This is a genomic window from Streptomyces sp. NPDC053079 (genome assembly GCF_044546695.1).
GTDB lineage: Bacteria > Actinomycetota > Actinomycetes > Streptomycetales > Streptomycetaceae > Streptomyces.
In genome coordinates, this window is sequence record NZ_JBITZJ010000007.1 from 1 (window position 1) to 115,343 (window position 115,343).

Sequence of the window (115,343 nt, forward strand, 5' to 3'; positions counted from 1 at the left end):
CTGGCGTTGACTTTTGGCACGCTGTTGAGTTCTCAAGGAACGGACGCTTCCTTTGTACTCACCCTCTCGGGCTTTCCTCCGGGCGCTTCCCTTCGTTGGTTCCAACCTTACCAGATCCGTTTTCCAGTCCGTTTCCGGTCTGAATTCCGTTTCCGGCCCCCTGTTGGCGGGGCGTTTCGACTTTATCAGAATTTCTTCCGGCCGATTTCCATCGGCTTTCCGATTCCTGAAGGGAGTCGAGGCGCTTCGTTGTGTGATGTTCTCACTGACCGAAGCTGGTCAGATCCTAACCGTTGCAGTGGACTGGGTCCACCTCGTCGCAACCGTTCGAATCTACCTCCCCACGCATCCCGTGTCAACGGTCTTTGTGGGGCGAAGAGAACAGTACCAGGTTCAAGGGGTCCCGAAGGACGACGGCGGGGTCTCCAGGTCCTCGAGCTCCACGCCGGGGGCCGAGAGCACCACGTCGCCGGCGAGGTGCACCGCGTACTGCTCCCCCGTGTCCAGGGCGCTGACCTGGTACTCGTCCACTTCGAGCGGGCCGTTGTCAGTGTCGTGTGCTGTCCTGGCGACCAGGGCCCACGACTGGTCGACCGTAAGGGGGGCGAGGACCGGTGCGGTGAAGTGGACGAGGCGGATTCGTGTCGCTCCCTGGCCGGGGGACAGCCGGAGGAGGCGGGCGATGGCCACGTAGAAGGCGGGGGAAGCGCCGGTGAAGGCGTGGGCGCGGACGTTTCCTTCCGACGCGTGCTCGCCGGTGGGGTCGGTGCGGACCCAGGTGACGCCCTCGAGGGCGGCGCCGCGTACCTGCCAGTCGGCGCTCTGGAGCTGGAGACGGATGGGGCGGCCGAGGTCGTCGATGGCGAGGTCGACCGAGCCGGCGGGGGCGCCGGAGGGGTCGGTGATCTGGGAGACGTAGCGCCAGCCGGAGGGGCCGGGGGCGCAGTGGAAGCGCTCGTCGCCGAGGGGGGAGTGATCGTGGGGGTCGTAAAGGGAGTAGCGGCCGCGGGGCATGGTGGTGACGTCCTTGACGCGAACGGGACAGGCCCCCGCCCTGGGGGCGGGGGCCTGTTCTATCAGGTGCTCAGGCAGCTGCCGTGGATCCGGCTGCTGTCAGTAGCGGTAGTGGTCGGGCTTGTACGGGCCCTCGACCGGCACGCCGATGTACGACGCCTGCTCGGGGCGCAGCGTCGTGAGCTTCACGCCGAGGGCGTCAAGGTGGAGGCGGGCCACCTTCTCGTCCAGGAGCTTGGGCAGGACGTAGACGTCGGTCGGGTAGGACTCGGGCTTCGTGTAGAGCTCGATCTGGGCCAGGGTCTGGTCCGCGAAGGAGTTCGACATGACGAAGGACGGGTGACCGGTGGCGTTGCCCAGGTTGAGCAGGCGGCCCTCGGACAGCACGATGAGCACCTTGCCGTCGGGGAAGGTCCAGGTGTGGACCTGGGGCTTGACCTCGTCCTTGACGATGCCGGGGAGCTTCGCCAGGCCCGCCATGTCGATCTCGTTGTCGAAGTGGCCGATGTTGCCGACGATGGCCTGGTGCTTCATCTTGGCCATGTCGGCGGCCATGATGATGTCCTTGTTGCCCGTGGTGGTGACGAAGATGTCGGCGGTCTCGACGACCTCGTCCAGGGTGGTGACCTGGTAGCCGTCCATGGCCGCCTGGAGGGCGTTGATCGGGTCGATCTCGGTGACGATCACCCGGGCGCCCTGGCCACGGAGCGACTCCGCGCAGCCCTTGCCCACGTCGCCGTAGCCGCAGACGACGGCGACCTTGCCGCCGATCAGGACGTCGGTGGCGCGGTTGATGCCGTCGATGAGGGAGTGGCGGCAGCCGTACTTGTTGTCGAACTTCGACTTCGTCACCGCGTCGTTGACGTTGATCGCGGGGAAGAGCAGCGTGCCGGCCTGCTGCATCTCGTAGAGGCGGTGGACGCCGGTGGTGGTCTCCTCGGTGACACCGCGGATCTCGGACGCCAGCTGGGTCCACTTCTGCGGGTTCTCGGTCAGGGTGCGGTTGAGGAGCGTGAGGATCTGCGCGTACTCCTCGCTGTCCGCCGTCGCCGGGTCGGGGGCGGAGCCCGCCTTCTCGAACTCGACGCCCTTGTGGACCAGGAGGGTGGCGTCACCACCGTCGTCGAGGATCATGTTCGGGCCGCCGGTGGGGGTGTTCGGCCAGGTCAGCGCCTGCTCCGTGCACCACCAGTACTCCTCCAGCGTCTCGCCCTTCCAGGCGAAGACGGGGACGCCCCGCGGGTCCTCGGGGGTGCCCTCCGGGCCGACGGCGATGGCGGCGGCCGCGTGGTCCTGGGTGGAGAAGATGTTGCAGGACGCCCAGCGCACCTGTGCGCCCAGCGCCACGAGGGTCTCGATCAGCACCGCGGTCTGCACGGTCATGTGCAGCGAGCCGGTGATGCGGGCGCCGGCCAGCGGCTGCGTCTCCGCGTACTCCTTGCGGATCGCCATCAGGCCGGGCATCTCGTGCTCGGCGAGGGTGATCTCCTTACGACCGAAGGCCGCCAACGACAGGTCCGCGACCTTGAAATCCCGGCCGGTGGTGGTAGTCATACGGGCTGCTCCTCCTGTGGGGTGAGCGGGCGTTGGGTACGGCTGTGCACGCGGTCAAGCCCAGCGTGCGCGTGTGTCCGCCCACACTGGTCCCCTGGCCGCAGCGCAGTCCGTCGGAGGCCCTCTCTCCCTCGGCCGAGCCGCGTTCGCGGCCCGCCCGACCGCCATCAGCAGCGACGTCTGGCTCTGCCCCGAATCTACACCGGGGCACCGGAGGAGCCCCAGCCCCCTTTCGACAAGTTGAGGACTCGCCCCGGACCTCCTGTCCGTCGGTCTGTCCGTCGGTCCGTCAGGTGTTGCAGGATGCGAGCAGTGATGAGTGGTGAGGAGACCCCGTGACGCCATCAGCCGATCCGCCCGCCCCTGCGGCGGGGAGCGGACGACGGCTCAAATTGCTTGCCGTGACCGCCTGCCCGACGGGCATCGCGCACACCTATATGGCGGCGGAGAAGCTGCAGCAGGCTGCGGAGGCGCTCGGTCACGACATCAAGGTGGAGACCCAGGGCTCGATCGGTGCGGAGAACGTCCTGACCGACAACGATGTCAGTGAGGCCGACGGCGTCATCGTCGCGGCCGACAAGGACGTCGACCTCGGCCGGTTCGCCGGCAAGCGGGTGCTGTCCGTGGGGGTGGCCGAGGGCATCCACCGTCCCGAGCAGTTGATCGAGCGGGTACGGGACGCTCCGGTCCACGAGCCCGGTGGCGGGGCCGGTTCCGGTGCCGGGCCGGCGGTGGCCCGGGGCGGGGTGCCCGGTGGCGGCACGGGGCGCGGCGTCACGTACAAGGCGCTGATGAACGGCGTCTCGTACATGATTCCGTTCGTCGTCGTGGGCGGTCTGCTGATCGCGGTGTCGCTCGCGCTGGGCGGTCATCCCCAGGCGGACGGCGGGCTGGTGATCCCGGAGGGCTCGTTCTGGAAGCACGTCTTCGACATCGGGGACATCGGCTTCAAGCTGATGATCCCGATCCTGTCGGGCTACATCGCCTACGCGATCGCCGACCGTCCCGCGCTCGTACCCGGCATGATCGGGGGCTGGATCGCCAACACGGGCGCGCTGTACGACTCCGAGTCGGGCGCGGGCTTCATCGGGGCGATCGTGACGGGCTTCCTCGCCGGTTACCTCGTCCTGTGGATCAAGAAGGTGGAGGTGCCGAGGTTCGTCCGGCCGATCATGCCGGTCATCGTGATCCCGGTGCTGGCGACCTCGGCCGTCGGCCTGTTCTTCATCTACGTCCTCGGGCGCCCGATCTCCTGGGTCTTCGAGCACCTCACCACCTGGCTCGGCAGTCTGACCGGTACGAGCGCCGCCCTGCTCGGCGTCATTCTGGGCCTCATGATCGCGTTCGACATGGGCGGTCCGGTCAACAAGACGGCGTTCCTGTTCGGCGCGGGGCTGGTCTCCAAGAACCCGGAGGTCATGGGCATGTGTGCGGCGGCCATTCCGGTGCCGCCGCTCGGTCAGGGGCTGGCCACGCTGCTGCGGCGCGGGTTGTTCGACGAGCAGGAGCGGGAGACCGGGCTGGCGGCGCTGTTCATGGGTTTCTTCGGCATCACCGAGGGCGCGATCCCGTTCGCGGCGGCGCGGCCCGCACGGGTGATGCCGGCCAACATGCTGGGCGGCGCGGTGGCGGGTGCCATCGCGGGGCTCGCGGCGGTCACGGACAGCGTGCCGCACGGTGGGCCGATCGTGGCCGTGCTGGGGGCGGTGGGCGGGGTGCCGATGTTCTTGATCGCGGTGGCCGTGGGGACGGTGGTGACCGCGCTGACGACGGTCACCCTCATGGCTGTGGGCGGCTCGTCCACGACTGTGGGCGGCTCGTCCGCCGGGCGGGCGCCTGGGCAGCGGGCGGGTGCGGGTGCGGGTACCGTCGGGCCGGCGGCCGTGCCCCGGGGTACCGGTGGGACCGGGCCGGAGGGTCCGCCCGAGGTGCTCTCGGGTTACCTCACCGGGGCGACCGTGCGGCGGGAACTGGCCGCGCGCGACAAGGTGGCGGCGATCCGGGAGATGGCCGGACTGCTGGCGGCCGGCGGCAAGGTGACGGACGTCGACGCCCTCGTGGACGCGGTCCTGGCCCGCGAGGAGCTGGGGACGACCGGTCTCGGCGAGGAGATCGCGATCCCGCACGCGAAGACGGATGCCGTCACGGCACCGGTCGTGGGCTTCGCCCGGTCTGCCGAGGGCATCGAGTGGGGGGCGCTGGACGGTACGCCGGCGCGGCTCGTATTCATGATCGCGGTGCCGGTGGGGGCGGCGGGGGACGAGCACTTGCGGATTTTGGCGTTGTTGGCGCGGAAGTTGTTGGATGCGGGGTTTCGGGAGCGGTTGTTGGGGGCGGGGGGTGGGGATGCGGTGCTGCGGGTGCTGGCCGAGGTTCGGTAGGGGCGCCCAGCCAGGGGCGGGGCGGGGAGGGCCTTTTCCCCACCCCGCCCCTTCCCGTAACCGGGGCTCCGCCCCGGACCCCGGTCCTCAATCGCCGGACGGGCTGAGTGGTGCCCCCTCAGCGGCCGCCCGGGGTTGCCGTCGGGTCTTCGCCCGCGGCTGCGGCTTCCTCGTTGTAGATGTCCGGTTCCAGGTAGATCACCCTGGCGATCGGGACCGCCTCGCGGATGCGGGCCTCCGCGGCGTCGATCGCGCGGGCCACCTGGACCGCGGTGTCCTCGCCCCGGACTGCGATCTTGGCGGCGACCAGGAGTTCCTCGGGGCCCAGGTGCAGGGTGCGCATGTGGATGACAGCGGTGACCGACTCGCCGTCCACGGCCGCGGCGCGGATCTTGGCGACGTCCGCCGGGCCGGCGGCCTCGCCCAGCAGGAGGGACTTGGTCTCGGCGGCCAGGACCAGTGCGATCAGGACGAGCAGCGCGCCGATGCACAGCGTGCCGATGCCGTCCCAGACGCCGTCACCCGTGGCGAGCGTCAGGCTGACGCCGCCGAGGGCGAGGACGAGGCCGACGAGGGCGCCGAAGTCCTCCAGCAGCACCACGGGCAGTTCGGGCGCCTTGGCCGTACGGACGAAGGAGCTCCACGACTGGGTGCCCCGCAGCTCGTTCGACTCCTTGATGGCGGTCCGGAAGGAGAAGCTCTCCGCGATGACGGCGAAGACGAGCACGCCGACCGGCCAGTACCAGTTCTCCAGCTCGTGCGGATGCTGGATCTTCTCGTAGCCCTCGTAGAGCGCGAAGACGCCACCGATGGTGAAGAGCACGATGGAGACGAGGAAGCCGTAGATGTAGCGCTCACGGCCGTAGCCGAAGGGGTGTTCCTCGCTGGCCTTCTTCTGGGCCTTCTTGCCGCCGAGCAGCAGCAGTGCCTGGTTGCCGGAGTCGGCGACCGAGTGCACGCCCTCGGCGAGCATCGACGACGAGCCGCTGAACGCGAACGCGACGAACTTCGCGACCGCGATGGCCAGGTTGGCCCCCAGCGCGGCGACGATGGCCTTGGTTCCGCCTGATGCACTCATGGGTGCGGGATGTCCCTTCCGCCACAGCGGCTGCTTTGCTTTCCCTTTACGGGGTTACGGCCGGTCATTGTCGCAGCCGCCGCGCCGGAGCGCGCGTCAGGAGGCCACTGTGGCGCGGAAGACCGACCCCTCGCCGTCCAGCTCGGCCCGCTCCCCCGCCCGTACGAAGGCGGACTGGCCGCGCGCCAGGGTCAGTTCGGTGCCGTCCCCGCCCCGCAGCCGGGCGGTGCCGGCGGTGCACAGGAGGATCTGGGCGGTGCGGGCGTCGAGGGGGTGCGGCGGGGAGCCGGCGGCGAGCGCGTAGCGGGAGAGGCGGAACTCCGGGGCGGGCGTCGCGTACACCTCGGAGCCGTCGACGTCGGCCTCCGGGCGCAGGACGGCGGGGGTCGTCGCCTCGAAGCGGACGACGCGCAGCAGCTCGGGGACGTCGACGTGCTTGGGGGTCAGGCCGCAGCGCAGCACGTTGTCGGAGTTGGCCATGATCTCGATGCCCAGGCCCTCGAGGTAGGCGTGCGGGACCCCGGCCCCCAGGTAGAGGGCCTCGCCGGGCTGGAGGCGGATGTGGTTGAGGAGCATGGCGGCGATGACGCCGGGGTCGCCGGGGTAGTGCCGGGCGATGGAGGCATAGGCGGCGTACGCGGCGCGGTGCGGGCCGTCGCGGTCGGCGAGCCGGCCGGCGGCGGCCGCCGCCCGGTCGACCGTCTCGGCCATGGCGGTGCGCTCGGCGCTGAGCACGGCGGTGAGGACCTCGCGCAGGGCGGCGCTCTCGGGGTGGGCGTGCAGGAGGTCGACGTAAGGCTTGAGGGAGTCGACGTCGAGCGCGGCGAGGAGTTCGGCGGTGGCGTCGGGGGCGCGGAAGCCGCACAGTCCGTCGAAGGGCGTCAGGGCGCAGATGAGCTCGGGCTTGTGGCTCGCGTCCTTGTAGTTGCGGTGCGGGGCGTCGAGCCGGATGCCGCGGGCCTCTTCGTCGGCGAAGCCGGCGCGGGCCTGCTCGGGGTCGGGGTGGACCTGGAGGGAGAGCGGGTCGGCGGCGGCGAGGACCTTGAGCAGGAAGGGCAGCCGGGGGCCGAAGCGCCGCACGGCGTCGGCGCCGAGCTCGCCCTCGGGGTCGGCGGCGACGGCCTCGCCGAGCGGGAGCGGACCGGCGCCGCGGTCGATGCGGGAGGGGGCCGCGGGGTGGGCGCCCATCCACAGCTCGGCCTGGGGTTCGCCGGTGGGCGGGGTGCCGAGGAGCTCGGGGATCGCGGTGGTGGAGCCCCAGGCGTAGGGGCGCACGGTGTTGACGAGGCGGTCCATGGGGCGGTTCCTGACTGTTCGGCGCTGTGACGCGGCTCGGCTCGCTGCGTGGGCTCCGGTGTTCGCGGGTGCTTGCGGAGGTGTCTACGGGCTGGAGGCGAGCGCCAGGTAAACGGCGGCGAAGTCCGTGATGGCCAGGAGCTCGGCGGCGGTCTCCAGTGGGCTGCTGCCCTCGCTGGCCTCGAGCTCGCTGACGGGGGTGTCGCGGTGCAGGGCCAGTTCGCGGGCGGCGGGGGCGGGTGAGGTGACGGCCGGTTCGCGTTCGCGGACCAGGACGACCCGGGCGTGCAGGGCCTCGGGCTCCTCGACGCGGTCGCGGAAGAAGTCCTCGGGGTCGGCGCCGGCGGCGAAGGCCCCCGCGAGGAGGGTGCCGTGCGCGGTGAGCGCCTCGGGGAGTTCGGCGACGAGGGCGGGGGCGCCGGCGAGGGCGGCGAGGACCGTCGCGAAGCGGCGGCCGGCCGCGGCGGCGAGCTCGCCCTCGGTCCAGATCAGCGGCAGGGCGTCGGCCAGCTCGGCCGCCAGGGTCTTGGCGGGGTTGCTGTAGGTGGCGATGGCCGGTCCGCAGCGCTCGGCGATGCGGTCGAGGCGGTCGGCCAGCGATTCCAGGGCCGCGGGCGAGGCGCTGAGCATCCCGACGCGGTCGGCGAGGGCGAGCAGCGGGGTGACCAGGGACCAGAGCGTGCCGGGGCCGGTGGGCAGCACGGCGGCCCCGGCCGCCGCGCCCTCGGTCCCCTTGCCGCTCTTCCCCGCCTCGCCGGGCTCGCCGCCGGACATGGCGGCCTCGTACGGCATGGTGGTCAGCGGGATGGCCAGGCCGCGGGCCTGGACGGTGGCCTCGGCGAGCGGGGAGCCGGCCGGGGCGACGCAGACGACGGAGCAGCCGCGCCGGTAGGCCTGTTCCAGGAGCAGGGCGAGGCCCGGTTCCGTACCGTCCGGGCTGGCGACGAGCAGCAGGTCGAGGGGGCCGGTCCAGCCGGGGAGCGTCCAGCGCAGGGCCCCGGGGGCGGGGGCCACGCCTGCCGGGCGGATCAGGGTGACGGGGCAGGTGTCCCCGGCGAGCGCGGCGAGCAGGTCGGCGGTGGAGCCGCTCGCCGGGCCGGGGCCGGCGACCAGGACGGCGCGCGGGCGGCCGTCCGGTTCGAGGGCGCCGACGCCTGCCTCGGCGGCGTTGCGCGCGGCCGTGCGGACCCGGGCACCGGACTCGGCGGCGCCCCGGAGCAGGCCGTGGAGATCGGCGCGGGAGAGGCCGTCGGGGTTGTCGAGAAGGGACTCGTCGAACACCGTTGATCAGTCTCCGATCGCCGTGGGGTGCGGGTTAACCGGCCGGCAGCAGGGCGGGACGGGCGGTTCAGGCGGGGCGGCGGGCCTCGTCCACGAGCAGGACGGGGATGCCGTCGCGGATGGGGTAGGCCAGGCCGCAGCTCTGGCTCTCGCACACCAGCTCGGGGGTCTCCTCGGTGGCGCTCTCCTCGCGGAGGGAGGTGTGGCAGGCCGGGCAGGCGAGGATCTCCAGGAGGCCGGCTTCGAGCGGCATGGGGTTTCCCTTCGGGGATGTGCGGTTCTGTGGGGCCAGCGTAAGCCCTCGGGGGTGTCCGGCGGTTCTTTCCCGGCCCTGCCCCGCTGTCTGTCCTCGGCATGGAGGATCAGGCCGGAGGGTCAGGCCGGGGATCGGGCCCGGACGGGACGACCGGGCCCAAACGGGCGGACGTGGACGATCAGGCGCGGACGATCGCCAGTACCTCGTCGCGCACGCGCGCGACCGTGGCGGCGTCCCGGGCCTCCACGTTCAGGCGCAGCAGCGGCTCGGTGTTGGAGGCGCGCAGGTTGAACCACCAGTCGGCGGTGGTGACGGTCAGGCCGTCGAGGTCGTCCAGCTGGGCGCCCTCGAGGCCCTCGTAGGCGGCCTTGACGGCGGCGGCGCGGCCGATCTGGTCGGCGACGGTGGAGTTGATCTCGCCGGAGGCGGCGTAGCGGTCGTACTGGCGCACCAGCTCGGAGAGCGGTCCGCCCTGGCCGCCGAGCGCCGCGAGGACGTGGAGGGCGGCGAGCATGCCGGTGTCGGCGTTCCAGAAGTCGCGGAAGTAGTAGTGCGCGGAGTGCTCGCCGCCGAAGATCGCGCCGCTGCGGGCCATCTCCTGCTTGATGAAGGAGTGCCCCACGCGGGTGCGGACGGCGGTGCCGCCCTGCTCCTTGACGACCTCGGGCACCGACCACGACGTGATCAGGTTGTGGATGACGGTGGCGCCGGGGGACTTGGCCAGCTCGCGGGCGGCGACCAGCGCGGTGATCGCGGACGGCGGGACGGGCTCGCCGCGCTCGTCCACCACGAAGCAGCGGTCGGCGTCGCCGTCGAAGGCGAGGCCGATGTCCGCGCCGGTCTCGCGGACCTTGGCCTGCAGGTCGACGATGTTCTTGGGGTCGAGCGGGTTGGCCTCGTGGTTGGGGAACGTGCCGTCCAGCTCGAAGTACATGGGGACGAGGTCGAGGGGCAGCCCGTCGAAGACGGTGGGGACGGTGTGGCCGCCCATGCCGTTGCCCGCGTCGACGACGACCTTCAGGGGCCGGATCCGGGTGAGGTCGACCAGGGAGCGCAGGTGCGCGGCGTAGTCCGCGAGGACGTCCTGCTGAGTGATCCGGCCCGGTGCGGCGGCGGGTTCGGGCGCGCCGGCCTCCAGCCACTGCTCCACGAGGGTGCGGATGTCGGCGAGTCCGGTGTCCTGGCCGACCGGGGCGGCGCCCGCGCGGCACAGCTTGATGCCGTTGTACTGCGCGGGGTTGTGGCTGGCCGTGAACATGGCGCCGGGCAGGTCGAGCCGGCCGCTGGCGAAGTAGAGCTGGTCGGTGGAGCACAGACCGATCTCGGTGACGTCCACGCCGCGGGCGGCGGCGCCGCGTGCGAAGGCGCGGGAGAGCTCCGGCGAGGAGGGGCGCATGTCGTGGCCGACCACGATCGCGCTCGCTCCGGTCACCTGGACGAAGGCGGCGCCGAACAGCTCGGCCAGGGCGGCGTCCCACTGGTCGGGCACCACGCCGCGCACGTCGTACGCCTTCACGATCTGCGACAGATCAGCCACAGCCAACCCCTCCTGGAGTCCGGTTCGGGACAACAAACCTACCTGCCGGGAGTGGGGGTCCGGATGCCGCACGGGGTCCGGACGGAGTACGGGCCGTCAGGAGCGGGGGCGTGGAAGGGGTACGGCCCGTCAGGAGTCCGGCGAGCGCAGCACCCTGAGGTGGCCTCGGCGGGCGACCTCCATCGGGTCGGCGCTCCGGCCGGTGGGGGCGATCGTGCCCGGCGCGGTGCCCGGTCCCGCGGCGCGCTCCTGGGGGCGGGCCGCTTCGCGCACGGCGTTGGCGAGGGCTTCGAGGTCGTCACCGCTGGGGCGGGCGGGGCCGCTGTCGACGGCGAGACGGACGACGTCCCAGCCGCGCGGTGCGGTCAGGCGCTCGGAGTGCTCGGCGCACAGGTCGTAGCAGTGGGGTTCGGCGTAGGTGGCGAGCGGGCCGAGGACGGCGGTCGAATCGGCGTAGACGTACGTCAGCGTCGCGACGGCCGGGCGGCCGCACGCGGTGCGCGAACAGCGACGTACAGGGCTCACGAGGTGGGACGGTACCGCACTCTTGAGCGGGCCGCGACGACTCACCCCCGGCTCACTCCTCCGTGTCGTCCCGGTTCGTCCGGTGGACACCATTTGTCGAACGGCCTGGTCGACCTGGCCGGGCCCCGGCGGGCAAGGCCTCCGACGGCAAAGAAAACTGTCACCACCAGGCACTCATAGTGTCATTCGGCAGGAGAACGCCGGTCGGGGAGCTGACTGTAATTGATCGCATAGCTGGCCGGAACGCTCATCATGCGACATGCCCTGAGATGGGCCGCTACCGCGTGCGTACGGCCGGGCGGCGGATACCCTCGGGGGTGATGGACAGCCCCGTACCTCCCCATTCCGACGCCGGGGGTGCCTCCGGCCCGACCGGGCCGCGACCGCGCCACCGCGACCGCCACGGACGCGGCATGCGCGGCCCCATCGCGCCCCCTCAGGTGCCGCTGTCGGTCACCCGGGCCGAGGCCTTCGTCGACCTGGTCCAGGACTCGGCGGAGCGGCTGGAGCGGCGCTGGCCGCAGCTGGCGGCCGTCGACTTCGCGGTCCGCGAGGTGCCGCTCCCCGACGCCGGGACGGGGACGGTCGACCCCCTGGACGCCCTGCTCGACGGCGAGAGCGTGCCGCTCGGCCGGTACGTGGCCGCGCACGGCGACGAGCCGGACCGGATCGTCGTCTACCGCCGTCCGGTGGAGATCCGGACCAAGACCCGCGACGAGCGGGCCCTGCTGGTCCACGAGGTCGTGGTGGAGCAGGTCGCCGAGCTGCTGGGGCTCGCGCCCGAATCGGTGGACCCGCGCTACGGGCAGGACTGAGCCGGCCGACCGTCAGTCGTTCAGCATCGACAGGTCCTGCTCCGTCTCCGGCACCGCCACCGTCGAACGGTCGTCCGGAACGGGCTGGATTGTGAACATCGGGACGCCGTCCTTGGGCAGCGCGAGCATCCGCGAGGCGTGGACCGGCCCGCCGGAGATCTTCTCCACCGTCAGCGCGTACGAGCCCTTGCCGCCGCCCGGCTGGGGCGGCTCCACGGCCAGCGTGGTGCCGGCCTTGACGGTGTAGGTCCGGCTGACCGCGGTGCCGCCCTCGCTGCCCGCCGACGCGACCACCTTCACCTGGGCGTCCTTGCCGGGGGCGACCAGGGACAGCGTGCTGCCCTTGGCGCGGTTGTCGGCGACCGTGCCGCGCTCGAGGACGGGGGCCGTGGCGGGGATGAACGCCGTCTCCTGCTTGTCGTCCTTGCCGCGCGTCACGCGCAGCGCCGCCACGACCGGCGCGCTGCCGCGCTCCGCGGTCAGCAGCAGCGAACCCGCCTCGCCCTTGGTGATGTCCCCCAGGTCGACCGCCGCGGTCGTCCCGCTCCTGATGTGCAGCGATTCATGGCCGGCCGGGGTGATGGAACCGCCCGGCCCCGCGAGCCGCAGCTTCACGTCCGCGTCGTCCGTGCCCGGTGCGAAGGCGACGAGCCGTACGGACGTGGCGTCGGCCGGAATGCCGGGCAGCACGACGTTCGGTGACACGTCGGCGGACGCCGGCAGCCAGTCGCCGCCGAGCTTCTCGTCGGACGCCTGCACCGCGGCCCCCACCCGGCCGGAGCGGGCCGCCACGTGCAGGGTGAGGTTCTCGTCCGCCACGTCCGTGAGGGTGGACAACAGAACGGGGACGGTGGAGCGCGGCGGGATGTTGACGCCGTCCCCCGTGGGGGACTTGATCCTGCCGTCCTTGCCGTACAGCTCGAGGTCGACGACGGCCGCCGCGCCGTCGGGGTTGGTCAGGTGGACGTAGTCCTGGCGGCCCTTGGCGGTGCTCGCGCCGGGGAACCAGAAGGACGTGTCGGGGGCCGCGCACACCACACCGTGCAGCCCGCGCCCGCTGCCCGCGGCGACGGTCGTGGTCTGCTGCGCGGTCCAGCCCGGGGCGAGCGGCCCGTCGGCGGTGCCGATGAGGGCGGGGGCGTCGGAGCGGCTCGTGGAGGCGGTGACGGGCTTGCCGGGCTCCTTGAGGGAGAGGACGGGCTTGTCCGGATCGTCCTTCTTGGCGTCGGCCGCTTCGGCCTTCTTGCCGTCCTTCCCGCCGTCCTTCTTGGGCTCGTCCTTCCGGGCGGCCGCCCGTGCCGGGCCCGCCGCGGGCAGCAGGTCCGCCGCGGAGGCGCGGGCCGCGGCCGCCTTGCCCGGCGGGGTGAAGGCGGTGTACGCCGTGTCGCCCACCTCCGAGGAGGTGGGCGCCGGGCACAGCAGCGTGGAGCGCTGGACGGGCATCCGGGCGGCGGTCGTCTTCGCGCCGCTCCGGTCGTCGTCCGAGGGCGGGTTGAGCGCGGCGACGCCGGTGACGACGGCGAGCGACGCCGTGACGGCGAACAGGGACAGGGTGGTGCGCTTCACTGCTGGTCGCTCCCGCCGCGGTAGGGCTGCTGCTGTCCATAGCCGTACGGGTCGTACGCGCCGTCCGCGTAGGGGTCCGCCGGGTGGTGACCGGGCAGGCCGGGGTAGGAGGCCTGCTGGGGGTACGAGCCGTCGTGGCCGGCGCCGTAGCCGGCCTCGCCGCCCTCTTGATACGGCTGTTGCTCTCCGTAGCCGCCGTAGCCCTGGTCCCACTCGGCGTACTGCTGCTGGTGCGGCACGGCGGCGTAGGGGTCGGCGTCGGCTGCGGCCGGTTGCTCGTACGGGACGTACGGGTCGGCGGGAGCGGGCTCCGGCGCGGACTGCTGCGGCACCACGGCCGCTGTGCCCGCTGCGCCCGCTGTGCCCGCGCCCTCCGCGGCCGCGCGCAGCCTGCGCGCCCGGCGGCCCTCCGTGGGCCCGGCCTGCGCCGGCACGGGGGCCGCCGCCGCCACCTCGGCGCCGGACTCCGGCAGGTCGTCGTCGACCTTCCGGCGGCGGCCCGGCAGCGCGAGGACCACCAGGACGACGGCGAGCAGCCCCTGCGTCCACAGCCACGCGGTACGGGCGCCGGAGGTCTCGTAGGTCAGGGAGAGCTTGCCGCCCCCGGCCGGCAGCCGGAAGCCCTGGGCCCAGCCGTCGACGGTGACGCGTTCGAGGGCACGCCCGTCGAGCGTGGCGTGCCAGCCGGGCGCGGCCTTGTCGGCGATCCGCAGCACGCGGTCGCCGGAGCCGGCCGGAAGAGTGGTGTGCGCCGTGACGCGGCCGGCGGCCACGGGTACGGGCGCGGCCCGCCGGCTGCCGTCCGCCTGAGGCTTCCCGCTGACGATCGTGACGCGGGCGACCTGCCGGTCCACCCGCCACAGCGCGCTGTGGTCCTCCTGGCTGAGCCGCGTCAGGCCGGGGGTCGCGTCCAGGACGCGGGCCGTTTGGCCGGGCGCGCTGTCGCGGACGAGCACATAGCCGACGGCGTAGTCGGCGAGGCGGCCCGCCTGGTCGGCGCCGGAGCCCGCGACGAGGTGGGCGACCACGGCGCCGAGCCTCTCGTCGCGCCCGGCGGCGGCCGCCGGTTCGGCGTCGCCCAGGCGCGCGCCCGAGCCGCGTACGAGCGTGTACGTCACGCGGCCGTCGGCGCCGCCCAGCATCAGGGTGCGGGCCTGGTCGCGGGTGCTCGCCTCCTCGGCGACGAACGCCGGGACCTGCACGGGGTCGCGCCGCTCCAGCGGGCCGGCCGCGCCGCCGGCCATCCAGACGACGGCGGCGACGAGCGGGGCGGCGCCGGCGGTGAGGGCGATGAGGCCGGCGACGGGCTGCCGCCAGCCGAAGCTCTGCGCCGCGACGCGCTCGCGGGCGCCCTCGGCCCCGACGACGGCCGCCGCGATCAGGGCGAGGCCGTAGAGGAGGGTGGCGGGCCCCGCCCAGGCGGAGCCGCCCGCCACCGCCGCGCACAGCAGCGCGGCCAGCGCGGTGGCCCAGGCGGTCCGGACGGCGAGCACGCGGTCGGCGCGCAGCAGGGCGGCCAGCGCGGCCAGGACCACTCCGGCCAGCAGCAGGGCGCCGGAGGTCTTGGGGCCGCCGGGGTCGGCCACCAGCAGCTGCAGCGCGGAGGCGTCCGGGTGCCCGTACTCCAGCCCGGCCTCGGTCAGGAAGCGGGCGGGGTCGGTGAACAGCCCCAGCGACCAGGGCGCGAGGACCAGCACCGGGGTGGCGGCCATCGCGAGCAGGCGCGGGCCGTGCAGGGTCGCCTGGGCCGCGCCGCCGCGCACGCAGTGCAGGACGAGCGCGCCGAGCCCCAGCAGCAGCGCGAGGGGCCATACCACCGGCGTGAACGCGGTCGTGACGGTCAGCAGCAGCGCACAGGCCCAGGCGGCCCGCCAGGTGGGCCGGGCGCCGGGGACGCGCAGGCCCGTCGCCGCGACAGCCGTGCGGGCCAGGAGCGGCAGCAGCACCGCCAGGACGGCGGTGCCCAGCCGGCCCGTGGCCAGCGCGCCGGTGGCGGCCGGCAGGAAGGCGTAGGCGACGGCCGCCCACGCCCGCAGCAGCCGGGAGTGGATCAACGGGCGGGAGGCGAAGTAGGCGGTCAGGCCGGCCAGCGGAACGGAGCAGACCAGCAGCAGCGTGAGCGTGAAGCCGGTGGACCCCAGGAAGAGCGTCGTGAGCCCCGCGAGGACGGCCAGGTACGGGGGCGCGCCGTCGGTGCTGCCCGCGCCGACCGGGTGCCAGCCGTCGGTGTAGGCCGCCCACAGGGCCGAGGCCTGGTCGGGTACGGGCAGCAGGGCGCCGCCGGAGAGCGCGCCGCCGCCGAGCAGACCGCGGCAGGCGACGGCGGAGACGAGCAGCAGCAGGGCGAAGAGGACGGGCGCGGGTTTGCGGGCGACGCGTCTGAGGCGGGCGAACTGCTCGACCTCCAGATAGTCCGCGTCGTCCCCGCCGGGGCCGGACTCGACGGCGCCGTGGCGTCCGGCGGCCGGGAGCCCGTCGTCGCCGCGGCCGCCGAAATCGCTCGCGAGCTGCTCGACGGTGGCGCGGACGGTCGCGCCGGGCGGCGGGAAGAGCGGGCGCAGGTCGCCCGGCGCGGTACGGGGCTCGCCGCGCCGCTTGCGCGCCGCGCGGATGCGCCCGGGGCGCAGCAGCACTCCGGCGAACCCGGCGAGTTCGTCGAGCGCCTGGCCGGGTGCCTTGCCCACGAGGTAGCCGAGGGTGCGCAGCAGGGTGCTCAGGACGAGCCGGAGCATGACGTACGGCAGGAGCGCGCCGCGCGTGTTGGCCAGGAGGGTGTAGACGGCTCCGGCCTTGTCGACGCGGTGCGGGTTGACGGCGTGGCGGCCGACGCAGTCGACGGGGCGGCGCTCGCGGGCGGCGGCCTCGGCGTGGCGCAGGACGGCCTCGGGGGCGACGAGCACGCGGTGGCCGGCGGCGTGGGCGCGCCAGCACAGGTCGACGTCGTCGCGCATGAGGGGCAGGCGGGCGTCGAAGCCGCCGAGCTCGTCCCACACGTCGCGGCGGATGAGCATGCCGGCGGTGGAGACGGCCAGCACGGTCCGTACCTGGTCGTGCTGGCCCTGGTCCTGTTCGCGGCGCTCCAGGCCGGTCCAGCGGCGGCCGCTGCGGGCGATGGAGACGCCGGTCTCCAGCAGCTGTCTGCGGTCGTACCAGCTGCGGAGCTTGGGTCCGATGACGGCGGCGTCCGGCTCGGCGTCGGCCACGCGCAGCAGTTCGTGCAGGGCGCCCGGCTCGGGTGCGCAGTCGTCGTGGAGCAGCCACAGCCACTGCACGGGTTCGAGGTCGGCGCCGTGGGCGTCCTCGGTCCAGGTGCGCCCGACCGGGTCCCAGCCGCTGGAGCGCCGCAGGTACGGCAGCTCGTCGGCGCCCTGTACGGGGGCCGTGCGCACCGCCTCGGCGACGGCCGCGCCGAAGCCGGAGCGGCGGGCGAGGTGCAGGACGTGGCCGGCGCCGAGGGCGTCGGCCAGCAGTCGCCGGGAGTCGTCGGCGCTGCCGGTGTCGGCGGCGACGGCGTGCTGGACGGGCCGTTCCTGGCCGAGCAGGCCGGAGAGGGCGTCGGGCAGCCAGCGGGCGCCGTCGTGGGCGACGAGCACGGCGGTGACGACGTGACGGGGGAACGCCGGGGGAATGGTGGGGTCGAACATGGCAGGTGCGGGCCCCGGTTCAGTGGAGACTGCAGTGGACGTGTGAGCGCCCGCGCGGGGCGTCGGTACGTCTCGGACGGGCCCCCACACTAGTGGCTGCGAACACAGCGGTCCGCCTCTCGCTTGCGGGGTGCGAGAGGCGGACCGTGCGGTATGAATCGTGCTGCGGGAGTGGCTGGAGCCGACGGCCCCTCAGTCCCCTGGACCGGTCCTCGACAAGACATCTCGTCAGATCATGACGCCGGTCTCAGACCGCGGCCTTCTTGAGGCGGCGGCGTTCACGCTCGGACAAACCGCCCCAGATCCCGAAGCGTTCGTCGTTTGCAAGGGCATATTCCAGGCATTCGGAACGAACTTCACAGGCGAGGCAGACCTTCTTCGCCTCACGTGTGGATCCACCCTTTTCGGGAAAGAAGGACTCGGGGTCGGTCTGAGCGCACAACGCGCGCTCCTGCCAGCCGAGCTCCTCGTCCGCCTCCTCGACCAGCAGTTGCTGGAACAGCTCGGTCATGTGCGCCCCTCGTCTGTCATTGCGTCCCCGTGTGCTGCCGCGCGTCAGATGCGGCAGAACGACACGAGTGAAATTACAAGTGCGCCGATCCGGGGCAGTCAAGCCGGGATCTGCTATTGGGCCCCTTATTCACTCTGCGGAACCAAGGCTGAGCGGAAAGTTGCCAAACCGCCACAAGAGTGGACACTTCTCCCACTCGCCACAAGCGCCTCGCCCTTCCCGCTCACAGGAGAGGACGCGACGTACGGCGGAGCCGTTGCAGTGGGCTGGATCATCCCCGCCCACACAGGGACAGAACGATGTTTACGACTCCACTCGCCGCCCCACTGTCCGCACACTCCGTAACGCAAACCTTTTGTCCCACTCAGTAACCGGACGAGTGAGAATTTGCCACCAAAAGGGACACTCGGTTGACACAGGCCCATCGAGCCGGTCTTCTTGTTCGCATGCCAGCGACCTCGCTTCCCCTGGCCTCTGCCATGGGGACTCTCAGCCTGACCCGTGCCTACGGGTCCCGCTGTGCTGTCCAGGCGCGCTGTCGCTGTTCCAGCTGTTGATGCCGCGACGCTTCCGCTCCAGCTGATCCCTCCGCCCCTCCGGGGCCGCTTCCGGTTCTGCCGATACCGCCGGGCCCGTGCCCGCTCCGGTACGGACGTACCCCTTTCCGCTCGCGCTCCCGCTCGTCACGGCTCCCGCCCGCCCCGTGCCGCCGCCCGCATACCGCCGAGGAACCCACTCACATGAACAGCGACGTCCAGATCGCCGGCGACCCGCTCGCCGTCCCGCACCTGATGCCGCCGCCCGCCGCCCACCCCGCCACCGTCGCCGAGTTCGCCGGCCTGGCCCGCTCCCTGGCCGCCGACACCGCCTCCTGGGCCCCGCTCGTGCGCTACGACGCCGCCAGCCGCTGGTACCACCGGCTACGCACCGGCCCCGGCTACGAGGTCTGGCTGCTGAGCTGGGTGCCCGGGCAGGGCAGCGGGCTGCACGACCACGGCCGCTCCTCCGGCGTGCTGACCGTGCTGCGCGGCGAGCTGACCGAGCACTCCGGCGACGACCGGCGCGCACGCCGCGCCCTGGGCGCCGGCGCACAGCGCGTCTTCGCGCCGGGCTACGTCCACGAGATCGTCAACGACTCGCTCGAGCCCGCCGTGAGCCTGCACGTCTACTTCCCCGGGCTGACCGAGATGCCCATGCACCGGGCGGACGCGCACTGCGGCGCCCTCGCCAGGACTTCCGCCGGCACCGCCGTCGACAGCTCGCGTTAGCCGGGCCCTTCGCCAGGCCCATCTGCTGATCCGGGGCTCGCTGCTGACAGACTGCAGGCATGCAGCGCATTGTGGTTCTGGCCGGCGGGATCGGGGGCGCCCGCTTCCTCCGTGGCCTCAAGTCAGCAGTCCCCGACGCGGAGATCACCGTCATCGGCAACACCGGTGACGACATCCACCTGTTCGGGCTCAAGGTCTGTCCCGACCTCGACACCGTGATGTACACCCTCGGCGGCGGCATCCACGAGGAGCAGGGCTGGGGGCGGGCCGGCGAGACCTTCGCCGTCAAGGACGAGCTCGCCGCCTACGGCGTGGGGCCCGCGTGGTTCGGGCTCGGCGACCGCGACTTCGCCACGCACATCGTGCGGACCCAGATGCTCGGCGCGGGCTATCCGCTCAGCGCCGTCACCGAGGCGCTGTGCGCGCGGTGGGAGCCGGGGGTGCGGTTGCTGCCCATGAGTGACGATCGCGTCGAGACGCATGTTCTCGTCGATGATCCAGAGGGTACGGACGGTGCGCGCAAGGCCGTGCACTTCCAGGAGTACTGGGTGCGGATGCGGGCCTCGTCGCCCGCCCACGCGATCATTCCGGTCGGGGCCGAGCAGGCCAAGCCGGCGCCGGGCGTGCTCGAGGCCGTCGCCGAGGCCGATGTCATTCTCTTCCCGCCGTCCAATCCCGTCGTCAGCGTCGGCACCATCCTGGGCGTGCCGGGCATCCGGGAGGCCGTCGCGGACGCCGCGGCCCCCGTCGTCGGACTCTCCCCCATCGTCGGCGGCTCGCCGGTGCGGGGCATGGCCGACAAGGTGCTCGCCGCCGTCGGCGTCGAGTCCACGGCCGCCGCCGTCGCACGGCACTACGGCTCCGGGCTGCTCGACGGGTGGCTGGTCGACTCCGTCGACGCGGACGCCGTGGCCGAGGTCGAGGAAGCCGGGATCCGGTGCCGGGCCGTGCCTCTGATGATGACCGACGTCGAGGCGACGGCCGCCATGGCCCGCGAGGCGCTGGCGCTCGCCGAGGAGGTACGGGCGTGAGCGCGGCTCCCGAGTACCGGGTCTGGGCCCTGCCCGGCATCCCCGAGGTGCGCCCCGGGGACGACCTGGTGAAGCTCATCGCCGGTGCCGCCCTGGGCGAGGGGCTGCCCGGGCTCGCCGACGGCGACGTCCTCGTCGTCACCTCGAAGATCCTCAGCAAGGCCGAGGGCCGGATCCTCGCCGCCGAGGACCGCGAGGCCGCGATCGACGCCGAGACCGTACGGCTGGTGGCCCGGCGCGGCACGCTGCGCGTCGTGGAGAACCGGCTGGGGCTCGTGATGGCCGCCGCCGGGGTGGACGCGTCCAACACCCGCGCCGGGACGGTTCTGCTGCTGCCCGAGGATCCCGACGCCTCGGCCCGGCGGATCCGCGACGGTCTGCGGGACACCTTGCGGGTGGACGTGGGCGTCGTCATCACCGACACCGCCGGCCGGCCCTGGCGCAAGGGCGTGACGGACTTCGCGATCGGCGCGGCGGGCGTACGGGTCGCCGACGACCTGCGCGGTGGCGTGGACGCGTACGGCAATCCGCTGGTCGCGACGGTGGTGGCGACGGTCGACGAGCTCGCCGCCGCCGGTGACCTGGTCAAGGGCAAGGCCGGGGGCCTGCCGGTGGCCGTGGTGCGGGGACTGCCGCATGTGGTCACCGAAGCCGGCGAACAGGCCGACGAACAGGGTGCGCGCTGGCTGGTGCGGCCCGCCGTCGACGACATGTTCCGGCTGGGCACCTCGGAGGCCGTGAAGGAGGCGGTGTCGCTGCGGCGCACCGTCCGGGAGTTCACCGACGATCCCGTCGATCCGGGGGCGGTGCGGCGGGCCGTGGCCGCCGCCGTGACGGCGCCGGCGCCGCATCACACGACGCCGTGGCGGTTCGTGCTGCTCGAGACCGAGGCGGCGCGGACGGAGCTGCTGGACGCCATGCGGGACGCGTGGATCGCGGACCTGCGGGCGGACGGGCGCTCGGAGGAGAGCATCGCCAAGCGGGTGCGGCGGGGCGATGTGCTGCGGAAGGCGCCGTATCTGGTGGTGCCGTGCCTGGTGATGGACGGGGCGCACACGTACCCCGACGCGCGGCGGTCGGCGGCGGAGCGGGAGATGTTCGTGGTGGCGGCGGGGGCCGCCGTGCAGAACTTCCTGGTGGCGCTGGCCGGTGAGCGGCTGGGGTCGGCGTGGGTCTCCTCGACGATGTTCTGCCGCTCGGTGGTGCGGAAGGTTCTGGCGCTGCCTGAGGGGTGGGATCCGATGGGTGCCATCGCTGTGGGGCGGCCCGCCGCCCCTGCGCCGGAGCGGGCCCCTCGGGATGCTTCGGGGTTCCTCGTGGTGCGGTAGCCCCCCGCCGTCGTGGGGCGGGGGCGGGGCGGGACGGGTTTACATGTGGCTGAAGTCCCGTACCGAGAAGCGCGGCGCGCGTCGGGGCAGGGTCACCCCACTCAGCAGAATCAGCCGGCACGCCCGATGCCTCTGCCCCTCGTACGGCGCCAACAACTCGAGCATCGCCTCGTCATCCGCCCCGCGGAACCCGGTCAGGGCGTAGCCGACGATCCTCGGCAGATGCAGGTCGCCCACGGTGACCGCGTCCGGAGAGCCGTGGGTGCGCTGCAGGGTCTCCGCCGCCGTCCAGGGGCCGATCCCGGGAATCAGCTGGAGGCGGGCCGACGCCTGGGGCTCGTCCATCGTCGCCGTCTCCTCCAGGCGCGCCGCCGCCCGGGCGGCCCGGACGATCGTCGCCGAGCGCTTGGTGTCCACGCCGGCCTTGTGCCACTCCCAGGAGGGGATCAAGGCCCAGGCCCGGGGGTCCGGCATCACGCGCAGGCCCTCGGGGGCCGGGCCGGGGGCCGGTTCGCCGTGGCGCTGCAGGAGGCGGCGCCAGGCGCGGTACGCCTCGTCGCTGGTGACCTTCTGCTCGAGGATCGAGGGGATCAGCGACTCCAGGACCAGGCCGGTGCGCGCCAGCCGCAGGCCCGGGTTGCGGCGGTGCGCCTCGTGGAGCAGGCGGTGGCGGGGGGTGAAGGCCGCCGGGACGTCCGACGCGCCGAGGAGGGTGGGCAGGTGCTCCAGGAACCAGTCCGCGCCCGGGCCCCACGCCTCGGCGTGGACCTCGCCGTCGCGGGCCGTCAGGCGCAGGGTGCCGGGGCCCTCGGGCGTGCGCGAGGCGCGCCAGAGGGAGCCGTCCGGTGTCGTGCGGTAGGCCGGGTCGCCGGGGCCGCGGGCCAGGACGCACAGGGTGCGGTCCAGGTCGTACGGGCCGCCGCCGGGCGGTACCCAGGTGCGGGTGGCCATCCGGCCAGGGTACGGCGTTCTACTGGTCCGACGAGAAGCGGATCGCGCCCTGCGGGATGCGGGCGTCGCACCAGATGCGGGCGCCCGCGCGCAGTTCGTTGTCGGCGCCGATGTGGGCGTTGTCGCCGATGACCGCGCCGTCCAGGACCGTACGGGCCCCGATGCGGGCGCCGGCGCCGACGAGGGAGTCGCGGACGTGGGCCCCGGCCTCGATCACCGCGCCGTCCAGGACCGTGCTGCCGTCGATGCGCGCGCCCGGCTCGACGCGGGCTCCCGCGCCGATGACCGTGCCGCCCATGAGCTTGGCGTCGGGGGCCACCTCGGCGCCGTCGAGGACCAGCCGGTCGCCGCAGCGGCCCGGGACCGCCGGGGACGGGGCGCGGCCCTGGACCAGGTCGGCGGAGCCGCGCACGAAGGCCTGCGGGGTGCCGAGGTCCAGCCAGTACGTGGAGTCGACCATGCCCTGGAGGTGGGCGCCGGCCGCCAGGAGGCCGGGGAACGTCTCGCGTTCCACGGAGACCGGGCGGTCCGCGGGGATGGTGTCGATCACCGAGCGGTTGAAGACGTACGCGCCCGCGTTGATCTGGTCGGTGACGATCTCCTCGGGCGTCTGGGGCTTCTCCAGGAAGGCCTGCACCTTGCCCGTCGCGTCCGTGGGGACCAGGCCGAAGGCCCTGGGGTCCTCGACCCGGGTCAGGTGGAGGGAGACGTCCGCGTTGCTGGTGCGGTGCGTGTCCACCAGCGCTTCGATGTCCAGGCCCGTGAGGATGTCGCCGTTGAAGATCAGGACCGGGTCGTCCGGGGCGGAGTGCAGGCGCGAGGCCACGTTGCGGATGGCGCCGCCGGTGCCCAGGGGTTCCACCTCGGTCACGTATTCGATGTGCAGGCCGAGCGCCGAGCCGTCGCCGAAGTACGGCTCGAAGACCTCGGCCAGGTAGGACGTGGCGAGCACGATGTGCTCGACCCCGGCGGCGCGGGCGCGCGCGAGCTGGTGGGTGAGGAACGGGACGCCCGCCGCCGGAACCATGGGCTTGGGCGTGTGCACCGTCAGCGGGCGCAGCCGGGTTCCCTTGCCGCCGACCAGGAGGATCGCTTCTGTCACCTGTCGTCTCTGCTTCCTGCTGGGGCCGGGCCGTGATCGGCGGCCAGTGTATGCAGAACGTGAGGCTCCGCTGCGCCCGGTCAGCGGCCCTGGAGCCGGGCCGCCGTGGCGCGGGCGGCGCCGAGCCGGTTGTAGAGGCGGTCACCGGGGCATTCGGTGGCGTAGCCGTCGCGGTGCCCGGAGATGACCTTGAGCCTGACCGAGGTGCCCTTCTTGTAGAGGTTTCCGCCACCGGAGACCAGGCCCGCGGTGCCGAGCGGGTTGACGTCGTAGAGGCCGAGCTTCCATGCGGTCAGGCGGGCCACGGCGTTCACCACGGCGGCCGGCGGGTTGCTCCTCCCGAACGATCCGAGTACGGCGATGCCCATGCTGTTGGTGTTGAAACCGAGAGTATGGGCACCTCTGACGGGTTTCGCCACACCGCCTGCCCGGCCCTCGTACACCGTGCCGCATTTGTCGATGAGGAAGTTGTACCCGATGTCCCGCCAGCCGCTGCTCACCACGTGGTAGCGGTAGATACCGCGAATGACGGAGGCGGACTGCGCACAGCTGTAGCCGTTGCCGGAGGCCGTGTGGTGGACGAAAGCGGCGCGCACGGTCCTGGTGTACGGAAAGCCCCGCTCGCGGATCGATTCGTCGGCGCCCCAGCCGGCCCGCGTGACGATCCGCGGGCGCGGGCCGACGTGGTGGGCGACGGCGGGGTCGGCGTTGTCCGCGAGGGTCTCGCCGGTGTCGGGCGACGTCTCCGGGGAGGCCGCCGGGGTGACCTCGGGCGACGCCTCGGGGGAGGACTCCGTGGTCTCGTTCTCGGCGTCCTCCTCGGGGTCCGTGTCGTCGTGGCCGTCCGCCGCCACCCGGCCGTCGGAGGCGCTCTTGGGGTCCACGCGCGTGGCCTCGACGTCCTTCTCCGACTCCGTCTTGCCCGCCGCCGGGATCTCGAGCGCCCCCAGCGGCGCCAGCGGGTGGTTGACGGCCGAGCTCGCCGTCTCCTCCTCGGAGGGCGCCGGCGCGTGCCGGCGCGCCGGCCGCTTCCGGTCGCGGGGCGAGGGGTCCTTGCCGGGGTCGACCAGCTCGACGCGCAGTCCGGAGGGCAGGGCCTGCTTGTCGGAGGTCCGGCCGGTGGTCGCCTCGGGTCTGACCCGGACCTGGACGGCGTCGGAGGCGCCCACCCACAGGGGGGCGGTGGAGCCGCGCAGGCTGCGGCGGCGGGCCTCGGGCGAGTCGAGGTCGGGGCGGTCGTCGTCGTGCGTCTGGATGTCCTGCCAGCCCGACCAGGCCGTGGTGCCCGCCGCGCGCGTGCGCACCTGCGCCCGGCCGTGCAGCTCGGTGGTGGCGTCGTCCCAGACGATGCCGACCAGCGAGAAGGGCGCGACCTCGCGGGGCGGCAACCCCTGCGCCCCGCCGCGCCGTACGTGCCCGGCCGCGCGACGCGTGGGGCCGAGCGGCAGGAGACGCAGCGAGTCCGTGGCGCCCGGCACGGCGGCCGGGCGCGCCCCGGCGGCGCGCGGGGTGGCGGAAGCGGAAGCTGAGGCTCCGTCGGGACCGCCGGACGAGGCTCCGGAGGGGGCGGCCAGAAACGCCAGGGGCAGCGCGGCGGCGCAGACGGCGACGGTCGAGGAGACAAGAATTCCACGCATGCCTGAAATCCTGGGCATAACCAGACAAATATGTCCATTCACATACTGACGGCGAGTCGGCCCCAGGGGCCCCGGAAGCCCGCCGCGCGGCTGACCGCCGCCGCCCCCGCCGCGTACCCTGACGCCGATGAACGCCACCGATCGCACCCCCGCCGACCTGCTGCGTTCCGCGCTCGCCGCGGACCCGGCCCGCCCGCTCGTGACCTTCTACGACGACGCCACCGGCGAGCGCGTGGAACTGTCCGTGGCCACCTTCGCCAATTGGGTGGCGAAGACCGCCAATCTGCTCCAGGGCGAGCTGGCCGCCGAACCCGGTGACCGGCTCGCGCTGCTGCTGCCCGCGCACTGGCAGACCGCCGTCTGGCTGCTGGCCTGTTCCTCCGTCGGCGTGGTCGCCGAGGTGGGGGGCGATGCGGCCGGTGCCGATCTGGTCGTCAGCGGGCCGGACACCCTGGAGGAGGCTCGGGCCTGTTCCGGAGAGCGCGTGGCGCTGGCGCTGCGCCCCCTGGGCGGGCGCTTCCCCGAGCCGCCGGCCGGCTTCGCCGACTACGCCGTCGAGGTGCCCTCCCAGGGCGACCGCTTCGCCCCGTACGCGCCCGTGGACCCCGACGCGCCCGCGCTCGCCGTGGGCGGCCTGGAGCTGACGGGGGCGCAGCTGGTGGAGAAGGCCCGCACCGATGCCCACCAGCACGGCCTCGGCCCGGGCTCGCGGCTGCTGTCGGGGCTGCCGTACGACAACTGGGAGGGCCTGTCCGCCGGGCTCTTCGCCCCGCTCGCCGCGGGCGGCTCCGTCGTGCTGTGCCGCCACCTCGACCGCCTCTCCGGCGGCGGCCTGGACAAGCGCCGCGAGAGCGAGCGCGTCACCGTGACGGCCCTCTGACGCTGCCGCGGCGCCGCGCCGGGGCGATGATCGGCGGTACGTGCGTACACGCGTCGCAGCACGCACGCCGCCGACCGAGCGCAGGAGGGACGCAGCGCAGCCGTGACCAACCGCCCTGGCAGCCCCGGCCGGCCGGGCGGCCCCTTCGCCGGGGGGCCGCCCGGGCGGACGCCCGCGCCGGGACGACGCCGGGGGCGGCGCCGGCTGTGGCTGCGCCGGCTGGTGGTGGGCCTGGTGGTCCTGCTGCTCACGTCCGCCGGGATCGGCTGGGTGCTCTACGAGCGGCTCGACAGCAACATCACCACCGACACCGAGACCGCCGACGAGCTGCGCCGCTGGGAGAAGGAGCGCCCCAGCGCCCTGGTCAGCGGCGCCCAGAACATCCTGATCATCGGGTCCGACACCCGCGCCGGCGCGGGCAACGGCAAGTACGGCGAGGACAGCGGCGGCCAGCGCTCGGACACCACGATCCTGCTGCACCTGGCGGCCGACCGGAAGAGCGCCACCGCCGTCAGCCTCCCCCGCGACCTGATGGCGAAGATCCCCAGCTGCCGGCGGCCCGACGGCTCGTACACCAATGAGCGGTTCGCGCAGTTCAACTGGGCGTACGAGCTCGCCGGCACCGCCTGCACCATCCGGACCGTGGAGAACATCACCCGGATCCGGATCGACCATCACATCGTGCTGGACTTCATGGGGTTCAAGGCCCTGGTCGACGCCATCGACGGGGTCGAGGTGTGCCTGAAGCGCCCCGTGGACGACCGGGAGGCGAAACTGAAGCTGCCCGCCGGCCGCCAGGTGCTGCACGGCGAGCAGGCGCTGGGCTACGTCCGGGCCCGCTACAGCCTCGGGAACGGCAGCGACACCGAGCGGATGGGGCGTCAGCAGTTGTTCCTGGGCGCCCTGGTGCAGGAGATGCAGAGCGACGGCGTGCTGCTCAACCCGGCGCGGCTCTACCCGGTGCTCGACGCGGCCACCAAGTCCCTGACCACGGACGCCGGGCTCGACTCGCTCAAGAAGATGTACAACCTCGTGCGAACCGTGCGGGACATCCCCACCGAGCGCGTGCAGTTCCTGACGGTGCCGCGCCACCCGTACCCGTACAACAGCGCCCGCGACGAGCTCGTGCAGCCGGACGCGGACCAGCTCTTCCAACAGCTGCGCATGGACCGGCCGGTGTCGGTGAGCGCGCACGTGCGGCCGGCCGACGGCAAGCCGGGGGGCCGCCGGCCCGCCGTCGAGCCCGAACCCGAGGGACGGGAGAGCGCCGAGGGGTCGGAAGGGACCTACGGGTCCGTGGCACCGCCCTCGCCGTCCATGGCGCCCTCGCCGTCGCCCTCCCCCTCGCCGCTGCCCACCACGCCGCCCACCTACGAGGGCACCACCGCCGCGCACGGCGTCTGCGGCTGACCCGCGCGCAAAGAACGCCAATAAAATCGGCAAAAGGTGCAGAAACCTTTTCGTGCCGATGTTCGTTGCAACATCCGTCCCCGCGAAGGGATTGGGCAGATTGCCCAGTTGTAGGCGAGTGCAATTTGTCACCGGTGTCGCTCGACGCTGAACTGGGCGGATAGTGTGAGCGATCCGGTGCGCACGGCCGGCTGACCGCGCACTGCACAGACGACATTCGAGCGCCTCGGGGGGTAGGCGCCGCGTGGCACCGACGGAGGATTCAAGCGACCGTGGACGCGCAAGGCCGTGGGCGAGCGGGCGGCATCGACCCCGCCGACCAGTGGGTGTTCGACCCCGAAACGGGCAGCTACGAGCTGCGTCTTGACCATGACGGGGAACCGGTGGCGACGCCGTCCGGCGGCGCCCCCGCCGCGACGCCTTCCGCTCCCCGGGCCGCCGCCAAGCCTTCGGCGGCGCCCCGGCAGAAGCCGAAGCCCGGCGGCGGGCGCAATGTGCCCGGACAGCGCGGCACCGGGGGCGGACGGCGGGCGGGCGCGGCCAAGGCGACCACGGGCCGCCGCAAGCCGAAGCCCAAGAAGAGCGTCAAGAAGAAGGCGCTGATGTGGACCGGGGGCACGATCGGCGTGGTGCTGGTCGTCACCTCGGTCGGCGGCTATCTGCTCTACCAGCACTTCAACAACAACATCGACAAGGTCGACGTCGGCATCAACAACGACGCCGTCACCAAGGGCCCGGTCAACATCCTGATCATCGGCACCGACAAGCGCTCCGGCAGCGGCAACACCGGGTACGGCGACGACGGCAGCGTCGGGCACGCCGACACCACGCTGCTGTTCCACGTCTCCGAGGACCGTACGAACGCCACCGCGCTGTCCATCCCGCGCGACTTGATCACGGACATCCCGGCCTGCCCCACCAAGAAGGGCGGCACCACCAGGACCATCCCCGGCTCCAAGGGCGTCCGCTTCAACGAGAGCCTGGGCCAGGAGGAGCGCGACCCCGGTTGCACCTGGCGGACCGTCGAGCAGCTGACGGGCCTGAAGGTCACCCACTTCATGATGGCCGACTTCAACGCCGTCAAGAAGCTGTCCTCGGCGGTCGGCGGCGTCGAGGTGTGCCTGGCCAAGGACATCAACGACGCCGACTCGCACCTGAAGCTGGGCAAGGGGCGGCACACGGTCGAGGGCGAGCAGGCCCTGGCGTTCGTACGGACCCGGCACTCGGTGGGCTTCGGCGGCGACCTCAGCCGGATCGAGCTGCAGCAGCAGTTCCTGAGCTCGATGATCCGGAAGATGAAGGCCGGCGACACTCTCACCAACCCCAAGAAGCTCTACGACCTCGCCGACGCCGCGACCAACTCGCTCACCGTCGACACCGGCATAGGCTCCGTGTCCAAGCTGACCGCCCTGGCCAAGGAGCTCAGCAAGGTCAATCTGAAGAACATCACCTTCGCGACCGTGCCCGTCGTCGACAACCCCGCCGAGGGCAAGAAGCACAAGACGGTCGTTCTGGACAAGGCGAAGGCCGAGCCCCTCTTCGCCATGGTCCGGCAGGACGTCTCCCTCACCGAGGTGAAGGAGAAGGAGAAGAAGGCCCAGGAGCAGGCCGACGCCAAGCAGGCGGCACTGCTGGAGGGACCGAAGGCCGAGCCCGCGAACGTACGGGTCAAGGTGTTCAACGGCAGCGGCAAGGTCGGGGCCGCGGGCGAGACCGTCAGCTGGATGCAGAACTCCAAGGGCATGACCCGCACCAGCAACGGCGGCAACGCCTCGGACGGGAAGAAGGACAAGACCACCCTGGAGTTCGCCCCCAACCAGGCCGACCAGGCCCGCCGGCTCGCGGAGGCCATGGGCCTGCCCGCCGACGCCCTGAAGCAGGGCTCGGGCGACGCCGCGCCCACGGCGGAGATGAAGCTCACGCTCGGCGCGGACTTCAAGGGCGCGGGCACCCCGGTCTCGGCTCCGGACAAGGCGCCCGAGGGGATCCAGAAGGTCGAAGCGGACGATAACAACATCTGCGCGAAGTGAACCCCGCTAACGGCCTTTCGCATCTCATTGGCCAGTAATACTCATCAGGTACGACTTCGGTTACATCACGCCTGCCCATCGGGCCGGACGCACCATTCAGGGGAGGCCCGATGCGGCAGAGCAGCGGCGTGCGGGGAGAACGGGCCAACGAGCCCCACGAGGCCAAGCAGTCCGGGGAGTCCAAGGGCTCGAAGGACGCGAAGGCCCCGAAGGTCTCCGGCACGTCGGGCACCTCCGGGACCGGTGGCTCCGACGAGGGCAAGGGCGCCAAGGACGAGAAGGGCGCCAAGGAGTCCGACGGCGCGGGCTCCGGCGGGTCCGGCTCCATATCCGGCGGCGGTCCACGCCGCCGCCGCATCGGGCGCATAGCCCGCTGGACCGCGCTCGGCCTCTCGCTCCTGATCCTCGGGGTGTCGGCCGCGGGGTACTTCTACTACGAGCACCTCAACGGCAACATCAGGAAGAACAAGCTCAACCTCGGTGACAAGCAGCTCGACCGCAGCGTCGCCAACGCCGAGGGCCAGCGCCCGCTGAACATCCTGATCCTGGGCTCCGACAGCCGGGGCAGCAAGGAGAACGTCGCCCTCGGCGGCGCCCGCGACGACGCCGACCGGCCCCCGCTCGCCGACGTCCAGATGCTGGTGCACGTCTCGGCCGACCGCAGCAACATGTCGGTCATCAGCGTCCCGCGCGACACCCGGGTGACCATCCCCAAGTGCACCGACCCCGAGAGCGGCAAGGTCTACAAGGGCACCGACCGGCAGATCATCAACACCAGCCTGGGCAACGGCGGTCCCGGCTGCACGGTCGCCACATGGGAGGAGCTCACCGGCATCCCCATCGACCACTTCATGATGATCGACTTCTCCGGCGTGGTGAACATGGCCGACGCGGTCGGCGGCGTGCCGGTCTGCGTGGACGCCAACGTCTACGACGACAAGTCCGGCCTGCGGCTGACCAAGGGCACGCACACCATCAAGGGCAAGCAGGCCCTGCAGTGGCTGCGCACCCGGCACGGCTTCGAGGACGGCAGCGACATCGGCCGCACCCACGCCCAGCACATGTACATGAACGCGATGGTGCGTCAGCTCAAGTCCGGCACCAAGCTCACCGACCCCGGCCAGCTCACCGGCCTCGCCGAGGCGGCCACCAAGGCGCTCACCGTCGACAAGGACCTCGGCTCGGTCAAGGCCCTCTACGAGCTCGGCAACGACATGAAGCGGGTGCCCTCCGGCCGGATCACCATGACCACCATGCCGTGGGCCACGGACCCGCAGAACCCGGACGCGCACGTGGTCCCCAAGCCGGGCGACGCCGACAAGCTGTTCTCGCTCGTCCGCAACGACATCGCGCTGGACGGCAAGGACAAGAAGAAGGACGACAAGAACCCGCCGCCCACCGCCCCCGTCACCCGCAAGTCGGACATCGCGGTCACGGTGTTCAACGGCACCGGCACCGCCGTGGAGCCCCCGGCCACCGGCCGCGGCTCCGACATCGCCGCCTTCCTGGTCAAGGAGGGCTTCGCCAAGGCCACCTCGGACTCCACGCCCCGGGCCCAGGCGGACACCACGATCACCTATCCGAGGGCCACGCAGCGCGGCGACGCCCTGGCCGTGGCCAAGGCTCTCGGCCTGCCGGAGAGCGCGGTGCGCCACTCCCCCGAGGTCCAGCAGATCACGTTGGTCGTCGGCGGGGACTGGCGCAAGGGCACGGCCTACCCCAGGACCGAGGGCGACGAGCCGGCCGCCGGTCCGTCCGGCACGCCGGGCGAGAAGGACGGCAAGGGGGACAAGGACCCCAAGGACGCTGACGGCAAGAGCGGCCAGAAGAAGGGTGACGGCAAGGGGGACAACAAGGCCCCCGAGAGCTCCGACCCGCTCAACGGCGACGACAGGTCGGCCTGCATGAAGGTCAACACGCTCAACCGCTTCTGAGCGCGGAGCGGCCGCCGCTTCCGAACGTGCAACGGCCGCCCGGGTCTCCCCGGGCGGCCGCCGCGTCTGCCTGACTCTGCCTACTGCTCCGCGCGGACCGCCGGCCGGCGGCTGGCGATGACCTTCTTGGCGAGCGAGCGCGGGCTGGTGAGGAAGCCGAAGCCCCACGACATGTGCATCGTCGCCAGCGCCACCGGGATGCGCAGCCGCGCCCCGGCGGGCAGTCCCTTGCCCGCCGGCACCGAGCCGGCCGTGATGGCCGCCAGGTACCCGGCCGGCACGATCAGGCCCCACGGGGTGACGACCGCACCCACGACCACACCCGCCGCGATGGCGAGGACGGCGGCCGGGGCCGCGAGGTAGCGCAGGTTGATCGAGCCCTGGTGGTAGCGGGCGACGACGTGCCGCCAGCGCCCGTAGTTCTTGTACTGCTTGGCCAGGGCACGGACATTGGGCCGGGGCCGGTAGGAGACCTTCAGCTCCGGCGAGAACCAGATCAGGCCGCCGGCCTCACGGATGCGGAAGTTCAGCTCCCAGTCCTGGGCGCGGATGAACTCCTCGTTGTACCCGCCCTGCCGCTCCAGCACCTCGCGCCGGAAGACGCCCAGGTACACGGTCTCGGCGGGGCCCGCCGCGCCGCCGGTGTGGAACGCCGCGTTGCCCACCCCGATCTTCGAGGTCATGGCGGCCGCGACGGCCCGCTCCCAGTCGTTCTCGCCCTCGGCGTGCATGATGCCGCCCACGTTCTGGGCGCCGGTCTCGTCCATCAGTCGCACGGCCGTGGCGATGTAGTCCGGGGAGAGCATGCCGTGGCCGTCGACCCGTACCACGATCGGGTGACGCGAGGCCTTGATCGCCGCGTTCAGCGCGGCGGGGGTGCGACCCGTGGGATTCGGCACGGTATGGACCCGGGAGTCCTCCCGGACCAGCTCCGCGGCGATCTCGTCGGTGCGGTCGGTGGACGGTCCGAGGGCGATCACCACCTCCAGCTCACCGGCATACTCCTGCTCCAGGATGTGTCGCACGGAGGTGCGCAGATGCCGCTCTTCATTGAGCACCGGCATGATCACGGAAACGGCGGGCAGCTGCTGATCGGGCATGGTTCCTCGGGGGTACGGGGGTCGGGGGAACCCCCCGGCGGTCGGTGGAAACGTCCGTCACGTTACCGCCAATGGGGGACGGGGTCCCGCCCCGCCCGGGTGGCCGGGGCGCTGCGGACGGCGTGGGGCCGCAGACAGTTCATCGTATGGGCCTACGGTGTTCGCACTTTCTGCGCAGATGTCTCCCCCGTGTTCCGACCGCTCGTCGCGGAGGTCTCGAAGTGACCGCACCGGCCCGATCCTCCCGTCAGCGCACGACCCGGTACCGGACCCGCCGTGCGCACTGGGGCAAGCGTCTGGCCACGGGGGCGGCGGTGGCGGTGCTGGGCACGGGCGGCATCGGGCACGCGGTGGTCACCGGGCTGGGGGACGGCATCGGCCGCGTCGACGCCTTCGAGGGGCTCTCGGACCGGCCGGGCGGCGGGCGGGGCATGAACGTGCTGCTCGTCGGCACCGACGGCCGCGACAAGATCACCGAGGAGGAGCGGCAGCGCTACCGCCTCGGCGGCGCCCCCTGCCACTGCACGGACACGGTGATGCTCGTCCACCTCTCCGCCGACCGCGACCGGGCCACCGTGGTCAGCCTGCCGCGCGACACCTACACGGAGATCCCCGAGCGCACGGACGAGACCGGCAGGTTCCGCCCCGCCCACCCCGTCAAGCTCAACGCGGCGTACGCGGAGGGCGGCCCCGGGCTGACCGTGCGCTCGGTGGAGCGCCTGACCGGAGTGCACGTCGACCACTACATGGAGATCGACTTCACCAGCTTCATGAAGACCGTCGACGCCGTGGGCGGCGTCCAGGTGTGCACGGTGCGGCCGCTCAAGGACACCTACACCGGGCTCGACCTGCCGGCCGGCACCAGCAACCTCGACGGCGGCCAGGCCCTGCAGTACGTGCGCTCCCGGCATCTGGACGGGGCCGCCGACCTGGGCCGGATGCAGCGGCAGCAGCGGTTCCTCGCCTCCTTGATGCATAAGGCGGCCAGCGGCGGGGTGCTGCTGAACCCGGTGAAGTTCCAGGACGTCGCCTCCGCCGTCATCGGCTCGGTCCGCGCCGACCGGGGCTTCGGCACCGACGAGCTCATCGGGCTCGGCCAGGCGATGCGGAACCTGACGCCCGCCTCGGCGGAGTTCACCTCCGTGCCGATCGCCGTCGCGAACTTCCCCGTGCCGCACCTCGGCTCGACCGTGAAGTGGGACGAGGCGGGGGCCGACCGGCTCTTCCGGGCCCTGCGCGAGGACCGCCCGGTCAACACCGCCCCGCGCGCCCCGCACCAGGCGGCCGACGCCAAGCCCCCGGCCAGGACGGGCGAGCAGCCCCCCACGGCCGTCGAGGTGGCCCCCGAGCAGGTGCGCGTCCAGGTCATCAACGGCAGTGGCCGCGACGGGCTCGCCCGCACGGCCGACCAGGCGCTGCGCGCCACGGGCTTCGCCACCACGGGCCTGCCCACCGACGCCAGGCACCCCACGGCCCAGCACACGCTGATCACCTACGACCCGCGCTGGGACCGCTCGGTGCGCTCGCTGGCGGCCGCGCTGCCGGGGGCGCGGCTGCGGGCGGTGCCGGGGCAGGGGCCGCTGATGCGGGTGACCCTGGGCCCGGACTTCACGCAGGTGCACCCGGTACGGGCGCAGGACCCGCCGCACCCGCGGAGCGGGGGCGTCGCGGTGGTCACGGGCGACCAGGTGGTCTGCCCGGAGGGCGCATAGGAGGCGGGCGAGGGGTCAGTCCTCGAAGCCCTCGGCGGCGCGCTGCTCGCGCAGCTCCATGATCGCGCGGCGCCGGGCGAGCCGGTGCGTGCGCCGGATCTGCGCCTCTTGATAGCGCCGCCGGTCCTTGTCCGTCTCGGGCAGCACCGGCGGCACGCGCCGGGGCTTGCCGTCCTCGTCGACCGCGGCGAAGACCAGATAGGCGCTGCCGACCTGGACGGCGGGGGTGGACTCGTTCCACCGCTCGGCGAGCACCCGCACGCCGATCTCCATGGAGGACCGGCCGGTCCAGTTGCACTGCGCCTTCACGTGCACGAGGTCGCCCACCCGGACCGGCTCCAGGAAGGCCATCTCGTCCATGGAGGCGGTGACCGCGGGGCCGCCGGAGTGCCGGCCGGCGACCGCGCCGGCGACGTCGTCCACCAGTTTCATGATCACGCCGCCGTGGACGGTACCCAGCAGATTGGTGTCGCTGCCGGTCATGATGTGGGAGAGCGTCGTGCGGGCGGCCGACGTCGGCTTCCCGGATATGTCCGACTCCGGGCTCCGGTCCTCATTGCTCATGCCCTCCACTGTATGCGGGGGCGCCGCATAGGGCCGGATTTGCATCAGCTCTGCAACAGCACCGGCCCTCCCTGTGAGACGGCGCGTCCTGGCAGGCACACTCGGTTGCATGAACGATTGGCCCGAAGGGCGGACCCCCGACCGCCGCGAGCGGTACGGGCGCGGCAGCACCAGCGCCGAGCCGGAGGGCGCCCACGCCCTGCCGCACGTACGGCGCGACGCCCCGCCCCAGCAGTACCGACCGCCCCAGGGCTACGACTCCCACGCCCCGCAGGGCCCCCCGGCGCCCCGGGACCACGACGGCTACAGCACCGGCCAGGTCTACGGGCCCGGGGCCGGCTCCCCCGCGGGTCCCGGCGGTGGCTCCGGGGCAGGCGGCGGGCGCGCCCGCGGCCCGCGCGCCGGTGCGCCGAACTGGCGCAAGCGCATCAAGATCGGTGCGATCGTCTTCGTCACCGCGCTGCTGGCCGTCTCCATCGGCACCTACTTCTGGGCCGACGGCAAGATGCGCCGCGAGGTCGACCTGAGCAAGGTCCAGGACCGCCCGGCGGCGGGCGAGGGCACCAATTACCTGATCGTCGGCTCCGACAGCCGGGAGGGCCTGTCCGACCAGGACAAGAAGGACCTGCACACCGGGTCCGCCGACGGCAAGCGCACCGACTCGATGATGATCCTGCACACGGGCGACAACGGCACCACGATGCTGAGCCTGCCGCGCGACTCCTACGTCACCATCCCCGCCTTCACCGGCAAGCAGTCGGGCAAGAAGTTCCCCGCCGCCACGCACAAGCTCAACCAGGCGTACGCGGACGGCGGCCCGGAGCTGCTGGCGCAGACCATCGAGTTCAACACCGGGCTGCGCATCGACCACTACGCGGAGATCGGCTTCGGCGGCTTCCGCAACCTCGTCGACGCGCTCGGCGGCGTGGAGATGTGCCTGGACAAGCCGCTGAAGGACCGGGACTCGGGCGCGGACTTCAAGGCGGGCTGCCAGGAGCTGAACGGCGCCCAGTCGCTGGCGTTCGTCCGCCAGCGCCACCAGGAGGCCGACCAGGACCTGGGCCGGATGCGCAACCAGCAGAAGTTCCTGAACACCCTCGCCAAGCAGGCGGCCTCCCCGGCCACGATCCTCAACCCGTTCCGCCTCTACCCCGTCATCGGGTCCGGCCTCGACACCCTCATCGTCGACAAGGACATGGGGCTGTGGGACCTGATGGACATGTTCTGGGCGATGAAGGGCGTCACGGGCGGCGACGGGCAGCAGATGACCGTGCCGATCGCCAACCCGAACTTCCCCACCCGCAGCGACGGCGTGGCCGTCAAGTGGGACACGACGAAGGCCAAGCAGCTCTTCGAGCAGCTGAAGAAGGACCAGAGGGTCACCGTCACCGACAAGTGACGCCGGCGGGGCGCCGTGGGGCTACGACTTCATGGGGGTCGGGGTGATGAGGGCGAACACCGCGCCCTGCGGGTCCTGCACCACGGCCATCCGGCCCGCGACCATGTCGAACGGCGGCTTGAGCACCGAGCCGCCGGCCCTGGTCAGGGCGTCGACCGTGCTGTCGACGTCGTCGACGGAGAAGTACGTCAGCCAGTGGGAGGGCGAGCCGGGAGGCGACTTCTCGAGGTCCTGCATGCCGCCGACCGGGCGGTCGGCGGCCTTGAGGGAGAAGTACCCCGGCGCGTCCTTCATGGTGGTGGCCGTCAGCCCCAGGGTGTCCTCGTAGAAGGCGGCCGCCGCCTCCGGGTCGGCGGTGTTCAGCTCGTTCCACACCACCGAGCCGGGCTCGTTGACCACCTGGGCGCCGATGAAGTCCCGGGCCTGCCACAGCCCGAACACCGCGCCCGTGGAGTCCGCCACGACGGCCATCCGGCCCAGGGTGAGGACGTCGGTGGTCTCCATCAGCGGCGTACCGCCGTGCTCGCCGACCTTCGCCACGGCCGCGTCGGCGTCGGTCACGGCCAGGTACGTGGTCCACGCGGGCGGCGGCTTGGACCCGCCCTCCTGGGCCATCGAGGTCATGATCCCCGCCACGGCCTTGCCGTTCAGGGTGCACACCGCGTACCCGCCGGTCTCCGGCGGCCCGGGTTCCCCCTGCCAGCCGAACAGGTCCCGGTAGAAGTCGAGCGCTTCCCGCTGGTCGGGGACCACGAGATCCACCCAGCAGGGCGTGCCGGGAACGTAGGGCTCGGTTACCTCGGGCATGACGCGTCGCCTCCCTGGCAGTACGGACACCCCCGCGACCCACCTTCACCCGCCGTCGGCCGTATCGCCACCGCGAAACGCCGAACGGCCCCCGACAGTGGCTGCCGGGGGCCGTCGCGCGGGGGAACCCGTTACGGGAGGTTGCGCGCCATGACGATGCGCTGGACCTGGTTCGTGCCCTCGTAGATCTGCGTGATCTTGGCGTCGCGCATCATGCGCTCGACCGGGTAGTCACGGGTATAGCCGTAGCCGCCGAGGAGCTGGACGGCGTCCACCGTGACCTCCATGGCCACGTCGGAGGCGAAGCACTTCGCCGCCGCGCCCTGGAAGGTGAGGTCGCTGTCACCGCGCTCGGACTTGGCGGCGGCCGCGTAGGTCAGCTGGCGGGCGGCCTCGATCTTCATGGCCATGTCGGCGAGCATGAACTGGACGCCCTGGAAGTCGCCGATCGGCTTGCCGAACTGCTTGCGCTCCTGGACGTAGCCCTTGGCGTAGTCGAGGGCGCCCTGGGCGATGCCGAGGGCCTGGGCCGCGATGGTGATGCGGGTGTGGTCCAGGGTCTTCATCGCCGTGGCGAAGCCGGTGCCCTCCTCGCCGATCATGCGGTCGGCGGGGATGCGGACGTTGTCGAGGTAGACCTCGCGCGTCGGGGAGCCCTTGATGCCGAGCTTCTTCTCGGGGGCGCCGAAGGAGACGCCCTCGTCCGACTTCTCGACGACGAAGGCGGAGATGCCCTTGCTGCGCTTCTCCGGGTCGGTGACGGCCATGACCGTGTAGTACTCGCTGACGCCGGCGTTGGTGATCCAGCGCTTGACGCCGTTGAGGACCCAGAAGTCGCCGTCGCGGACGGCGCGGGTCTTCATGCCGGCGGCGTCGGAGCCCGCGTCGGGCTCGCTGAGGCAGTACGAGAACATCCCCTCGCCCTTGGCGAGCGGGCCCAGGTACTTCTTCTTCAGCTCGTCGGAGCCGGAGAGGACGACCGGCAGCGAGCCGAGCTTGTTGACGGCCGGGATGAGGGAGGAGGAGGCGCACACGCGCGCGACTTCCTCGATCACGATGACGGTGGCGAGCGCGTCCGCGCCGGCTCCGCCGAACTCCTCCGGGACGTGCACGGCGTGCAGGTCGGAGGCGGTGAGCGCGTCGAGCGCCTCCTGCGGGAAGCGCCCCTCCTCGTCCACCTCGGCGGCGAACGGCCCGATCTTCGCCTCGGCGAGCGAGCGGACGACCTTGCGGAGCTCGTCGTGCTCCTCGGACGGCCGGTACAGGTCGAAGTCCTTGTTTCCCGCCAAGGCGTACTCCCCAGAGAGTTAACTACCGTTTAGTAACCCCGATTCTAGGGGCGCCCCGCACAGGGGGGATACGTGAGCTTGCCGACAGCGACGATCTCCCCTGGATCCTTCCCGACCAGGGCCCGACTATGCTCGGGCAACGCAATCCGGCAGGTGGGCACAGCCAGCACCGCGAGTCAGCACATGGAGTACCGCATGGCCCTCAAGATCACCGTGATCGGCACCGGTTACCTCGGTGCCACCCACGCCGCGGCCATGGCCGAGCTCGGGTTCGAGGTGCTGGGACTGGACGTGGTGCCCGAGAAGATCGAGACGCTCTCGCGCGGCGAGGTCCCGATGTACGAGCCCGGGCTGGAGGACCTGCTGCGCAAGCACGTCGCCGGGCTCGAGGGCTCGACCGGGCGGCTGCGCTTCACGACCTCCTGGGAAGAGGTCGCCGACTTCGGCGACGTGCACTTCGTCTGCGTGAACACCCCGCAGAAGCACGGCGAGTACGCCTGCGACATGTCCTACGTCGAGAGCGCCTTCACCTCCCTGGCCCCGCTGCTGCGCCGCCCCGCGCTGGTGGTCGGCAAGTCGACCGTGCCGGTCGGCAGCGCCGCCCGGCTCGCGGAGCTGCTGGCCGAGCTGGCACCTGCGGGCTCCGACGTGGAACTGGCCTGGAACCCGGAGTTCCTGCGCGAGGGCTTCGCCGTCGAGGACACCCTGCACCCCGACCGCATCGTCGTGGGCGTCGGCGGCGAGCGCGGCGAGAAGCTGCTGCGCGAGGTCTACGCGACGCCGGTGGGCGAGGGCTCGCCGTTCGTCGTCGCCGACTACCCCACCGCCGAGCTGGTCAAGACGGCCGCCAACTCCTTCCTCGCGACGAAGATCTCCTTCATCAACGCCATGGCCGAGGTCTGCGAGGCCGCCGACGGCGACGTGGTGAAGCTGGCCGAGGCGATCGGCCACGACGAGCGCATCGGGAAGAAGTTCCTGCGGGCCGGCGTCGGCTTCGGCGGCGGCTGCCTGCCGAAGGACATCCGCGCCTTCATGGCCCGCGCCGGCGAGCTGGGCGCCGACCAGGCCCTGACGTTCCTCCGCGAGGTCGACTCCATCAACATGCGCCGCCGCGCCCACATGGTCGAGCTGGCCCGCGAGAGCGTGGGCGGCAGCTTCCTCGGGCAGCGCGTCGCGGTGCTCGGCGCGACGTTCAAGCCGGACTCCGACGACGTACGGGACTCGCCCGCGCTCAACGTCGCCGGGCAGATCCACCTGCAGGGCGGCCAGGTGACGGTGTACGACCCCAAGGGCATGGACAACGCCCGCCGCCTCTTCCCCACCCTCGCCTACGCGCCGAGCGCGCTCGAGGCGTGCCGGGGGGCGCACGTGGTGCTGCACCTGACGGAGTGGGCGGAGTTCCGGGAGCTGGACCCGGCCCCGCTGAAGGAGGTCGTGGCGGTGCCCCGCATCCTCGACGGCCGCAACGCGCTCGACCCGGCGGTGTGGCGTGCCGCGGGCTGGTCGTACCGCGCGATGGGGCGCCCGCGGGCGTAGGGCTTTTCAAGCGCCGGACGGGCTGCAATCGCAGCCCGTCCGGCGCTTGAGGACCGGGGTCCGGGGCGGAGCCCCGGTTACCCGTCCAGCTGCTCGATCGTCGCGATCGACGGCCCGCGCACCGTGGCCAGGCTCCGGGCCACGTCCTCCGCGGCCCTCAGGACGCGTACCGCGTTCTGCCACGTGAGCTTCGCGAGGTCCGCGTCGGACCAGCCGCGCCGCAGGAGCTCCGCGATCAGGTTGGGGTAGCCGGCGACGTCCGACAGGCCCTCCGGGGTGAACGCCGTGCCGTCGTAGTCGCCGCCGATGCCGATGTGGTCGACGCCCGCGACCTCGCGCATGTGGTCGAGGTGGTCGGCGACCGTTTCGGCCGTGGCGAGCGGACGGGGGTGCTCCGCCTCGAAGGCGCGGTGGACGGCCATGGCCTCGGCGGTGGTGTCGAGGTGGTGCAGGCCGTGGGCGCGCATGTTCTCGTCCGCCGCCCGCGTCCAGTCGACGGCCTCCGGCAGGATGAACTTCGGCACGAACGTCACCATGGCCACGCCGCCGTTCGCGGCGAGCGAGCCGAGCACGTCGTCGGGGACGTTGCGCGGGTGGTCGCAGACGGCGCGCGCGGAGGAGTGCGAGAAGATCACCGGCGCCTCGCTGACCCGCAGCGCGTCCCGCATCGTGCCGGGCGCGACGTGCGAGAGGTCGACCAGCATGCCGATGCGGTTCATCTCGCGGACGACCTCTTCGCCGAAGCGCGTCAGCCCGCCCACCGCGGGCACGTCGGTCGCCGAGTCCGCCCACGGGATGTTGTCGTTGTGCGTGAGCGTCATATAGCGCACGCCCAGCTGGTGCAGGGCGCGCAGCGTGGCCAGCGAGCAGTTGATGCTGTGGCCGCCCTCGGCGCCCATCAGCGAGGCGATGCGGCCCTCGGCCCGCGCGGCCTCCATGTCGTCGGCGGTCAGCGCCAGGCGCAGGTCGGCCGGGTGGCGGTCGACCAGCTGCCGTACGACGTCGATCTGCTCGAGCGTGGCGCTGACGGCGTCGTCGCCGGCCATGTCGCTGCGGACGTAGACGGACCAGAACTGGGCCCCCACCCCGCCGGCGCGCAGCCGGGGGAGGTCGGTGTGCAGGCCGGTGCCGCTCTGGTCGGCGGCGATGTCGCGCCGGTCGAGGTCGTAGCGGACCTGCTCGCGCAGCGCCCAGGGGAGGTCGTTGTGCCCGTCGACGACGGGGTGCGCGGCGAGGAGCTCCCGGGCGCGGTCGAGGTGGTCCGCGGCGCTCACGGCGCTCACTTCCCGAATCCGAAGCCCGTGCCGCCCTGGACCTTGGCCCGCAGCCGCCTGCCCTTGTCGGTCGCCTGCTCGTTGAGCTCGTCCTGGAAGTGGCGCATGCGGCCGAGGAGCTCGCTGTCGTGCGCGGCGAGCATCCGGACCGCCAGGAGCCCGGCGTTGCGGGCGCCGGCGACGGAGACGGTGGCGACCGGCACCCCGGCGGGCATCTGCACGATGGACAGCAGGGAGTCCATGCCGTCCAGGTACTTCAGCGGTACGGGCACCCCGATCACCGGCAGCGGCGTGACGGAGGCCAGCATGCCGGGGAGGTGGGCCGCGCCGCCCGCCCCCGCGATGATGGCCTTGAGGCCGCGGTCGGCGGCCTGCTCCCCGTAGGTGACCATCTCGCGCGGCATCCGGTGCGCGGAGACGACGTCGACCTCGTAGGGGATCTCGAACTCGTCCAGGGCCTTGGCGGCGGCTTCCATGACGGGCCAGTCGGAGTCCGAGCCCATGACGATGCCGACGACGGGGGAACCAGTCATTCCGTGATCGTTCCTCGCAGGTATCCGGCGGCGTGGCTCGCGCGCTCGCGCACATCCGCCAGGTCGTCGCCGTAGGTGTTGACGTGTCCGACCTTGCGGCCGGGCTTGACGTCCTTGCCATACATATGGATCTTCAGGCCCGGGTCCCGTGCCATGCAATGGAGGTAGGCGGAATACATGTCGGGGTAGTCGCCCCCGAGCACGTTCGCCATGACCGTCCACTTCGCGCGCGGGCGCGGGTCGCCGAGCGGCAGGTCCAGCACGGCCCTGACGTGGTTGGCGAACTGCGAGGTGATCGCGCCGTCCTGGGTCCAGTGGCCGGAGTTGTGCGGGCGCATCGCCAGCTCGTTGACGAGCACCCGCCCGTCGCGGGTCTCGAACAGCTCGACGGCGAGGTGGCCGACGACGCCGAGCTCCTGGGCGACCGTCAGGGCCAGCTGCTGCGCGTGCGCGGAGAGCTCCTCGGACAGGCCCGGGGCGGGGGCGATGACCGTGTCGCAGACCCCGTCGACCTGGACGGACTCCACGACGGGGTAGGAGACGGCCTGGCCGTGCGGGGAGCGGACGACGTTGGCGGCGAGCTCGCGGACGAAGTCGACCTTCTCCTCGGCGAGCACGGGCACCCCGGCGCGGAACGGTTCCCGCGCGCCCTCGGCGTCGCGGACCACCCACACGCCCTTGCCGTCGTAGCCGCCGCGCACGGTCTTGAGGACGACGGGGAATCCGTCACCCTCTTCCGCGAAGCGCACCACGTCGGCCGGATCGGCCACGATCCGGTGCCGTGGACAGGGCACTCCGATCTCCGTGAGCTTCGCCCGCATCACGCCCTTGTCCTGGGCGTGCACCAACGCGTCGGGCCCGGGGCGGACGGGGATGCCGTCCGCCTCCAGGGCCCGTAGGTGCTCGGTCGGAACATGTTCGTGATCGAAGGTGATCACGTCGCATCCTTGTGCGAAAGCACGAAGGGTCTCCAGGTCGCGGTAGTCGCCGATGACGACATCGCTCACCACCTGGGCCGCCGAGTCCTGCGGGGTATCGCTGAGCAGCTTGAATCTGATGCCGAGGGGGATGCCCGCCTCGTGGGTCATACGGGCGAGCTGGCCGCCGCCGACCATGCCGACTACCGGGAACGTCACGCCCCCAGAGTATCCGTACGCACGAACCATCCCTACCGCCCCTGGATGATCCTCCAATTCCGGAGGCTATTACTCCGGTGACCGGAAGGCGCCGCAGCCCCCTTCGATTGCGGTCCGATTAGGACCGGAAAGTGCGCGTTCGCCGGTCATTCACCGACTCTCCGGTCCGCCGTCCGCGACCGCTGGTTAGCATGAAGGACATGACTCGACCGCGCACAGTGCGTTCCCGGCTGGAGCGGCTGGCCCGCGAGATCGCGAAATTCGGCGCCGTAGGCGCGATCGGATTCGTGGTCAACTTCATCGTCTTCAACCTCTGCGTCCACGGCCTCGGTCTGGCCGTGGTGCGTTCCGGCGTCATCGCGACCGCCGTCGCCATCGGCACCAACTACATCGGCAACCGCTACTGGACGTATCGCCACGGCGACAGGAACCGGCGCAGCCGTGAGCTGTCCCTGTTCCTGCTGTTCAGCGGCATCGGCCTCGTCATCGAGAACGGCGTCCTGGCCCTGTCGCACTACGGTCTGGGCCTGACCACCCCGCTCGCGGACAACATCGCGAAGAACGTCGTCGGCCTCGGCCTCGGCACCGTCTTCCGCTTCTGGTCCTACCGCACCTGGGTGTTCCGGGCGCTGCCCGCGCGGGCGGCCGTGGAGACCGCCGAATCGTTCCTGGCGGCGGCGCCCGCGCCGCAGCGCGTGGACGCCGGCAAGTAGCCCGCGGGCGCCGCACCGGCCGGCCGCGCGTCAGTCGTGCTGGTCGGCTTCCCTGCTCAGGAACAGCGCGAACACGGGCGGCTGCTGCTGCAGGAGCTCCAGCCGCCCGCCGTCCGCCTCAGCCAGGTCGCGGGCGACCGCCAGCCCCAGCCCCGTGGAGTTGCGGCCGCTGACGGTCCGCTCGAAGACCCGTGACCCCAGGTCGGCCGGGACGCCCGGCCCCTCGTCGGAGACCTCCACCACCGCCTGGTTGCCGGTGACGCGCGTACGGATCGCCACCGTGCCGTCGCCGTGCATCAGCGAGTTCTCGATCAGCGTCGCCAGCACCTGGGAGACCGCGCCGGGCGTGCCCACCGCCCGCAGCCCCTGCTTGCCCGAGCGCACCAGGGCCCGGCCCGCCGTGCGGGTCGCGGGCCGCCACTCCTCGATCTGCTGCTTGACGACCTCGTCGAGGTCGAAGGTGACGGCGGACCCGGTCTGCGGGTCACGGGAGTTGGTCAGCAGCCGCTGAACGACATCGGTGAGCCGCTCCACCTGGGTGAGGGCGATCGTCGCCTCGTCCTTGACCGTGCCCGGGTCGTCGGTGAGCGTGATCTCCTCCAGCCGCATCGACAGCGCGGTCAGCGGGGTGCGCAGCTGGTGCGAGGCGTCGGCGGCCAGCCGCCGCTCCGCCGTGAGCATGCGGGCGATCCGCTCGGCGCTCGCGTCCAGGACGTCGGCGACCCGGTCCAGCTCCGGAACGCCGTAGCGGCGGTGCCGGGGGCGGGGGTCACCGGAGCCCAGCCGCTCGGCCGTCTCGGCGAGGTCGGTGAGCGGCGCGGTGAGCCGGTTGGCCTGGCGTACGGCCAGGAACACGGCGGCGATGACGGCCAGCAGGGCCACCGCGAGGATCACCAGCAGGGTGCGGCCGACCTCCCGGCTGACCGTGGAGCGGGACTCCTCGACCAGGACCGTCTCGCCCTGCTCGCCCTTCCGCGTCGCCGTGATGACGCCGCCCTCGGGGCGGGTGCCGATCTCGATGGCCTCGCGGCCGGGGATGTCGACCCTGGCGTACCGGTCGAGGGTGATCTGCTCGCGCAGCACCCCCGACTCCACCCGCTCGCCGCCCAGCAGACGGCTGTCGACGATGCTGACCAGGCGCACGGCCTCGGACTGCACGCTCTCCTGGGCACTGCTCTCGATCGTGCGGGTCTCGACGATGACGAGCGAGATGCCGAACACGGCGATCACGACGAGCACGACGGCGAGCGTGGAGTTGATCAGTCGGCGGCGCACGGTGCCTGTCTTTCGGATCTTGCCGGAGTGCGGAGGCTCAGCTCTTCTCGAAGCGGAAGCCGACGCCGCGAACGGTGGCGATGTACCGCGGGTTGGCCGCGTCGTCGCCGAGCTTCTTGCGGAGCCAGGAGATGTGCATGTCCAGGGTCTTGGTGGAGGACCACCACGTGGTGTCCCAGACCTCGCGCATCAGCTGATCGCGCGTGACGACCCGGCCCGCGTCGCGCACCAGGACCCGCAGCAGGTCGAACTCCTTCGCCGTGAGCTGGAGTTCCTCCTCGCCCATCCAGGCGCGGTGCGACTCGACGTCGATGCGCACGCCGTGGGTGGCCGGCGGCTGCTGGTGGCTCTCGACCGCGCCGCGGCGCAGCAGGGCCCGTACGCGCGCGAGCAACTCGGCCAGCCGGAAGGGCTTGGTGACGTAGTCGTCGGCGCCGGCGTCCAGGCCGACGACGGTGTCCACCTCGTCGGCGCGGGCGGTGAGCACCAGCACGGGGAAGCCGTGCCCCTCGGTGCGCAGCCGGCGGCAGACCTCCAGACCGTCCATGCCGGGCAGCCCGAGGTCGAGGACGAGCAGGTCCACCCCTCCCTGAAGGCCGGCGTCCAGCGCCGTCGGACCGTCTTGGCGTACCTCCACCTCGTACCCTTCGCGGCGCAGCGCGCGTGCGAGCGGCTCCGAGATGGAAGCGTCATCCTCGGCGAGCAGTACTCGGGTCATGCACAGATGGTAGTCCGACCGGGCTCACGGCCAAGGTGTAGCGGGCTTCCACCGGGGCAACACTTCCCCGAAAGTGCTATCACCCTCGAATATGTGCGGATGGTTCCTGCTTCGGCTGTGATCCATGTCTCAACTCCTTCCATATGCGGGCGGGGTGTGACGTATGGTGACCAGACGTCTGTAGCACTAACCGGAGGACCTTCGGACAGTTGAACGCGCCGAAGGTCCCTGTTGTGCGCAGGGCTGGTCCCTCCAGTCTTGTCACAGTGATTGACCTGTCGGTCGGGTCCGCCGCGCGATGGTGCGCGGGGGCGTGGATCCCGGCGTACGGCCGTCCTGCCGGCCCCCCGATCCCGGGAGGCCGAACCCCTCGGGCGTGGGGGCGGGCGGTGCCGTAGCCGGTGCCGGCCAACCCCCACCCGGGCGCGCATCTGCTCCACCGCGCGTCCCGAGCACCCAAGGAATGACCATGGCGTCCAGCCTGACGAAGGGCGCGGCCGAGCAGGAGATGACCTCTCCGGGCGGCGGCGGCAAGACCTTCTTCGGCCACCCCCGCGGCCTTGCCCCCCTCTTCCTCACCGAGATGTGGGAGCGCTTCTCCTACTACGGCATGAGGGCACTCCTCGTCGTCTACCTGATCGCCGGCGGCCCCGACGCCAAGCCGGACAGTCAGGGCGGCGGCCTGGCGATGCCCGAGGCCAGCTCGGTGGCCATCTACTCCGCCTACGTGGGAATGGTCTACCTCCTCGCCATGCCCGGCGGCTGGTTCGGTGACCGCGTCTGGGGTCCGCGCAAGACGGTCGCCATCGCGGCGGGCATCATCATGGCCGGTCACCTGGCCCTGGCCGTCCCCGGCAAGCCGACCTTCTTCTTCGGCCTCGCGCTGGTCGCGATCGGCTCGGGTCTGCTGAAGGCCAACATCTCCACGATGGTCGGCCACCTCTACGACGGTCCGCAGGACCCGCGCCGTGACGGCGGCTTCACGATCTTCTACATCGGCGTCAACATCGGCGCCTTCGCCGCGCCGCTCGTGATCGGCACGGTCGGCCAGAAGGTCAACTGGCACCTGGGCTTCTCCATCGCCGCGCTCGGCATGGGTCTCGGCCTGGTCATCTTCCTGCTGGGCACCCGCCACCTCAGCCCCACGAGCAGCGTCGTCCCGAAGCCGCTGACGGCCGCCGAGCGCAAGTCGACGCTCGTCAAGGCCCTGATGTGGTTCGCCGTCGCCGCCGCCTTCTACGGCGTCGTCGCGGGCACCGGCCACTTCTCGCAGAAGTGGGCCACCATCCCGCTCGCCCTGCTCGGCGTGGTCATCCCGATCACGGTGCTGACCCGCATCAAGCGCGACAAGGAACTGTCCGCGAGCGAGCAGACCAAGGTCAGCGGCTACATCTGGTTCTTCGTCGCCGCGGCCGTGTTCTGGATGATCTTCGACCAGGCCGGCTCGACGATGTCGACCTTCGCCGAGAAGAAGACCGCGGACAACGTCTTCGGCATCGACTTCCCGTCGACCTGGTTCCAGTCGGTCAACCCGCTGTGGGTCATGGCCATCGCCCCGGTCTTCGCCTCGATGTGGCTGTGGCTGGCCCGCCGTGACCGCGAGCCCAGCACCACCGTGAAGTTCTCGATGGCCATGGTCGGCATCGGCGCCTCGTTCTTCGTCTTCGCCATCCCGATGGCGATGGCCACCGACGGCACGAAGGTCACCCCGGCCTGGCTGCTGATGATCTACGGCATCCAGACCATGGGTGAGCTGTGCCTCTCCCCGGTCGGTCTGTCGCTCACCACGAAGATGGCGCCGCAGAAGTACGCGAGCCAGATGATGGGTGTCTGGTTCCTCGCGGTGACCGCGGGCGACTGCACGATGACCCTGCTGTCGGAGTCGGGTGTCGACCTGAACGGCATCGGCGTGATCCTCGGACAGGCGGCGGCCGCGACGCTGGCCGGCCTCGCGGTGTGGATGTACCGCAAGAAGATCGAAGCCCTGATGGGCGACGTTCGCTGACGCAGCCCCTTCCCGGGCATCTGGGCCCCCGGCGCGCACCGCGCGCCGGGGGCCCTTCGCGTCATCCGGGGCCGGGATCGCGCGGCGCCGGGGCGCCCGCGCCCCTCGGGTCGGCCTCCGGCGTGAACCAGGGCAGCGCGCCCGCTCCGGGGCCGCCGGGCTCCCGCGTACGGTCCCCGGTGGGCGGCCGGGGCCGTACGCGGTCCACGACGGCCATGCCGGCCCGGAAGAGGGCCAGGGGCACCACCACGCACAGCAGGATCCAGAAGAGCGTCACGCCCCAGGGGCGGCTCACGTCCCACGGCTGCTCGACGAGCACCTTGTCGCCGTAGGCGAGCGAGATCAGATAGTCCCCGTACGCGCCCGCCGCCAGCTCCACGTCCAGGGCGACGCGCTCCTTGCGCCCGGCGGCCACGGTGCCGCGCCAGGGGCGTTCCTCCCAGGACGGGGCGAGCACGCCGTGCGCGGTGCCGAGGCGGAAGACGGGGTCGGCGGCCGGGGTCGAGCCGAGGTTGGCGACGGTCACGACCAGGCGGCGCCCGGGCGGGGCGCCGAACCACGTCAGCAGGGAGCCGGAGCCCTCCAGCCGGGCGTCGAGCACGCTCAGCCGCTCGCCGCCGCTCTGCCGAGGCAGGGGCGCGACCGGGTGGCCCGAGACGGAGAACGGGGCGTCGGCCGCCGCCGCGTCGCCGGTGACGGTCGCGACGTGCACCACGCACGGGCAGGGCTTGGGCGGCGCGGCGACCGGGAGGCCGCGGCGGAACGTACCGTCGGCGGCCGTCGTGACGGTGCGGCCGTCGGCGTTGGCACAGGCGTTGGTGCCGCCGATCATGTTCTGGCCGCACACCAGGAGGGTGAGCAGGGCGCCGGGCCGCCAGCCCGTGCCGCTGACGGTGACGCTCGCGCCCTTGGGGGCTTCGGTGCGGTCCACGGTGGCCGTCGGCTGCGCGGCTGATGTCCGTGGTGCTGCCGCGGCGGGTGGGGCGAGCAGGGTGAGCAGCAGGGCGAGCGCGGCCGCCAGCGCCGCCACGAGCGCCCCGGGCCGGGCCCGTGCCACAGCTCCCCGCCCGCCGGTCACGGCCGGGCTCCGCGCCGCCGTCGTACGAGGCGTACGGCCGCGCCCGCCACGGCGAGGCCGACGAGCGCGGCCAGCGACGGCACGAGCCAGGGCAGGGGCGTGTACGGGCCGGACGCGGAGGCGTGGGTGCCGTCGGGGGCCGTGGCCGTGACGCTGACCCTGACCCGGTCCAGGCGCGGGGCGTCCGGCCACTTCTCCGCCAGCCGCACGCTGCGGCCCGGCGGCAGCTCGGCGGGCACCCCGGTCGCCGGCCGGCGCAGGACCTCGCCGAAGAGCCCCTCGGCCCGGATGGCCAGGCGGGGGGCGAGGGTGGTGTTGCCCCGGTTGACCAGTGAGTAGCGGATGACCGCGGCCCCGCCCGTACCGCTGACCCGCACCCGTTCCACCGAGAGCGCGGAGAGCGCCGCCCCGCTGACCCGTACCGCCAGCGGCACCCGCACCAGCCGGCCCTCCTCCGAGGCGACCACGGCGGCGGCGTGGTCGCCGGGCCCCAGCCCCGCGGGCACGGTCACGGTCAGGGGCACGTCCGCCCGGGTGCGCGGCGGCACGCTCACGCGGGCCGCCGCGAGGGAGATCCACGGGCCGGTGCCGCGCAGGGCGATCGTGCGGGGCCGGTCGCCGGGGTTGACCAGGGACAGCTTGTCCTCGAAGACCGTGCCGGGCGCGCCCTCCAGGTAGAAGGCGGAGCGGTCCTCCGCCGTCGGCCCCTTCCTGCCGCCGGGCGCGGGCACCGCCGTCCACGGCTTCGCGTCGGCGGTCGCGGGGGCCGTGGGGAGGGCGAGCAGCGCCAGGGCGGCACACAGGGCGGCGGTGCGGGTGCGGGACGTCATCGGCGGCTCCCTGGGCGTGGGCGTACGGGGTCAGCCGGTGGCGCGGCTCCTGCGGGTGAGCCAGAGGGTGCCCCCGACGCCGGCGAGGAGCACCGTGCCGCCGAGGGTGCCGAGGGCGACGGCGGAGTCGGAGGGGCCGGTCTGCGGAAGCTGGCCGCCGCCGGTGGCCGCCGAGCCGCCGGATCCGGTGCTGCCCGTGGTGCCGCCCGTACTGCCGGTCGTCCCTCCGGTGGAGCCGCCCGTGGCGGAGCCGCCGGTCGAACCACCGGTCGAACCGCCGGTCGTCGAGGAACCGCCCGTCGTTCCCGCCGTGGACCCGCCGGTCGAGCCGCTGGTGGAGCCGCCGGTCGTCCCGCCCGGGCCCTTGACCTCGAGGGTCAGCGACGGCTTGGGGTTGTTGGTGGGGGTGCAGGTGGTCGTGGTGCCCAGGGCGAGGATGGTGAGGGTCGAGGCCGTGAAGGTGACCTGGCCGCCCTTCTTCGGCGTGTACGTGCCCGAGAGGTCACTGATCTTGATGGGGGTGTTCGGGGGTATCGGCTGGTCGTTGGGGGGGCCGGAGACCGCCACCGTGCCGCTGTCCGCGCCGCCGAGCTTGATGACGGCGCTTGGCTTCATCGCGCCCTTGCCGAGTTCGATGGGGCTGGAGGAGACGCCCTTTTGGAAGGACATGGTGAGTTTGTACGCCTCGCCGCTCGCCACGGCCTTGATGTCGATGGGCGAGACGGCGCTCTTGTCCCCGATCGGGGTCTTGCACTGGTAGTTGACGTCGACGGTCTCGGCCTGCGCGGCCGGTGCGACCAGCAGGATCGTGCCACCGGCCAGAGCCGCCGAGACCACGAGCGCACCGACGCGGCGCACGGGGTGACGTGGAATGTGGGACACCTGGGGTTCCCCTCTCGTCCGGTGCCGCAGCCGAAAATTACTGACGACACATCAGATCGGGCGCCGACAGTACGCCGGGGACGGTGGAGAGGGAAGACACAGAACACGCCGCGCTCGGCGCGCGACATGAGGCGGGCGCGGGGCGCGGCGTGGGCCGGGCAGGCGGTGGGGCGCCAAGGGGCGCCGGGGCATGCGCTATGACGGAGCGGCAAGCTCCGCCCAGACCGTCTTGCCGACGGCGCCGTCGTGCCGCACGACGCCCCAGTCCAGGCAGAGGCGCTGCACGATGAACATGCCGTGCCCGCCGGGCCGCCCCGCACGGTGCGGGGTGCGGGGCGCGGGCGTGCCGGCGCCGAGGTCGGCGACCTCCAGCCGCAGCACCTTGCCCGAGCGGCTGACGCGCAGCTCCTCGGGGCCGTCGGCGTGCAGGCAGGCGTTGGTGACGAGCTCGGAGACGACGAGCAGCACATCCTCGGCCGCGGCCCGGTGGTCGGCCGTGCTCGCCGGCAGCCAGCCCCAGTCATGGAGCGCCTGCCGGGTGAAATCGCGGGAGAGCGGCACGGCGCCGCCGACCCCGACGAGGCGCAGCCTGCGGATCTGCCCGCCCGGCGGCGGTGAGCCGGCAGGGGCGGCGCCGGAGGCGTCCGGACCGGGACCGTCCGGCGGTGGGCACGCCCGGGGGGTGCTCATCAGCGCTTCACCTCACCGATTCACCGAAACGAACACGAACATCTACAACGGATTCAGCTGTCTCCTGCCCGGCGGAATCGTGAGAACACCCACGAATTCGACACGGGGCCTGTGACACAGGCAACGGAGAGGAAGGGGGGACCGACGGGCAGGCTCAGTCGGCGAGCGCCGCGTCGAGCGTGTCGTGCACGGTGAAGACGGCTCCGGCGCCCGTGATCTCGAAGACCCGGGCGACCACGGGGCCCATCGCGGCGAGATGGATGGCGCCTCCGGCGGCCTCGGCCTTCAGCCGGGCGCCCAGGAGCACGTTCAGTCCGGTGGAGTCGCAGAAGTCCAGCTGCGAGCAGTCGACGATCACGCGCGCGTCGCCGTCGCGGACGCAGCCTTCGAGTGGCGCACGCAACAATTCGGCCGTGTGGTGATCGAGCTCACCCGCCGGCGAAACGATCGAGCTCGCCCCGTGCCGCCGGACCTCCACAATCAGCCGACCTCTGCTCGGATTGCCGACCATCCCGCGATCCATGCGCTTCCCTTCGTGCCTTACGTGCCTTCGTGGCGTACCCGCGTGGCGCAGGCAAAACCCTACGCCTTCGATACGCGCCTCCGGAAGCCGAACTTCCGCCATTTCCGACAGAAGGGGGCAAACGGTACTTGCCATATGAAGGTAAAGACCGGTAGGGCTAGTAGAGACACATCCACCACGGACGGCCTCGGAGGCGCCGCAAACCGCAGCAAAAGGGTCACGGCATCGGCAGCCATATGCCGAGAATGATGGAGGAGACCATGTCACCCCGGCTCGACGAAAAGCATTCCGATACCTCGTGCGCGGCCCTGGCGGCCCGCACTCCCGAGGACCGGGAGACCGCCTCGTCGACAACCCCGCCCGAGCACAGCGACCCCGGACTCTCCGGGCTCCCCGAGATCCCCCCGTACGACGAGGTGGGAGCGGTCGACGCACGTGCTCTGTCCAAGACTCTCTTCGCGCGCCTGTCCGCGCTCGAGGAGGGCACACACGAATACGCGTACGTCCGCAACACCCTGGTCGAACTGAACCTGGCACTGGTGAAGTTCGCGGCCTCCCGGTTCCGCACCCGCAGCGAGCCGATGGAGGACATCATCCAGGTCGGCACGATCGGTCTGATCAAGGCCATCGACCGCTTCGAGCTCAGCCGGGGCGTGGAGTTCCCCACGTTCGCGATGCCGACGATCATCGGCGAGATCAAGCGCTTCTTCCGGGACACCAGCTGGTCGGTGCGCGTGCCCCGCCGGCTCCAGGAGCTCAGGCTCGACCTGGCCCGGGCCGGTGACGAACTGGCGCAGCAGCTCGACCGCTCCCCCACCGTGGCCGAACTGGCCGAGCGGCTGGGCATCGCGGAGGACGAGGTCGTCGAGGGCATGGCCGCGAGCAACGCGTACACCGCGAGCTCGCTGGACGCCCAGGCCGAGGACGACGAGCCCGAGGGCTCGCTGTCCGACCGCATCGGCTACGAGGACCACAGCCTCGAGGGCATCGAGTACGTCGAGTCCCTCAAGCCGCTGATCGCCGAACTCCCCTCGCGTGACCGGCGGATACTCTCGCTGCGCTTCGTGGCGAACATGACGCAGTCCGAGATCGGCGACGAGCTGGGCATCTCCCAGATGCACGTCTCACGGCTGCTCTCCCGCACGCTGGTGCGGCTGCGCCGGGGCCTGATGAGCGAGGAGTAAGACCGGGGCCGGGCCTCCCTCGTCACCAGTGCGCCGCACGGACCTCTCCGTGCGGCGCACTGGGCGTCCCCGCCCGCCGCCCCAGCGGCGCCAGCGCGAGGAGGAGCAGCAGCGCGCCCACGGGTATCAGGTCCAGTCCCGCCGCCATGACCGCCACGGCGGCCACGACCACCGCCGGCCGCCAGGCCTCGACGGCGCGCACGACGGCCGACTGCACGATGAGCAGCAGCAGCCCGACGTAGAAGAGCATCGGGCCGACCGTGTAGAAGGCGGGCTTCACCCCCGGCGTGCCCTGGATCCGCTCGAAGAGCTCGTTCATGCTCGCCCGGTCCGCCGAGCTGTAGCCGACGACGAGGTCGATGCCCGCCTGCACCGTCACGGCCGCCACGCCCAGCAGGCCCAGCACCAGGGCGGAGCCGGCGAACCACCGGGCGGCCGGGCCGCGGCCGCGCACCGCCATCCGGCGCAGCCCCGCGAACACCGGGACGAACAGCACGACGCCCGCCAGCAGGGCGAGGTGGCCCAGCGACCAGTCCGGGCCGGGGCCGTGCTCGTCGTCGATCAGCCGGATGAGACCGTACGTCCCCAGGCATGCCGGCCCCGCGGCGAACGCCGCCCGTCCCCACGTGCTTGTCGTCATGCCCCGATCCTCGCGGCCGGGGCACCGCCCCGGCCTCGGGGAACACCCTGACGGGCCCCTGACCGGCCCCTGACGGGCGCTCAGAGCGCCCGGACACCCCGCTGCCAGACGGCGGAGACCAGCGGCACTCCGGGGCGGTAGGCGAGGTGGACGTGCGAGGGGGCGTCGAGGAGGGTGAGGTCGGCGCGGGCGCCCGGGGTCAGGCGGCCGATGTCGGTGCGCCGCAGGGCGGCCGCGCCGCCGGCGGTGGCGGACCAGACGGCCTCGTCGGGGGTCATGCCCATGTCCCGTACGGCCAGGGCGACGCAGAAGGGCATCGAACTGGTGAAGGACGAGCCCGGGTTGCAGTCCGTGGACAGCGCGACCGTGGCGCCGGCGTCCAGGAGCCGGCGGGCGTTCGGCCACTGGGCGCGGGTGGAGAACTCGGCGCCGGGCAGCAGCGTGGCGACGGTGTCGCCGTTCGCCAGGGCGTCGACGTCCGCGTCGGTCAGATGGGTGCAGTGGTCGGCGGAGGCCGCGCCCACCTCCACCGCGAGCTGCACGCCGGGGCCGTGGCCCAGCTGGTTGGCGTGGACGCGCGGGAGGAGACCGTGCCGCTTGCCGGCCTCCAGGACCGCACGGGCCTGGTCGCCGTCGAAGGCGCCCTTCTCGCAGAACACGTCGACCCAGCGGGCGTGCGGGGCGCACGCCTTCAGCATCTCGCCGGTGACGAGGGCGACGTAGCCGTCCGGGTCGTCGGCGAACTCCGGGGCGACGATGTGCGCGCCGAGGTAGGTGACCTCGTCGGTGTGGGCGGCGGCGATGCGCAGGGCACGGGCCTCGTCGTGGGTGGTCAGGCCGTAGCCGGACTTCGTCTCGAAGGTCGTGGTGCCCTGGCGCAGGGCCTCGGAGAGGTAGCGGGTGAGGTTCGCCTCGAGGTCGGCGTCGCTCGCCGCGCGGGTGGCCGCCACCGTGGTGCGGATGCCGCCCGCGCTGTAAGCGCGCCCGGACATCCGGGCGTTGAACTCGGCGGTGCGGTCGCCCGCGAAGACCAGGTGGGAGTGGGAGTCCACGAAGCCGGGCAGGCCCGCGCGGCCTTCGGCGTCGACCGCGTTGTCAGTGGCGGGTGCTTTGCTTCTCTCACCGACCCAGGCGACGCGGTCGCCGTCGATGACGACGGCCGCGTCCTGGATCAGGCCGAGGGGGCCTTCACCGAGGGAGGGGTCGTTGGTGACGAGACTGCTGATGTTGATGATCGCCGTGCTCATGCTGTCTCCGGTCCTCGGCGTCAGCCGCGCAGGGCGGCGATGGAGTCGGCCAGGGCCCGCGGCACGTCCGGTACGAGCTGGTGGACCCCGTCCCGTACGACGTGCCGCCCGCCCACGACCGTATGGGCGATGTCCGCGCTGGTCGCGGCGAATACGGCCGTCTCGGCCCCGTGCCGCGGGGCCGGTCCGGCGGTACGGACCGAGTCCAGCGCGACGGTCGTGAAGTCGGCGAGCGCGCCCGGCTCGATGCGGCCCGCGTCGGCCCAGCCCAGCGAGGCGTGGCCGTCGGCGGTGGCGGCGCGCAGCAGGGCGGACGCCGTCCAGTGGCCGCGGGTGCGGGTGCGCAGCCGCTCGTCGAGCTCCATGGCGCGGGCCTCTTCGAGCAGGTCGATCACGGCGTGGCTGTCGCTGCCCAGGGACAGCGGGCTGCCGGCCTGCTGAAGGCGGACGGCGGGGCCGGTGCCGTCGGCGAGGTCCCGTTCGGTGGTGGGGCACATGCAGATCGTCGTGTTCGAGCCGCCGAGGAGGTTGATGTCCTCGTCGCTCAGGTGCGTGGCGTGCACGGCGGAGGTGCGGGGCCCGAGCACACCGTGGTCGGCGAGCAGCCGCGTGGGGGTACGGCCGTGGGCCGCGAGGCAGGCCTCGTTCTCGGCGGTCTGCTCCGAGAGGTGCACGTGGAGCGGTGCCTGGCGCTCGTCCGCCCAGCCGGCGACGGTCGCCAGCTGGTCGGCGGGCACGGCCCGCACGGAGTGCACGGCGGCGCCGATGCGGGCGTGGCCGGCCGGCTTGAGGCCGGCCGCGCGCTCGGCCCAGGCGTCGGCCGTGCCGTCGGAGAAGCGGAGCTGGTGGTGGTTGGGGGGCTCCCCGAAGCCCGAAGAGAGGTAGGCGGTGTCGAGGAGGGTGATGCGGATGCCGGCTTCGTCGGCGGCCGCGATCAGGGCCTCGCCCATGGCGTTGGGGTCGGCGTAGGGGGTGCCGCCGGGGGCGTGGTGGACGTAGTGGAACTCGCCGACGCAGGTGATGCCGGCCAGCGCCATCTCGGCGTAGGTGGCACGGGCGAGGGCGTGGTAGCTGTCGGGGGTGAGCCGGTCGGCGACGCTGTACATCACCTCGCGCCACGTCCAGAAGGTGCCCGCGCCGACCTGGGTGCGGCCCCGCAGAGCGCGGTGGAAGGCGTGGCTGTGCGCGTTGGCCAGCCCCGGCAGGGTCAGCCCGCGCAGGGCGACCGCGCCCGGCGGCGGGGCCGGGACGTCGGTGCGCACGGCCGTGATCCGCCCGTCGGTGACGTCGACGGCCACGCCCGGCTCGACGGAGGCGCCGAGCCAGGCGTGCTCGGCCCAGTAGGTCACCTGCACGCGAGGCCCTCCAGTACGTCGGCCAGTGCGTTCACTCCGGCGACGCAGTCGTCCTCGGACGCCGTTTCGGCGGGCGAGTGCGAGACGCCGGTGGGGTTGCGCACGAACAGCATGGCGGTGGGAATGACGCCGGAGAGGATACCGGCGTCGTGTCCGGCGCCCGTGGGCAGCACGGGGACGCCGCCCAGCAGCTTGGCGAGCTCGTCGCGAAGGTCGTGGGCGAACTCCACGACGGGCGTGAAGGACTCCCGGGTGACCCGGACGTCGACGCCGTCGCGCTCCCCGCGTTCGAGGGCGGCCTGCTCGATGCCGGCGACGACGGCGGCGAGGGTCTCCTCGTCGGCGGCGCGCGAGTCCAGCCAGCCGCGTACGAGGGAGGCGATGGCGTTGACGCCGTTGGGCTCGACGCTCACCTTTCCGAAGGTGGCCAGGGCGCCGGCGAGGCGGGCCTTCTTGCGGGCGGCGAGCACGGTGTTGGCGTAGGTCAGCATCGGGTCGCGGCGGTCCTCGATGCGGGTGGTGCCGGCGTGGTTGGCCTCGCCGTGGAAGTCGAACCGCCAGCGGCCGTGGGGCCAGATCGCGGAGGCGACGCCGACCGCGTGGTCCGTGTCGGCGAGGGCGCGGCCCTGCTCGACGTGGAGCTCCACGAACGCGCCGATGCGGGCGAGGCGTTCGGGGTCGGCCCCGATGGCCTCCGGGTCGTGGCCGGCGCGCTCCATGGCCTGTGCCAGGGAGATCCCGTCGCCGTCGCGGAGGGCGTGGGCCTTGTCCACGGTCAGCTGCCCGGCGGTCAGCCGGGAGCCGACGCAGGCCAGGCCGAAGCGGGCGCCTTCCTCGTCGCCGAAGTTGACGATGGCGAGGGGGCGGCCCGGCTTCGCGCCGCGCGAGCGCAGCTCGTCCAGCGCGGCGAAGGAGGACACGACGCCGAGCGGCCCGTCGAAGGCGCCGCCGTCCGGGACGGAGTCCAGGTGGGAGCCGGTGACGACGGCGTCACCGGCGGTGGGGTCGCCGAGCCAGGCCCACTGGTTGCCGTTGCGGTCGAGCTCGTAGGTGAGCCCGCGGGTCTCGGCCTGTGCGCGGAACCATGCGCGGCAGTCGGCGTCGGCGCCGGTCCAGGCGAAGCGGCGGTAGCCGCCGCTTTCCTGGTTACGGCCGATGGGGAGGAGGTCCCGCCACATCTCGTGGAAGCTCGCGCCTGCGGCGCGCTGCCCCGGTTGTGGGCAATCGTTCCGCTGGGCGGAACGGGTGGGCACAACCCCACCCGCACCCGGCGGGGTACGGTCAGCCCCACCAGGGGCACCCGCTTCCGGTGCAGGCCGGTGGGCCGGCTGCGCCCACCCGTGCCGCCCTGCGGCACGATTGCCCGCAACGTCGCTCACGAGTCCTCCCGCATCGGGATGCGAACCCCGCGGTCCTCGGCCACCGTCTCCGCGATGTCGTACCCGGCGTCCACGTGCCGGATCACGCCCATCCCCGGGTCGTTCGTCAGGACGCGGCGGATCTTCTCGCCTGCCAGCGCCGTGCCGTCGGCGACCGTGACCTGGCCCGCGTGGATGGAGCGGCCCATGCCGACGCCGCCGCCGTGGTGGAGGGAGACCCACGAGGCGCCCGAGGCCACGTTGACCATGGCGTTGAGCAGCGGCCAGTCCGCGATCGCGTCGGAGCCGTCGAGCATGGCCTCGGTCTCGCGGTAGGGGGAGGCCACCGAGCCGCAGTCGAGGTGGTCACGGCCGATGGCCAGCGGCGCGGCGAGCGTGCCGTCGGCGACCATCTCGTTGAAGCGCTCGCCGGCCTTGTCGCGCTCGCCGTAGCCGAGCCAGCAGATGCGGGCGGGCAGGCCCTGGAAGTGGACGCGCTCCCCGGCCATCTTGATCCAACGGGCGAGGGACTCGTTCTCGGGGAAGAGTTCGAGCATCGCCTTGTCGGTCTTGTGGATGTCGGCCGGGTCGCCCGACAGCGCCGCCCAGCGGAAGGGACCCTTGCCCTCGCAGAAGAGGGGGCGGATGTAGGCGGGGACGAAGCCGGGGAAGTCGAAGGCGCGGGTATAGCCGGCCAGCTGGGCCTCGCCGCGGATGGAGTTGCCGTAGTCGAAGACCTCGGCGCCCGCGTCCTGGAAGCCGACCATGGCCTCGACGTGCTTGGCCATCGATTCGCGCGCCCGCACCGTGAAGTCGGCGGGCTTCTCGGCGGCGTAGGTGGCCATCTCGTCGAAGTCGACGCCGATCGGCAGGTAGGCCAGCGGGTCGTGGGCGGAGGTCTGGTCCGTCACGATGTCGATGGGGGCGTTCATGGCGAGCAGCTGCGGGACGAGCTCGGCCGCGTTGCCCAGGACGCCGATGGAGAGCGGGCGGCGGGCGTCGCGGGCCTCGACGGCCAGCTGGAGGGCGTGGTCGAGGGAGTCGGCCTTGACGTCGAGGTAGCGGTGCTCGATGCGGCGCTCGATGGCGCGCGGGTCGCAGTCGATGCACAGGGCGACGCCGTCGTTCATGGTGACGGCCAGCGGCTGGGCGCCGCCCATGCCGCCGAGGCCGGCGGTGAGGGTGATCGTCCCGGCCAGGGTGCCGCCGAACTTCTTCGCCGCGACGGCGGCGAAGGTCTCGTACGTGCCCTGGAGGATGCCCTGGGTGCCGATGTAGATCCAGGAGCCGGCCGTCATCTGGCCGTACATGGTCAGGCCGAGGTGCTCCAGGCGGCGGAACTCCTCCCAGTTGGCCCAGTCGCCGACGAGGTTGGAGTTGGCGATCAGTACGCGCGGCGCCCACTCGTGGGTCTGCATGACGCCGACCGGCCGGCCGGACTGGACCAGCATGGTCTCGTCCTGCTTGAGGTTCTGCAGGGTGCGGACCATGGCGTCGAAGGAGCGCCAGTCGCGGGCGGCCTTGCCCGTGCCGCCGTAGACGACGAGCTTGTCGGGGTGCTCGGCCACCTCCGGGTCGAGGTTGTTCTGCAGCATCCGCAGTGCGGCTTCCTGCTGCCAACCCCGGGCGCTCAGCTCGGTGCCTCGCGGCGCTCGCACGGGTCGCGGTCCTGACATGGGCCCTGCCTCCCTGGCTCTGAATGGAACATTGCACAGTCTGAGCCGATGAATACCGCTAGTCAACAGCTTCTCGGCGGACACCGGCCTCGGGCAGTGGTGGAGTAGTGCACATGGGCCTCGACGAACGAGCGCGGGAAGGCGCCGCGAGCGCCGCCAGGCGGGACGCGGCCGTGCGGGCCGCCGTGCGGCAGCAGGTGGTGAGCGCCCGGCAGCCCGTCGTGGCGCTGCTGGACGTACAGGGCATCCGTACGGCGGCGGAGGCGCTGCGGGCGGCGTTCGCGGAGGTGGGCGGCGGGACGGAGATCCTGCACACCTTCGCCGTGAAGGCGACCCCGCTGGTGCCCGTGCTGCGGCTGCTGGCCGCCGAAGGGCTGGGCGCCGAGGTCGCGAGCCCCGGCGAGCTGGCGCTGGCCCGGGCGGCGGGCGTACCGGCCGGACGCACCGTGCTGGACTCGCCGGCGAAGACCACCGGCGAGCTGCGCGAGGCGCTCGCCACCGGGATCACCGTCAACGCCGACAGCCGGGAGGAGCTGGCGCGGCTGGACGCCCTCCTCGCCGCCGCGCCCAGCGCCTCGCCGGTCGGCCTGCGGGTGAACCCCCAGGTCGGCGGCGGCAGCATCGGCGCCCTCAGCACGGCCACCGCGACCTCGAAGTTCGGTGTGGCCCTGCGGGACGAGGGGGCGCGCGAGTGGCTGGTGGACGCGTATCTGCGGCGGCCGTGGCTGACCCGGATCCACGCCCACGTCGGGTCGCAGGGCTGCCCGCTGGAGCTGATGGCCGCCGGGGTGCGGGAGGTCGTCGAGCTGGCCGAGGAGGTCAACCGCGCCCACCGGGCCGTCGGCGGCCAGGGGAGCCGGATCGACACCGTCGACATCGGTGGCGGTCTGCCGGTGAACTTCGCCTCCGACGACGTCGCGCCCACCCACCGCGAGTACGCGCGGCTGCTGGCCGCCACCGTCCCGGCCCTGTTCGACGGGCGCTACGGCCTGGTCACCGAGTTCGGCCGGTCGCTGCTGGCCAAGAGCGGGACGATCCTGGCCCGGGTGGAGTACACGAAGTCGGCCGGTGGCCGCCGGATCGCGGTGACCCACGCGGGCGCGCAGGTGGCGGTGCGCACGGTCTTCGCGCCCGAGTCGTGGCCGCTGCGGGTGGCGGTGTTCGACGCCGAGGGGCGGCCCAAGCGGGCCGCCCCTGTGGCGCAGGACGTCGCCGGGCCGTGCTGCTTCGCGGGCGACCTGGCCGCGGTCGACCGCCTCCTGCCCCGCATCGAGGCCGGGGACCACGTCGCCCTGCTCGACACCGGCGCGTACTACTTCTCGCACCACTACGCGTACAACACGCTTCCCCGCCCGGGGGTTTACGGCTTTGCCGCGCACCAACAGGACGTGCGTTTTGCGACCGTACGACCGCCCCAGACCCTCGAGGAGCTCGTCGCCGAGAGCGGCGGCGACCACGCGGCGGACCTCAGCGCGCTGCGCCGACCGTGACCCCGCCCGGCGGCGTCGCGCCGCCCCGGCGCCGGGCGCCTCCCGGCAGGGCGTCGCCCGCGGCGAGCCCCGTGGTGAGGTAGCCGGGCACGGCCTTGGCGGCGGGGCTGCCCTGCGCCCAGTCCGTGCGCACCCACAGCAGCGCCTCGGCGCGGCGCTCCAGGCCGCCCAGCCACAGCGCCTTGGCCCACAGGCCCGTCGCCGTGCCGGCCATGGCCAGCCCGGCCGCGGCCGGCACCGCGAAGCAGGAGCCGACGGCGGCGAGGAAGGCGGCCGCCAGCCACCAGCGCCGCCCGCGCCGCCAGTTGCGCGCGGTCACGGCGCGGTCCTGGAGGAAGACGGACCGGCCCGCGCGCGAGGCGCCGCGCGCGAGGCGCGCGTACCGCCCGCGCCGCGCGGCGAAGGCCGCGGCCCCGGCGAGGATGAACAGCGCCGCCCCGGCCAGCAGGCCGATCCGGCGCCCGGTCAGCCCCGGCACCAGGGCTCCGGTACCCGCGCTCAGCACTCCCAGCCACCACAGCGGACCGGCCGGCGCTCTGACCACCACGGCGACCCGCGCCAGCGCATACGCTCCGCGCCCCACGTCAGACCTCCTCGTTCCTCGGGCTCGCGCCGGGCACGCTAGCCGACGAATCTGAGGACCGGCTGAGAGACGCCCGGGCATCGCCGGTCCACCGGAGGTCATACCCAGGTATCAGGCGCGGGTTGGCTCCCCCGTATGTCGCCCGCGGGCACGGCCGGTCCCTAGGGTCGGCGCATCAGCACAGCGGTGGGAGGAGCCGAGGATGCCGGTGAACGAACAGGGACTGCGCCGACGGGCGTTGGTGGCGGCGGGGGCGCTGGCGCTGACCGGCCTGCTGAGCGCGTTCGCCCCCCACGCGAATGCCGCCGCGGCGGCCCCCGGCGCCGCCCCGGCCCGCGTCGCCCTGCCCGGGCCCACCGGCCCGTACGCCGTGGGCACCACCACCCGGCACCTGGTCGACGCCTCGCGCGAGGACCCCTGGCACCCCGGGCGCGGCCACCGCGAGGTGAGCGTCGGCTTCTGGTACCCGGCGGCCCGCGGCGATCAGGGCACCGCCCACCGCACCGCGCCCCACATGGAGCCCCGTGCGGCCGCCCACTTCGGCTCCGCGACCGGCGCGGGCACCCTCAACCAGGGCGTGCCCACCGGCGCGGCGGACTGGGCCGGCACGCGCACGCACGCACGCGTGGACGCCCCCGCAGCCCGCGGGGCCGCACGCCCGGTCGTGCTGTACTCCGCGGGCCTGGGCGACCCCCGGACGTGGAACACCTCGCTCGTGGAGGACCTGGCCTCACGCGGCTATGTGGTCGTCACGGTCGACCACACCTACGACTCCTCGGAGGTGGCCCTGTCCGGCGGCCGGCTCGCGACGTCCGTTCTGCCGGAGCTCGCCGCGAAACCCGGCACCGACATCGACGCGGTGCTGCGCACGGCCCTGCGGGCGCGGGTCGACGACGCCCGCTTCGTGCTGGACGTCCTCGGCGCCCCCGGGCGCCGCCCGGCCCTGCCGAAGGACCTGGCGGACGCCATGGACCTGCGGCGCGTGGGCATGGTGGGCCACTCGGCGGGCGGCTTCGCGGCCGTGCAGACGATGCACGACGACCGCCGCGTCCGGGCCGCCGTCAACATGGACGGCACGATGGAGTTCCCCGCCCCGGACGGCACCGGAAGCCGCCTGGGCACGGCGCCCCGCGACGGCGTGGACCGGCCGTTCCTGCTGATGGGCACGGACGCGGCGGACTCCGGCCCGTACGAGGGGCAGCCGTCCTGGAAAGCCCTGTGGGAGCACTCGCGCGGCTGGCGCGGCAACGTCACCCTGACCGGCTCGCAGCACGGCGCGTACACGGACGCGGCACCCCTGCTGCCGCAGCTGGCCCGGCAGCAGGCGCTGCCGTGGGAGACGGTCCGCAAGAACGTGGGGACCGTGGATCCGCAGCGGGCGGTGGCGGCGACACGGGCGTACGTGGCGTCGTTCCTCGACCGGTTCCTCGTGGGCCGGGACGACCATCTGCTGGACGGCCCCTCGGAGCGCTTCCCGGAGATGCGGCACGCCCGCTAGGCCGGACGCGGCGCGCCCGCTCACTCCACGAACAGGCCCCGCGCCGCCGCCTTCACGTCGAACTCCTCCAGCCGCGCCTGCGCGTCCGGCAGCGCGTCGCACATCGCCTCCAGCAGCACCCGGCCCAGCAGCATCGGCGCGCACGCCGTGTCGAAGGCCAGGCCCGTGCCGACGGCCGCCGGCAGCAGCAGGTCGCTATGGCGGGCGACGGGGGCGAACGTGGAGTCGGCGACCGTGACGACCGTCAGCCCGACACCGCGGGCGTACTCCAGGGCGTCGACGACCTCGCGCGGGTGGCGCGGCAGCGCGAAGCACAACAGCGCGCTCGCGCCCGCCCGCACGGCGGCGTCGACGCGGTCGACGAGCAGCGTGCCGCCCTCGTTGAGCAGCCGCACGTCGGGGTGGACCTTGCGCGCGAAGTAGGCGAAGCCGCCCGCCTGGGCTGCGGCGGCCCGCAGGCCCAGGACGGGCAGCGGCCGGGAGGCGGCCAGCAGCCGCCCGGCGCGGGCGACGGGCTCGGGGTCGGAGAGCAGCGAGGCGAGGTGGCGGAGGTTGTCGATCTCGGCGTGGACGGCCTGCTGGTACTCGTTGTACGAGCTGTCGGCCGGCGCCTCGACGGCGGGGACCACGTCGCGCAGGTGCCGGCGCAGCGCGGGGTAGCCGTCGAAGCCGAGGGCGACCGCGAAGCGGGTGACGGAGGGCTGGCTGACCCCGGCGAGGTCGGCGAGCTCCACGCTGGAGAGGAAGGGCGCGTCGGCGGCGCGCCGCACCATGCAGTGGGCGATGCGGCGCTGAGTGGGCGTCAGCCGGTGCCCCTCGAAGAGCTTCTGCAGCCGCGCGATGGCCTCCGGCTCGCCCCCGGTCTCGCTCATCGGCCCTCCTTGACCGTTCGCCCTTGATCATTCATTTGATCCGAGCCCTGCATGAAATTATGCAGCGTACGCGACGCGCCGGGCGCTCACAGCGGCGGCAGCAGCTTCTTCTGCGGCTTGCCCATCGCGTTGCGCGGCAGCGCCTCCAGGAAGCGGATGCGCCGCGGGCGCTTGTGCGCGGAGAGGTGGCCGGCCACGAAGTCGATCAGCTCCCGCTCGCCGACGCCGTCGGCCACCACATAGGCGACGACCTCCTGGCCCAAGTCCTCGTGCGCCACGCCGACCACGGCGGCCTCGCTGACCGCCGGGTGGTCCAGCAGCGCGTTCTCCACCTCGCCCGCCCCGATGCGGTACCCCCCGGACTTGATCAGGTCGGTGGAGGCGCGGCCCACGATGCGGTGGGTGCCGTCGGCGTCGAGGGAGGCGATGTCGCCCGTGCGGAACCAGCCGTCGGCCGTGAAGGAGGCCGCCGTCGCCTCGGGCCGGCCCAGGTACCCGGAGAACAGCGTCGGGCCGCACACCTCCAGCTCCCCGATGCCGCCCTCCTCGCCGGTGGCCACCACCCGGGTCCGTACGCCGCGCAGCGGCAGGCCCACCGAGCCCTGGCGGCGGTCGCCGTCGGCCCGGGTGGAGACGGTGATCAGGGTCTCGGTCATGCCGTAGCGCTCGACGGGCCGCTGTCCTGTGAGCGCCTCCAGGTCGCGGAAGACGGGCGCGGGCAGCGCCGCGCTGCCCGACACCAGCAGCCGCGCCCCGCTCAGGGCCCGGGCGGCGGACGGCTCGCGGACCACGCGCGACCACACGGTCGGCACCCCGAAGTAGAGGCTGCCGCCGGCCGCCGCGTACGCCTCGGGGGTGGGACGGCCGGTGTGCACCAGGCGGCAGCCGGTGCGCAGGGCGCCCAGCACGCCCAGGACGAGGCCGTGGACGTGGAAGAGCGGCAGCCCGTGCACGAGCGTGTCCTCTGCCGTCCACTGCCAGGCCTCCGCGAGCCCGTCCAGGCCCGCGGCGACGGCGCCGCGCGGGATGAGCGCGCCCTTGGGCGCCCCGGTCGTGCCGGAGGTGTAGAGCACGAACGCGGTCGTCTTCGCGTCCGGTTCGGGGCCGGACCACGCGCCGCGCTCCCGCAGGTCCACCGGCACGTCCTCGCCCAGCACCAGCTCGGCGCCGGAGTCGCGCAGGATGTGCTCGCGCTCGGCCGTCCCGGCGTCCGGCGGCAGCGGCACGACCGGCACCCCCGCCAGCAGGGCGCCCACCACGGCGACGACGGTCTCGGGCACGGCCTCGGCCCGCACGGCCACGGACGCGGCCCCCGCGATCCGCGCGGCCACCGCCCCCGCGGCGCCCAGGAGTTCCTCCCGCGAGCAGGACCGCCCGGCGACGGTCAGCGCGTCCGGCCGGTCGGCCGCGTCCGGCGCGGCGAGGGCGGACAGCAGGGGTACGGACATGGAGGTGCTCCTTCCACGGGCGCCCCCGGCGAACGGGGGGCACCCCCTCTGCGGATACGGGTGCTGGCCCCACCGACGCGGGGCCCCCGGCGACCGTACCGTCGAAGGCATGATGGCCCGGGACCCCGACCTGAAGAAGGACCTCGACGCGACCGTGCAGGCCCGCAAGGAGCTGGGCGCGGAGTACGAGTCGGAGCTCATCGACTCCTTCCTGGAGAAGGTGGAGCACCGCATCGAGCAGAAGCTGGACGCCTCGGCGGACCGGCAGGTGCGCCGGCATCTGGCCGAGCGCCGGATGGAGGCGGCCCGCGGCGGCGGGCGGGAAGGCGCGGCGGGCACGGGGAGCTTCGGCGAACGCTTCGGCTTCGCCGCGGTGTCGCTGGTGCTCGCCGTCCCGCTGTCGGCGATCGGCGCCGTCAACGCCCACCTGCCGGGCCTGCTGGTGACCTGGGCGGGGATCGTGGGCGTGAACGCCGTCCACGCCGCGGGAGGGCTGCCGTGGGGTGCGGGTGACCGCCGGCGGGGCGGGGAGCGGGACTAGCCCGGCGTCCTGCGTGCCGCGGGACTGCGCCGCCCGCGGGAGGGGGCGAAGGACCGACGCCCCTCGCGCGGGCGGGGAGTTCGGCGGGGGCCGCCGCACCCCGGCCGGAGCCGGGGTCGGGACGGCGGCGGTCCCCGCGACGGACCCGGCCAGCCCCGGGGGTGCCGGGTGCCGGTGCCGCGTCCGGACGGCCGTGGAAGTCCGGGAGCCGCTCCGGATTTTCCTGCCGCCGCACTCGGGATGCCGGCCCGGAGGTGTCCCCCGCACCGGCAACCCTCACTATGCCGGGCCCGTGTTAAGCGGATGCTGCGCGCACGTGACGCCCGCGTGCATCTTTCGACGGGCGGCCGGCCCGCGTGCGGCGGCCGCCGGAAGGGCGGTTACTTGGCCGCGCCGCCGTTGCCGCCCTCGGCCAGGAAGGCCAGCAGGTCCTGACGGCTCACCACACCGGTGGGCTTGCCCTCGACGATCACGATGGCGGCGTCCGCGCTGCCGAGCACGGCCATCAGGTCCGCGACCGGCTCACCGGCGCCGACCACCGGCAGCGGCAGGCTCATGTGCTTCTCCAGCGGGTCCTCGAGCGAGGCGCGCTGGGTGAACAGCGCGTCCAGCAGGTCGCGTTCGACGACCGAGCCGATGACCTCGGCGGCCATGACGTCGGGGTGGCCGGCGCCCGGCTTGACGATCGGCATCTGCGAGACGCCGTACTCGCGCAGCACGTGGATCGCCTCGCCGACGGTCTCCTCGGGGTGCATGTGCACCAGCGAGGGCAGGCCGCCGTCCTTGCGCCGCAGGACGTCGCCGACGCGCGCGGCGTCGCCGGGCTCCTCCAGGAAGCCGTAGTCCGCCATCCACTCGTCGTTGAAGATCTTGCTCAGGTAGCCGCGGCCGCTGTCGGGCAGCAGGACGACGACCACGTCGTCCGGGCCGAGGCCCTCGGCCGCGCGCAGGGCGGAGACGACCGCCATGCCGCAGGAGCCGCCGACGAGCAGGCCCTCCTCCTTGGCGAGGCGGCGCGTCATCTGGAAGGCGTCCTTGTCGGAGACCGCGATGATCTCGTCGATCACCGTGCCGTCGTAGCACTCCGGCCAGAAGTCCTCACCGACGCCCTCGATCAGGTACGGCCGGCCGGAACCGCCGCTGTAGACCGAGCCCTCGGGGTCGGAGCCGATGACCTTGACCCGGCCGTCGCTGATCTCCTTGAGGTAGCGGCCGGTGCCGCTGATGGTGCCGCCGGTGCCGCAGCCCGCCACGAAGTGGGTGATCTTCCCCTCCGTCTGCGCCCACAGCTCGGGACCGGTCGACTCGTAGTGCGAGAGCGGGTTGTTGGGGTTGCTGTACTGGTTCGGCTTCCAGGCGTTCGGCGTCTCGCGCACGAGCCGGTCGGAGACGTTGTAGTACGAGTCCGGGTGCTCGGGGTCGACGGCGGTCGGGCAGACGACGACCTCTGCCCCGTACGCCCGCAGTACGTTGATCTTGTCCTGGGACACCTTGTCAGGGCACACGAAGATGCACTTGTAGCCCTTCTGCTGGGCCACGATGGCCAGGCCCACGCCCGTGTTGCCGGAGGTCGGCTCGACGATGGTGCCGCCCGGCTTGAGCTCGCCCGACTTCTCCGCGGCTTCGATCATCCGCAGAGCGATCCGGTCCTTCACGGAACCGCCGGGGTTGAAGTACTCGACCTTGGCAAGCACGGTGGCCTGGATGCCATCGGTCACGCTGTTGAGCTTGACGAGCGGGGTGTTGCCGACGAGCTCAATCATCGAATCGTGATACTGCACGGTGATCTCCGCGGTCAGGGGCACTAGCGGTCGTCGCGTACCCGTATGCCCAGCCTATTGCGCGTCCGACTGCACTAGTGGCGCGTTGCGCGCGGCGGTCCCCGGGGCAACCTGCTGATAGCGCGCCCCGACAAGGGTGCACAGGCTTCGTGAAGCTTTGATGAAGTATTTGTAAAACGGCTTATTAACGAGTTTCCTGGCGTCGAGGAGGCCGGCCGATGTCCATGCAGAGGGCGAGGGTCGCACGGCGGATCGCGGCTGCGGCGGCGTACGGAGGCGGCGGTGCGGGCCTGCTGGGCGGGGCCGCGCTCGGCCTCCTGCTCACCGAGGTCGCGCTGGCCAGGCGCGTGGTCGGCGGCCACGGCGACACCCCGCCGCACGCGGACGGCCGCTACGGCTCCGCCTTCGTGCACCGGCTGGGCCGGCCGCCCCTGCGGCTGGGCGTCCTGGGCGACTCCACGGCCGCCGGCCAGGGCGTGCACCGCCCCCGCCAGACCCCGGGGGCCCTGCTGGCCACCGGGCTCGCGGCGGTCGCCGAGCGACCGGTGGAGCTGCGCACGGTGGCGCTGTCCGGAGCGCAGTCCTACGACCTGGAGCGGCAGGTCACCCAGATCCTGTCCGACCCGGAGCGCACCCCCGACGTCTGCGTGATCATGATCGGCGCCAATGACGTCACCCACCGCGTGCCCTACGCCCGCTCCGTGCGCCTGCTGTCGGAAGCGGTGCGCAGGCTGCGGGACGCGGGCTGCGAGGTGGTGGTGGGCACCTGCCCCGACCTGGGCACGATCGAGCCGGTCTACCAGCCGCTGCGCTGGCTGGCCCGGCGGCTGAGCCGCCAGCTGGCGGCGGCGCAGACGATAGGGGTGCTGGAGGCGGGCGGCCGCACGGTCTCGCTCGGCGACCTGCTGGGCCCGGAGTTCGCGGCGAACCCCCGCGAGCTGTTCGGCCCGGACAACTACCACCCCTCCGCCGAGGGCTACGCCACCGCGGCCATGGCCGTGCTGCCCACGCTCTGCGCGGCGCTGGGGCTGTGGCCCGAGGACGAGGAGCGCCCGGACGCGGCGCGCCGCGAGGGCATCCTGCCGGTGGCCCGGGCGGCGGCGGAGGCGGCCGCCGAGGGCGGCACCGAGGTCACGCCGACGGCACGCGGCCGCTGGGCCCTGCTCAAGCACCGCAAGCGCCGGCGGCTGCCCGTGCACACGGAGGCGGTGGTCAACCACTTCCGCGCCAGGGACCGGACGTAGCCGGACGTAGCCTGGAGGAAACGCCGACTGAGCGCTTGCTCGGTAAAGAGGCCCGCATCACAGCCGCGAGCGCGTGACCCGAGCCCTACGTGCGGGTAACTTCCCGGAGAGTCCGGAGAGTAAGCCCATCAGCGCCCTGGAGCCGTGATGCCCGAAGCCGTGATCGTCTCAACCGCCCGCTCCCCGATCGGTCGCGCCTTCAAGGGCTCCCTGAAGGAGCTGCGGCCCGACGACCTCACCGCCACGATCATCCAGGCGGCGCTCGCCAAGGTGCCCGGGCTCGACCCGCGCGAGATCGACGACCTGATGCTCGGCTGCGGCCTGCCCGGCGGCGAGCAGGGCCACAACCTGGGCCGCATCGTGGCCGTGCAGATGGGCATGGACCACCTGCCCGCCACCACGATCACCCGCTACTGCGCCTCCTCGCTGCAGACCTCGCGGATGGCGCTGCACGCCATCAAGGCGGGCGAGGGCGACGTCTTCATCTCGGCGGGCGTCGAGTGCGTCTCGCGTTCGGTCAACGGCTCCTCCGACGGCATGCCCGGCACCCACAACCCGCTCTTCGCCGACGCCGAGGCCCGCACGGCCGCCCGCGCCGAGCAGGGCGGCGAGGGCTGGCACGACCCGCGCGAGGACGGCCTGGTGCCGGACGCCTACATCGCGATGGGTCAGACCGCCGAGAACCTGGCGCGCCTCAAGGGCGTCACCCGCCAGGACATGGACGAGTTCGGCGTACGGTCGCAGAACCTCGCCGAGCAGGCCCTGGCCAAGGGCTTCTGGGAGCGCGAGATCACCCCGGTGACCCTCCCCGACGGCACGGTCGTCTCCCAGGACGACGGCCCCCGCGCGGGCGTCACCCTGGAGGGCGTCCAGGGCCTCAAGCCCGCCTTCCGCCCGGACGGCCTGATCACCGCCGCCAACTGCTGCCCGCTCAACGACGGCGCCGCCGCCCTGGTGATCATGTCCGACACCAAGGCGCGCGAGCTGGGCCTGACCCCGCTGGCCCGGATCGTCTCGACGGGCGTCTCGGCGCTCTCCCCCGAGATCATGGGCTACGGCCCGGTGGAGGCCAGCAACCAGGCCCTGCGGCGGGCCGGCCTGACCATCGGCGACATCGACCTGGTCGAGATCAACGAGGCGTTCGCCGCGCAGGTCATCCCCTCCTACCGCGACCTGGGCATCGACATCGACAAGCTCAACGTCAACGGCGGCGCCATCGCGGTCGGCCACCCCTTCGGCATGACCGGCGCGCGCATCACGGGCACGCTGATCAACTCGCTCCAGTTCCACGACAAGCAGTTCGGCCTGGAGACGATGTGCGTGGGCGGCGGCCAGGGCATGGCGATGGTGATCGAGCGGCTGAGCTGAGGCGCAGCGGAGGGTAGGGGGCGCCTGAGGAACGAAGGCGGCACCTGCCCGCAGCGGAGGCGAAGCTCAGCGCGACAGAAGAAGCGAGCGGCTGAGCTGAGCGTTTTCAGCCCGTCCGGCGATTGAGGACCGGGGTCCGGGGCGGAGCCCCGGGCTGCCGGGCAACTGCCAACAGCAACCACCGCCCACCTTGCCGAAACGTGACCGAATCTCCCCCAGGATGTGACCAACATCCCGGGGGAGATTCGTTTCCCCAGGTCAGAGTGGTTGAAGGGGCAACGGCTGGGCCGAAAGTCCCGCCCGGTTCATGACGTATTGCACTGTGGGGCCCCGGAGGCGTGCGCAAAGCTGAGGTAGGAATTCGGGGGATCCATAGCAACCGGGAGTACGTCAGTGAGCGCCATGTCTCTTGCCCTGCTGCTGGCCGCTGCCACCGCCACGGCCGCGGGCGCCGCCGCCCTGTACAGCACTCGCGGTCTGCGCCGCCAGATCACGGCCCTGCGCGCCGACCTGGCCGCCGCCACCGCGGACAGCCGTGCGCACGCCCCGGTGCCGTCCGCGCGTACCGCACCGGTCGCCGAGCTGGCGGAGATACGCGAAGCCGTCGCCGACGCGCTCGCGGAGGAGCGCGAGCGGGAGCTGGCCGAGGCCCGTGCATTCTGGGCCGCGCAGGAGGCCCGCGAGCACGGCACCGCCGCCGACGCCCCCTCGCTGCTGGGCGGCCCGGTCGACGAGCCGCTCCTGGAGGGCCTGTACGGCGGGCTCCACCTTCCCCGGCAGGCCGACTTCGCCGGCCTCGACCCGCTGGCCGACTTCGAGTCCGAGGCCGCGGACTCCCCCGAGCTGGCCGCCGCGCGCCGCCGCCACCCCTCGCACCCGGACTTCACCCCCGCGGCCTCGGCCGTCACCGACCACGAGCGCACCGTCGAGCGCCTCGACGAGCTGGCCGACGCCCGCGTCCCGCTGGCCGACGTCCGCCCGGGCCCGCTGGGCACCCTCGACGTCTACGTCTTCGCGGACGGCACCACGGTCTGCATGACCCCCGGCCACCGCGAGACCGCCGAGCGCCTCGCGCAGGCCCTGCGGGCCGGGGAGGCCCCCGTCCTGCTGGGCGGCTCGGGCGTCTCCGGCGCGTACGCCCTGACGTTCCAGTGCGAGGCGGAGACCGTCTACGTGCTGGCGGACCGCGTCATCGCCTCGCTGTAGGCCGACCGGGGCCCGGCGCGGGCCTGCCGTGCCCGCAGGGCCCCCGCCTACAGCCCGCAGCGCCGTGCCGCCGCCTCCACCAGCTCCACGCCCCGGCTCACGCCCTCCGCGACCGCTCCCGAGGCGATGAGGGCTTCGGCCAAATCGTGACCGGCCACCGCCACTTGGTCGGCCACCGCGAACATCCCCGCCTCCGGCATCTCCCGCACCGACGCCGCCCCCGGCTCCTCGATGTGCTGGGTCCAGGCGGCCAACTCTCGGGCCAGGGCCAGCGCTTCCGCGGCCGCGCCGCGGCTGAGTCGGGACTGCGGCAGGGCCCGCAGCCGGTCGGCGAAGGTGTCCACAGCGGCCAGAAGAGGCGTCACGTCATCCACGCCACGAGCCTATGCGCCGCCCACCGACTGTTGCCAACGCTTGAACACTCGGGCACGGTGACATGAAGGACCATCATTCGACGCGTCCGGAGGCGCCGATGTCCCACGTCTTCTCCGACGAGACCCACCGGAACCTGCTCTCCCGAATCCCCCACTGCACCGGCCGCGAAGTCGCCGACTGGCTGCGCACGGTCGAGGAAGGACCTTCTCTCTTCCGCTTCGAGGAGAAGGTCAGCTGGCTGCGCGGAGAGCACAATCTCGCTTACGGCCACGCAAAGGCGATCGTCCACGAGTACGACCTCCGCCGGGCCGCGCGGAAGCTTCGGTAGCGGGCGCGCGCCAAGAAAACGGGACAGGGCCCGGGAAGGCATTGCCTTCCCGGGCCCTGTCGTGGATTTATCCACGCCGCGCGCTCGCACGGCGCGAGGGATCCACTAGTCGTTATTCAGGATCGCGATGATCCGGAGGATCTCCGTGTAGATCCACACGAGGGACAGCGTCAGACCGAAGGCCGCCAGCCAGGACTCCTCGCGGGGGGCGCCGTAGCGGACGCCGTCCTCGATCTGCTTGAAGTCCAGCGCCAGGAACGCCGCACCCAGCAGGACGCCCACGACGCCGACGGCGATGCCGAGGCCGCCGCTGCGGAAGCCCAGACCGTCACCACCGCCGAAGACGGCGAACAGGGAGTTCGCCACCATCAGCAGGAGGAAGCCGATCGCGGCGCCGATCACGAAGCGGGTGAACCGCCGGTCGACCCGGATGATGCGGGTCCGGTACGCGATGAGCACGCCCGCGAAGACGGCCATCGTGCCCAGCACCGCCTGCATCGGGGCGCCGTGCGCGACGTTGTTGTACGCCTGGCTGATCACACCGAGGAAGAGACCCTCGAAGACCGCGTAGCCCAGGATCAGGGCGGGGGAGGGCTTGGCCTTGAACGACTGGACAAGACCCAGCACCATCGCCACCAGACCGGCGGCGAAGCCGAGGCCCACGGGCAGCGAGAGCGCCCACGCCGCGCCGGCGGCCACGACGACCGTGCCCAGCGTGATGCCGGTGCGGGCGACGACGTCGTCCATCGTCATCCGGCCGGCGGTCTGGACCGGCGCCTGCGGGTAGCCCTGCTGAAGGTCAGGACCGCCCTGGGCGTACGGGTTGGTCGCGTAGGGGTTGGTGGGCTGGGCGTACGGGTTGGTCGGCTGCGCGTACGGGTTTCCCTGGGCCGCGGTCCCGGCCTGCGGCGTCGCGCCGAAGCCCGCGTAGCCGCTGTCGCCGCGGCTGAACCCCCGTCGCGAGAAGACCGGGTTGCTGCTCCTCATCTCACTCCTCCATGGCCACACTGCGCGGCCTTGGCGTCAAGGGTAATAGGTAGGCAAAAGAATGGCTCTCCTGCTTCGGGACGATCTTTTCTTCCCTTGCCCACGTACCGGACAACGCGAACCGACGGCAGTCGGTTCCGTGCGGAAGACGGTAAAGAGAAGAAGAGCGCTAAGGAAGTGCCAAGAGCCCCCGAAGAGGCGCGGGCGGCAAGTGGACGGCAAGGCGTGGACGGCAAGGCGGTGCCCGGAGCCGGACTTGAACCGGCACGGCCCGAAGGGCCAGCGAGGTTTAAGCTCGCCGTGTCTGCATTCCACCATCCGGGCGGGGCTCTCGGGCAGCACAGCAGGGGAGGCGCGCGTTCCTCCCCTCGAAGAGAGCAGGACGAGCCTAGCCGGGGAGCGACCCCCAAACAGCGGAACGATGACCCGAGGTTGTCTTATTTTATTGGCAACTGAGGGCCCATCAGCGCTGGGATGACGCCTTTGGCACATGCCAGGGGCCGATCTCCCCCGTTCACCACCCCACCCCCGGCATGAACCGGAATTGTCGCAATCTCGTCGCCCTCGGTAAGCATCCGGTCTCCTACCCAGGGATGACGGCGGCCCCCTGGAGTACCTCCCGAGCATGTCCCGGAACGGGAGCTACGGCTGATCCGTACGGGGGGTGGGGCACCGGAGCATGGAGTACGTACCTGAACCGACCGTCCCGACAGGAGTGCTCCCCTGTGACCACCACCCCCTTCGGCGCCCCGGCCGCCGTCCGCACCGCCGCGGTGGCCGCCCGTGCCACGGATCTCACCAAGGTCTACGGACAGGGCGAGACCCAGGTGGTCGCCCTGGACGCCGTGTCCGTGGATTTCCGGCAGGCCGAGTTCACCGCGATCATGGGCCCCTCCGGCTCCGGCAAGTCGACGCTGATGCACTGCATGGCCGGCCTCGACTCCGTCTCCGGCGGCTCGGCCCGCATCGGCGACGTCGAGCTGACCGGCCTGAACGACAAGAAGCTCACCCGGCTGCGCCGCGACAAGATCGGCTTCATCTTCCAGGCCTTCAACCTGCTGCCGACGCTCAACGCCCTCGAGAACATCACGCTCCCCATGGACATCGCCGGCCGCAAGCCCGACAAGCAGTGGCTGGACATGGTCGTCGACACCGTCGGCCTCTCCGGACGCCTCAAGCACCGCCCGAACCAGCTCTCCGGCGGTCAGCAGCAGCGCGTGGCCGTCGCCCGCGCCCTGGCCGGCCGCCCCGAGATCATGTTCGCCGACGAGCCCACCGGCAACCTCGACTCCCGCTCCGGCGCCGAGGTGCTGGGCTTCCTGCGCAACTCGGTGCGCGAGCTCGGCCAGACCGTCGTCATGGTCACCCACGACCCCGTCGCCGCCTCCTACGCCGACCGCGTCGTCTTCCTCGCCGACGGCCGCATCGTCGACGAGCTGCGCGAGCCCACCGCCGACGCCGTCCTGGACCGCATGAAGCGTTTCGACGCCAAGGGCCGCACGAGCTGATCCCCGCCGGATTCGATCTTCAGGACTGACCTCAATGTTCCGCACCGCCCTGCGCAATGTGCTCGCGCACAAGGCCAGGCTGCTGATGACCGTGCTCGCCGTCATGCTCGGCGTCGCCTTCGTCTCCGGCACCCTGGTCTTCACCTCGACCATCTCCGACGCCTACAAGAAGAGCTCCGAGAAGGGCTTCACGGGCGTCGACGTCGCCATCGAGCCCCACCGGAAGAGCAGCGAGAAGGACAACCCCGGCGCCGTTCCGCAGCTCAGCCAGCACCTGCTGGACCAGGCCGCCAAGGTGCCCGGCGCCGCCTCCGCCACCGGTTCGGTCAACGGCTTCGCCGCCATCGCCGACAAGGACGGCAAGCTCATAGGCCAGGGCTTCTCCTCCTCCGGCGCCAACTACTACCCCGCCGCCGGCGGCAAGGACCCCCGCTACCCGCTCAAGAGCGGCCGCGCCCCCCAGGGCGCCGGCGAGATCGCGCTGGACGCCAAGACCGCCGAGCGCGCCGGCTACAAGATCGGTGACACCGTCCGGGTGTCCGTCGACGGCCCCGTCCTGAAGCAGAAGCTCTCCGGCGTCTTCACCACCGACGACGGCAACGTCTCCGCCGGCGGCAGCCTCGCCCTGTTCGACACGCCCACCGCGCAGAAGCTCTACGCCAAGCCCGGTGAGTTCGGCCGCATCGACGTGAAGGCCGCCTCCGGCACCTCCCAGACGGCGCTCAAGGCGTCCGTCGAGAAGATCCTGCCCAAGGACGCCGAGGCCACCACCGCCCAGGAGCTGGCCGACGAGCAGAGCCGGATCATCGCCCAGGGCATGGACGGCATGCGCACCAGCCTGCTGGTCTTCGCGGGCATCGCCCTCTTCGTCGGCATCTTCATCATCGCCAACACCTTCACCATGCTGGTCGCCCAGCGCACCAAGGAGCTGGCGCTGATGCGCGCGGTCGGCGCCAGCCGCCGCCAGGTCACCCGCTCGGTGCTCATCGAGGCGTTCGTCGTGGGCTCGGTCGCGGGCGTCACCGGCCTGCTCGCGGGCATCGGCATCGGCGCCGGCCTGCGGTCGCTGATCAGCGGCACCGGCGCCACCATCCCGGACGGCCCGCTGGTCATCGCCCCGAGCACGATCCTGACCTCCCTGGTCGTCGGCATCGTCGTCACCATGCTCGCCGCGTGGCTGCCCGGCCGCCGCGCCGCGAAGATCCCGCCGGTCGCCGCGATGAACAGCGTGCACGCGGTGGCCACCACCAAGTCCCTGGTGGTCCGCAACTCCATCGGCGGCGTCATCACCGCGATCGGTGCCGCGACCGTCCTGACCGCCTCCAGCTCGACCATGATGGGTCTGGGCGCGGGCCTGGTCCTCATCGGCGTCTTCGTGCTGACCCCGCTGCTGTCCCGCCCCGTGATCGCCGCCGCGGCCCCGCTCCTGCGCCCGTTCGGCATGACCGGCAAACTGGCCCGGCAGAACGCGGTCCGCAACCCGCGCCGCACCGCCGCCACCGCCTCCGCGCTGATGATCGGCCTCACCCTGATCACCGGCCTGACCGTGATCGCCGGCAGCGTGCAGCAGGCCATCGACAAGATGGCCACCGGCTCCATGAAGGCCGACTACGTCGTCTCCATGGCCAGCATGACCCCGCTGTCCACCGATGTGGAGAAGAAACTCTCCACGCACCCGGACGTCGCCGCCACCAGCCCGCTGCGCAGCTCCTGGTCCTCCGTCGCCGACGAGCGCAGGGAGCTCATGGGCGTCAACGGCGCCACCATCGGCAAGCTGATGAACCTCGAGTTCACGGCCGGCTCCTTCGCCGGCCTCTCCGGCGGCCAGGTCGTCATCGACGACGCCACGGCCCGCACCAACCACTGGAAGGTCGGCTCGTCCCTCGACGTCACCTTCGAGGACGGCAAGAAGGGCAGCCTGACGGTCTCCGGCGTCTACAAGGGCAACGACCTGATGCGCGGCATCATGGTCGACACCAAGACGCTGACCCCGCACCAGAGCCAGATCGACGACCGCCAGGTGCTGGTCAAGACCAAGACCGGCACCAGCGAGGCCGCCAAGGACTCGCTGGCCAAGGCCCTCGGCGACAACCCCGCCATCCAGATCCAGACCAAGCAGGACATCTCCGAGAGCATCTCCAAGGGCATCAACCTGCTGCTCAACATGCTCTACGGCCTGCTGGCCATGGCCGTGGTCGTCGCCGTCCTCGGTGTCATCAACACCCTGGCGATGTCGGTCTTCGAGCGCCGGCAGGAGATCGGCATGCTGCGCGCCATCGGCCTGGACCGCAAGGGCATCAAGCGCATGGTGCGCCTGGAGTCCCTGATCATCTCGCTGTTCGGCGGTGTGATGGGCATCGGGCTGGGCGTCTTCTTCGGCTGGGCCGCGGGCGACCTCATCAAGAAGGGCCTGAGCACCTATGAGCTGGTGCTCCCCTGGGAGCGCATGGGCGTCTTCCTGCTGCTGTCCGCCGTGGTCGGGGTGCTGGCCGCGCTGTGGCCGGCCCGCCGGGCGGCCAAGCTGAACATGCTGTCCGCCATCAAGGCCGAGTAGCGGCCGCGCGGCACGAGGAGTGGAGCGAAGGGCCCGGTCCAGGCGGACCGGGCCCTTCGCGCGTGCTCAGCGCCAGTCGCGGGTGCGCAGCGGCAGCCCGCTCCCGCCGCTCGGCGGGGTGCGGACGGCCAGGACCTGGTTGACGCCGATGCGGTTGCGCTCGAAGGCCAGCGCGGAGGCGGCCATGTACAGCCGCCACACCCGGGCCCGGCCCGGCGAGGTCAGGCGCACGGCCTCGTCCCAGTGGGCCTCCAGGTTGGCCACCCAGGCGCGCAGGGTCAGGGCGTAGTGCTCGCGCAGCGACTCCACGTCGCGCACCTCGAAGCCGGCCTGTTCGAGCTGGGCCACGGTGCGGCCGACGGGCGCCAGCTCCCCGTCGGGGAAGACGTAGCGGTCGATGAACTCGTCGACGCGGTAGTCCGCCTCGTCCCGCAGCGGGCGGCGGGCGATCTGATGGTTGAGCAGCCGGCCGCCGGGCTCGAGCAGGGCGTGGAGCTCGGCGGCGTACTCGGCGTAGCGCGCGGAGCCGACGTGCTCGGCCATGCCGATGGAGGAGAGGGCGTCGAACGGCCCGTCGTGGACCTCGCGGTAGTCCTGGACGCGTATCTCCACGCGGTCCGCCAGACCGGCCTCGGCGACCCGCTTACGGGCGTACGCGGCCTGTTCCTCGGAGAGGGTGATGCCGACCACGCGCACCCCGTACTCGCGGGCCGCGTGCAGGGCCATCGAGCCCCAGCCGCAGCCGACGTCCAGCAGCCGCTGCCCGGGCCGCAGGGCGAGCTTGCGGCAGACGAGGTCGAGCTTGGCGCGCTGGGCTTCCCGCAGGGTGGCGTCCGGGCCGGGCCAGTAGGCGCAGGAGTAGACCATCGAGGGGCCCAGGACGTGTTCGTAGAAGGTGTTGCCGACGTCGTAGTGGTGGCTGATGGCCTGCTTGTCGCGGCGCACGGTGTGCAGCGGGCCGCCGCCGGTGCGGGCCTCCTCGCGCGGCGGTGCGGGCGGTGGCAGCGGTCCGGCGAGGCGGAGCAGCTCGCGGCCGGCAGCCCGCAGTGCGGGGTCGCGCAGGGCGCTCAGGAGGGCGGCGGGGCCGCTGCGGGGCCCGGATCCCTCGTCGCGCTCCCACAGGTGCCCTGCGAGCAGTTCCAGGGCCTGGTAGAGGTCGCCTTCGACGTCGAGGTCCCCGGCGACCCAGGCGCGTGCCAGCCCGAGTTCTCCCGGCTTCCACAGCAGGCGGCGCAGGGCACGGCGCCGGCGCACGAGGAGGACGGGGGTGCCGGGCGGTCCGGATTCGCTACCGTCCCAGGCGCGCACCCGGACCGGGAGCGGGGCCCCCAGGACCTGTTCCGCGAGTGTGGTCAGCCGTCGAGCGGCCTCGGCCATGTCGCACACCTCCATGATGAAGTGTCAGGAGATAGATTCACCTAACACCTAAACACCAACAGGCCGTGCTGTAGTCCCTCTTCGGACAGGGTAGGTCAACGAAAACGCCGAGGGCGCCCACCCCACGGATTGGTGGACGCCCTCGAAGGAATGCGGTGCCGGCTAGGAGGCCTTGGCCTTCTGCGCCGTGTCGGACTTGGCGGCCTGCGGGGCCGGCTTGGCGGCCTCGTAGAACTCCTCGCGCGGGTTCTCCATGGCGCGCAGGGAGACGACCTCGCGCTTGAGGAACATGCCGAGGGTCCAGTCCGCGAAGACGCGGATCTTGCGGTTCCAGGTCGGCATGGCCATGCCGTGGTAGCCACGGTGCATGTACCAGGCGAGACGGCCCTTGAGCTTGATCTTCATCTTGCCCATGACGATCATCGCGACGCCCTTGTGGAGGCCGAGGCCCGCCACCGCACCCTTGTTGGAGTGCTCGTAGGTCTTCTGCGGGAAGCCGCGCATCCCGGAGACCACGTTGTCGCCGAGGACCTTGGCCTGGCGCAGGGCGTGCTGGGCGTTCGGCGGGCACCAGGCGTTCTCGTTGCCGGCCTTGCGGCCGACCATGTCCGGAACCTGGGCGTTGTCGCCCGCGGCCCAGATGTAGTCGGTGCCCTGGACCTGGAGGGTCTCGGAGGTGTCGACGTGGCCGCGCGGGCCCAGCGGCAGGCCGAAGCGGACCAGCGCCGGGTTGGGCTTGACGCCCGCGGTCCACACGATGGTGTTGGAGTCGACCTCGAGGCCGTTCTTCAGCACGACGTGGCCGTCGACGCAGGAGTCCATGGAGGTCGAGAGGTAGATCTCGACGCCACGGCTCTCGAGGTGCTCCTTGCCGTACTGACCGAGCTTGGGACCCACCTCGGGGAGGATCTTGTCGGCCGCGTCGACGAGGATGAAGCGCATGTCCTCGCGCTTCACGTTCGGGTAGTACTTGGCGGCGTCGCGCGCCATGTCCTCGACCTCGCCGATGGTCTCCGCACCCGCGAAGCCACCGCCGACGAAGACGAAGGTGAGCGCCTTGCGGCGGATCTCCTCGTCCTTGGTCGAGTCGGCCTTGTCGAGCTGCTCGAGAACGTGGTTGCGCAGGCCGATGGCCTCCTCGATGCCCTTCATGCCGATGCCGTTCTCGGCGAGGCCGGGGATCGGGAAGGTGCGCGAGACGGCGCCCATCGCGATGACCAGGTAGTCGAAGGGCAGCTCGTACGCCTCGCCGACGAGCGGCGCGATCGTGGCTACCTTGCGGTCCTGGTCGATGGTCGTGACACGGCCGGTCAGGACCTCCGCCTTCGGGAGCACGCGTCGCAGCGGCACCACGACGTGGCGGGGGGAGATGCTGCCGGCGGCTGCTTCAGGAAGGAAGGGCTGGTACGTCATGTACGAGCGCGGGTCGACGACCGTGACGGTCGCCTCGCCGAACCGCATCTTCTTGAGGATGCGGCGCGCCGCGTACAGGCCGACGTACCCACCGCCTACTACGAGGATCCGTGGACGCTCCGTGGTGCTCATGTTTCGAGTATCCAGCACTCTCGGGAGGGGTGCTCGTGCGCCCCTTCACAAGGGGCCGGGGCCTGTCTGCTACACTCCGCCGCCCCTGTGACCGACGCCATGGCGCCGTAATGGAACCAAGCCGTCCGCCGGGGCGTTGATCACCCCTGCTGAACTGGGCTTGCGGCTCGCGGGGCGACTGGACCACAGCCTGTGGACGGCCCGCATAAGCGTTTCTTTAACACGTCTGAAACCGGACCGTTTCCGGCCGCGGAGGCCCCGCGGGCCCCGGAAGGGGGTCTGAAGCCCTCATTCCGGGGTCCTAGGACCACTTTTTCATGTGAAGGATTTCACGAACATTCCCCGGAGAGGGGCCCACCGGGCCCCCGAAGGGTCCGGAACGCCCCTTTACGCCACGCTCCACGCGATGCCGTCCAAGATGTCGTGCTCGCTCACCACGACCTCCTGGGCGCCGGTCCGCTCCATCACGCACAGCAGCACGAGCGCGCCCGCGGCGATGACGTCGACGCGGCCCGGGTGCATCACGGAGATCGCCGCCCGCTGCTCGTGGGTGGAGCCGATCAGCTCGTGGGTGATATCCCGGACCCGCTCCAGGGAGATGCGCGAGTGGTGGATGGCGGCGGAGTCGTACTCCCGCAGCCCCAGCGCGATCGCGGCGACCGTGGTGACCGAGCCGGCCAGGCCGACGAGCGTACGGGCCTCGGTCAGCGGCACGCTCTGCCCGGCGAGGTCCAGCGCCGCCTCGACGTCGGCCCGTATCGCCTCGATCTGGGCGGCCGAGGGCGGGTCGGTGACCTCGCCGTCCACGACCAGATGACGTTCCGTCATCCGTACGCAGCCCACGTCCACGCTGCGCGCGGCCCGCACGTGCTCCTCGCCGACCACGAACTCAGTCGAGCCGCCGCCGATGTCCACGACCAGGAACGGCGTGGCCAGGTCGGCGCGCCCGGCGAGCTCCCTGGTGGCGCCGGTGAAGGAGAACTCCGCCTCCTGGTCACCGCTGATCACCTCGGGCTCCACGCCCAGGATCTCCACGACGCCGCGCACGAAGTCCTCGCGGTTCTCCGCGTCCCGCGAGGCGGACGTGGCCACGAAGCGCACCCGCTGGGCGCCGTGCGCCTTGATGACCTCGGCGTACTCGCGGCACGCGGCGAACGTGCGCTCCAGCGCCTCCGGCGCCAGGCGGCCCGTGCGGTCCACGCCCTGGCCGAGCCGGACGATCGTCATCCGCCGGTCGAGCTCCTTGAGTTCACCGGTGGCGGGGTCGGCGTCCGCGACGAGCAGCCGGATCGAGTTCGTACCGCAGTCGATGGCGGCGACGCGCGTCATGCGCACCCCTCGCCCGACTCGCCGCAGGGGCTCACGCACGGGCCCTTGGCCCACCACTCCGGCAGCAGCGCCAGCGCCTCGTCACCGAAGGGGTTCACGCCGGGGCCGGCCACCAGCGAGTGCCCGACCAGCACGTGCAGGCACTTGACCCGGTCCGGCATGCCGCCGGCGCTCGGGAAGCCCTCCAGCACCTCGATCGCGTCGCGGCGCGCGAGGTAGTCCTCGTGCGCGGCCCGGTAGGCGGCGGCCAGCTCCGGGTCGGTCGCCAGCCGGTCCTGCATCTCCTTCATCAGGCCCGAGCCCTCGAGGGTGCCGATCGCGGAGGCGGCACGCGGGCAGGTCAGGTAGTACGTCGTCGGGAACGGCGTGCCGTCCGGCAGCCGGGGGGCCGTCTCGACGACGTCGGGCTGACCGCAGGGGCAGCGGTGCGCGATGGCGCGCAGCCCGCGCGGCGGGCGCCCCAGCTGCTCCTTGAACGCGGCGATGTCGGCGTCGGTCGGCTCGGTGGGCTCGGTCTTCGGAGGAGGGGTGTCCATGTGCTCGCTCGTGCTCGCTCGGTCTTGTCGAAAGAATGTGCAGGGTCAGCGGTGGCCGTCGGAGGTGTCCACGCCGTCGAAGAGGTTGCTGTACCAGGGGCGGTCGGCGGCGCCTTCGTTGCGGCGCTGGCGGGTGCCGCCGCTGCCGTCCGCCACGGTGTAGCCGGTCTCGCCGGGCCGTACGAAGTGCAGGTGCTCGCGCGCCTGCTGCTCCACGTACGCCGGGTCCTCGAGCCGGGCCTTCTCGTCGCGCAGCCGCTTGACCTGCTCCCGCGCCTGCTCGGTGCGGTGCCGCTGCTCGGCGATGTCCGAACGCTGGGTGACCCACTGGCGCATGGGGTAGGCGAGGGCGACGACGAGGGAGCAGACGACGAGGGCGAGCAGCGCCGCCCGGCCGGTGAGCCGGCTGCGCCGCGGGGGCCCGGCGCGGTAGATCCGGGCCGCGGTCGGCCCCTGCACGAGGGCCGTGCCCAGCGCCTTGAGCCTGGTCGCGGTGGAGAACCGGTCCGCGCCCACGTCGCCTCCCCTGGAAGAGTCCGCCACGAACGTACGTCCCCGGACACGGTACGGGACCGCGGCCGGGGACGTACGGAGACTGGCGAGAAGGTCAGCCCTTGAAGCGCGGGAACGCGCTGCGGCCGGCGTACACCGCGGCGTCGTCGAGGATCTCCTCGATGCGCAGCAGCTGGTTGTACTTGGCGACGCGCTCGGAGCGGGCCGGGGCGCCGGTCTTGATCTGGCCGCAGTTGGTGGCGACGGCCAGGTCGGCGATGGTGACGTCCTCGGTCTCGCCGGAGCGGTGGGACATCATGCACTTGAAGCCGTTGCGCTGGGCCAGCTCGACGGCGTCCAGGGTCTCGGTCAGCGAGCCGATCTGGTTGACCTTGACCAGCAGGGCGTTCGCGGAGTTCTCCTCGATGCCGCGGGCCAGGCGCTCGGGGTTGGTGACGAACAGGTCGTCACCGACGAGCTGGACCTTGTCGCCGAGCTTCTCGGTGATGGTGTTCCAGCCGGCCCAGTCGTCCTCGAACAGCGGGTCCTCGATGGAGACCAGCGGGTACGCCTCGACGAGCTCGGCGTAGTACTCCGTCATCTCGGCGGCGGAGCGGTCCTTGCCCTCGAAGGTGTAGACGCCGTCCTTGTAGAACTCGGAGGCGGCGACGTCGAGCGCCAGCGCGATGTCCTGGCCGGGGGTGTAGCCGGCCTCCTTGATGGCCTCGAGGATGAGGTCGAGGGCCTCGCGGTTGGAGCCGAGGTTCGGGGCGAAGCCGCCCTCGTCGCCGAGGCCGGTGGACAGGCCGCGGCCCTTCAGCACCTTCTTGAGGGTGTGGTAGACCTCGGTGCCCCAGCGCAGGGCCTCGGAGAAGGACTCCGCGCCGATCGGCGCGATCATGAACTCCTGGATGTCCACGTTGGAGTCGGCGTGCGAGCCGCCGTTGAGGATGTTCATCATCGGAACGGGCAGCAGGTGCGCGTTCGGGCCGCCGAGGTAGCGGAACAGCGGCAGGTCGGACGCCTCGGAGGCGGCGTGCGCGACGGCCAGGGAGACGCCCAGGATGGCGTTGGCGCCGAGCGAGCCCTTGTTGTCGGTGGCGTCCAGGTCGAACATCGCCTGGTCGATCAGGCGCTGCTCGGTGGCGTCGTAGCCGACGAGCTCCGGGCCGATCTGCTCGATGACGGCGAGAACGGCCTTCTCGACGCCCTTGCCCAGGTAGCGGTTCGGGTCACCGTCGCGCAGCTCGATGGCCTCGAAGGCACCGGTGGAGGCGCCGGACGGCACGGCGGCACGGCCCGTGGAGCCGTCGTCGAGGCCGACCTCGACCTCGACCGTGGGGTTGCCTCGCGAGTCGAGGATCTCGCGAGCTACGACGACGTCGATGGACGGCACGAGGGTCTCCTTCGTGATGTGTCTGGAGTTCTGCAGCACGAGCCTAACGGGCCCCGGAGGCTGCGCCCGCCCTTGGACCTGCCACCGGACCGAAAATTGGCACAAAAGCCGAGATCACCGGATGAATGGGCGGGGAAAACGGCGGAGCCCCGCTCCGATGCGGCTCGGGGGGAAGTCGCATCGGAGCGGGGCGGTCCCGCGGATGAGCGCGGCGCTCAGCCGGTGATCAGCTGAGGTGCAGCTTCTGACCCGGGAAGATCAGGTCCGCGTTGTCGATGATGTCCTTGTTGCGGTCGTACAGCTTCTGCCAGCCGCCGTCGACCTTCTTGGCGTCGGCGATGGAGCCGAGGGTGTCGCCTTCCTTGACCTCGTACTCGCCGTCACCCTGCTTGACCGGCTTGGCGGGGGCGGCGTGCTTCGGCGCGGTCTGCTTCGGGGCGGCCGGGGCCTCCTCGGCGGTCTCCGCCTGCGGCTTGGCGTGCTTGGGCGCGGAGGGGCGCTCGGCACGGTCGGCGCGGCTCTTGGTGGAGGTCTCGCCCGCGGCGGAGGAGGAGGACTTCGTGGACTTCTTCTTCGCCACGGAGCCGGAGCCGGAGGTGTCGACGTTGGCCTTCGCGCCACCGGCGGTCAGGCCGCCCTCGCCGGCGCAGCCCCAGGCGCCCGGGCCCTGCATGGCGAGGAGACGCTCGGCGGTGGCGATCTGCTGGGCCTTGGTGGCCAGGTCGGCGCGCGAGGCGTACTGGGTGCCGCCGGCGGCCTTCCAGGAGGACTGCGAGAACTGCAGACCGCCGTAGTAGCCGTTGCCGGTGTTGATGTGCCAGTTCCCGGTGGACTCGCACTGGGCGACCTTGTCCCAGGTCGAAACGGAGGCGGCGTTGGCGGAGGTCGCGACCATCAGCGGGGCGGCCACGGCGACGCCGGTGACGCCGGCGAGCGTGACGATGCGGACGGCCTTGGACGGACGACGGTGCTTGCCCTTGGACATAAGTCGGTTTCCTCACCGACGCCTACGAGGTGAGCTGTCGGGTTCGGGCTGTGAGTTTGCCCGGCCCGGTGCGCGGTTGCGCTCCGGGCTTCACCCCAAGCCGTCCCGCTCCCCCGGCCGTGAGGCCGTCGGACCGGTCCGGCGCCTTACCTTGGTTCCCCCGCTCCTGCCAACGGCGCTTGCGCGACGACTACCCCGGCCGCCGGCAGGATTCGGCGTGGCGACCGTGGTGCTCGCGGTGGCGAGCGGTGACGACGTTAAACACAGCGGGCCGACGGGTTCAAACCCTACTTTTCAGCCACAGTTGCTGGAAGTTACCCACAGGAACCTCCTGTTTCCGCAGGTGAGAGGGGGTTTGGGAAGAACGGACGAGCGCCGTCCAGCCCAAAGTCAACGAGAGCCATGTCTCACTTTCGACTGGAACGGACATTCGCCCCGAACCCCCCGGCTACGGACGGATATCGAGCCGCTGACCAGGCTTGATGAGATCCGGATCGGTTCCGACAACTTTCTCGTTCTTCTGATAGATCGTCTGCCAACCACCGTTGACCGAGTGGTCCCGTGCGATGGCTGACAGGTTGTCACCGGGCTGCACGGTGTAGTCCGTCGCACCCGGTACGCCCGTCCGGGCGTCACCGCCGTCGCGCGAGGGGCGCTGCGGCTCGTCCGAACGCGGCGGCTCGGCGCGGTGCTTGCCCGTGCCGGGCTCCGCACTCGCGTCGTCGCCCGGCGTGCGCGGGGCGGTGGGCGCCGCGTCGGTGGGCGTGCCCGAGGGCGTGGCGGAGGGGGCGGCCGGGCCGGTGGAGGGTTCGGCCGAGGGGTCCTCGCGGTGCTTGCCGTCCGGCTGTCCGGGGGTCTGGCCCGCGGGGGTGGAGGGGTCCGCGGACGGGCTCGCGGCGGGGTCCGACGGAGCGGGCTTGCCGGGCGACTTGGACGCGTCGGGCGCGGGCTCGTCGGTGCCGGGCGCGCGGTCGGCGGGGGTCTTGTGCTCCGGCGTGGCGGGAGCGGAGCGCTCGGGCGCCGGCTTGCCGGTGGTCTCGGGCTCGGGGGTCTCGATGATGCGGCCGGGGTTCACATCGGGCGCCGGAGCGTCCTTCGACAGACCCGACTTGACGGCGCAACTGCGCCAGGCGTCGGGGCCCTCGGCGGCCAGGATCCGTTCGGCGACGGCTATCTGCTGCGACCTGCTGGCCAGGTCCGGGCGCGGCGCGTAGGAGATGCCGCCGTTCTGCTCCCACATCTGCTGGGTGAGCTGCAGGCCGCCGAAGAATCCGTTGCCGGTGTTGGCGCTCCACAGCTTGCCGCTCTCGCATTGGGCGACCTTGTCCCAGGTGCCCGTGTCCGCGGCCGTCGCCGCGGTCGCCGCCATCAGCGGCATCGCGATGCCCGCCCCCGTCACCCCCGCCGCGAGCACGATGGCGGGTATCTGACGGGGGCGGCGATGTCTTCCGTTCCCGAAGCGCATGGGGTGGCCCTCTCGTGTGGCGGCTGATGTGGTCGTCGAACATAGCGACGGGTCCGGGTCGTCACAAGCCGGTGTATCGGAGGTCACGCGAAGGTCACGCGGCCTGATAGGGCGTCAGTCGGCGGGCGGCGCCGGGGTGAACTCGACGGGCAAAGTGCGCAATCCACGCATGATCAGACCCCCGCGCCAGCGCAGATCCTCCGGCTCCGCGCCCAGGCGCAGATCGGGCATCCGGCGCAGCAGCGTCGCCAGCGCCACCTGCCCCTCCAGGCGCGCCAAGGGCGCCCCCAGGCAGTAGTGGATGCCGTGTCCGTAGCCCAGGTGCTGGTTGTCGCGCCGGGCCAGGTCAAGGGTGTCGGGGTCGGTGAACCGCTCGGGGTCGCGGTCCGCGGCGGCGAGGACGACGAGCACGGGGTCGCCCTCGGCGATGCGCTGCCCGCCCAGGGTCAGGTCCCGCGTGGCGAACCGCCAGGTCGCCAGCTCCACGGGACCGTCGTAGCGCAGCAGTTCCTCCACGCCGGTGGCCAGCAGGCTCTCGTCGCCCTCGCGCAGGGCGCGCTGGAGGCGCTCGCGCTGCCCGGGATTGCGCAGAAGGGCGTAGGTTCCGTTACCGATCAGGTTCACAGTTGTTTCAAAACCAGCAAAAAGCAGAATGAAGGCCATGGCCGCGGCCTCGTCCTCGGTGAGGTGCTCACCGTGGTCACTCGCCCTGATCAGTCCGGAGATGAGGTCTTCGGCCCCTTCTTCCCGCAGGGCCCCCCGCTTCCGGCGGATCAGCTCCGTGAGATAGCCCCGCATCTTCTTCACCGAGCGCGCCACTCCGCCACGCGGCCCGCCGCCATGGCGGATCATCATTCCCGCCCAGTCCCGGAAGTCGTCCTGGTCCTCGCGCGGCACCCCGAGCAGGTCGCAGATGGCATAGATGGGGAGGGGGAAGGCGAACTCGTGGATCAGGTCCGCCTCCCCTCTCTCCGCGAAGGCGTCGATGAGCTGATCCGTCAGCTCCTGCACGCGGGGCGCGAACTCCGCGACCCGGCGCGGGGTGAACGCCTTGGAGACCAGCCGGCGCAGCCGGGTGTGGTCCGGCGGATCGATGTTGAGCAGATGCGTCATCAAATTGGCGCTGCGCTCGCCGGGGATGCCGACCTTGCCCTTGCCGTGGGCGCTCTCGGAGTGGTGCACGGGATTCTTCGACAGCCGCTGGTCGGCGAGCGCCTGCCGGGCATCGGCGTACCGGGTGACCAGCCAGGCCTCGACACCGCTGGGCAGGGCGGTGCGGTGCACGGGGGCGTGCTCGCGCAGCCAGGCGTACGCCGGGTAGGGGTCGGCCGCGAATTCCCAGGTGAACAGCGGCGGGGCGGGGGGCGTGGGCATACGGTCGTTCGTGTCGTGCACGCCCCGACGCTACCTGCGGCCCCGCTAGTGGTGCCCGCCGCCGCCGCTGCCGAAGGCCCCGCTGCTGCCCGGGTCCCACTTCTTGCGGTCCTCCGAGCGCTCCTCGGGATGGCTGCCGGGGTTGTTGATCTCGTGCGGCAGCACCCGCTCCCCGTTGGCCTCGGTCTGCAGCTGGTCCGACTCCCGGTGCTCGACGACGTAGCCGACCGAGCTCTCCTCGTCGTCGTTGTGCCCGGGGCCGTGGTCGGGCGAGGCCGGGCCCCTGTCGTGCTCCTGCCGCGTCTGCCAGGAACCCTGGCGGCGCTGCGGCTGGGCCGGGGGCGGCGGCTCCCTGTCGCGCCAGCGCTGCCCGTACACGAAGGCCAGGATCAGCAGGGCGCAGACGCACAGCCCCACGATGAAGGGGGCGATGCCGCCGACCCAGTGCGGCAGTGCGAGGTCCATGTGGTCAGTGCGCATGGATGTCGGGTACCCGCCGCGCGCCGGGTCAAGACCGCGCGTGGGCCGAACGGGTGGCGGCCCCTTACTCCCCTTACTCCCCCCGCGCCGTCTCCGCGGCGAGGATCGCGTCCCGGTAGGTGCGGGCGGCCGCCCGCAGCGCCGTCTCCGGCTCGGTGCCGGCCGCCTCGGCCCGCACGGCCAGGGCCAGCAGCTCGTAGCCGACGCCCTCCCCCGCCGGCAGGGCCACGTCCAGGCCCTCGGTACGGGCACGGGAGGCGAGCTTCGCGGCGAGCGCGAGGGCCGGCTGCCCCAGCGGGACGCCCTCGGTGACGGAGTCGCGGCCCTTCTCGGCGGCCTTGGTGCGCAGCCAGTGCTCCCTGACGTCCTCCGGCGTCCGCGCGCTCTCCTCGCCGAAGACGTGCGGGTGACGGTGGATGAGCTTGTCGACGATGGTGCCCGCGACGTCGTCGACGGAGAACGGCTCGTCCGCGTCGTCCTGCGCGATCCGGGCGTGGAAGACGACCTGCAGCAGGACGTCGCCGAGCTCCTCGCGCAGCGCCTCCCGGTCACCGGTCTCGATGGCCTCCAGCAGCTCGTACATCTCCTCCAGGCCGTACTTCGCCAGGTCCTGGTGGGTACGGACGCCGCTCCACGGGCAGGCCAGCCGGATCCGGTCCATGACCTGCACCAGGTCCAGCAGCCGGGCGCCGGGCAGGTCGTAGGAGCCGGGCAGCAGCTCCAGCGCGGGCATCGACTCGCGGCCGGAGCCCGCCAGCCGGGCCAGGCCGTCGGTAAGGGCCGACTCCCCCTCCGCGGAGGTGATCACCACCGCGGTGCGCCGCCCGTCCGCGCAGTAGTCGACGAGCTCGCGGGCGGTCGGCGAGGCGTGCTCGACCTCCACGCCCGCCTCCCGCAGATACGGCAGCTGCGGATGGCCGGCGTCCGCGCACAGCACCCGCCCGGCGCCGCGCAGCGTCTGCCACGCGGGCCAGGACAGCAGGCCGGGGGCGACCCGGTGGCTGGTGGTGAGCAGGACGATGCGGCCAAAGGAGTCGTTCACGCGGTCGTTCACGCGACCGAGCCTAGGCGACCGGACGCGCCCGGCTCACGCCGGCTGTTCGGCGCCGGGCGCCGCGGCCGGCCGCAGCCACGGCTCCAGCGCGGCCCGGGCCGTACCGCGCTTGGCGTCCCACGTGCCGTAGCGGGGATTGACGTCCACGCGCAGGGAGTCGGAGGTCTTCATCAGCACCTCGCCCGTGCGGGCCTTGCCGAGCTTGTCCTCCAGCCTGGAGCGGACCAGGCCGACCGACAGCTCCCGGTCGATCTGGCCCGGCGCGATGCCGGCCGCCAGGAAGCGCTCCTCGACGGCGTCGGCACCGCCGAGCACCCGCTCGACCTGCCCGCGCCGCTCCTGCAGCTCCCGGCGGGTGACCTCCACGCCGTTGTCCCGGCCGGCCTGCTCGATGATCCGGTACTGGATCAGCCGGACCAGCGTGTCCTGGCCCAGCTGCGCACTGCCCGCCAGCAACTGCGCCCCCTCCGGCGAGGACCGCTGCGCCTCGCGCACGTCCGCCACCTGACTCTGCAGCTGCGAGACGGTGATCCGCTCCTTGCCCACGACCGCCGCCGCACCCGGATGCGGTGTGGACCCGCAGCCGGTGAGCAGGGGCGCCGCGACGAGCACGGTGGCGGCGGAGAAGGAGAGCGCTGTCCTGCGGCGGATCATGAAGCCTCCCGGCAGAGATCGCTGGCAAACAGGTGCGGGGTCGATCGATGGTCCGGCGTTGATCGATGGTAGGGAGTCGGCGTGGCCCAGGCCACTGATTCGGCCAACGATTCGCGGGGCGTCGGGATGCGCGCCCTGGCCGCCGGGACCGAGGGGGGCGTCGTAACGATCACGGCCGAGGACGCATACTTCAGACCGACCCCCGCAAATCAGCCCGAGGAGGACCCGCCCATGGACTCGGCCACCGCCCCCGTCGCGGCACAGGACAGGAGCAGGGCCGAGACCGCGCCCGCACGGGGCGCCCGCGGCGCCCGGCTGCGCGCACCGCGACTGGACCCGTACTGGGTGGGCGGCGTCCTCTTCCTCCTCTACACCACGCTCTCCGTCTGCCGGCACCGGCGGATGCTGACCATGTCGTGGGACCTGGGCATCTTCGAACAGGCCATACGGGCCTACTCCCGGCTCCAGACCCCCATAGCCGACCTCAAGGGCCCCGGCACCAACATCCTCGGGGACCACTTCAGCCCCGTCACCGCGCTGATCGCCCCCCTCTACCGCGTCTTCCCCACCCCGGTGACGCTCCTCGTCGTCCAGGCCGCGCTCTTCGCCCTGTCCGCCGTGCCGGTCACCCGGCTCGCCGCACACCTCCTCGGCCGCCGCCGGGGGCTCGCCGTCGCCCTCGCCTACGGGCTGTCCTGGGGCGTCCAGCGGGCCGTCGACTTCGACTTCCACGAGATCGCCTTCGCCATGCCGCTGCTGGCCTTCTCCCTGGAGGCCGTCGTACGCGGCCGCTGGCGGGCCGCCGCGCTGTGGGCCGCGCCCCTGGTGCTGGTCAAGGAGGACCTGGGCGTCACGGCCGCGGCCATCGGCGTCCTGATGCTGCTGCGACTGCGCGGCACCGAGCACACCCGGGGGGCGACGGCCTGGGCGGCCGGCCTGGTGGCCTTCGGGCTCGCCGGCGCCGCCCTGGCCCTCGGCGTGATCATCCCCGGCTTCAACAGCGGCGGCGCCTACGACTACTGGAACAAGCTCAGCGGCGGCGACGGCCCCGCCCCCGTCATCCCCGTCGACACCGCGCTGCGCACCCTGGCGTGGACCCTGCTGCCCACCACCGGACTGCTGGCCCTGCGCTCACCGGTGCTGCTGGTCGCCCTGCCGACCCTGGGCTGGCGCTTCGTCTCCCACGACGACCACTACTGGGGCACCGACTGGCACTACAGCGCCGTCCTGATGCCCGTCCTCTTCATCGCCCTGGCCGACGCCCTCGCCCGCTCCCGCCGCAGCCCCCGCCCGTGGCTGCGCTCGTACGCCCACCACCTGCCGGCCGCCGTCGCCGCCGCGGCCCTCGCACTCACCGCGTCCCTGCCCCTGTACGGCCTGACCCTCACCGAGACCTACCGCGTCCCGCAGAGCGTCAAGGACACCGAGCGCCTCCTGGACCGCATCCCCGACGACGCCACCGTCGAGGCCGACATCGCCCCGATAAGCCGCCTCGTCAGCCGCTGCCGCGTCTTCTGGATAGGCGACACCCGCGGCGTCGTCCCCGACTACATCGCCCTGCGCCTGACCGACGGCAGGACCCCGCAGGACCTGGCCGGCGAAGGACAGCGGCTGCACCCCGGCGCGACGTACGCCGTACTGGGCAGCGGCGGCGGGCACGCGGTGCTCGAGCGGGTGCGCTAGCCCCTGGCGCCCTGCCCCCGGTCAGCCGAGGATCGTCGTCAGGAACTCCCCCGTCCACGCCAGCAGTTCCCGGCCGACCAGGGGCTTGCCGCCGATGGGGCGGGTCGCCGGGCGGGGGACCAGGATCTGCTGGGTCGCCGGCTTCATGACCGTGCGCGGGTAGAGGCGCTTGAGGCGCAGCTCCTGGGACTCGCGCAGGTCCACCGGGCCGAAGCGGACGTTGGGGCCCTGCAGGGTGATGTCGCTGACGCCGCAGGAGCGGGCGAGCATGCGCAGGCCCGCGACCAGCAGGAGGTTCTCCACCGGCTCCGGCAGCTTGCCGTAGCGGTCGGTGAGCTCCTCGCGGACGGCCTTGATGTCCTCCTCGCTGTTGGCGGAGGCGATGGCGCGGTAGGCCTGCAGGCGCAGCCGCTCGCCCGGCGCGTAGTCGTGGGGGACGTGCGCGTCGACCGGCAGCTCGATCTTGACCTCGAGCGGGGCCTCCGCCTCCTCCGCCCCGCCCTCGACGGACGCCCGGTAGTCGGCCACCGCCTCGCCCACCATGCGGATGTAGAGGTCGAAGCCGACGCCCGCGATGTGCCCGGACTGCTCGCCACCGAGCAGATTGCCCGCGCCGCGGATTTCCAGGTCCTTCATCGCCACGTACATGCCCGCGCCCATCTCCGTGTGCTGGGCGATCGTGGCGAGGCGCTCGTGGGCGGTCTCGGTGAGCGGCTTCTCCGGCGGGTAGAGGAAGTAGGCGTAGCCGCGCTCGCGGCTACGGCCCACCCGGCCGCGCAGCTGGTGCAGCTGGGAGAGGCCGAAGTTGTCGCCGCGCTCGACGATGAGGGTGTTGGCGTTGGAGATGTCGATGCCCGACTCGACGATCGTCGTCGAGACCAGCACGTCGAACTTCTTCTCCCAGAAGTCGACGACGACCTGCTCCAGCGCCGACTCGCCCATCTGTCCGTGCGCCGTGGCGATCCGCGCCTCGGGCACGATCTCGCGCAGCTTCGCCGCCGCCCGGTCGATGGACTCCACCCGGTTGTGGATGTAGAAGACCTGGCCCTCGCGCAGCAGCTCGCGGCGGATCGCGGCGCCGATCTGCTTCTGGTCGTACGGCCCGACGAAGGTCAGCACCGGGTGGCGCTCCTCCGGCGGCGTGGTGATCGTCGACATCTCGCGGATGCCGGTCACGGCCATCTCGAGCGTACGGGGGATGGGCGTGGCGGACATCGTCAGCACGTCCACGTTGGCGCGCAGCTTCTTCAGCTGCTCCTTGTGCTCGACGCCGAAGCGCTGCTCCTCGTCGACGATGACCAGGCCCAGGTCCTTGAACTTGGTCTCGGAGGAGAACAGGCGGTGGGTGCCGATGACGATGTCGACGGAGCCGTCGCGCAGGCCCTCGAGCACGGCCTTGGCCTCGGTGTCGGTCTGGAAGCGGGACAGCGCCCTCGTCACGACCGGGAACTGGGAGTACCGCTCGGAGAACGTGCCGAAGTGCTGCTGGACGAGGAGGGTGGTGGGCACCAGCACCGCCACCTGCTTGCCGTCCTGCACCGCCTTGAAGGCCGCACGGACCGCGATCTCCGTCTTGCCGTAGCCGACGTCGCCGCAGACCAGGCGGTCCATGGGGACGGACTTCTCCATGTCCTCCTTGACCTCGGCGATCGTGGTGAGCTGGTCGGGCGTCTCCGCGTAGGGGAAGGCGTCCTCCAGCTCCCGCTGCCAGGGGGTGTCCGAGCCGAAGGAGTGGCCGGGGGCCGCCATGCGCGCGGAGTACAGCTTGATCAGGTCGGCGGCGATCTCCTTGACGGCCTTCTTCGCGCGCGCCTTGGTCTTCGTCCAGTCCGCGCCGCCGAGGCGGTGCAGGGTGGGCGCCTCGCCACCGACGTACTTGGTGACCTGCTCCAGCTGGTCGGTGGGGATGTAGAGGCGGTCGCCGGGCTGGCCGCGCTTGGCCGGGGCGTACTCCACCAGCAGGTACTCGCGGGTGGCGCCCTGGACGGTGCGCTGGACCATCTCGATGTAGCGGCCCACGCCGTGCTGCTCGTGGACGATGTAGTCGCCGGCCTGCAGGGTCAGCGGGTCGATGGTCTTGCGGCGCCGGACCGGCATCCGGCCCAGGTCCTTGCTGGCGGACTTCTGGCCGGTGAGGTCGGACTCCGTCAGCACCGCGATCTTCTGCACGGGGTCGACGAAGCCGTTGTCGAGGCTCGCGCAGGAGACGTGCACGACGGACGGGGACAGCTGCGGCAGGTCCGCGTCGAGGCGGGCGGGGATGCCCTCGCCGCCGAGCACCTCGACCGTACGGGCCGCGGGGCCGTGGCCCTCGGTGAGGAAGACGGTGCGCCAGCCGTCGGCCACCCAGCCCTTGGTGTCGGCCAGGGCGCGGGCGGTGTCGCCGCGGTAGGTCTCGGGGGCATGCATGCCGAGGGTGAGGGTGTCGCCGTCGAGGTCCTCGCCGGCGGCGAAGGGGCTGACCGACCACCACATCATGCCGAGCTCGCGGGCGCGGTCGCGGACGTCGGCGATGCCCCACAGGGAGGCGGCGTCCACGTCGATGGGCGCCTCGCCGCCGCCGGCGGAGGCGGCCCAGGACGCCTGCAGGAACTCCTGGCTCGTGGCGACGAGGTCGGCGGCCCTGGTCCGTACCCGCTCCGGGTCGCACACGACGGCCATGCTGCCGGCCGGCAGCACGTCCAGCAGCAGCTCCATGTCGTCCACCAGGACGGGGGCCAGGGACTCCATGCCCTCGACCGCGATGCCCTCGGCGATCTTGCCGAGCAGCTCGCCGAGCTCGGGGTGTTCCCCGGCCAGGGCCGCCGCGCGCTCCCGGACGGAGTCGGTCAGCAGCAGCTCACGGCAGGGCGGAGCCCACAGGCCGTGCTCGGAGACCTCCAGGGACCGCTGGTCGGCCACCTTGAAGTAGCGGATCTCCTCGACGTCGTCGCCCCAGAACTCGATCCGCAGCGGGTGTTCCTCGGTCGGCGGGAACACATCGAGGATGCCGCCGCGCACCGCGAACTCGCCGCGCTTCTCGACCAGTTCGACCCGGGCGTAAGCGGCCGCCGCCAGTGCCTCGGTGATCTCGCCCAGGTCGGCGCTCTGCCCGCTGCGCAGGCTGACGGGCTCGAGGTCGCCCAGGCCCTTGACCTGCGGCTGCAGTACGGAGCGGATGGGTGCCACCACGACGGAGACGGGGCCGGCCGCCGGGTCGTCCTTGCTGGGGTGCGCCAGCCGGCGCAGCACGGCCAGGCGCCGTCCGACGGTGTCGGAGCGCGGCGAGAGCCGCTCGTGCGGCAGGGTCTCCCACGACGGGTAGTCGACGACGCCGTCGGCCGGGAGCAGGGAGCGCAGCGCGGCCGCCAGGTCCTCGGCCTCGCGGCCGGTGGCGGTCACGGCGAGCACGGGCCGCTCGGCGCCGCGGGCGAGCGCGGCGATGACGAAGGGCCGCGCGGCGGGCGGGCCGACCAGGTCGACGTGCGGCCGGTTGCCGTCGCCCGCGGCCCTCACCGCTTCGGCGAGCGCCGGATCGTTGACGACGGCGTCGAGCAGACCGTGCAGGCTCATGAAGGCTTTTCCGTCCCGGGGGTGGGCAACGCGAACGGCCCGACACGGACTGTTCAGGCCCGAGCCGGGGGCCTCCAGCCTACGACGGTGGGCCGACACCCGCCGGTGCGTCGGTTTGTGGGCAGTCGTTCCGCTGAGCTGGGGGCACCTCCCAGCGGTAGCCGGGGGAGGGTGGGCACAGACCCCCACCGGCCCGCACGGACGAACCGGCCCGGACGCGCACCCCCGTGTCGCGTCCGGGCCGGGTCTCGAAGGACCGGTGATCAGTCCGTCGCGATCGCGTTCAGCACATTCATCCGCCCCGCCCTGAACGCCGGCACCAGCGCCGCCAGCAGCCCCACCACCGCCGAGCCGGCGAAGACCGCGGTGATCGTCGGCCAGGGGATGTCCAGGACGCCCAGGCCCTGCAGGGCCAGCAGCTGCTGGGACGCCGTGCCCCAGGCCATGCCCAGGCCGAGGCCCAGCAGGGCGCCGAAGAGGGCGATGACGACCGACTCCAGGCGGATCATGCGGCGCATCTGGCGGCGCGAGAGGCCGATCGCCCGCAGCAGGCCGATCTCACGGGTGCGCTCGACCACCGACAGGGCCAGGGTGTTCACGACGCCCAGCACCGCGACGATGATCGCCAGGGCCAGCAGGCCGTAGATCATGTTGAGGAGCTGGCCGACCTGGTCCTTGATGAGCTTCTTGTAGTCGGCCTGGTCGCGGACCTTGATCTGCGGGTAGTCGCCGACCGCCGCCTTGAGGGACGCGGCCGCCGCCTTCGCCCTGCCGTCGGCGGCCTTGGCGAACATCATCGCGTCCAGCGGCATCTTGTCGGCCGGCAGGTACTGCCGGGCAGTGGCGATGTTGGTGAACAGCGCACCCTTGTTGAAGCTGGTGTCGTCCGAGGTGATGGCCTTGACCTGCAGCTTCGCCTCGCGGCCGTCGATCATCGCGACGGTCAGCCGGTCGCCGAGCTTGATCTTGTGGTTCTTGGCGAAGCCCTCCGGCACCGAGAGGGCGTCCTTGCCGTAGGCGTCCGCGAAGGTGCCCCGGACCGTCTCCGTGCGCAGGTCGTCGCCATAGGTGGGGTCCGAGGCGTTCAGCGATTCGGTGACGGTCCTGCCGTCCGGGAGGGTCAGCTTGGCGTTGACGGCCGTGATCTCGGTGACGTGCGCGAGGTCGCGGGCCGAGCGGATGGCCCTGGCCTGGGCCTGGGTGAGCGGCTGGCCGTTGTCGGTCTCGATGATGAAGTCCGCGCCCACCGACTTGTCGAGCTGGTCCGTGGCCGAGGCGACCATGGAGGAGCCGACCACCGACAGGGCGGCGACCAGCGCGAGGCCGATCATCAGGGCCGAGGCGGTGGCGCCGGTACGGCGGGGGTTGCGCAGGGCGTTGCGTTCGGCGAGGCGGCCCACGGGGCCGAAGGCCCGCAGGACGACCGTGCTCAGGATGCGGACGACGAAGCCGGCCAGCAGCGGGCCGACGACCACGAAGCCGACGAGGGTCAGCAGCACGCCCAGGCCGAGCATGCCCGAGCCGGCCGAGGCGTCGTCGGACCCGGCGGCGGACAGCAGGGCCGCGGCGCCGGCGGCGGACAGCAGCAGGCCGATCGTGGCCCGCACCTTGCCGGCCTTGCCGTCGGCGGGGTTGCCGGCGTCGCGCAGGGCGGCCATCGGGGAGATCTTCCCTGCCCGCCGGGCGGGCAGGTAGGCGGCGAGGACGGTGACGACGACGCCGATGCCCAGGCCCACGACCGGCGTGGTGGCCTTGATCGTGAGCTCGGAGGTGTCGAGCTTCATGCCGGTGGCGCCCATGAGCTCCATCAGCCCGACCGCGAGCGCGATGCCGCCGGCGATGCCCAGCACCGAGCCGACGACGCCCAGCATCAGGGCCTCGACCAGCACCGAGCGGTTGACCTGCTTGCGGCTGGAGCCGATGGCCCGCATCAGGCCGATCTCACGGGTGCGCTGGGCGACCAGCATGGAGAAGGTGTTGACGATCAGGAAGATGCCGACGAGGACGGCGATGCCGGCGAAGCCCAGCAGCGCGTACTTCATGACGTCGAGGAGGGAGCCGACCTCCTTCTTGTTCTCGGCCTTGGTCTCGGCGGCGGTGTGCACGGTGTAGCCCGTGCCCACGGCGGCGGTGACGTCCTTCTTCAGCTGCTCGTCGCTGACGCCGGAGGCGGCGGTGAGCCCGTAGCCGCTGTACACGCCGGGGCTGCCGAGCAGCTTGGCCTGGGCGGTGGGGGTGTCGAAGTAGAGGACGGCCGCACCGGGGTTCGTCGTCCTGTACGTGGCGATGCCGACGATGCGGACGGTGAAGTCGCCCGGCATGGCCATCACGCGCAGCGTGTCGCCCGTCGTCAGGTGGTGCTTGTCGGCGGTGTCGGCGTCCAGGACGACCTCGCCGGCGCCGCGCGGCTCGTGACCGCTGGTGATCTCGACGGACTTCTTCTGGCTGTCGTCCCAGTTGGTGCCCACGGTGGGGGCGCCGGAGTCGGGGCTGATGCTCTTGTTCCCGGCCTTCGCGGCGGTGATCCGCCGGCTGGTGGCGTGCCCCTCCACCTTGGCGACGCCCGGCACCTTGGCCAGGCGGCCCTCCAGCGACCCGGGCAGGGTCTGGGGCTTTCCGGTCTCCTGGGCGTTGTCCTTCTTCTCCGGCGAGACGGCGACGTCGGAGGCGGTGGAGGCGAAGAGCTTGTCGAACGTGGCGTTCATGGTGTCGGTGAACACCAGCGTGCCGCAGACGAACGCCACCGACAGCAGGACCGCGACGGCGGACAGCGCCATGCGGCCCTTGTGCGCGAGGAAGTTGCGCAGGGAAGTCTTGAGGACGGTCACGACACCCGTCCCCGCGCGTCGAAGTTCTTCATCCGCTCGAAGACGGCCTCGGCGGTGGGGGCGTACATCTCGTCGACGATGCGGCCGTCGGCCAGGTACAGCACCCGGTCCGCGTAGGAGGCGGCGACCGCGTCGTGGGTGACCATCACGATGGTCTGGCCGAGCTCGTCCACCGAGCGGCGCAGGAAGCCGAGCACCTCGGCGCCGGCGCGCGAGTCCAGGTTTCCGGTGGGCTCGTCACCGAAGATGATCTCCGGGCGGGCGGCGAGGGCGCGGGCCACCGCGACGCGCTGCTGCTGGCCGCCGGAGAGCTGGTTGGGCCGGTGCTTGAGGCGGCCGGCCAGGCCCACGGTCTCCACGACCCGGTCCAGCCACTGCCGGTCGGGCTTGCGGCCGGCGATGTCCATGGGGAGCGTGATGTTCTCCAGGGCGTTGAGCGTCGGCAGCAGGTTGAAGGCCTGGAAGATGAAGCCGATCCGGTCCCGGCGCAGCTGCGTGAGCTTCTTGTCCTTCAGGCCGGTGATCTCGGTCTCGTCGATGAATATCTGCCCCGAGGTGACGGTGTCGAGGCCGGCCAGGCAGTGCATCAGCGTCGACTTGCCGGAGCCGGAGGGTCCCATGATGGCCGTGAACTGCCCGCGGGCGATGTCCACGTCCACGTGGTCGAGGGCGACGACCCGGGTCTCCCCCGAGCCGTAGGCCTTCAGGACCTGACGCGCCTTCGCCGCGACGGCCGCATGCCTTCCGCTGCCCCCGGCCCGGGGAATCGATACAGCCGTTGTCACGGTGGGCTCTCCTCGTAAGTCTGCCGAGCTGCTGAGTAATGGTTCAAAGCCTGCTGGAGCAGGGCCGCGGCCGCGATGGTGCTCGTACGTGTCTTGGGGGTGGTGCCAGCCCCACCCCGGCCCCCCGGCCGTCCCCATGAATCTAGGCAGCGCCGGGGGTGCCCCTCCTCCTGCTGCGGTACGAACCGGGGGGTGGAGAACGTACGGAGGGACCCCTAGGGGACGCGGCCCCGCGGGGCGGCGGCGTCTCAGGGTCGGGGTCGGCTACGCACAACAGCGGAGAGAGCACCGCAAGTGGGATAACGAACGGCGAAGAAACCGTGAAGCCGGTCCCCGGGCAAGACAATTGGGGCTTGAGGGAATTAGTGTTCGGGTCTATGGCCGAGGGGGGCTGACGTGCGACCCCCTTCGTACGGCCGCAGGTCTCCCAAGGAAGCAGCCCCCGTGAAGATACTTCGAACTCGCGCTGCGAGCGTCTCCCGCCAGGGACTGTGCGCTGCCCTGCTCGTCGCCGGCCTGACCACGGCCGCGGTAGGCGCCAGCCCGCCGCACCGCGCCGGACTGGGCGACCCCTCGCCCGGTCCGGACAACCCGCAGAGCCGCCCGCACGGCGTGCCCAACCTGGCCCTGCCCGACCTGGTACCCCGCCCCGGCACCACGGGCAAGCCCGACCCCAACGCCACCAGAGGCGACACCCCCGACGGCGCCACGGGCATTCCCGCGACCGCCCTCGCCGCGTACAAGAACGCCGAGAAGCTCGCCCAGGAGCGCTACCCGAGCTGCCACATCCCCTGGCAGCTCATCGCGGGCATCGGCAAGGTGGAATCCGGACACGCCGCGGAGTACGGGCTGCGTTCCGACGGGATGACCGACACACAGATCCGCGGCCCGCGCCTGACCGGCGGACAGTTCGCCGTCATCAAGGACACCGACGGCGGCCGCTGGGACGGGGACACGGAGTACGACCGGGCCGTCGGCCCCACCCAGTTCATCCCCTCGACGTGGGAGAGCTTCGGCGCCGACGGCAACGGCGACGGCAAGCAGGACCCCAACAACATCTTCGACGCCACGGCGGGCACCGCACGCTACCTGTGCTCGGGCGGCAAGGACCTGAACAACCCCGGCGACCTCGACCGGGCCATCCTCAGCTACAACCAGTCCCGCGAGTACGTCAACGCCGTGCTCGCCTGGATGCGCGCGTACAAGAGCAGCAGCAGCGCGGTGCCCGACCCGGCGCCCTCGCGGCCCGGCACGGGGAACACCCCCGCGCCCCCGTCGTCGCGGCCGTCGAAGCCCGGCACCACCCCGCCGGCCAAGCCCGGCAGCGGCAGCAGCGGCGGCGGCAACACCCCGGGCAAGCAGAACCCGCCCGCCAAGCCGACGCCGTCGAAGCCCGACGAGCCCAAGAACCCGGGCAACAAGCCCAATCCGGGCGGCAACGGCAACGGCGGGGAGACCAAGCCCACTCCGCCCAAGCCCGCCCCCGTCACCCGCCTCGACCGCGTGGGCGACGAGACCCTGGAAGCCACCGCCAACGAGGTCTTCTCCGAACGGGCGCGCGTACGGGCCCTGGACGCCGCCGGCAAGCCGGCCCCCGAGCGTACCCGCGTGCGCTTCGAGATCATCGGTCACACCGACGCGAAGTTCCTCGGCACCGCCCGCTCGGTCACCGTCCCCACCGACAAGAGCGGACTGGCCACCGCACCGGAGCTCCACGCGAAGGACTGGCCCGGCTCGTTCACCATCCGCGCCACCGTCGAGGGCAGCGACATCGCCCCCGTCGACTTCCACGCGGACGTCAAGACCGCACCGGCCCCGCGCGCGGACAAGCTCGTGCGCGTCGGCGAGGACCCGCTCAAGGCCGCGGCCAAGAGCGCCTTCACACAGAAGATCCAGATCAAGGCGCTCGGCAAGGACAAGGCCGTCTCCGACACCGCGATCACGGCCACCGTGCTCGCCGCCGACGGCAAGACGCCCGCCAGGACCGGACCGTACTTCAAGGACAAGGACGGCAAGCAGCTGCGCACGCTCGCCCTCCCCAAGACCGACAAGGACGGCACGGTCACCCTGCCCGAGCTGTTCACCGACGAACAGGCCGGCACGTTCGTGCTGCGCCTGACCACCACCGACGGCACGACTCTCGACCTGAAGCTGACCGTCACGGCCCCGCCCGCCGCGGAGCCCTCCGGCACCCCCGCGCCCTCCGGCCCGGCGAAGCCCGCTCAGTGAGCCACGGCGTCGTCCCGCCCGCCGCGCGCGGGCGGGACGACGCCGCCCGGCCGACGTCCCGTCAGCCGGCGTCCGCGTCCTCCGCCACCGGCTTGCCCGTCAGGGCCGCCAGGCTGTGCCGGACGTGCGCCATGTGCGACTTGAGCTCCTCGCGCCGCTCCTCGTGCTCGCGCAGCACCCGCTCGGTGTCCCGCGCGATCCGCTCCTCGCGCACCCGCGCCTGCGCGATGACCGCCGCCGCCTGCGCCTCGGCGTCCTCCTGCCCGTGCCGGGCGGCCTCCTCCGTGTCGGCGTAGCGCCGCCGCGCCTCGCCCAGCGCGGTCCGCGCGTACTCCTCCAGCGCCGCCACCCGCGCGTCCATCGCCGCCTCGCGCTCGGCGATCTCACGCCCCGCCGCGTCCCAGCGCTCGGCGTGCTCCTTCTCCTGCTCGGCCAGCACGTGCGCACACCGCTGCCGCATGTCCTTCAGCGCCGCGAGGGCCTCCTCGCCACGCTCCTTGACCTCCCGGCTCACCGTCGCCCGCAGGTCGTCGGCGACCGTCTGCGCGGCGAGCAGCGCCTGCCGCGCCCACTCCTCCGCCTCCGCCCGCACCGCCACCGCGTACTCGTGCGCCGCGTCCCGCAGCTCACGGGTGTGGGTCTGGGAAGCCTCCTGCACGGCCGCCACCTCGGCCTCGGCGCGCTCCCGCAGCCCCGCGGCCTCCAGCTCGGCCGTGGTCACCAGGCCCTGGGCGCGCGGACCCAGCGTCTCGTACGTCTGCGGCGGAAGCTGCGCCACCACCTGCGTCAGACGCCGGACCTCGTCCTCCATCTCGCGCGCGAGGACGGTCAGGCGCGCGGCCCGCTCCCAGGCGGAATCCCGCTGCCGGGCGCACTCCGCCATCGCGCTGTCGACCTGCTCCGGCCGGTAACCGCGGCCTCGTACGACAGCGAAACCGTCAGGAGACACCGATGAACTCATCCTTGTAGCCCCTTATATCCGGAAATCCGGTATGCGACAGGTCTGGCGTACATCATTCCCGGACAAGCGAAGCGCCCATGACGCGACACTCCGCAGCGCAGGGCGCAGGGCGCCCGACCCCCGCCTCGGGTCGAGCGCCCTGTACCGTCCACGCACGCTTCGGCCGGCCGCTAGAAGAGACCGTCCCACATCTGCTCCAGCAACACGGCCCACCAGTTCTCCGGCGAGGACAGCGCCGCCGGGTCCAGCGCGGCCAGCTGACTCTGAAAGTCCACGGTCCAGCGCCCGGCCTGCTCGGGCGTCAGCCCGTAACGCCAGCGCCACATCTTTCCGAGCAGCGCCAAAGAGCGAACGAACTGAGGGAGGCTCGTGTTGACGAACTGCGGCGGTACGGGGTGGCCGTCCGGCCCGGCCTCCACCGGCACGGCCACGATGTGCGCCGTGCCGTACTGCACACACAGCTGACGGCCGTAGTCGCTGCCCATGACGAGGTACGAACCGGCGTCCGACGCCGCCCGCACCCCGCGCTCCGCCGCCAGCTCCGCCAGCGTCGGCACCGGGCGGCCCGGCTGGGCCTGACCCCAGAAGAACGGGCCGAAGTCGACCGGCAGACCGGCCCACACCAGCGTCTGCGCGACGACCTCCGGCACGCCCTGGCGCGAGACGGCGCGCTGGTCGAAGCGGAAGATCCCCTGCGGCCCGAAGCCCTCGGCGAGCTCCCGCCCGATGACGTCCGGCCCGACCGGCGGCGCCGGCTGGATGCTTCCGGGGTGCGGCAGCGGCACCCGGTTCGGCGCCGGCCGCGCGGGCCCGTCCGCCACCTGGTGCAGCTCGCCCTGGTGCTCCACGAGGTGGCGCACGCCCTGCTGCCGGGTCGCGTGGTCGCGCCCGTACGCGGCCGTGTGACTGATCCTCACCTGGGGCCACGTCTCACGGATCATCCGCGCGCAGTACCCGCCCGGCAGGTCGCACGACTCCAGCTCGGTGTGCAGCTCCAGCACCTGCTGCGGCGGCACGTTCATGGACCGCAGCTCGTGCAGGATCTGCCACTCGGGGTGCGGCGTGCCGGGGGCACTGCGCCGGATGACCTGCTGCTCGGACCCGTCCTGGGCCCGGTAGCGGAGCACGGCCATGTACCCGGGCCCCACGGTGGGCACACCGGTGGGCGCCGCGGGCGGATACCCGTAGGCGGGTGCCGGGGCCTGCGGTGCCTGCGGTGCCTGCGGGGTGCCGGGCGCGCCGGGCATGCCCGGAGTCCCGGGCCCGGCCAGCATCGTGGCAGCGGCATGCACCCCACCACCGGGCCCCTGCGGGGCGGACGGGGCCTGCGGGGGCGCACCGGGAGCCTGCGGGGGCCGCGGGGCGGCGGGAGCGCCGGGAGCACCGGGAGCACCGGGAGCACCGGGAGCACCAGGCATGCCGGGCGTCCCGGGCCCGGCCAGCATCGTGGCAGCGGCATGCACCCCACCGGGGCCCTGCGGGGCGCCGGGGGCGGACGGGGGCTGCGGTACACCGGGGGCCTGGGCCCCGGGAGCGCCCGGAGCCTGGGGGGCGCCGGGGAAGGCGGGGGCACCGGGGGCACCGGGGGCACCCGGAGCGTGGGGGCCGGGCCGGCCGGGGGCCTGCGGGGCACCGGGAACACCCGGCTGACCCGGAGCACCGGGGGCATGGGAGCCGGGCTGACCGGGAGCGCCAGGCGCACCCGGCACGTGGGCACCGGGCTGGCCCGGAGCCTGGGGGGCGCCAGGAACACCGGGCTGACCCGGGGCACCGGGGGCATGGGCACCAGGCTGACCCGGGGCTCCTGGGAAGGCGGGGGCGCCCGGAGCACCGGCAGCGTGAGCGCCGGGCTGACCCGGAGCACCAGGCGCACCCGGCACATGGGCACCCGGCTGACCAGGAGCCTGGGGGGCGCCAGGAACACCGGGCTGACCCGGGGCACCGGGGGCATGGGCACCAGGCTGACCCGGGGCTCCCGGGAAGGCGGGGACGCCCGGAGCACCGGCAGCGTGAGCGCCGGGCTGACCCGGAGCACCAGGCGCACCCGGCACATGGGCACCCGGCTGACCCGGGGCTCCCGGGAAGGCAGGGGCGCCCGGAGCACCGGCAGCGTGAGCGCCGGGCTGACCCGGAGCACCAGGCGCACCCGGCACATGGGCACCCGGCTGACCAGGAGCCTGCGGGGCACCAGGCGTACCCGGAGCGGGGGCGGCCTGGCCGGGGGCACCCGGAGTCGCGGACGGCACGGGCGGCATCGCGGCACCCGGCGCGCCGAGCGCGCCCGCGGCGAGGCTCGCCTCGTCCAGCTGGGAGACCAGCTGCGTACGCACGTACCGGCCCGCCGGCGGAGCCGTGGGGTCGGCCGACGGCGCCGCGGCCGTGGCGGCCGGGTCGGTGAGCGCCGGCGCGATCGTCGTCCGCGGCAGCGCGCTGCCCTGCGGCATCAGCTCGGTCTTGGCGTCGGGACGGATCCCCGGCGGCGGGGTGTCGTCGGCGTCCGAACCCGAAAGGGCCGGGGCCAGCACGGTGGCGGGCAGGCCGACGGAACGGTCGTCGTCCACCTCCCCGACGTCCGCCCCGGCCCACGGCTCGGGCGAAGACGCGGGCTCGGGCCCGGGCTCGGAACCGGACGGCGCCTCAGGCGCCGACGCCGCGTCGGACGGCACGTCAGCACCGGCCCACGGCCCGGACGAGGCCTCAGCAGCCGACGCCACATCCGACACCACGTCGGACCGGTCGTCGGCCCCGACCCGCCGCTCGGACGAAGCGGGCGTGACCTCGGCCGACGCCGCAGCGGACGGCACGTCCACCCCAGCCCCCGGAACCGGCGCCTCCGGCGCCTCCGGCGCCTCCGGCGAGCCCGACCGCCGGTCGGGGATCCCGATCGCGTCCGCCGCGTCCTGCAACCACTGCGGCGGACTCAGCAGGAACGACGTCTGGTTCAGGTCCACGCGCCGCGGCGGAGCCTCGTCCGCCGTCGCCGGTTCCGGTTCGTCCACGGACCCGTACTCCTCCTCGTACCGCCGGATCACCTCACCCACCGGCAGTCCCGGCCACAGCGTCGTCTCTCCGCTGTCCCGCGCGATGACCAGCCGGACCCGGCCGCCGTCGCCCGTCGGGCCGTCCTCGCGGTCCTCCGCCCAGGCCACGAAGCCCAGATCGAACTCCCGCACCCGCACCTCGCGTTGGAGATAGGCCGGCACATCGCCGTTGACCCAGCGCTCCGCGCGCTCCTGCGCCTGCGCGAACGTCACCATTGCGCCGCTCATCCCTCCACCGCGACGGCGTGCGCGAAGCCGCCGTCCACCATCAGGTTCGCCACGGTCTCCAGCTCCGGCGGGCCGCCCGCCAGGCGGGACAGGAACGCGTCGAAGTCCTCGCCGCAGGGCAGCATCAGCCGCTCCACCCGCTCCGTCACCGTCCAGCCGTCCTGGTCACGGGCGTCGTCGTACGGGCAGAACCACACGGAACCGACGGCCTCGCCCCGCACCTTCACCGCGAGGACGCCGCCCTGGACGAAACCGACGCCCAGATAGTCCTTGGTGAAGTGGTCGCGCAGACACTTGTTCACGTACACGAGGTCGTTGACCGCCGCCTCGTCGCGCACCGTGAAGAACGGCTGGTCCACCAGCAGCCCCAGCTCCGCGTCGAGCGCGGCGCCCACCGGGGCGCAGCCGCCGGCCGCCTTCAGGAAGGCGCGGTAGGCGCCGGGCAGACGGTAGCCGAGGTCCTCCTCGACGCCCTGGACCTGCTCCTCGGTGACCGCCAGGTCCCGCTGCGGCAGCGCGAAGTGCACCGGCCGGGTCTCCTGCAGCGGACGCGTACCGCGCTTGCCGTGGTCCACGGCCGCCGTCGCCAGGCCGCCGTGGTGCCGCAGCAGCGCCTTGACCTCCGCCGGGACCAGCTCGAGCCGGCGCGTACGGGGCACGTGGTGCCAGGTCCAGCCGTGCGGCGTCGCCACCGGCGGCAGGCTGGCCCACAGCTCGTGGCCGGCGGCGTGCTGGGCGGCGTTGGCCGACACGTAGTCGGTCAGCCGCAGCTCGTCGACGCCGAAGCCCTCCGGGGGCTCGGCGATCTCCGCGGCGGCCCGGGCGTACGGCGAGAAGTCCGGGAAGCCCTCGTCGTCGATCCGCACCCCCTTGGGGTGGCGGCCTCGCCGCACCGGATCCGGGAAGTGCACGACCTGTCCCGCGTAGGCCGCGTTCGGTGGCGCGGCATGCTGCCCGAGCCGACCTGTCGTCATGGCGGAAGCCCCCTGCTGACTGTGTCTCCTACAGGACTACTGAAGACCCGGACATGCGGCGGACGCCGGGAACACTCGTGGGCGACAGCCTATGCGGTGCCGCGAGAAGGGTGTCCCCGGCAACGGGCGACCCCGCCCGCCGCCCCCCGCCCACACGCTTGCAGGTGCGTACGAACCCGTACCAACGGTGGTCGCCCCGACGTCGCCCCGCGACAACTCGTGACCCCACAGTGATCATTCGACACACCGGACGCACACAACACCGACCTGCCTTCCGCACCCGGCATCCCATTTGGCAGGCTGATCCCCGCAACAGGGGGATTGCACGGGAGGGAAGAACCGCCATGCACACGACCAAGGACCGCCGGACCGCCGACGAAGGCACCACCGCACCCGGCGACCCCCGGCTCACCTGGAGCTCCACCGAGGACGCCGACCGGCCGCCCGTGCTGCTCCACCGCCGCGACGGCATCCTGCCCGCCGTGGCCGCCGCCCTCTCCGTACGCGGCGAAACCCTCACCTGCACAGCGGGCAAAGCCGACCAACCGCCCAGACTCCACCCACTCGTCCAGGACTTCCTCGACACCCTCACCAACGAACGCCGCGAACGCTTCACCGGCCGCTGCCCCGAAGCCGTCCTCCTCACCCGCTACCTCACCGGCTTCGAAACCGGCCGCAGCAAACGCGCGGCCCGCAAACCCCTCACCCACGGCGAAGCCCGCCGCGCCCTCAAACAGTCCAAGCTGACCGCCCGCCACATCCGCGAGGACGGCGACCCCCGCCACGGCGCCTACGCCCCGCCCTGCCGCTCCTGCACCGAACTCCTGGCCCACTTCGGCGTACGCACCGTCGACCCCGGCGCCCCGACCAACGGCAGGAACTGACCACCACCCATGCGCGCATTCGACCGCACCGCCGCCACCCGCTTCCCCGTCAACGTCGACGCCGCCCTGCGCGAAGCCGGCTGGCAACCCGGCCGCTGGGACATCAAGGCCGCCGAGAACTGGGCCGACGCCCTGCGCGCCCACACCTCCCCCGCCGGCCACCGCCACACCGTCTTCCCCGCCGCCGTCGAGGCCTGGGCCGAATTCGGCGGACTCCACGTCACCCCACCCGGACCCGGCCGCCACATCGCCCCCACGCCGTTCCACATCGACCCCCTGCACGGCCTCCACCTCGCCCGCACCGTCGCCGACCTCGGCCGCGCACTGGGCACCGAGGTCTGCCCCCTCGGCCAGGAACTGGACGGCCAGGCACTCCTCGCCGTCGACGCCCACGGCCGCGTCTACAGCCTCGACCACACCGGGGACTGGTACCTCGGTTCCGACATCGACCACGCCATCGGCGCACTCATCACCGGAACCCGGCCCTCCCGCCTATCGGCCGCCGCCCCGCCCCGCTGACGAAAGCACACACCACCGCACACCACGGCTCAGCGCCGGTCGGGAATCACCGCCGACACCCGGAACCCACCGGCATCCGTCGGCCCGGACACAAACACACCACCCAGCGCACCCACCCGCTCACGCATGCCGACCAGGCCGTTACCACCGCTCGGCAGCCCCGGACCCGCATCCGCACCCCCGTCCGAAGGCCCGTTCTCCACCTGCAACGCCACCTCGGCCTCCCGGTGCGCCAGCCGCACCAGCGCCTTCGCACCCGGAGCGTGCTTGTGGACGTTCGTCAGCGCCTCCTGCACCACCCGGTACGCGGTCTGCTCCACCTCCGGGGCGTAACCGCGCTCCTCCCCCATCACCGACAGCTCCACGGCCATCCCCGCCTCCCGCGACTGACCGACCAGATCCCCCAGCCCGTCCAGACACGGCCCGCCGTCCCCCGCCGCCCCGGCCGCGGCACCGCCCGCCGAGACCCGCACCCGCGCCGAAGCCGCCGCGGCCACCTCCGCCAGCCGCTCGGACTGCGCGGACGCCGACGGCTGCGCCACCGCCGCCTCGGGAGTGCTCCGCAGCACCCCCAGCATCTCCCGCAGCTCCGTCAGCGCCTGCCGGCCCATGTCACCGACCAGCCCCGCGTTCCTCGACGCCTTCTCCGGATCCTTCAGCGCCACCGCCTGCAACGCCGCCGCGTGCACCACCATCAACGACACCCGGTGCGCCACCACGTCGTGCATCTCCCGCGCGATCCGGGTCCGCTCCTCGTTACGGGCCCACACGGCCCGCTCCTCGGCCCGGTCCGCCAGCAGCGACAGCTCCCGCTCCAGCCCGTCCGCCCGCTCCCGCAGGCTCTCCACCAGCCGGCGTCTCGCCCCCACGTACAGACCCGTCAGCACCGGCGGAGCCGTCAGCCCCAGGGCCATCACCACCGAGAACGCGATCATCGGCCACAGCCCCGGCCGGTAGCCGTCCTCCGCCATGTCCCGGTGGAACCGCGCGATCGCCACCACCAGCGTGCCCGCCAGCGACGCCCCCGACAGCACCACGATGATCCGGCGCGGCACCTCCGAGGCCGCCAGCGTGTACAGCCCCACGATGCCGAGCAGGAAACCCATCTCCGCCGGCGTGGTCGCGATCGACACCAGCACCACCGCGACCGGCCACCGCCGCCGCAGCACCAGCGAGGCACCCGCCGGCACCCCTATCAGCCCCCCGAGCACCGCCGGAATCCCCACGTCGTGCGCGAAGGCGATCCCCTCCAGCACACACTCCAGTGCCGACGCCAGAGCCAGCACCACATCCAGCACCATGCTCCGCCGCCGCGCCCACCACCACGGCCCCACCGGCGCGCCCCGCGCGCCCTCCTCCGCGATTGCCCCCGTTGTGCTCATACCACCCAGACTACGGGCGGGTGCCATCGCATTTCCTGCCCGCACGACAGCAGGCGAGCAATCCGAACGAAGGCGAAAGTGGCGCTTTTCGCTCGAACTGGTGAATCGATCGCGGATTCGAAGCGTCCGCCCCGGCGACCGCCGGAAGCTGCCGTCATGGTCCAAGCGAAGACAGACATGCGGGCCCGCGCCCGCGAGCTGCGGCGGGCGGGGAGGACGTACGACGAGATCGTCGCCGAGCTGGGGGTGGCGAAGAGCTCGGTGTCGCTGTGGGTGCGGGATCTGCCGAAGCCGCAGAAGACGGCCGAGCAGATGCACGAGATGAGCGAGGCCCGGTGGGCGCCGCACCGGCGGGCTCAGGCGATCAAGCGCATCGAGACGAAGCTGGAGGCCGCCCACGAGATCGGCAGGATGAAGGACCGGGAGCTGTTCCTGATCGGAGTCGGGCTCTATTGGTCCGAGGGGTCCAAGAGCAAGCCGCATCAGCTCAGGGAGCGCGTCACGTTCATCAACAGCGACCCGGACATGATCCAGGTCTACCTCGCCTGGCTCGCGTTGCTCGGCGTGCAGACCGACCTGATCCAGTACCGCGTGATGATCCACGAGAACGCGGACGTCACGCGAGCCGAGAACTTCTGGGCCGACCTCGTCGGCATCGATGTCACCGCTCTACGGAAGACGACACTCAAGAAGCACAACCCGAAAACGGTCCGTAAGAACGTGGGCGAGGGGTATCACGGCTGCCTGGTCGTGGACGTCCACAAAAGCGCCGGCCTCTACCGTCGCATCGAAGGCTGGTGGTACGGCATAGTGGTGGGGGCCAAAGCGACGATCTAGGGATTGTCCGTTTTGGCATGCTATCCGCCGTAGTGTAATTGGCAGCACGGGAGCTTTTGGTGCTCTTCGGTCCGGGTTCGAGTCCTGGCGGCGGAGCTTGAAGTTCGAATCCTCGGGTCCTGACCTCCCAGGTCAGGACCCTTGCGCGTTTCCCCCCGCTTACGCCCCGGTATCCTGCGGGTGTCCACCCCCTCGAAGCCGAAGGGCACACCCGTGAGCGCCAACCGCCCGGCAGCCGTCGTCGTCCTCGCAGCGGGTGAGGGCACCCGCATGAAGTCGGCTACCCCCAAGGTCCTGCACGCGATCTGCGGCCGTTCCCTCGTCGGGCATGTCGTCGCCGCCGCCCGCGAGCTCGACCCCGAGAACCTCGTCGTCATCGTCGGGCACGCCCGCGAGCAGGTCTCCGCACACCTGGCCGAGATCGACCCCGGCGTCCGTACCGCCGTCCAGTACGAGCAGAACGGCACCGGCCACGCCGTGCGCATGGGCCTGGAGGAGCTGTCGAACAACGGCGTCGTCCTCGACGGCACCGTGGTCGTCGTCTGCGGTGACACCCCGCTGCTCACCGGTGAGACGCTGCAGCGCCTGTCGAGCACCCACGCCGCCGACGGCAACGCCGTGACCGTGCTCACCGCCGAGGTGCCCGACTCCACCGGCTACGGCCGCATCGTCCGCGACGAGGCCACCGGCGCCGTCACCGAGATCGTCGAGCACAAGGACGCCACCGACGCCCAGCGCGCCATCCGGGAGATCAACTCCGGGGTGTTCGCGTTCGACGCGCAGCTGCTGGCGGACGCCCTCGGCAAGGTCCGTACCGACAACAGCCAGGGTGAGGAGTACCTCACCGACGTGCTGGGCATCCTGCGCGAGGCCGGTCACCGGGTGGGCGCCGCCGTGGCGGGCGACCACCGCGAGATCCTGGGCATCAACAACCGCGTCCAGCTCGCCGAGGCGCGCAAGCTGCTCAACGAGCGGCTGCTGCACACGGCGATGATGAGCGGTGTGACCGTCGTCGACCCGGCGACCACCTGGGTCGACGTGACCGTGACCTTCGAGGCCGACGCGCTCGTCCAGCCCGGTACGCAGCTGCTGGGCGCCACCCACCTGGCCACCGGCGCCGAGGTCGGCCCGAACACCCGCCTGACCGACACCACGGTCGCCGCGGGCGCCCGGGTGGACAACACCGTCGCGGACTCCGCCGTGATCGGCGAGGGCGCCACCGTCGGCCCCTACGCCTATCTGCGGCCCGGTACCCGGCTCGGTGCGAAGTCCAAGGCCGGTGCGTACGTCGAGATGAAGAACGCCGAGGTCGGCGAGGGCACGAAGGTGCCGCATCTGTCGTACGTGGGCGACGCCACGATCGGGGAGTACACGAACATCGGCGCCGCGAGCGTCTTCGTGAACTACGACGGCGTGAACAAGCACCACACGACGATCGGCTCCCACTGCCGCACCGGATCGGACAACATGTTTGTGGCTCCGGTCACGATCGGGGACGGCGCGTACACCGCCGCCGGCTCGGTCATCACCAAGGATGTGCCCCCGGGTTCGCTCGCTGTCGCCCGTGGCCAGCAGCGGAATATCGAGGGTTGGGTGGCTCGTAAGCGCCCGGGAAGCGCTGCCGCTCAGGCCGCTTCCGCAGCTCGTCGGGAAGGCGACGACGAGCAGTGACCGTGACGCGGGACGCCGTCTGGGGCGTACCGTGATAAGCGCACCCAAAGCGACATCCAAGGAGACTGTGCTGTGACCGGGTTCAAGACGACCGGCGAGAAGAAGCTGATGCTCTTTTCCGGCCGCGCCCACCCCGAGCTTGCCGAGGAGGTCGCGCACCAGCTGGGCGTCGGCCTGGTCCCGACCAAGGCCTTCGACTTCGCCAACGGCGAGATCTACGTCCGCTTCCAGGAGTCGGCGCGCGGCGCCGACTGCTTCCTGATGCAGAGCCACACGGCTCCCATCAACAAGTGGGTCATGGAACAGCTGATCATGATCGATGCTCTGAAGCGGGCCTCGGCCCGGAGCATCACCGTGATCCTGCCGTTCTACGGCTACGCCCGTCAGGACAAGAAGCACCGTGGCCGTGAGCCCATCTCGGCCCGCCTGATCGCGGACCTGATGAAGACCGCGGGTGCCGACCGCATCCTGACGGTCGACCTGCACACGGACCAGATCCAGGGCTTCTTCGACGGCCCGGTGGACCACCTGTTCGCGCTGCCGATCCTGGCGGACTACGTGGGCGCGAAGGTCGACCGCAACAAGCTGACCGTGGTCTCCCCGGACGCCGGTCGTGTGCGTGTGGCCGACCGCTGGTGCGACCGTCTGGGCGCGCCGCTGGCGATCGTGCACAAGCGGCGCGACAAGGACGTGGCGAACCAGGTCACGGTCCACGAGGTCGTGGGTGACGTCAAGGGCCGCGTCTGTGTGCTCGTCGACGACATGATCGACACCGGTGGCACGATCTGCGCCGCCGCCGACGCGCTGTTCGCGCACGGGGCGGCCGATGTGATCGTGACGGCGACGCACGGTGTGCTGTCGGGTCCGGCGGCGGACCGTCTGAAGAACTCGAAGGTGAGCGAGTTCGTCTTCACGAACACCCTGCCCACCCCGAACGAGCTGGAGCTCGACAAGATCACGGTGCTGTCCATCGCGCCGACGATCGCCCGCGCGGTGCGTGAGGTGTTCGAGGACGGTTCGGTCACCAGCCTCTTCGACGAGCTGGGCTGAGTGCCGTAACGATCATGCAGTCGCACTGATGCGCTGATCGATTTCTGGGCGGCCTCCCCGCCGGGTAGACTCATCGAGTTGCTCGGCGAGGGAGGCCGCACCGCGTTTACGACGCAGTGTGCGGCGGTCCGTTATCGACGCGCTCTTCGTAGCAGGCCTGTCGTGGGCCGGGTAACCGTCCACCACATCTGTTTACGAGGAGTGCACCATGGCTGAGGTCAAGCTCACCGCTGCCGTCCGTACCGACTTCGGTAAGGGCGCCGCCCGCCGCATCCGCCGCGAGGCCCAGGTTCCGGCCGTTGTCTACGGTCACGGCGGCGAGCCGGTCCACGTGTCCCTGCCGGGCCACGACCTGATGATGGCGCTGAAGACCCCGAACGTCCTGCTCTCCCTGGACATCGAGGGCCGCACCGAGCTGGTCATCCCCAAGCAGGTCCAGCGTGACCCGCTGAAGGGCTTCCTGGAGCACGTCGACCTGCTGGTCGTCAAGCGCGGCGAGACCGTCACGGTCGAGGTCCCGGTCCACACCGAGGGCGACCTGGCCGCCGGTGGCAACCTGCTCGAGCACACCCTGACCGCCCTGCCGGTCGAGGCCGAGGCCACCCACATCCCCGAGGCCGTCACCGTCTCCATCGCGGGCCTCGAGGCCGGTGCCTCCGTCCTGGCCAAGGACGTCGTCCTGCCGGCCGGTGTCGCGCTGGCCGTCGACGCCGACACCGTCGTGCTGCACGTCGTCGCCGGTTCGGTCGAGGCCCCCGCGGCCGAGGGTGCCGAGGCCTGATCCTCGCCCTTCCGGGTTTTTCTTTGCGACCGCCGTCCTGCTCCACCGGAGCGGGGCGGCGGTTGGCTATGAAGGAGACATGCAGATGACGGACGACTCGACTCCCTGGCTGATCGTGGGCCTGGGCAACCCCGGCGGCGAGTACGCGGGCAACCGGCACAACGTGGGCTTCATGGTCGCGGACCTGCTCGCGGAGCGGATGCGTGCGAAGTTCAAGGCGCACAAGGCGCGGGCGCAGGTGGTGGAGGGCCGGCTGGGCGCTCCGGGTCCGAGCAGTCGCCGGGTGGTCGTGGCGAAGCCGATGTCGTTCATGAATCTGTCGGGTGGGCCGACGGCGGCGCTGCGGGACTTCTACAAGGTGCCGGTGGAGCGGATCGTCGCGGTCCATGACGAGCTGGACATCGACTTCGGGCAGCTGCGGTTGAAGCTGGGCGGTGGCGACAACGGCCACAACGGTCTGAAGTCCATCACCAAGGCGCTGGGCCCGGACTACTGCCGGGTGCGTTTCGGGATCGGCCGGCCGCCGGGGCGGATGCAGGTGGCGGATTTCGTGCTGAAGGACTTCTCGTCCACCGAGCGCAAGGAGCTGGACTTCGAGGTGGACCGGGCCGCGGATGCGGTGGAGACGCTGATCGTGGACGGCCTGGAGCGCGCCCAGGGTACGTACAACGCGTAGCGGGATGCCGAGAGGGCGCCCCTTCCGCTCGGCGGAGGGGGCGCCCTCTCGTCGTGTCAGCCGGTGTTGCGCAGGCCGGCGGCGACGCCGTTGACGGTCAGGAGCAGGGCCCTGGCCAGGAGCGGGTCGGCGCTCTCGCCGCGTGCGGCGGCTTCGCGCTGCCGGTGCAGGAGGGTGACCTGCAGGTAGGAGATGGGGTCGAGGTAGGCGTCGCGGATGTGGAAGGTCTGGCGCAGGACGGGGTTGGAGTCCAGGAGCTGGCTCTCGCCGGTGATGCGCAGGACTTCCTGGACGGTGAGCTCGTGTTCGGCCTTGATGGCGTCGAAGACGTGCCGGAGCTCGTCGGGTACGAGCGTGTCGACGTAGTGCTGGGCGATGCGCAGGTCGGTCTTGGCGAGGGTCATCTCGACGTTGGACAGGAAGTTCTGGAAGAAGTGCCAGTGGGTGTGCATTTCGTCCAGGACGGTGTCCAGGCCGGCCTCGCGGGCGGCCTTGAGGCCGGAGCCGACGCCGAACCAGCCGGGGACGATCTGGCGGGACTGGGTCCAGCCGAAGACCCAGGGGATGGCGCGCAGGCCGTCGAGGCCGGCGCCGGAGTCGGGGCGGCGGGAGGGCCGGGAGCCGAGGTGGAGTTCGGCGAGCTGGTCGACGGGGGTGGAGGCGAAGAAGTAGGCGGGGAGGTCCGGGTCCTCGACCAGGCGCCGGTAGGCGCTGTGGGCGGCGTCGGAGACGGTGTCCATGGCCGCGTCCCAGCGGGCGAGGGCCTCGTCGGACTGGCGCGGTGCGGTGTGCAGGGCGGAGGCCTGCAGGGTGGCGGCGACGGTCAGCTCGAGGTTCTCGCGGGCCAGGGCGGGGATGAGGTACTTGTCGGAGATGACCTCGCCCTGTTCGGTGACCTTGATCTCGCCTTCGAGGGTGCCCCAGGGCTGGGCGAGGATCGCGTCGTGGGTGGGGCCGCCGCCGCGGCCGACGGTGCCGCCGCGGCCGTGGAAGAGGCGCAGTCGTACGCCGTAGCGGTGGGCGACGTCGCGCAGGCGGCGCTGGGCGCGGTGGATCTCCCACTGGGAGGTGGTGATGCCGCCGAACTTGGAGGAGTCGGAGTAGCCGAGCATGACCTCCTGGACGTCGCCGCGCAGGGCGACGAGGCGTCGGTAGGAGGGGTCGGCGAGCATCTCGTCGAGGATGCGGTCGGCTTCCTTGAGCTCGTCGGTGGTTTCGAGGAGCGGGACGATGCCGATCTTGGCCCAGCCGGCGTGGAGGTCGACGAGGCCGGCTTCGCGGGCGAGGACGGCGGCGGCGAAGACGTCGTCGGCGCCCTGGCACATGGAGATGATGTAGGACTCGACGACCTCGGGTCCGAAGCGTTCGAGGGCTTCGCGGATGGTGTGGAAGACGCCGAGGGTCTTGGCGCCGGCGGCGTCGAGGGGGGCGGGGCTGGGGGCGAGGGGGCGGCGTGAGCGCAGTTCCTTGGCCAGCAGCTTGCGCCGGTAGTCGCGGGGCATGTCGGCGTAGCGCCAGGATTCCTCGCCGAGGCGGTCGAAGAGCTGGCCGAGGGCGTTGTGGTGGGCGTCGGCGTGTTCGCGGACGTCCATGGTGGCCAGGTGGAGGCCGAAGGCGGCGAGGGTGCGCAGGACGCGGTCGAGGCGGCCGTCGGCGATGAGGCGGCCGCGGTGGGCGCGCAGGGAGTCCTGGATGAGCTGGAGGTCGGCGAGGAGCTCGCCGGTGCCGAGGTAGTCGCGGCCTTCCTGGTGGGTGGTGCCGGCTGCGAGGCGTTCGCGGGTGTTGACGAGCTTCTGGCGGATGCAGGTGGCCTTGAGCCGGTAGGGCTCCTCGGCGTTGAGCCGCTTGTAGCGGGGGCTGATCTCGGGCAGGAGTTCGAGGTCCCGCTGGAGGGAGGTGAGGAGCTCTTCGGTGGCTCCGCTGTTGCGGATGGAGTTGGACAGGGCGCCGCGCAGGACGTCGACGAGTTCGAGGGCGTCGGTGATGCCGTGTTCGTGCTGCAGTATCAGCACGTCCCAGGTGACCTGGGGGGTGACGTTGGGGTTGCCGTCGCGGTCGCCGCCGATCCAGGTGCCGAAGGTGAGGGGGCGGGTGGTGGCGGGGAGGGGGACGCCGACGCGTTCGAGTTCGGCGGAGAGGTCCTCGAGGACGTCGCCGAGGGCGCCCACATGGAGCTCGTCGAGGTAGTAGATGGCGTTGCGGGCCTCGTCGGTGGGCTCGGGGCGGGCCACGCGCAGCT

The 115,343-nt window shown here is 72.4% G+C and carries 92 protein-coding genes, 2 tRNA genes and 1 riboswitch (1 of these 95 running past the window's edge); of the genes, 34 read left to right on the forward strand and 60 right to left on the reverse strand.

The window, feature by feature from the left end:
- Positions 1-393: 393 nt before the first annotated feature.
- Positions 394-1,014 (reverse strand): hypothetical protein, encoded by a 621-nt coding sequence (locus ACIGXW_RS25310; protein ID WP_071964553.1) that lies wholly within the window; start codon positions 1,012-1,014, stop codon positions 394-396.
- 99 nt (positions 1,015-1,113) lie between these two features.
- Entirely contained in the window at positions 1,114-2,568 is a 1,455-nt protein-coding gene (gene ahcY / locus ACIGXW_RS25315) for an adenosylhomocysteinase (RefSeq protein ID WP_399575130.1), read from the reverse strand.
- A gap of 335 nt (positions 2,569-2,903) precedes the next feature.
- Between ahcY and ACIGXW_RS25320 the strand changes: the two genes are divergently transcribed.
- On the forward strand, positions 2,904-4,949 hold the full coding sequence (locus ACIGXW_RS25320; protein ID WP_399575131.1) for a fructose-specific PTS transporter subunit EIIC: 2,046 nt from the start codon (positions 2,904-2,906) through the stop codon (positions 4,947-4,949).
- Positions 4,950-5,067: 118 nt separating this feature from the next.
- Here the strand turns inward: ACIGXW_RS25320 and ACIGXW_RS25325 are convergent, their stop codons facing one another.
- The 6 genes from ACIGXW_RS25325 to ACIGXW_RS25350 form a co-directional block, all read right to left on the reverse strand.
- Complete coding sequence (locus ACIGXW_RS25325; RefSeq protein WP_399575132.1) at positions 5,068-6,027, reverse strand: cation diffusion facilitator family transporter; 960 nt, start codon at positions 6,025-6,027, stop codon at positions 5,068-5,070.
- Between the two features lie 96 nt (positions 6,028-6,123).
- Positions 6,124-7,323, reverse strand: coding sequence for a mannose-6-phosphate isomerase, class I (gene manA, locus ACIGXW_RS25330; protein WP_399575133.1), 1,200 nt, complete (start codon positions 7,321-7,323; stop codon positions 6,124-6,126).
- 84 nt (positions 7,324-7,407) lie between these two features.
- The gene (locus tag ACIGXW_RS25335) at positions 7,408-8,604 is read right to left on the reverse strand and encodes an SIS domain-containing protein (protein WP_399575134.1); all 1,197 of its coding nucleotides are present in this window, start codon (positions 8,602-8,604) and stop codon (positions 7,408-7,410) included.
- A 67-nt stretch (positions 8,605-8,671) separates the two neighbouring features.
- Positions 8,672-8,857 (reverse strand): Trm112 family protein, encoded by a 186-nt coding sequence (locus ACIGXW_RS25340; RefSeq protein ID WP_360917214.1) that lies wholly within the window; start codon positions 8,855-8,857, stop codon positions 8,672-8,674.
- Positions 8,858-9,038: 181 nt separating this feature from the next.
- The gene (locus tag ACIGXW_RS25345; protein ID WP_399575135.1) at positions 9,039-10,397 is read right to left on the reverse strand and encodes a phosphomannomutase/phosphoglucomutase; all 1,359 of its coding nucleotides are present in this window, start codon (positions 10,395-10,397) and stop codon (positions 9,039-9,041) included.
- 129 nt (positions 10,398-10,526) lie between these two features.
- Positions 10,527-11,015 (reverse strand): DUF3499 domain-containing protein, encoded by a 489-nt coding sequence (locus ACIGXW_RS25350; RefSeq protein ID WP_399575136.1) that lies wholly within the window; start codon positions 11,013-11,015, stop codon positions 10,527-10,529.
- Between the two features lie 227 nt (positions 11,016-11,242).
- On the opposite strand from ACIGXW_RS25350, the gene ACIGXW_RS25355 reads away from it, so the two are divergent.
- Positions 11,243-11,737, forward strand: coding sequence for a metallopeptidase family protein (locus ACIGXW_RS25355; RefSeq protein ID WP_399575137.1), 495 nt, complete (start codon positions 11,243-11,245; stop codon positions 11,735-11,737).
- Between the two features lie 12 nt (positions 11,738-11,749).
- Here the strand turns inward: ACIGXW_RS25355 and ACIGXW_RS25360 are convergent, their stop codons facing one another.
- The 3 genes from ACIGXW_RS25360 to ACIGXW_RS25370 all read right to left on the reverse strand — a co-directional run bounded on the left by ACIGXW_RS25360 (position 11,750) and on the right by ACIGXW_RS25370 (position 17,458).
- Complete coding sequence (locus ACIGXW_RS25360; protein WP_399575138.1) at positions 11,750-13,303, reverse strand: DUF5719 family protein; 1,554 nt, start codon at positions 13,301-13,303, stop codon at positions 11,750-11,752.
- Positions 13,300-16,947 (reverse strand): glycosyltransferase, encoded by a 3,648-nt coding sequence (locus ACIGXW_RS25365; RefSeq protein WP_399575139.1) that lies wholly within the window; start codon positions 16,945-16,947, stop codon positions 13,300-13,302. The genes ACIGXW_RS25360 and ACIGXW_RS25365 overlap by 4 nt, the downstream gene beginning before the upstream one ends.
- 247 nt (positions 16,948-17,194) lie before the next feature.
- Positions 17,195-17,458 (reverse strand): WhiB family transcriptional regulator, encoded by a 264-nt coding sequence (locus ACIGXW_RS25370; RefSeq protein WP_004952403.1) that lies wholly within the window; start codon positions 17,456-17,458, stop codon positions 17,195-17,197.
- A 740-nt stretch (positions 17,459-18,198) separates the two neighbouring features.
- Between ACIGXW_RS25370 and ACIGXW_RS25375 the strand changes: the two genes are divergently transcribed.
- Genes ACIGXW_RS25375 through ACIGXW_RS25385 form a run of 3 tightly spaced genes read left to right on the forward strand, consistent with a single transcriptional unit; the run spans position 18,199 to position 21,085 of the window.
- Positions 18,199-18,726: a cysteine dioxygenase family protein gene (locus tag ACIGXW_RS25375; protein WP_071964819.1), complete on the forward strand. Its 528-nt coding sequence runs from the start codon at positions 18,199-18,201 to the stop codon at positions 18,724-18,726.
- A gap of 59 nt (positions 18,727-18,785) precedes the next feature.
- Positions 18,786-19,757 (forward strand): 2-phospho-L-lactate transferase, encoded by a 972-nt coding sequence (cofD, locus tag ACIGXW_RS25380; RefSeq protein ID WP_071964820.1) that lies wholly within the window; start codon positions 18,786-18,788, stop codon positions 19,755-19,757.
- Positions 19,754-21,085 carry a coenzyme F420-0:L-glutamate ligase gene (locus ACIGXW_RS25385; protein ID WP_399575140.1) on the forward strand — a complete coding sequence of 444 codons (1,332 nt, stop codon included), beginning with the start codon at positions 19,754-19,756 and terminating at the stop codon, positions 21,083-21,085. Before cofD ends, ACIGXW_RS25385 begins: the two co-directional genes overlap by 4 nt.
- A 39-nt stretch (positions 21,086-21,124) precedes the next feature.
- On the opposite strand, the gene ACIGXW_RS25390 is transcribed toward ACIGXW_RS25385, so the two are convergent.
- The 3 genes from ACIGXW_RS25390 to ACIGXW_RS25400 all read right to left on the reverse strand — a co-directional run bounded on the left by ACIGXW_RS25390 (position 21,125) and on the right by ACIGXW_RS25400 (position 24,775).
- A complete protein-coding gene (locus tag ACIGXW_RS25390; protein ID WP_399575141.1) occupies positions 21,125-22,036 on the reverse strand; it encodes a DNA-3-methyladenine glycosylase family protein in 912 nt (303 codons plus the stop codon).
- Positions 22,037-22,055: 19 nt separating this feature from the next.
- Positions 22,056-23,138, reverse strand: a complete 1,083-nt coding sequence (locus ACIGXW_RS25395) for a sugar phosphate nucleotidyltransferase (protein WP_399575142.1) — start codon at positions 23,136-23,138, stop codon at positions 22,056-22,058.
- A gap of 80 nt (positions 23,139-23,218) precedes the next feature.
- Positions 23,219-24,775, reverse strand: coding sequence for an N-acetylmuramoyl-L-alanine amidase (locus ACIGXW_RS25400; protein WP_399575143.1), 1,557 nt, complete (start codon positions 24,773-24,775; stop codon positions 23,219-23,221).
- A 127-nt stretch (positions 24,776-24,902) separates the two neighbouring features.
- On the opposite strand from ACIGXW_RS25400, the gene ACIGXW_RS25405 reads away from it, so the two are divergent.
- The 4 genes from ACIGXW_RS25405 (at position 24,903) to ACIGXW_RS25420 (ending at position 31,029) form a co-directional block, all read left to right on the forward strand.
- The gene (locus ACIGXW_RS25405) at positions 24,903-25,655 is read left to right on the forward strand and encodes a TIGR03089 family protein (RefSeq protein ID WP_071965354.1); all 753 of its coding nucleotides are present in this window, start codon (positions 24,903-24,905) and stop codon (positions 25,653-25,655) included.
- Between the two features lie 102 nt (positions 25,656-25,757).
- Positions 25,758-27,065: an LCP family protein gene (locus tag ACIGXW_RS25410; RefSeq protein ID WP_399575144.1), complete on the forward strand. Its 1,308-nt coding sequence runs from the start codon at positions 25,758-25,760 to the stop codon at positions 27,063-27,065.
- 272 nt (positions 27,066-27,337) lie between these two features.
- Positions 27,338-29,095 (forward strand): LCP family protein, encoded by a 1,758-nt coding sequence (locus tag ACIGXW_RS25415; RefSeq protein WP_399575145.1) that lies wholly within the window; start codon positions 27,338-27,340, stop codon positions 29,093-29,095.
- Positions 29,096-29,205: 110 nt separating this feature from the next.
- Entirely contained in the window at positions 29,206-31,029 is a 1,824-nt protein-coding gene (locus ACIGXW_RS25420; RefSeq protein ID WP_399575146.1) for an LCP family protein, read from the forward strand.
- Between the two features lie 80 nt (positions 31,030-31,109).
- Here the strand turns inward: ACIGXW_RS25420 and ACIGXW_RS25425 are convergent, their stop codons facing one another.
- Positions 31,110-32,129 carry a glycosyltransferase family 2 protein gene (locus tag ACIGXW_RS25425; protein ID WP_399575147.1) on the reverse strand — a complete coding sequence of 340 codons (1,020 nt, stop codon included), beginning with the start codon at positions 32,127-32,129 and terminating at the stop codon, positions 31,110-31,112.
- 221 nt (positions 32,130-32,350) lie between these two features.
- Between ACIGXW_RS25425 and ACIGXW_RS25430 the strand changes: the two genes are divergently transcribed.
- On the forward strand, positions 32,351-33,841 hold the full coding sequence (locus ACIGXW_RS25430; RefSeq protein WP_399575148.1) for an LCP family protein: 1,491 nt from the start codon (positions 32,351-32,353) through the stop codon (positions 33,839-33,841).
- 15 nt (positions 33,842-33,856) lie between these two features.
- Here the strand turns inward: ACIGXW_RS25430 and ACIGXW_RS25435 are convergent, their stop codons facing one another.
- Complete coding sequence (locus ACIGXW_RS25435; protein ID WP_071965352.1) at positions 33,857-34,405, reverse strand: acyl-CoA thioesterase; 549 nt, start codon at positions 34,403-34,405, stop codon at positions 33,857-33,859.
- 109 nt (positions 34,406-34,514) lie between these two features.
- Between ACIGXW_RS25435 and ACIGXW_RS25440 the strand changes: the two genes are divergently transcribed.
- Entirely contained in the window at positions 34,515-35,804 is a 1,290-nt protein-coding gene (locus ACIGXW_RS25440) for an LCP family protein (protein ID WP_399575149.1), read from the forward strand.
- Between the two features lie 21 nt (positions 35,805-35,825).
- Here the strand turns inward: ACIGXW_RS25440 and ACIGXW_RS25445 are convergent, their stop codons facing one another.
- Positions 35,826-36,611, reverse strand: a complete 786-nt coding sequence (locus tag ACIGXW_RS25445; RefSeq protein WP_071965350.1) for a VOC family protein — start codon at positions 36,609-36,611, stop codon at positions 35,826-35,828.
- Between the two features lie 131 nt (positions 36,612-36,742).
- Positions 36,743-37,900 (reverse strand): acyl-CoA dehydrogenase, encoded by a 1,158-nt coding sequence (locus ACIGXW_RS25450; protein WP_071965349.1) that lies wholly within the window; start codon positions 37,898-37,900, stop codon positions 36,743-36,745.
- A gap of 195 nt (positions 37,901-38,095) precedes the next feature.
- Here ACIGXW_RS25450 and ACIGXW_RS25455 point away from each other — a divergent pair, with 195 nt between their 5' ends.
- On the forward strand, positions 38,096-39,436 hold the full coding sequence (locus ACIGXW_RS25455; protein ID WP_399575421.1) for a UDP-glucose dehydrogenase family protein: 1,341 nt from the start codon (positions 38,096-38,098) through the stop codon (positions 39,434-39,436).
- Positions 39,437-39,513: 77 nt separating this feature from the next.
- Here ACIGXW_RS25455 and ACIGXW_RS25460 read toward each other — a convergent pair whose 3' ends face one another.
- From ACIGXW_RS25460 to ACIGXW_RS25470, 3 genes are read right to left on the reverse strand one after another with little or no spacing between them, the layout of a single operon-like run.
- Positions 39,514-40,728: a dipeptidase gene (locus tag ACIGXW_RS25460; RefSeq protein WP_399575422.1), complete on the reverse strand. Its 1,215-nt coding sequence runs from the start codon at positions 40,726-40,728 to the stop codon at positions 39,514-39,516.
- A complete protein-coding gene (purE, locus tag ACIGXW_RS25465) occupies positions 40,716-41,243 on the reverse strand; it encodes a 5-(carboxyamino)imidazole ribonucleotide mutase (protein WP_071965346.1) in 528 nt (175 codons plus the stop codon). The genes ACIGXW_RS25460 and purE overlap by 13 nt, the downstream gene beginning before the upstream one ends.
- A complete protein-coding gene (locus tag ACIGXW_RS25470; protein ID WP_071965345.1) occupies positions 41,240-42,409 on the reverse strand; it encodes a 5-(carboxyamino)imidazole ribonucleotide synthase in 1,170 nt (389 codons plus the stop codon). The genes purE and ACIGXW_RS25470 overlap by 4 nt, the downstream gene beginning before the upstream one ends.
- A 170-nt stretch (positions 42,410-42,579) precedes the next feature.
- Between ACIGXW_RS25470 and ACIGXW_RS25475 the strand changes: the two genes are divergently transcribed.
- On the forward strand, positions 42,580-43,092 hold the full coding sequence (locus ACIGXW_RS25475; RefSeq protein ID WP_071965344.1) for a GtrA family protein: 513 nt from the start codon (positions 42,580-42,582) through the stop codon (positions 43,090-43,092).
- 30 nt (positions 43,093-43,122) lie between these two features.
- Here ACIGXW_RS25475 and ACIGXW_RS25480 read toward each other — a convergent pair whose 3' ends face one another.
- Together ACIGXW_RS25480 and ACIGXW_RS25485 are read right to left on the reverse strand one after the other, a co-directional pair.
- Entirely contained in the window at positions 43,123-44,367 is a 1,245-nt protein-coding gene (locus tag ACIGXW_RS25480) for an ATP-binding protein (RefSeq protein ID WP_071965343.1), read from the reverse strand.
- Between the two features lie 37 nt (positions 44,368-44,404).
- Positions 44,405-45,085: a response regulator transcription factor gene (locus tag ACIGXW_RS25485; protein ID WP_071965342.1), complete on the reverse strand. Its 681-nt coding sequence runs from the start codon at positions 45,083-45,085 to the stop codon at positions 44,405-44,407.
- A gap of 469 nt (positions 45,086-45,554) precedes the next feature.
- On the opposite strand from ACIGXW_RS25485, the gene ACIGXW_RS25490 reads away from it, so the two are divergent.
- Positions 45,555-47,090, forward strand: a complete 1,536-nt coding sequence (locus ACIGXW_RS25490; RefSeq protein ID WP_399575150.1) for a peptide MFS transporter — start codon at positions 45,555-45,557, stop codon at positions 47,088-47,090.
- A 61-nt stretch (positions 47,091-47,151) separates the two neighbouring features.
- On the opposite strand, the gene ACIGXW_RS25495 is transcribed toward ACIGXW_RS25490, so the two are convergent.
- The 5 genes from ACIGXW_RS25495 to ACIGXW_RS25515 form a co-directional block, all read right to left on the reverse strand.
- Complete coding sequence (locus tag ACIGXW_RS25495) at positions 47,152-48,147, reverse strand: neocarzinostatin apoprotein domain-containing protein (RefSeq protein ID WP_399575151.1); 996 nt, start codon at positions 48,145-48,147, stop codon at positions 47,152-47,154.
- 17 nt (positions 48,148-48,164) lie between these two features.
- Positions 48,165-48,998: a hypothetical protein gene (locus tag ACIGXW_RS25500; RefSeq protein ID WP_399575152.1), complete on the reverse strand. Its 834-nt coding sequence runs from the start codon at positions 48,996-48,998 to the stop codon at positions 48,165-48,167.
- A gap of 30 nt (positions 48,999-49,028) precedes the next feature.
- On the reverse strand, positions 49,029-49,880 hold the full coding sequence (locus tag ACIGXW_RS25505) for a peptidase (RefSeq protein WP_399575153.1): 852 nt from the start codon (positions 49,878-49,880) through the stop codon (positions 49,029-49,031).
- 195 nt (positions 49,881-50,075) lie between these two features.
- On the reverse strand, positions 50,076-50,570 hold the full coding sequence (locus ACIGXW_RS25510) for an ATP-binding protein (protein ID WP_399575154.1): 495 nt from the start codon (positions 50,568-50,570) through the stop codon (positions 50,076-50,078).
- A 154-nt stretch (positions 50,571-50,724) separates the two neighbouring features.
- A complete protein-coding gene (locus ACIGXW_RS25515) occupies positions 50,725-51,093 on the reverse strand; it encodes an STAS domain-containing protein (RefSeq protein ID WP_399575155.1) in 369 nt (122 codons plus the stop codon).
- A 260-nt stretch (positions 51,094-51,353) separates the two neighbouring features.
- Between ACIGXW_RS25515 and ACIGXW_RS25520 the strand changes: the two genes are divergently transcribed.
- Entirely contained in the window at positions 51,354-52,277 is a 924-nt protein-coding gene (locus ACIGXW_RS25520; protein WP_399575156.1) for an RNA polymerase sigma factor SigF, read from the forward strand.
- 22 nt (positions 52,278-52,299) lie between these two features.
- Here ACIGXW_RS25520 and ACIGXW_RS25525 read toward each other — a convergent pair whose 3' ends face one another.
- From ACIGXW_RS25525 to hutU, 5 genes are all read right to left on the reverse strand, one after another.
- Positions 52,300-52,917 carry a hypothetical protein gene (locus tag ACIGXW_RS25525; RefSeq protein WP_399575157.1) on the reverse strand — a complete coding sequence of 206 codons (618 nt, stop codon included), beginning with the start codon at positions 52,915-52,917 and terminating at the stop codon, positions 52,300-52,302.
- 80 nt (positions 52,918-52,997) lie between these two features.
- Positions 52,998-54,164, reverse strand: a complete 1,167-nt coding sequence (hutI, locus tag ACIGXW_RS25530; protein ID WP_399575158.1) for an imidazolonepropionase — start codon at positions 54,162-54,164, stop codon at positions 52,998-53,000.
- Positions 54,165-54,184: 20 nt separating this feature from the next.
- The gene (locus ACIGXW_RS25535; RefSeq protein WP_399575159.1) at positions 54,185-55,519 is read right to left on the reverse strand and encodes a formimidoylglutamate deiminase; all 1,335 of its coding nucleotides are present in this window, start codon (positions 55,517-55,519) and stop codon (positions 54,185-54,187) included.
- Entirely contained in the window at positions 55,510-56,697 is a 1,188-nt protein-coding gene (locus ACIGXW_RS25540) for an allantoate amidohydrolase (protein ID WP_399575160.1), read from the reverse strand. The genes ACIGXW_RS25535 and ACIGXW_RS25540 overlap by 10 nt, the downstream gene beginning before the upstream one ends.
- A gap of 197 nt (positions 56,698-56,894) precedes the next feature.
- Entirely contained in the window at positions 56,895-58,553 is a 1,659-nt protein-coding gene (gene hutU, locus ACIGXW_RS25545) for a urocanate hydratase (RefSeq protein ID WP_399575161.1), read from the reverse strand.
- A gap of 113 nt (positions 58,554-58,666) precedes the next feature.
- Between hutU and ACIGXW_RS25550 the strand changes: the two genes are divergently transcribed.
- Positions 58,667-60,043 (forward strand): diaminopimelate decarboxylase, encoded by a 1,377-nt coding sequence (locus ACIGXW_RS25550; protein ID WP_399575162.1) that lies wholly within the window; start codon positions 58,667-58,669, stop codon positions 60,041-60,043.
- Here the strand turns inward: ACIGXW_RS25550 and ACIGXW_RS25555 are convergent.
- Positions 60,021-60,626: a hypothetical protein gene (locus ACIGXW_RS25555; RefSeq protein ID WP_071965337.1), complete on the reverse strand. Its 606-nt coding sequence runs from the start codon at positions 60,624-60,626 to the stop codon at positions 60,021-60,023. The two genes, ACIGXW_RS25550 and ACIGXW_RS25555, sit on opposite strands and share 23 nt — an antisense overlap.
- 202 nt (positions 60,627-60,828) lie before the next feature.
- On the opposite strand from ACIGXW_RS25555, the gene ACIGXW_RS25560 reads away from it, so the two are divergent.
- The gene (locus tag ACIGXW_RS25560; RefSeq protein WP_399575163.1) at positions 60,829-62,124 is read left to right on the forward strand and encodes an alpha/beta hydrolase family protein; all 1,296 of its coding nucleotides are present in this window, start codon (positions 60,829-60,831) and stop codon (positions 62,122-62,124) included.
- Positions 62,125-62,144: 20 nt separating this feature from the next.
- Here ACIGXW_RS25560 and ACIGXW_RS25565 read toward each other — a convergent pair whose 3' ends face one another.
- Together ACIGXW_RS25565 and ACIGXW_RS25570 are read right to left on the reverse strand one after the other, a co-directional pair.
- Positions 62,145-62,996 (reverse strand): MurR/RpiR family transcriptional regulator, encoded by an 852-nt coding sequence (locus tag ACIGXW_RS25565; RefSeq protein WP_071965335.1) that lies wholly within the window; start codon positions 62,994-62,996, stop codon positions 62,145-62,147.
- Positions 62,997-63,082: 86 nt separating this feature from the next.
- Complete coding sequence (locus ACIGXW_RS25570; RefSeq protein WP_071965334.1) at positions 63,083-64,444, reverse strand: acyl-CoA synthetase; 1,362 nt, start codon at positions 64,442-64,444, stop codon at positions 63,083-63,085.
- Between the two features lie 109 nt (positions 64,445-64,553).
- Here ACIGXW_RS25570 and ACIGXW_RS25575 point away from each other — a divergent pair, with 109 nt between their 5' ends.
- Positions 64,554-64,985, forward strand: a complete 432-nt coding sequence (locus ACIGXW_RS25575) for a hypothetical protein (RefSeq protein WP_071965333.1) — start codon at positions 64,554-64,556, stop codon at positions 64,983-64,985.
- A 380-nt stretch (positions 64,986-65,365) separates the two neighbouring features.
- Here ACIGXW_RS25575 and ACIGXW_RS25580 read toward each other — a convergent pair whose 3' ends face one another.
- On the reverse strand, positions 65,366-66,766 hold the full coding sequence (locus ACIGXW_RS25580) for a cystathionine beta-synthase (RefSeq protein ID WP_399575164.1): 1,401 nt from the start codon (positions 66,764-66,766) through the stop codon (positions 65,366-65,368).
- Between the two features lie 218 nt (positions 66,767-66,984).
- Here ACIGXW_RS25580 and ACIGXW_RS25585 point away from each other — a divergent pair, with 218 nt between their 5' ends.
- From ACIGXW_RS25585 to ACIGXW_RS25595, 3 genes are all read left to right on the forward strand, one after another.
- Positions 66,985-68,010: an SGNH/GDSL hydrolase family protein gene (locus ACIGXW_RS25585; RefSeq protein ID WP_071965332.1), complete on the forward strand. Its 1,026-nt coding sequence runs from the start codon at positions 66,985-66,987 to the stop codon at positions 68,008-68,010.
- Positions 68,011-68,157: 147 nt separating this feature from the next.
- Positions 68,158-69,378: an acetyl-CoA C-acetyltransferase gene (locus tag ACIGXW_RS25590; RefSeq protein WP_360908707.1), complete on the forward strand. Its 1,221-nt coding sequence runs from the start codon at positions 68,158-68,160 to the stop codon at positions 69,376-69,378.
- Positions 69,379-69,771: 393 nt separating this feature from the next.
- On the forward strand, positions 69,772-70,584 hold the full coding sequence (locus ACIGXW_RS25595) for a hypothetical protein (protein WP_399575165.1): 813 nt from the start codon (positions 69,772-69,774) through the stop codon (positions 70,582-70,584).
- Between the two features lie 47 nt (positions 70,585-70,631).
- Here the strand turns inward: ACIGXW_RS25595 and ACIGXW_RS25600 are convergent, their stop codons facing one another.
- The gene (locus ACIGXW_RS25600) at positions 70,632-70,958 is read right to left on the reverse strand and encodes a hypothetical protein (RefSeq protein WP_360908711.1); all 327 of its coding nucleotides are present in this window, start codon (positions 70,956-70,958) and stop codon (positions 70,632-70,634) included.
- A 98-nt stretch (positions 70,959-71,056) separates the two neighbouring features.
- Here ACIGXW_RS25600 and ACIGXW_RS25605 point away from each other — a divergent pair, with 98 nt between their 5' ends.
- Positions 71,057-71,287 carry a DUF4287 domain-containing protein gene (locus tag ACIGXW_RS25605; RefSeq protein ID WP_071965358.1) on the forward strand — a complete coding sequence of 77 codons (231 nt, stop codon included), beginning with the start codon at positions 71,057-71,059 and terminating at the stop codon, positions 71,285-71,287.
- A 105-nt stretch (positions 71,288-71,392) separates the two neighbouring features.
- On the opposite strand, the gene ACIGXW_RS25610 is transcribed toward ACIGXW_RS25605, so the two are convergent.
- On the reverse strand, positions 71,393-72,274 hold the full coding sequence (locus ACIGXW_RS25610) for a Bax inhibitor-1/YccA family protein (RefSeq protein WP_399575166.1): 882 nt from the start codon (positions 72,272-72,274) through the stop codon (positions 71,393-71,395).
- A gap of 241 nt (positions 72,275-72,515) precedes the next feature.
- Positions 72,516-72,598, reverse strand: a tRNA-Leu gene (locus ACIGXW_RS25615).
- Between the two features lie 401 nt (positions 72,599-72,999).
- Between ACIGXW_RS25615 and ACIGXW_RS25620 the strand changes: the two genes are divergently transcribed.
- Entirely contained in the window at positions 73,000-73,782 is a 783-nt protein-coding gene (locus ACIGXW_RS25620) for an ABC transporter ATP-binding protein (protein WP_399575167.1), read from the forward strand.
- Positions 73,783-73,816: 34 nt separating this feature from the next.
- Positions 73,817-76,336: an ABC transporter permease gene (locus ACIGXW_RS25625; protein ID WP_399575168.1), complete on the forward strand. Its 2,520-nt coding sequence runs from the start codon at positions 73,817-73,819 to the stop codon at positions 76,334-76,336.
- Between the two features lie 66 nt (positions 76,337-76,402).
- Here the strand turns inward: ACIGXW_RS25625 and ACIGXW_RS25630 are convergent, their stop codons facing one another.
- The 12 genes from ACIGXW_RS25630 to ACIGXW_RS25685 all read right to left on the reverse strand — a co-directional run bounded on the left by ACIGXW_RS25630 (position 76,403) and on the right by ACIGXW_RS25685 (position 89,023).
- Positions 76,403-77,713: a class I SAM-dependent methyltransferase gene (locus ACIGXW_RS25630; protein WP_399575169.1), complete on the reverse strand. Its 1,311-nt coding sequence runs from the start codon at positions 77,711-77,713 to the stop codon at positions 76,403-76,405.
- Between the two features lie 162 nt (positions 77,714-77,875).
- Positions 77,876-79,258 carry an NAD(P)/FAD-dependent oxidoreductase gene (locus tag ACIGXW_RS25635; protein WP_399575170.1) on the reverse strand — a complete coding sequence of 461 codons (1,383 nt, stop codon included), beginning with the start codon at positions 79,256-79,258 and terminating at the stop codon, positions 77,876-77,878.
- A 387-nt stretch (positions 79,259-79,645) separates the two neighbouring features.
- Entirely contained in the window at positions 79,646-80,587 is a 942-nt protein-coding gene (locus ACIGXW_RS25640; RefSeq protein ID WP_399575171.1) for an exopolyphosphatase, read from the reverse strand.
- Complete coding sequence (locus ACIGXW_RS25645; RefSeq protein WP_071965325.1) at positions 80,584-81,123, reverse strand: DUF501 domain-containing protein; 540 nt, start codon at positions 81,121-81,123, stop codon at positions 80,584-80,586. The genes ACIGXW_RS25640 and ACIGXW_RS25645 overlap by 4 nt, the downstream gene beginning before the upstream one ends.
- Positions 81,124-81,168: 45 nt before the next feature.
- Complete coding sequence (locus ACIGXW_RS25650; RefSeq protein ID WP_071965324.1) at positions 81,169-81,639, reverse strand: septum formation initiator family protein; 471 nt, start codon at positions 81,637-81,639, stop codon at positions 81,169-81,171.
- Positions 81,640-81,730: 91 nt separating this feature from the next.
- A complete protein-coding gene (eno, locus tag ACIGXW_RS25655; RefSeq protein ID WP_071965323.1) occupies positions 81,731-83,011 on the reverse strand; it encodes a phosphopyruvate hydratase in 1,281 nt (426 codons plus the stop codon).
- A 226-nt stretch (positions 83,012-83,237) separates the two neighbouring features.
- The gene (locus tag ACIGXW_RS25660) at positions 83,238-83,996 is read right to left on the reverse strand and encodes a transglycosylase family protein (protein WP_399575172.1); all 759 of its coding nucleotides are present in this window, start codon (positions 83,994-83,996) and stop codon (positions 83,238-83,240) included.
- 4 nt (positions 83,997-84,000) lie between these two features.
- Positions 84,001-84,150: riboswitch (cyclic di-AMP (ydaO/yuaA leader) on the reverse strand.
- Positions 84,151-84,444: 294 nt separating this feature from the next.
- The gene (locus ACIGXW_RS25665; protein WP_399575173.1) at positions 84,445-85,410 is read right to left on the reverse strand and encodes a transglycosylase family protein; all 966 of its coding nucleotides are present in this window, start codon (positions 85,408-85,410) and stop codon (positions 84,445-84,447) included.
- 165 nt (positions 85,411-85,575) lie between these two features.
- Complete coding sequence (locus tag ACIGXW_RS25670) at positions 85,576-86,835, reverse strand: cytochrome P450 (protein WP_399575423.1); 1,260 nt, start codon at positions 86,833-86,835, stop codon at positions 85,576-85,578.
- Positions 86,836-86,880: 45 nt separating this feature from the next.
- A complete protein-coding gene (locus ACIGXW_RS25675; protein WP_071965854.1) occupies positions 86,881-87,315 on the reverse strand; it encodes a DUF6479 family protein in 435 nt (144 codons plus the stop codon).
- A gap of 73 nt (positions 87,316-87,388) precedes the next feature.
- Positions 87,389-88,369 carry a nucleoside triphosphate pyrophosphohydrolase gene (locus ACIGXW_RS25680; RefSeq protein ID WP_399575174.1) on the reverse strand — a complete coding sequence of 327 codons (981 nt, stop codon included), beginning with the start codon at positions 88,367-88,369 and terminating at the stop codon, positions 87,389-87,391.
- A 33-nt stretch (positions 88,370-88,402) separates the two neighbouring features.
- Complete coding sequence (locus tag ACIGXW_RS25685; protein WP_399575175.1) at positions 88,403-89,023, reverse strand: SurA N-terminal domain-containing protein; 621 nt, start codon at positions 89,021-89,023, stop codon at positions 88,403-88,405.
- Between the two features lie 231 nt (positions 89,024-89,254).
- Between ACIGXW_RS25685 and ACIGXW_RS25690 the strand changes: the two genes are divergently transcribed.
- Complete coding sequence (locus ACIGXW_RS25690) at positions 89,255-90,706, forward strand: DUF2079 domain-containing protein (protein WP_399575176.1); 1,452 nt, start codon at positions 89,255-89,257, stop codon at positions 90,704-90,706.
- A gap of 21 nt (positions 90,707-90,727) precedes the next feature.
- On the opposite strand, the gene mfd is transcribed toward ACIGXW_RS25690, so the two are convergent.
- The 3 genes from mfd to ACIGXW_RS25705 all read right to left on the reverse strand — a co-directional run bounded on the left by mfd (position 90,728) and on the right by ACIGXW_RS25705 (position 97,871).
- Positions 90,728-94,258 carry a transcription-repair coupling factor gene (mfd, locus tag ACIGXW_RS25695; RefSeq protein ID WP_399575177.1) on the reverse strand — a complete coding sequence of 1,177 codons (3,531 nt, stop codon included), beginning with the start codon at positions 94,256-94,258 and terminating at the stop codon, positions 90,728-90,730.
- Positions 94,259-94,521: 263 nt separating this feature from the next.
- Positions 94,522-97,086, reverse strand: coding sequence for an ABC transporter permease (locus ACIGXW_RS25700; protein WP_399575178.1), 2,565 nt, complete (start codon positions 97,084-97,086; stop codon positions 94,522-94,524).
- On the reverse strand, positions 97,083-97,871 hold the full coding sequence (locus ACIGXW_RS25705) for an ABC transporter ATP-binding protein (protein ID WP_071965319.1): 789 nt from the start codon (positions 97,869-97,871) through the stop codon (positions 97,083-97,085). Before ACIGXW_RS25705 ends, ACIGXW_RS25700 begins: the two co-directional genes overlap by 4 nt.
- A gap of 444 nt (positions 97,872-98,315) precedes the next feature.
- Between ACIGXW_RS25705 and ACIGXW_RS25710 the strand changes: the two genes are divergently transcribed.
- The gene (locus tag ACIGXW_RS25710; protein WP_399575179.1) at positions 98,316-100,100 is read left to right on the forward strand and encodes a lytic transglycosylase domain-containing protein; all 1,785 of its coding nucleotides are present in this window, start codon (positions 98,316-98,318) and stop codon (positions 100,098-100,100) included.
- A gap of 61 nt (positions 100,101-100,161) precedes the next feature.
- Here ACIGXW_RS25710 and ACIGXW_RS25715 read toward each other — a convergent pair whose 3' ends face one another.
- The 3 genes from ACIGXW_RS25715 to ACIGXW_RS25725 form a co-directional block, all read right to left on the reverse strand.
- Positions 100,162-101,049, reverse strand: coding sequence for a cellulose-binding protein (locus tag ACIGXW_RS25715; RefSeq protein WP_079274233.1), 888 nt, complete (start codon positions 101,047-101,049; stop codon positions 100,162-100,164).
- Positions 101,050-101,231: 182 nt separating this feature from the next.
- Positions 101,232-104,318 carry an SUKH-4 family immunity protein gene (locus tag ACIGXW_RS25720; protein WP_399575424.1) on the reverse strand — a complete coding sequence of 1,029 codons (3,087 nt, stop codon included), beginning with the start codon at positions 104,316-104,318 and terminating at the stop codon, positions 101,232-101,234.
- Between the two features lie 8 nt (positions 104,319-104,326).
- Positions 104,327-105,304 (reverse strand): SMI1/KNR4 family protein, encoded by a 978-nt coding sequence (locus tag ACIGXW_RS25725; protein ID WP_071964924.1) that lies wholly within the window; start codon positions 105,302-105,304, stop codon positions 104,327-104,329.
- A gap of 344 nt (positions 105,305-105,648) precedes the next feature.
- Here ACIGXW_RS25725 and ACIGXW_RS25730 point away from each other — a divergent pair, with 344 nt between their 5' ends.
- A complete protein-coding gene (locus tag ACIGXW_RS25730) occupies positions 105,649-106,188 on the forward strand; it encodes a YwqJ-related putative deaminase (protein WP_399575180.1) in 540 nt (179 codons plus the stop codon).
- A gap of 9 nt (positions 106,189-106,197) precedes the next feature.
- Positions 106,198-106,707, forward strand: coding sequence for an SUKH-3 domain-containing protein (locus ACIGXW_RS25735; protein WP_399575181.1), 510 nt, complete (start codon positions 106,198-106,200; stop codon positions 106,705-106,707).
- A gap of 29 nt (positions 106,708-106,736) precedes the next feature.
- Here the strand turns inward: ACIGXW_RS25735 and ACIGXW_RS25740 are convergent, their stop codons facing one another.
- Complete coding sequence (locus ACIGXW_RS25740; protein ID WP_399575182.1) at positions 106,737-108,089, reverse strand: sensor histidine kinase; 1,353 nt, start codon at positions 108,087-108,089, stop codon at positions 106,737-106,739.
- A 156-nt stretch (positions 108,090-108,245) separates the two neighbouring features.
- Between ACIGXW_RS25740 and ACIGXW_RS25745 the strand changes: the two genes are divergently transcribed.
- The 6 genes from ACIGXW_RS25745 to pth all read left to right on the forward strand — a co-directional run bounded on the left by ACIGXW_RS25745 (position 108,246) and on the right by pth (position 113,104).
- Complete coding sequence (locus ACIGXW_RS25745) at positions 108,246-108,926, forward strand: hypothetical protein (RefSeq protein WP_399575183.1); 681 nt, start codon at positions 108,246-108,248, stop codon at positions 108,924-108,926.
- Positions 108,927-108,949: 23 nt separating this feature from the next.
- Positions 108,950-109,022, forward strand: a tRNA-Gln gene (locus tag ACIGXW_RS25750).
- Between the two features lie 117 nt (positions 109,023-109,139).
- Positions 109,140-110,597 carry a bifunctional UDP-N-acetylglucosamine diphosphorylase/glucosamine-1-phosphate N-acetyltransferase GlmU gene (gene glmU / locus ACIGXW_RS25755; RefSeq protein ID WP_071964929.1) on the forward strand — a complete coding sequence of 486 codons (1,458 nt, stop codon included), beginning with the start codon at positions 109,140-109,142 and terminating at the stop codon, positions 110,595-110,597.
- Positions 110,598-110,669: 72 nt separating this feature from the next.
- On the forward strand, positions 110,670-111,647 hold the full coding sequence (locus ACIGXW_RS25760) for a ribose-phosphate diphosphokinase (protein WP_360908875.1): 978 nt from the start codon (positions 110,670-110,672) through the stop codon (positions 111,645-111,647).
- Positions 111,648-111,855: 208 nt separating this feature from the next.
- A complete protein-coding gene (locus ACIGXW_RS25765; protein WP_399575184.1) occupies positions 111,856-112,428 on the forward strand; it encodes a 50S ribosomal protein L25/general stress protein Ctc in 573 nt (190 codons plus the stop codon).
- A gap of 85 nt (positions 112,429-112,513) precedes the next feature.
- The gene (gene pth, locus ACIGXW_RS25770; protein ID WP_399575185.1) at positions 112,514-113,104 is read left to right on the forward strand and encodes an aminoacyl-tRNA hydrolase; all 591 of its coding nucleotides are present in this window, start codon (positions 112,514-112,516) and stop codon (positions 113,102-113,104) included.
- A 56-nt stretch (positions 113,105-113,160) separates the two neighbouring features.
- Here the strand turns inward: pth and ppc are convergent, their stop codons facing one another.
- Positions 113,161-115,343 carry the 3' portion of a phosphoenolpyruvate carboxylase gene (gene ppc, locus ACIGXW_RS25775; RefSeq protein ID WP_360908881.1) on the reverse strand. It continues 541 nt past the right edge of the window, so the window shows 2,183 of its 2,724 coding nt (coding positions 542-2,724); its start codon lies beyond the right edge, outside the window — the gene reads right to left on this strand; it ends in the stop codon at positions 113,161-113,163.

Excerpts from the sequence above, each read along its gene's own strand:
- ACIGXW_RS25310 (WP_071964553.1), bottom strand. The coding sequence starts at position 1,014 with ATGCCCCGCGGCCGCTACTCCCTTTACGACCCCCACGATCACTCCCCC.
- ahcY (WP_399575130.1), bottom strand. The coding sequence starts at position 2,568 with ATGACTACCACCACCGGCCGGGATTTCAAGGTCGCGGACCTGTCGTTG.
- ACIGXW_RS25325 (WP_399575132.1), bottom strand. The coding sequence starts at position 6,027 with ATGAGTGCATCAGGCGGAACCAAGGCCATCGTCGCCGCGCTGGGGGCC.
- manA (WP_399575133.1), bottom strand. The coding sequence starts at position 7,323 with ATGGACCGCCTCGTCAACACCGTGCGCCCCTACGCCTGGGGCTCCACC.
- ACIGXW_RS25340 (WP_360917214.1), bottom strand. The coding sequence starts at position 8,857 with ATGCCGCTCGAAGCCGGCCTCCTGGAGATCCTCGCCTGCCCGGCCTGC.
- ACIGXW_RS25350 (WP_399575136.1), bottom strand. The coding sequence starts at position 11,015 with ATGGTGTCCACCGGACGAACCGGGACGACACGGAGGAGTGAGCCGGGG.
- ACIGXW_RS25355 (WP_399575137.1), top strand. The coding sequence starts at position 11,243 with ATGGACAGCCCCGTACCTCCCCATTCCGACGCCGGGGGTGCCTCCGGC.
- ACIGXW_RS25365 (WP_399575139.1), bottom strand. The coding sequence starts at position 16,947 with ATGTTCGACCCCACCATTCCCCCGGCGTTCCCCCGTCACGTCGTCACC.
- ACIGXW_RS25370 (WP_004952403.1), bottom strand. The coding sequence starts at position 17,458 with ATGACCGAGCTGTTCCAGCAACTGCTGGTCGAGGAGGCGGACGAGGAG.
- ACIGXW_RS25375 (WP_071964819.1), top strand. The coding sequence starts at position 18,199 with ATGAACAGCGACGTCCAGATCGCCGGCGACCCGCTCGCCGTCCCGCAC.
- cofD (WP_071964820.1), top strand. The coding sequence starts at position 18,786 with ATGCAGCGCATTGTGGTTCTGGCCGGCGGGATCGGGGGCGCCCGCTTC.
- ACIGXW_RS25390 (WP_399575141.1), bottom strand. The coding sequence starts at position 22,036 with ATGGCCACCCGCACCTGGGTACCGCCCGGCGGCGGCCCGTACGACCTG.
- ACIGXW_RS25400 (WP_399575143.1), bottom strand. The coding sequence starts at position 24,775 with ATGCGTGGAATTCTTGTCTCCTCGACCGTCGCCGTCTGCGCCGCCGCG.
- ACIGXW_RS25405 (WP_071965354.1), top strand. The coding sequence starts at position 24,903 with ATGAACGCCACCGATCGCACCCCCGCCGACCTGCTGCGTTCCGCGCTC.
- ACIGXW_RS25420 (WP_399575146.1), top strand. The coding sequence starts at position 29,206 with ATGCGGCAGAGCAGCGGCGTGCGGGGAGAACGGGCCAACGAGCCCCAC.
- ACIGXW_RS25425 (WP_399575147.1), bottom strand. The coding sequence starts at position 32,129 with ATGCCCGATCAGCAGCTGCCCGCCGTTTCCGTGATCATGCCGGTGCTC.
- ACIGXW_RS25435 (WP_071965352.1), bottom strand. The coding sequence starts at position 34,405 with ATGAGCAATGAGGACCGGAGCCCGGAGTCGGACATATCCGGGAAGCCG.
- ACIGXW_RS25440 (WP_399575149.1), top strand. The coding sequence starts at position 34,515 with ATGAACGATTGGCCCGAAGGGCGGACCCCCGACCGCCGCGAGCGGTAC.
- ACIGXW_RS25445 (WP_071965350.1), bottom strand. The coding sequence starts at position 36,611 with ATGCCCGAGGTAACCGAGCCCTACGTTCCCGGCACGCCCTGCTGGGTG.
- ACIGXW_RS25455 (WP_399575421.1), top strand. The coding sequence starts at position 38,096 with ATGGCCCTCAAGATCACCGTGATCGGCACCGGTTACCTCGGTGCCACC.
- purE (WP_071965346.1), bottom strand. The coding sequence starts at position 41,243 with ATGACTGGTTCCCCCGTCGTCGGCATCGTCATGGGCTCGGACTCCGAC.
- ACIGXW_RS25470 (WP_071965345.1), bottom strand. The coding sequence starts at position 42,409 with ATGGTTCGTGCGTACGGATACTCTGGGGGCGTGACGTTCCCGGTAGTC.
- ACIGXW_RS25475 (WP_071965344.1), top strand. The coding sequence starts at position 42,580 with ATGACTCGACCGCGCACAGTGCGTTCCCGGCTGGAGCGGCTGGCCCGC.
- ACIGXW_RS25485 (WP_071965342.1), bottom strand. The coding sequence starts at position 45,085 with ATGACCCGAGTACTGCTCGCCGAGGATGACGCTTCCATCTCGGAGCCG.
- ACIGXW_RS25490 (WP_399575150.1), top strand. The coding sequence starts at position 45,555 with ATGGCGTCCAGCCTGACGAAGGGCGCGGCCGAGCAGGAGATGACCTCT.
- ACIGXW_RS25500 (WP_399575152.1), bottom strand. The coding sequence starts at position 48,998 with ATGACGTCCCGCACCCGCACCGCCGCCCTGTGTGCCGCCCTGGCGCTG.
- ACIGXW_RS25510 (WP_399575154.1), bottom strand. The coding sequence starts at position 50,570 with ATGAGCACCCCCCGGGCGTGCCCACCGCCGGACGGTCCCGGTCCGGAC.
- ACIGXW_RS25515 (WP_399575155.1), bottom strand. The coding sequence starts at position 51,093 with ATGGATCGCGGGATGGTCGGCAATCCGAGCAGAGGTCGGCTGATTGTG.
- ACIGXW_RS25520 (WP_399575156.1), top strand. The coding sequence starts at position 51,354 with ATGTCACCCCGGCTCGACGAAAAGCATTCCGATACCTCGTGCGCGGCC.
- ACIGXW_RS25525 (WP_399575157.1), bottom strand. The coding sequence starts at position 52,917 with ATGACGACAAGCACGTGGGGACGGGCGGCGTTCGCCGCGGGGCCGGCA.
- hutI (WP_399575158.1), bottom strand. The coding sequence starts at position 54,164 with ATGAGCACGGCGATCATCAACATCAGCAGTCTCGTCACCAACGACCCC.
- ACIGXW_RS25540 (WP_399575160.1), bottom strand. The coding sequence starts at position 56,697 with ATGTGGCGGGACCTCCTCCCCATCGGCCGTAACCAGGAAAGCGGCGGC.
- hutU (WP_399575161.1), bottom strand. The coding sequence starts at position 58,553 with ATGTCAGGACCGCGACCCGTGCGAGCGCCGCGAGGCACCGAGCTGAGC.
- ACIGXW_RS25550 (WP_399575162.1), top strand. The coding sequence starts at position 58,667 with ATGGGCCTCGACGAACGAGCGCGGGAAGGCGCCGCGAGCGCCGCCAGG.
- ACIGXW_RS25560 (WP_399575163.1), top strand. The coding sequence starts at position 60,829 with ATGCCGGTGAACGAACAGGGACTGCGCCGACGGGCGTTGGTGGCGGCG.
- ACIGXW_RS25565 (WP_071965335.1), bottom strand. The coding sequence starts at position 62,996 with ATGAGCGAGACCGGGGGCGAGCCGGAGGCCATCGCGCGGCTGCAGAAG.
- ACIGXW_RS25570 (WP_071965334.1), bottom strand. The coding sequence starts at position 64,444 with ATGTCCGTACCCCTGCTGTCCGCCCTCGCCGCGCCGGACGCGGCCGAC.
- ACIGXW_RS25575 (WP_071965333.1), top strand. The coding sequence starts at position 64,554 with ATGATGGCCCGGGACCCCGACCTGAAGAAGGACCTCGACGCGACCGTG.
- ACIGXW_RS25585 (WP_071965332.1), top strand. The coding sequence starts at position 66,985 with ATGTCCATGCAGAGGGCGAGGGTCGCACGGCGGATCGCGGCTGCGGCG.
- ACIGXW_RS25590 (WP_360908707.1), top strand. The coding sequence starts at position 68,158 with ATGCCCGAAGCCGTGATCGTCTCAACCGCCCGCTCCCCGATCGGTCGC.
- ACIGXW_RS25605 (WP_071965358.1), top strand. The coding sequence starts at position 71,057 with ATGTCCCACGTCTTCTCCGACGAGACCCACCGGAACCTGCTCTCCCGA.
- ACIGXW_RS25610 (WP_399575166.1), bottom strand. The coding sequence starts at position 72,274 with ATGAGGAGCAGCAACCCGGTCTTCTCGCGACGGGGGTTCAGCCGCGGC.
- ACIGXW_RS25625 (WP_399575168.1), top strand. The coding sequence starts at position 73,817 with ATGTTCCGCACCGCCCTGCGCAATGTGCTCGCGCACAAGGCCAGGCTG.
- ACIGXW_RS25630 (WP_399575169.1), bottom strand. The coding sequence starts at position 77,713 with ATGGCCGAGGCCGCTCGACGGCTGACCACACTCGCGGAACAGGTCCTG.
- ACIGXW_RS25635 (WP_399575170.1), bottom strand. The coding sequence starts at position 79,258 with ATGAGCACCACGGAGCGTCCACGGATCCTCGTAGTAGGCGGTGGGTAC.
- ACIGXW_RS25640 (WP_399575171.1), bottom strand. The coding sequence starts at position 80,587 with ATGACGCGCGTCGCCGCCATCGACTGCGGTACGAACTCGATCCGGCTG.
- ACIGXW_RS25645 (WP_071965325.1), bottom strand. The coding sequence starts at position 81,123 with ATGGACACCCCTCCTCCGAAGACCGAGCCCACCGAGCCGACCGACGCC.
- ACIGXW_RS25660 (WP_399575172.1), bottom strand. The coding sequence starts at position 83,996 with ATGTCCAAGGGCAAGCACCGTCGTCCGTCCAAGGCCGTCCGCATCGTC.
- ACIGXW_RS25670 (WP_399575423.1), bottom strand. The coding sequence starts at position 86,835 with ATGCCCACGCCCCCCGCCCCGCCGCTGTTCACCTGGGAATTCGCGGCC.
- ACIGXW_RS25675 (WP_071965854.1), bottom strand. The coding sequence starts at position 87,315 with ATGCGCACTGACCACATGGACCTCGCACTGCCGCACTGGGTCGGCGGC.
- ACIGXW_RS25685 (WP_399575175.1), bottom strand. The coding sequence starts at position 89,023 with ATGATCCGCCGCAGGACAGCGCTCTCCTTCTCCGCCGCCACCGTGCTC.
- ACIGXW_RS25690 (WP_399575176.1), top strand. The coding sequence starts at position 89,255 with ATGGACTCGGCCACCGCCCCCGTCGCGGCACAGGACAGGAGCAGGGCC.
- mfd (WP_399575177.1), bottom strand. The coding sequence starts at position 94,258 with ATGAGCCTGCACGGTCTGCTCGACGCCGTCGTCAACGATCCGGCGCTC.
- ACIGXW_RS25720 (WP_399575424.1), bottom strand. The coding sequence starts at position 104,318 with ATGGTGACGTTCGCGCAGGCGCAGGAGCGCGCGGAGCGCTGGGTCAAC.
- ACIGXW_RS25725 (WP_071964924.1), bottom strand. The coding sequence starts at position 105,304 with ATGACGACAGGTCGGCTCGGGCAGCATGCCGCGCCACCGAACGCGGCC.
- ACIGXW_RS25730 (WP_399575180.1), top strand. The coding sequence starts at position 105,649 with ATGCACACGACCAAGGACCGCCGGACCGCCGACGAAGGCACCACCGCA.
- ACIGXW_RS25735 (WP_399575181.1), top strand. The coding sequence starts at position 106,198 with ATGCGCGCATTCGACCGCACCGCCGCCACCCGCTTCCCCGTCAACGTC.
- ACIGXW_RS25740 (WP_399575182.1), bottom strand. The coding sequence starts at position 108,089 with ATGAGCACAACGGGGGCAATCGCGGAGGAGGGCGCGCGGGGCGCGCCG.
- ACIGXW_RS25745 (WP_399575183.1), top strand. The coding sequence starts at position 108,246 with ATGGTCCAAGCGAAGACAGACATGCGGGCCCGCGCCCGCGAGCTGCGG.
- ACIGXW_RS25765 (WP_399575184.1), top strand. The coding sequence starts at position 111,856 with ATGGCTGAGGTCAAGCTCACCGCTGCCGTCCGTACCGACTTCGGTAAG.
- pth (WP_399575185.1), top strand. The coding sequence starts at position 112,514 with ATGACGGACGACTCGACTCCCTGGCTGATCGTGGGCCTGGGCAACCCC.